The sequence below is a fragment of the Chryseobacterium aahli genome, assembly GCF_022699665.1.
Lineage (GTDB): Bacteria > Bacteroidota > Bacteroidia > Flavobacteriales > Weeksellaceae > Chryseobacterium > Chryseobacterium aahli.
This window is the reverse complement of record NZ_JALDNB010000002.1, coordinates 518,076-633,418: the sequence shown is the minus strand read 5'-3', so window position 1 is coordinate 633,418 and position 115,343 is coordinate 518,076. Positions and strand designations below refer to the sequence as shown.

Below are 115,343 nucleotides of genomic sequence, written 5' to 3'. Positions count from 1 at the left end.
CAATGCATATAATGTTGAAATTCCTGATCCGGCAATAACCCAAATGCTGAGAAAGATACTGATCACACTATAGATACTCAATAGTTTTTGAGGTGAAATATATTTCATGAAAAAAGTTCCTGCAAAACGCCCGATCATAAATAATAATCCTGCCACACCGGCATAATATTTAGCTTCCTGACCTTTCATATTGATCGCATCTTCTGCAAAAACCAAGAGAAAACTGAAAACATAAATTTGCGCACCGATATAAAAAAACTGTGCGAGAACACCCCATCCGACATTTTTTACGCCTAAAACCTGAATAAAACTCTTTGTCGATTTTTCTTTGCTTTCCGTTACTTCCGGTAGTTTTACCAATAAAAATAGAAACATAACCAGCAGAATGATGATTCCCAAAATGATGTAAGGTCCTTTTACAAGTGAAGTTTCAGCGTGAATGTAGGCCAGTTTTGCTGCCTGATCAAGTTGGGCAAGTTCTTCCTGTGATTTTGGTTCATCACTCAGAATAAAAATTCCGCCAACAATAGGAGCAATTGAAGCTGCCAAACCATTGAAAGACTGTGCAAAGTTTAATCTTTGTGTTGCTTTTTCAGGTGCGCCCAAAACGGTAATGTAAGGGTTTGCTGCGGTTTCCAGAATGGCAAGACCACAAGACAAGACAAAAAGAGCTGCGAGAAAAAACGGATAACTAATGTTATTCGCTGCCGGAACAAATAAAAAACATCCAGCCGCAAAAAAGAACAAACCTACTAAAATCCCGGTTTTGTAACCATATTTCTGAATAATCATTCCTGCAGGAATGGCCAATAAAAAGTACGCTGCAAAAACAGATGAATCTACTAACGAAGCCTGAAAATGGTTCAGGTGAAAAGCACTTCGAAGGTGTTTAATCAAGATCGGATCAAGATTATGGATAAATCCCCAAAAGAAAAACAAACTCGTGATAAGGATCAGAGGAAAGTAGTAATTTTTCTTTTTTGAAGAAGAAAACGAGTTTCCGGGTTGGGTATTATTCATTGATTTGGTTGGTTTATTAATTGTTTCTTTTCAACATTTAAAATGAAAAGGTTAATCGATTGCATTTTGTTTTTACATTCAAAATTTATCGCTTCTTCTACAAAACTTAAACGTTTTCTGATTTTTAAAAGTATAATAATTTTTCGAATAAAAAATTGACAGGGCAGGATAGTACAAGATAGTTAAGGGATATTGAAATTTATTAATGATTCGTTAATGCAATTTTTTGTTTCCAATAGTTATCGAAAGAAATAGTTCTACATTAAAAAAATTAGGAACTAATTTTTAGTTTGGCGGAAAAATGTAATTTAGAATAAAATAAATTCATAAAAACGCAAAATGGAATATCAAGCAACTTCAGAAAAATTCACCACTTTCAAAATAACAAAAGACGAAAAGATAATCGGGGAATTGCACTACAAAAACTGGTTTAAATTCAATGCTGAAATTGAAATTTTAAACTCAAAATATCAAGTTGAGCCAAAAGGTTTTTGGGGAACGACAGTTGAAGTAATTGACGGTAAAAATGTAATTTTGAAATTCGCAATGAATTGGGATGGCAATATTCTTTTGAAAACTTATTTTGACGATACCGAAAAAGACTACATTTTTAAACACCAAGGTTTTTTCAAAGAATCATTTGTATTGACAGACCAAAAAGGATCTGAGCTCATGATGATGAAGCCAAATTTTAAATGGAATAGTTTGAACTACGAATATCAAATGACGACTTCTGAAATTTTAGAAACATTTGATGAAAAAAATATGTTGCTCCTCATTTCACTGCATTGCGCCAACTATTATATGTCAATGATGATGGGAATGTGAGTTTAATTGATTTTATAATAGGGCGCATCAAAGTATTTGCTGGGCTTAATGTAAACCATTTTTCTATCCGCATCAAAAATCCAATTGAATCTTTTCATAACGTCTGCTGCAAAGTAATTTTTATGTTGTGTTTTGAGTTCGCCTGTGAAAAATCCTGCAGTTACATCTTTTAGAATAATATTTCCCAATTTTAGAGATGGTAGAATGCCTTGTTTGGTGGTAATGCTTTGTCCCGCAGAGTTTTTCATTACTTTTTCACCTGTAATTTTCAGGTTTTTATCCAACTCTTTTCCGTCTGCAAACTCATTGCTATATAATAATCCTCCTGAATAACCTGATTGCAAAAGGAAATTCGCTTGATATGGTTTTCCATCGATTATATTATCTGCAACGATATAAAACTGTCCGTTCTCTAAAAAAAGTGGTACAGGTTGATAGCCTTTCAAATCCGGAAGTTGGTTGTAGATGACAAATTTGTTTTGATCATAATCAATTTTAAATATTTGATTTTTAAAAATTCCGGTTCCTATTTTACCATCGGCTTCATGACCGGTAAATTCATTGTCGAAAAACCTGATGTTTTCGTGTTTTTTGTTGCCAATTTTCAGTGTATTTCCGTTGCTTATTTCACCTTTAAAAATGATGTTGTCAGCTTTTCTTGTTCTTTCCGGTGAAATCGATGCGTCTTCCATGGCAATCTGAAACATAAGATGAAGTGAATCTTTGTCGTTTACCAAAGTTTTTACAATGATATTGTTGTGTTTTGTCAATCTGAATGGAATTGTTTCCTGAGCTTTAAGTATCACTGAACCTATCATTAATACTACAACTAATGCAATTTTTACAAACATTTTCAAATAAAATTTAGCCAAATATAATCATTAAATTTATCTCTGTAAATTGATATAATTTATTCTTAAAATTTATATATATTAGATTAATTAAATATCCCAAATGACGAAACACCAACATCGTGTGAACGAGGTTTATCATTTCTTTGATAATAAAGATACTGTATTAGGTTTTAGAAAATTGCTCGACTGCGCTATAGATACGCAGAACATGGAAATCTATAAAGAAGCCATCAACCTGACAGACTGGAAAGAAACAAATAGCCACGCAATAAGCGAGTTTATTGAAAAGTCTAAAATTCTTCTTGAGAAAATTGAAAAAATTCAAGTGCAGGAACATTCGGCTGAGAAACCTGTGCTTCGGGCAAAAAATATTTTGAAATCTTACGGCAGCAACAGATTTTCTCTCGGTCCGGTTTCTATGGAAATCAATAAAGGCCAGGTTTACGGTTTGGTAGGAGAGAACGGAAACGGTAAAACGACACTTCTGCGAATTTTAGCCAAAGAAATTTCTTTTAATGAAGGTGAGCTCAATTATTCTTTCAATTCTGAGCCGAAAGATGAATATGACCTTTGCACAAAATTGGTGTACATCCCGCAGCGTACTGAGAAATGGTATGGAAGTTTAAAAGATAATTTGAAATTTGTTCTGTCAAATTACAATGTTAAACCCGAAGAAAATGAAATACGAACGTTGATGATGATTGCCAGATTGGGACTTTGGAATTACAAACACCTGAAATGGAACGAGCTTTCTTCCGGTTACAAAATGCGTTTTGAATTGGCCCGAACTCTTTTAAGAAAACCAGAAATTTTACTTTTAGACGAACCTTTAGCTAATCTCGATGTCTTGGCTCAACAGGTTATTCTGGAAGATTTAAAATCGATTGCCAACTCCGTTAATCATCCTATTGCTTTGATTTTGAGCTCGCAGCAATTGTACGAAGTCGAAAAGGTTTCAGATAAAGTCATTTTCCTGAAAAACGGTCAGTACAAAGATAATTCTGAATTAAAAGATACCGAAAATGCAAGTTTGATTATAGAAATTGACACCACCAATTCAAGAGAACATCTGCTTGAAGTTTTTAAAGATTTTGCTTTAGAAAAACTGAATTTTAATGGTGGAGTTTATGTTGCTTATTTCTCGGCAGAAACTGAGTTTCATAATGTCATCACCGCTTTAGGACAAGCGAAAACAGATTTGGTTTACATCAGGAATATCTCATCTTCTACGAGAAGATTTTTCGTTAATTAATCTTCTTTAATTCAAATTAAAATGCAAAAAATAAATAAAATTAATCAATATTTATTAGAGAAATATCCTACCGTTTGGAACACCAAAATTGTGTGGATGCTTTTGGCAAGTTTGCTTGTTCACATTCTCTTTTTCATCATCGGCTATCTTTCGCACCTCGATCCCGTTTCTTTGCAGACACGTACAGTGAGAGATGATTATTTCAAAAATGGACTGATATTTATTCATCTGATTATCTCTATTTTGATGATTGTGGGATGGCTGATTTTGATGTTTAAAAACAATGCGTTCAAAAACATTTATCCTTTATCACGAGGTAAACTCTTTTCGCAGTTTGTACAGTATTTTGTGATTATTTTTGCGAGTACCACTTTCTATTTTTCATACATGTCTGGTTTTAAAATATTTGTTAATCATAAATATCCCGACTCTGAAATGAAAGAAAATATCGATATCGTCAACAGAAGTTATCCTTTTCTTTCCCAGAATTTAGAATTGTACACTTTAGAAAACAGACTTTCTCCAAAACCTTTTTATGATCTTTACTGCGAAACCGAGATTAAAAAAGTGGACCGAAATAAAAAATATTTTGTCTATTACAACAGGGTTTATCAGTATTATACGATGTATTCTAAAAAGTCTTACAAAAAAGATGAAAATCATGAATACATTCTTCCGGATTATGAAAGAAACAAAGGAATTGAAGCTGTAAAGTCTGACCGAAACGAAAATTTTGAAACTTTTTACTTCAAAAAAGATGTAGTTGATTTGTCATCTTATATAAAAAATACAGCGCCAAGTTATTATAACTTTTCTGACGTTTTTTATGAAAATAAATTCTCAGATCAAAATTATGAAGATTCATATTATACTGGTTATAATAATTATAATAATGTTTCAGAGGGCGATTTAAAATCCAGACAAGCTGAAATCAACAGGAAAACTTCTGAACTTCTCAATAAAAATAATCATGTTGAAATTGAAAAACTGCTTTCCCAATTTTTAAATATTTCTGAAAAATTTAAAATCAGAAACAATTTAAAGGCAAAAGAATGGACTAATATGGTGTATTCTCCACAAAATTTTGAAGTCAGATATTTTATCAAAACTTACAAACCTGAAAAAGGGGAAAAATATAACCCAAACAATTCTTCATATTATTCTGACAGAGAAAATAATGAAGTTGCCGAAGCTGCTGCGATTGCGGTTGATTCTGCAGCAGCATCGTATGTTGATGAGAACGGAACGATTGTCGATGACTCGATTTCTATTAAAGAATTTAATCCTGAAATCAATAAACAGATTTCTCCTGAAAAATACTTTTATAATAACGTCTCTGAGTTTTACTACTATCAAGATAACCTGAAAGACCTTCTGAATAATGTTGATTATGTGAAAAGTGAAGATTTCTTTTCGCAAAATATTCACATTTATCTTTGGATTTCTTTTTTCCTTTCAACACTGATTTTTAGTTTTAGAATTACAGGTTTAAAATCGCTGTTATTCAGCATTATCAGTGCAGGAGTTTTAGTTTTGGCAGTTGTTCTGATAACTGTCTTATATTCATTTTCTCACTTAGGAAAAGAGGAGTACTTTGTCTCTCAATTAGGTTTGTTGCTATCAATTGTTATCTTGTTGATTCCGTTATTGATGATGAATAAATTTAATAAACTTATTACCTCGATTTTTGTCAATATTTCGTTGAATGGCTTTGTACTTTTTGTATTGCTGATTTTTATAATTATTTCAATGTATCAAAGAGATGCTTGCCAAGGAACCGTTTATGATCCTGTAAAAGGAGTAGGATATGAAGACTGTCAATCAATTATAGATTCACTTGGGCTTTTCCTCAGCTATATTCTTTTAGTGATAGGATTTATTTTCACCTATTTTTATACCACTATTCTCCAAAAATGGAAAGCCAGATCTGAATAAATTTAAAATAATCTAAGCCTCACAAGTTTTATTGTGAGGTTTTTTATTTAAAGCGAATAATACTTTAACAAAATTTATCAAACTCAAAAACCAATTTCTGACATCCATTTCGTAATTTTAGCAAAATTTAAAATAAGTGAAAAAGTTATTATTTGCAGTTTGCATATCAGCTTCGATGTTCAGTTTTGCACAAGATTATTCTGTACCGGCAGCAAGTCCTCGTCAGAAAGTAGAACAGCAGTTTTCTATGTCTAAAATCTCTGTAGACTACGGAAGACCAGGCGTGAAAGGAAGAAAAATTTTCGGAGAATTGGTTCCTTACGGACAAGTTTGGAGAGCGGGTGCCAACTCATCTACAAAAATTACATTCGGGCAGTCTGTGAATTTTGGTGGAAAAGTAGTTCCTGCAGGAACTTACGGTTTGTTCATCGTACCAACAGAAAAAGATTGGAAAGTGATTTTAAATAAAGATTTCCAGCAATGGGGAGCTTACACTTACGACCCAAAACAAGATGTTGTAGACGTTACAGTTCCGGTTAATAAATTGACTGATAAACAAGAGTGGTTTGAAATTACATTAAACCCAACTGACGAAAACTCAGGGAATTTGGTAATTAAATGGGATATGGCTCAGGCTGAGGTAGCTTTAAAACCTGCAAAACCTGAAGCAGTAACCAAGATTGCTGAGAAATTGAAGGAAATCAAAAAGATAGAATCTGACGCTGCAAAAGCAAAAAGCTAAGATTTAAAATTATTAAGATGAATTTTTCTATTCAACCTGTTTTAGAAAACGAAAAATATCAATTAATCCCCTTACAGCAAGGGGATTTTGAATTGTTGTATGAAGTGGCTTCCAATCCAAAAGTCTGGGAGCAACATCCGAATAAAGACCGTTATAAAAGAGAAGTCTTTGAAAACTTTTTTAAAGGTGCGATGGAAAGTCAGGGCGCTTTTAAAATTGTAGAAAAATCTACCGGAGATATTCTAGGAAGTACTCGTTTTTATGATTTTGATGAATCCAAAAACAGCATTTTCATTGGTTACACTTTTTACGGAACCAATTCTTGGGGAAAAGGCATCAATCCGCAGATTAAAAAACTGATGATGGATTATGTTTTTCAGTTTGTAGATAAAGTGTATTTCCATATTGGGAAAGAAAATTTCCGTTCGCAAATTGCTTTAGAAAGATTGGGCGGACAAAAGATTGCTGAAGAAGAAGTGGCTTATTTTGGTGAACCAACGAGAACTAATTTTGTGTACGAAATCAGAAAGGAAAATTACTTTTAATATAAGTAAATTTCACGCAGATTTTGCTGATATGATTTTCAGCATTTAAAATCTGCTAGATCAGCAAAATCTGCGAGAGATTAAATTATCATGAAAAAATATAAAATTCAGAAATCACCTTTTGTAGTTCCTACAAACGACGGAAAATTGATAGAAGAACACTGGGGAAACTCAACCCAGAACCCAAATATTTCAATTGCACACATGGTTGCTCCTCCAGATTGGAGCGAGCCTCATCAAACTCCTGAATTTGATGAATTTACCATTATTATTTCAGGTAAAAAGCAATTTGAAATTGATGGAGAAAACGTTGTTTTAGAAAAAGGACAAAGTATTTTAATTGAAAAAGGAGCAAGAGTTCGTTACAGCAATCCGTTCTCAGAACCGTGCGAGTATATTGCGATCTGCCTCCCTGCATTTTCGATGGAATTAGTGAATAGAGAACAAGAAATAATTTAAATATGGCGTTACAAATTTGTCCTAAATGCAAAGAAAATTCATTTACTTGGTTTATCAACGGGAAACTCATTTGACGAGTTGGAGTTGCTTTAGTTGCGATTACGAAGCAAAGCAAACTGACAATGTTGAGCAAGTATGTGAAAACTGCAAAGAAAAATCAAAAATAAAGTTGAAAGATAGAAAAAATGAGTATTGGTGGTGTTCTAATTGTAGCACAACCAGTGATTTATAAACAAAAACAACCTCATTGATTGAGGTTGTTTTTACTTTATTATAGTTCAATTACTTTAAAATTTCTTTCAAAAACATCAATGTGTGATTCCAGGCTCTTTTCGCCATCACTGGATTGTAATCTGCTGATTTTGGGTCAGTAAAAGTGTGTTTTGAGTTAGCATAAGTGATGATTTGCCAATCTGCTTTTCCATCATTCATTTCTTTTATCAGATTGTTATAATCTTCGGGAGTTACTCCTTTATCCTCTGCGGGATTTTCTACTAAAATTTTAGTTGAAATAGCTTCATTCGGTCTCGACTGATCTTTTCCAATGCTTCCGTGAATGGAAACTACGCCCACAACAGGCAATTTTCCTCTCGCAGATTCTAAAGCTCCCGTTCCGCCAAAGCAATATCCAATTACTGCAATTTTCTCAGGAATGGCTCCGCTTTTTTTCAGTTGTTCCAATGCAAGAGAAATTCTCTTTTGGTAAGCTGCGTAATCTTTCTTGTAAAATCCTGCGGTTTTTCCGGCAGAAGCATTGTCTGCAGGAATATTTCCTTCACCATAAATATCGGCGATAAATGCTATATAACCTTGTTTTTCTAAATCTGCGGCTGCAGTTTTTGCTTCATCGTCAATTCCTTTCCAGGCGGGGAGAATCAAAACTCCGGGAATTTTTTTTCCTGCATTTGATGTGACCAAGCCGTTGAGTTTTTGAGTACCGTCTTGATAAGAAACTTTTTTCAGATTCTGACTGAAAACTGTTGCTGAAGCAAGCAAAGTTGCGGTGATGAAGATTGAACGTATCATATTTTTATTTTGTGAAGTTTATAGTATTAATTATTTTGTTTTTGAAGCTCTTGAAGTTCTAGGTTTTTAAGTTTTTCTATCATCTTAGATCCTGTTGCAATTAAAATATTATGATGGTTGATACAAAGAAGCCAATCATATTTTTTTGAAACAATGCATAATTCATGAAAACCTGCTTCATCTATAATGATCTGTATTTTTTTTATTTTTCCTTCGAAAATCCAATATTTTGTAGTTTCATTAATTGTTTCATTTACCAAATACCAAACTTTTTCGTTTTCATCAATTAATTTATCAAGATAATATTCTGGTCTATACTTCAAATCTGAAACCGAAAATGTGTCGTCCTTAAAATCTTTCCAAAGAAAATTTGGTTTTTGATTCAAATAGGCAGGATTATAAAAAGAATTATAGATTTTTTTTTCAATTTCTTTCCAGTCATCATGCATCGATAATGCTCTGAATTCTTCCGTTTCAAATTTTTCATCTTCCGAAACCCTCTTGATTTCTGCACGTAAAGTACTCCAGTTTTTCCCAAATAAATTTCTCTTTCTACTCATGATTAGATTTTAAATAAAAATCGAAATCTAATTTAGCTAAAACCAAATACAAATTGTACAAATCATTTCAAAAATTAAATAATAAATAATCTGTGCTATTTGTGTTAAATATTTGTGCCATTAGTGTTTCAAGAGCAGGGCTACATTCAAATTACTGAGCTTTATAAAACTGATATTCCCCATTATCATAATAAGCATTAATGTGTTGTAAACCATTCGTCAGAACAATTTCTTTTGCTCCGATGATTGAATTATAACGTGCAGTTTGTTCGAAAGTTTTTTCAGTAAGTTTAATTTGCGGAGCTTTACATTCAACCAGAATTTTTGGCTGCGCTTTTTCTGTTACCAAGAGGTCAATTCTTTTGGTTAAACCATTGAGAACTATTTTTTTTTCTGTAATTAAAGCAGATACAGAATAAGATTTTACTGTGAGATAATAATGAATCCAATGCTGTCGAACCCACTCTTCAGGCGTTAGCAAAAGGTAAGTTTTGCGTACCAAGTCATAGATAAAAAACTTATCTTTGTCTTTCTTGAATTTAAAATCAAAAGTTTCCTGAAAATTGAGTTTGGGAAGTTCCATTAATTAAGATGAAAGAATTAGATTTAATCCTCAAAAATATTAAAAATAAAGAAGTTTTACCGATTTATTTTTTCCACGGAGAAGAACCTTACTTTATTGACGTTGCTGTAAAAGCCCTTGAACACGACTTTCTTGAGGAAGACGAAAAAGCTTTTAATCAAACTGTGACTTACGGAAAAGACACAACCTATCAGGAAGTGCTTTCTTTGGCAAGACAGTTTCCGATGATGGGCGACAAACAGGTGATTATTGTAAAAGAAGCGCAGGATTTAAAATTTAATGATGAGGAAAGCAGAGCTTTAGAAGCGTATGTTGAAAATCCTGTTCCGTCAACGGTTTTGGTTTTTGCACACAAACATAAAAAATTAGACAGCCGAAAAAAAATCACTAAAACTTTAACAAAAATAAATGCGCTTTTTCTGAGCGAATCTTTCAAAGATCACAATCTCCCAAAATGGATTGCCGATGAATGTCTCAGATTGAAAATAAAAACTGCCCCGAATATTTCTCATCTTTTGGCAGAATATCTTGGGAATGACCTTTCAAGAATATCTAATGAATTAGGTAAACTCAAAATAATTCTGAAAGAAGGTCAAGTTTTAGACGGAACCATCGTTGAAAACCACATCGGAATCAGTAAAGAATTCAATGTCTTCGAATTGCAGAAAGCTTTAGGTACAAAAAATGCAAATGCTGCATTTAAAATCGCTCATTTTATGGGTAAAAATCCTAAAAACAATCCGTTTGTGATGTTACTTTCGAGCTTGTACAATTATTTCTCAAATGTGATCATTTACAATACAATGATTGGTCAATCGCCACAATTGATTGCTTCGCAGATGGGCTTGAACCCTTACTTTTTGAAAGATTATGCCGAGGCGGCAAGGCTGTATCCTTTAAAACATTCTACCAGAGTGATTTCTATTTTGAGAGAATTTGATATGAAAGGGAAAGGTTTGGGCGCTGTGAATATGAGTGAAGCTGAATTGATTAAAGAATTAGTTTATAAGATTATCAATGTGGATAAAATCAAAATGAAGGTTTAGATTGAATGTAGCCTTTCTTTTATTTGGGCGACATTTTCCGCCCTCCGTTCCCGCTTTTTTGCTACGCAAAAAGAGCTCCACTCAGGTCGGGTCGCAAAGAGTCATAGTAAAGAAATGCAGTTATCGAAAACCAACATATTTAATATTGACAAGTATCATTAATTTTTCTTTAATTAAATATTAAAAATCACGAACTTTGTCGTCTTAAAATTAAAATCTTTTTGAAAAGAGAATTATGGAAGAAAATATTTTAGATTGTGTAATCGTAGGATCTGGACCTTCTGGTTTTACAGCAGCAATTTATGCAGCAAGAGCAGACCTTAAACCACAATTATATACAGGTTTGGAACCGGGTGGGCAATTGACGACAACGACTGAAGTTGATAATTTCCCTGGTTACCCTGCAGGAATTACCGGCCCCGAAATGATGATGGATCTGCAAAAACAAGCTGAAAGGTTTGATACAAAAGTTCTTTACGAAATGATTACCAAAGCCGAATTTTCTAAAGAGGTTGGTGGTGTTCATAAACTATATGCAGGAAATAAAGAGATTTTTGCTAAAACTGTGATTATTTCTACAGGTGCTACTGCAAAATATTTAGGTTTAGATGACGAAAAAAAATACAATGGAGGTGGAGTTTCAGCATGCGCAACCTGCGACGGATTTTTCTACAGAGGAAAAGATGTAGTCGTAGTAGGAGCGGGCGATACAGCTGCTGAAGAGGCAACTTACCTTGCGAAATTGGTGAATAAAGTGACGATGTTGGTGAGAAAAGGTGAGTTCAGAGCTTCAAAAGCAATGATTCACAGAGTTGAAAACACACCGAATATTGAAGTGAAATTTCACCATGAATTAATTGGAATTGAAGGTGAAAATAATTTGGTGGAAAGAGCAGTGGTAATCAACAATCAGACTCAGGAAAAATCTACAGTAGACGTTCATGGTATTTTTATTGCTATCGGACATAAACCGAATACAGATATTTTTGCAGGTCAAATTGATTTAGACGAAAACGGATATATCGCAACTGAAAAAGGTTCTACAAGAACTAATCTTCCGGGAGTTTTTGCTGCTGGAGATGTTCAGGATCATATCTACAGACAGGCAATTACAGCGGCAGGAAGCGGTTGTATGGCAGCCATGGATGCTGAAAAGTATTTAGCTGAATTACACTAATTTTCGAATTAAAATATAAAACGCACCTCTTTTGGTGCGTTTCTTTTTATCATGAAAAACTTACTATTCATTTTTCTCGGTGGTGGATTTGGAAGCATTTTAAGATATCTGATGTCAAATTATACTCAAAAACTTTGGAATATCAATTCGTTTCCGATGGGAACTTTCTTGGTAAATATCATCGGATGCCTGACTATTGGTTTTTTAACTTCCTATTTTATAAAAAATGATAATTATCTAAAATATCTTCTCATTACAGGATTTTGCGGAGGTTTTACAACGTTCTCTACTTTTTCTGTGGAAAATTATTCATTATGGCAAAATCAACAATATGGAATTTTACTTTTATATGTGATTTCAAGTATAGTTTTAGGTTTTGCAGCAGTAATTATTGGGATGAAATCTCAGGTTTTGTTACAGTAATTAATTTTAATTAAAAATAATCCAACTGATTTTTAACGGATTATTAATTTAGAGTAAAATTTAATTTAGAATTGTTTTGCAGATATTGAAAAGAGTTTTATATTTGCACCACCAAAAACAACGACATATATCGGGGTTTAATGGAGAGATGGCAGAGTGGTCGATTGCGATAGTCTTGAAAACTATTGACTGTAACAGGTCCGGGGGTTCGAATCCCTCTCTCTCCGCTGGTTGAGAAACTAAAATAAGCTAAAACGCTGTAAACATCAATGTTTACAGCGTTTTTTATTTTGCGCTAGAGTCAAAAAAAATCAAAATAGGTCACGATTTTTATGACCTTTTTAGTGATCCATCGTGAAAATTGGAAAATGGGTCACGAAAAATTCAGGGAAACCCGACCAATAGGCAGTCTAACGATTGTACATCTTGCAAAAAGTGGTAACAAAAACTAAATTATTAAACAATTAAAGTTGCCACATCATGAACAAAACATTCAATCTGTTATTCTTTATAAAAAAGAATAAAATCCGAACAAACGGCACGGCTCCCATCTACTTACGAATCACGATAGATGGCAAGGCGGCGGACATTGCCGCTAAAAGGTATATCGAACCGCAGAAATGGGATGGTAAAACACATAAGGCACTGGGGAACTCTCAAGAGGCCAGAACGCTTAATGTCTATCTTAAGACTTTAGAGCAACAGGTTTACGATTCACACTACGTGATGTTAAAAGAGGATAACAATGTGACAGCAGTTGGTTTAAAATCTAAACTGCTTGGAACTGATGTTTCCACACGAATGCTCATTCCTATTTTTCAGGACCACAATGATAAAGTGGAAGCACTGGTTGGTCAGGATTTTGCGCCCGGAACATTGGAGCGTTATAAAACATCGTTAAAGCATACACAAGAATTCATTAATTGGAAGTACAAAACTTCTGATATCGATATTAAGGCGATTGATCATGCTTTCATAATGGATTATGATTTCTGGCTTCGAAGTGTACGTAAATGCGGAAACAATACCGCTGTGAAATACATTAAGAACTTCAAAAAGATCATTAGGTTATGTATGGCACACGGCTGGCTCAACAAAGACCCTTTTCTTGGTTATAAAGCAAAGCTCAAAGCTGTAGAACGTCGGTTCCTATCTAAAGAAGAAATCCAGGCGATGTATGAGAAAGAATTTGTTTCCGATAGATTGACACAAGTACGGATGTTTTTCTTTTCTGCTGCTATACCGGTTTAGCTTATGTTGATGTGAAGAAATTGACAAAGTCTCACCTTGATATCGGGATTGATGGCGAACAATGGATATTCACACGTCGTCAAAAAACAGACACCTCAACCAGAGTTCCGCTATTACCTGTAGCTAAAGAGCTGGTTTTAAGATATGATAACCATCCGCAATGTGTAAACTCAAATGTTCTGTTTCCTGTAGTAAGTAATCAGACGATGAATTCATATCTAAAAGAAATTGCGAATGTCTGTGGAATAAATAAAGAACTGACTTTCCACATTGCAAGACATACATTTGCTACTACGGTTACATTGTCTAATGGCGTTCCCATTGAAAGTGTAAGCAAAATGCTAGGTTACACGAATATCAAAATCACTCAGCACTATGCTAAAATTTTGGATAAGAAAGTGAGTGATGATATGTCAGTGTTAAGGGGGAAACTTCAAAGTAGAGAGGAGATAAAACGTTTAGGATAACAACTGGTAGTTAAAGATGAGCTTTAAAGTATTTTTCTAATCAATATCCAAAAAAAATAAAAATCCCAACTTTAGTTGGGATTTAAAATACAAAAAACAAAAAGACACTTAATGGGACAGTGTCTTTATTTTCAAATTTTATCAGATTTTTGACTAAAGAAACTGGTACCTGAATCATTCTGTCAGCCCATTGGGGTGCAGATTTCAATGATAAATTCATCAATGTCCCTAAAATAGGCAAAAGTTTGCCCCATCATATTATGTAATTTCTTAAAAAATATCATTTCCTGCGCTATTATTTTGGTTATAATTTAAATTTAGTGTCATTTTATCTCAACTTATTGTAAAGCTTTTCAACACATAGATAATTATAAAAAAAATTAAACTGTTTGTACTAATTGTAAATCAATATTACCAGTTATCTATATTTTGAGATCTATCAATAATTTCCTTTATAAGCGAATTGAAGTGATCGTTCAAACCATTATAAGCATCTTCAAATCTTATTTTTCCATCATCTTCGAATAGATATAATTTAGATTTTCCGACTTTTACCAAGTTTAGCGTAACCCATTCATCCCTAGTCCAACCACTTGCCCCTCTGTAAGTACTTTCAACATATCGTCTAGCCTCAAAATCAGGACTGTTGATCCGAATCTTGCCATCTTTAAAAAGAAACGTTAATTTATATGATAGATCATATTTACGAATTGTTTTTCCGAGTCCATTAGAAAGTTTTATAGGTAGAACTTCTTCTTCATACGCCGTTATACTGATATTTTCACCTTCAACAACACTTAAACCTTTTTGTGGATTTTTGAAAATTGAATTGATAGCATTGAGCATATTTCTATACAGGTCTTTTTGTTTCACATTTGGCACATCGACGACCGTAAAATCGTTTTTTTCATTGGACAAAAATCCCGCCGGAGTTAGTTTGAAATATTGAGCGAAGCTTAGCTGCGTTACAAGCAAAAGTATGGCAATACCAATGTTTTTTGTTTTCATAGTATATTAAAATTTTCAGATTATGATAAATTCAGGATTTTTACATTTAATGGTTCGGAATCTCAACAAGTGGATGACTCAGCAAATTCGCTAGTCTGATATCGTTATTTGCAGTCCTGCTTCAGCACGTTCTGTAATATTCTATTTTTTATTGGATTTCCTGATGTACCTGTAAAATATTTTATCATATGCTAAGTTCAAGTAAAATAGAGTTTCGGTCACTCACGATAGTAGTTCAGAAGTGCACCTGCATCTCCGGATGTATCGACAATAAAATTAGTTGTCTTTAGGATCTTGGCATCCTTATCTAAAATTGAAATTGTATAACTTGCCCCCGGTGTCCCTTCGCTAACGTTCGCAGAAAAGCCAATACCTCCGATGTTTTTATGAAGTCTGACAGTTTTTTGCCAAGGTGCTGTTACCTCCTCTTCATATTCAAGGTCGTCCGGGATCTCCGTTACATTGGGGTCGGTCATCGTTGGAGTATATTGAACCACCAACTTGTTGTTGCTGGGTCCAGTCAATTGATAAGTGTATTCGTAATCCTTTTCTGTACTGTCTTCTCTGGAACAGCTAATTAACGCAATTGCAGAAATAAGGAAAAATAGGGTGGTGATTTTTAATTTCATAATTCTTTTTGCTAAAGCCTTATTATATTGATCTGTGTGTTGCAAAGCTAGATCAGAACGATTCGAAGGTCAATCCATTGAAAACGGTATTTATATCTACCTGCTTTTAGGTATTTTCTACCTCTCCATTTTTTTTTATATTGTACAAATTCTTACAATTATAAAGAACTGAACGTAATGATGAGACTCACCCTATTGCTAAGCATTCTATTTTCTTTGAGCTTATTCTCACAACAGATCTCTCCACTCAATGAAAAGCGATATGAAGACAGCTTAAAGATCGTTGTAAAATCACATTTAGACCATAGTAAAAAGGCAGATGCATATTATTTACTCTCTAACTACAGCAGAAATACAGATTCTTCCTGGAGTAAAAAATGCCTGGAATCAGGAAAGTTATTATCGAAAAACAATGCATTTCTGATGGCTGAGTTTTATTACTACAATGGGCTGTATTTTTTAGAAAAAGACAAGGAAAAAGCTTCCGAATATTTTCAGATGGCCATTAAAGAACTAGGCAGATTTAAAACTGAAAGATCTGATATAATTCAAGCATTGGCGTGGTTTAACTACGGATTAATTAAAAAAAATAAGGAAGGATATCCTTTTTTTATAAAAATTATGCTGGAAAAAAGCATTCCCCTCGTCGAAAAATATGAGACCAGTAGAACTTTAGGGTTCTTATACACTCAGCTTGCTCTCACATTTACCTACAATGCTGAATTTCAAAAAGCGGAATATTATAATGATAAAGCAATTGAAAATCTTCAAAAAAATTCCCCGAATTCTGCAGAATTATTTTATGCCTATTTAAGCTCGTCGAGTAATTTCTGTTATCAAGCGAAGGGTGACAAAGCCAAGAATTTTTTGGACAAGGCAGAAAAAATGATTCAGCCTTATCCCGAATCTTCTGCGAACGCTTCCTATTTATATGGTAAAACTTTATATCTTATCACTAAACAAAAAAACGAAGAAGCGCTTCCTGTGATAGAACAGGGATTGGTATACGCTAAAAAATCTAATCAAAATCTTTTGGCACAAATGTTTTATCTGAATAAATGTGACATTCTCCGAAAACTAAAAAGATATACAGAAGCCAAGAATGTTTTAGAAAATATTCTTAAAGAAAAAACACTCGTAATAGATGCCAATAACAGAAAAACGATATACAGACAGCTATCCAACCTGAATGAGGAAATGGGAAACTCATCTGATGCTTTAGTCTGGGAAAGAAAGTATTCAAAGTTGAACGACAGCTTAAATTCTGAAAATATAAAACTGGAGATAAATACGCTTGAAAAAAAGTTCAACACCGCAGAAAAAGAAAGGAAGATCGCAACCTTAAATGCAGAAAAAAAACAAAAGGAACTCGAAGTCAACAAAAAGAACTCCTACCTTTGGGGACTGGGTCTTAGCTTGCTGCTGATCATAAGTCTTTTTGTTTTATTCATGATAATTTACAGGAAAAATAATAAGATCTCAGAACAGAAAGAGATTAACCTTCAGCAGAAAATAAAAGACATTAGACAAAAAGAAGAGCTTACCCTTACAAAAGCTATACTTGAAAGTGAGGAAAGAGAAAGGGAACGCATTGCCCGTGATCTCCATGATGGTCTGGGTGGAATGCTGGCTGGTGTAAAAATAAATCTTTCATCATGGTCATCAAGTTATTTTAAAGAAGAAAATACTGAGTTCAGCAAAATTCTTCAGCAACTTGATCGGTCCGTAGGTGAGTTGAGGTTTGTCGCAAGAAACCTGATGCCGGAGTCACTCCTCAATTTTGGTTTGGAAACGGCTCTTAACGATCTATGCGAATTTTATACAAGGACAGATCTGGAAATCGATTTTCAGCCCTTGAATATTGAAAGTACGCTCTCACTTCCAATACAGGTCAATATATATAGAATTGTACAAGAATTATTGGCCAATGCAGTGAAGCATTCTGGAGGAAGTCATATTTTGCTCCAGTGCTCACAGTCTGAAGATCATTTTATGATCACGGTTGAAGATGACGGTGAAGGATTTGCAGAGGATATTTATAAAACAAAGAATAGTATGGGCCTTCGAAATCTTAGAAATAGGGTAGGTTATCTCAAGGGCAAAATCGAGATCAATTCTGATCACGAAGGAGCTACCATTAACATAGAACTAGATACTCATGCCATCTGATAAAATAAATATTATTATTGTTGACGATCACCCCATTGTTCTGGAGGGATTAAAGACCATGCTGAAAAATGAGCCTCTTTTTCATATCTCAGAAAGCTTTACATCAGGAGAAGGAATTCTTGATCTTGTGAAATTGAATGATACAGATATTGTCCTCCTTGATATCACACTTCCAGATATCAGCGGGATAGAACTTTGTAAAGAAATTAAAAAAGTCTCAAAAAATACCTCAGTGATCATGTTTAGCAACCGATCTGAACGGAGTATTATCATGCAATCCATCCAAAATGGGGCTAGCGGATATCTTCTGAAAAATACCTCGGTCAAAGAACTTATAGACTGTATAAAAGGAGCACTCTCGGGAAATATTGTTTTCTGCAATGAAACGAAACATATTATCAGTAAACCTTCTCAAAATGAATTGTTGAGCATTCCTAGGCTGACAAAAAGAGAAAAGCAGATATTGAAATTAGTTGCAGAAGGAAAAACAAGTGTGATCATCGCAGGAGAGTTACACTTAAGTTCTTTAACAGTAGATACCCACCGCAAAAATCTTTTGCAAAAGTTTCAGGCAAAGAACTCGACAGAACTTATAAGACTTGCAGTACAACAAAATTTTATACAGGAATAAAAAAGAAATTAGCTGGAAAGCCGATCAAATTGAGTGCTTACTTACTAAGCCATAAAATTTTGGAATAAAGTCCACCAATATCAGTAGTTTCAGAAAGAATCCGAAAAAATAATGCCTTTCTGCTTAACTTTTTCTTGCATTTCCTTCGGTGAGAGTTCGCTCATTTTTTGAATGTCCTCGTGGAACAATAGTAAAAATTGTTTCATCGTAAAATTGTTTTAAACTATAATTAAAGACATTTGACTAGTCCAATTTTGGACATTTTCTCTTTTTTTTCGATTTGCTTTTTTTAAGCCTGTTTTTTTATAATTACAACGCTGTTTTTTTATTGTCATCAATACAAAGTAGATATTGTTTTTAACTTATATTTTACGGACCCTGTTTATTTTCAACGCGAATAAGTTGCCTTTAAAAGTTGCTATAACAAATAATCCAAAAAATAATTGAATCCAAAACATCCACTCATTTTTAGCCCAGCTGAGAACAGGTACATCGGTTGATAATAAAACACTAAAACAGAGGATACCATTGTGCAAAACGTCGGCAACAATTATAATAGCCGTCATCCAGATCCCGGCCTTAGGTCTTGATATCAATAAAACTGCGGCTATTGGGTCTAAAAAGGTTAAGCTATCCCAAAAAAGTATTGATAAAACTCCCACGTTATATTCTGCCGAAAAAAAACCATGATCAATTATCCACAGCAAATGCGTAGTGGTGCCAATTAACATACCGATACATTGGAGTATCAAGTTAATCTGAATTTTGGTTTTAAGTTTTGTAAAAATCATATATTTATGGTTTGCTTGCATCACTACGTACAATAAGCACTGATATTTAACTGAATACTACAAGAAAATCGATTGTAGCTATACTGACAATTGTTCCAAAAACCAAAGAAAGCAATAATATTTTAATTTCAGCACACGGAATTTTTCCGGTTAATCCAGTTAATATATTTATTATGAATACTTTTTTTGGACAAAACTAACTACAATTTGTAGAAGTAGCATGTGCTGTCGGATTTTATCTGGTTCTGTTTTCTTCCTCGGTCTTTTGAATTTCTTTTGCATGATATTTTGAACTTCCGAAATTATAACTTAATGAGAAAAGTAGTTTTCGGCTGTCCCACCAATGCGTAAACTGATTGTCCATAATTTGTTTGTGCCTGAATTCCAGACGCTGATCGTAGGAATCAAAAATATTATTGTAACCTATTTTCGTATTCAATTTATTATCAAACCATAATTTTTGAACCGAAAGATCTATAGTATATCGTGGTTTTATAATGTATAAACTGTTACCGCTTTTGGATTCATAATTTGCAAAAACATTGATTGTATAGCCTTTGGGTAATGAGAAAACCTGATTCAACCGAACTTCGTAATTATAAATTTTCAGAGCAAAAACTTCATCCAGATAAGGCCGGAATTCATGATTGTAATATCCTGTAAATTGACTGTTTACATTCCACCATTTAGCTATTTTTATAGGAAAACTCATTTCCAGAGATGCGAAGTTTCTATAAGGAAGATTAGTTCCCAAATATTCCAAAACGTTGGTTTCGGGATCATAGAGAGGATAACGGGTCATTACATCTTTTTCACTTCCAACAGTGAAGCTTGTCACCCAATTTTTGAAACGATAGGTTGCTTTGATCTGGCTTGTAAAAGATGGCTGCAGATAAGGATTCCCGATCCAATAATTCAGTGGGCTGAAATAGAATCTAAACGGATTGAGTTGTGAAAAAACCGGTCTGGTAATCTTCCGGCTGTAAGAAATGGATAATTCATTTGATTTATTAAATGCATAATTAGCGCTCAAAGACGGCAACCATTGCAGATAATTTCTTGACACAATAGAATCTGTGGTTATGGCATTGGAAATACTTCGGGTATTTTCAAATCTTAAACCTGCATTGATCTGAAGCTTATTAAATTTATGGTTATAAGCCAGATATCCCGCAAATATTTTCTCTTTGTAAGAAAACATATTACTTCGGGTGGGGTCAAATATAAATTGATCATTTACCGATAATGTATCATATCTTATATTATTATCCGTATTTGTATCACTGAATTTCACACCAGTTTCGAAGGTAGAATTTCCAATTTTTTGTGAAACATCAATTTGTCCAGTATAAATATTTATTTTGTTTAAAAGGTTTGATTTCCAATAAGATAAAAGTTCCGACGTCGGTTTGTCTCTATTTATAAAATCATCCTGTTGCTTATTTTCAACCGAAAGATAATTTCCTAAAAAACTAAGCTTGAAATTTTTATTCTGAAAAGAGTAATCTGCCGTCATACCATAATTATTTTGAAAGTAATGTGCAGGATTGTTACTTTCCGTATTAAAAACCAACTGCATTTTATCTTCATTTGTTGTATATAATGAGCCAAATCGTACCCGGTAATTATCTCTGAAACTTCCTCTGAAATTTAATCCAAACCTGTTTTTATCATTCAGTTTATAATCAATTCCGGTCTGAATATTATAGACTTCTGTTTCATCTTCCTGATAGGTTCTGGTTCTCATTACGTTTGTATTTGCCAAATGCTGAAGGGCATTATACTGATACGTCGAAATTCCGTTATTATAAGCTAATTGCAGATTATAGATTGCTTTATCGGTGTTATAAGACAAGTTCAGTGAATTTTCTCTGTAGTTAAATTTGTTGGCATAAACATTCCCGATGTAACTACCTCTCCAGCCCAGATCGGTATTCTTTTTTAACTTAATATCAATTATCCCTTTGAATTCTGCATCATATTTTGAAGATGGGTTAGAATTGACTTCGATAGACTCCACCATTTCCGGTGGCAGTGACCGCAAATAAGACTGCAGCTCCTGACTGCTCATTACAACGGGTTTTCCATTAATAAAAATAGCCGGATTAATTCTTCCGCCAAGAAAAATACCATCTTCCTGATCTACCGTTACACCTGGAGTTTTCCTTAAAACTTCAAGAATATTAGTTGATGTCTTAAAATTTTTATTTCCGGAAACACTCATTACAATGTTGCCGTCATTTAATTTTAAATTTCTTTGTGAAGCCTGAACAATGACTTCGGAAATAGTTGTAATTGAATCTTTTTTATTATTTCTCTTTAAGGAGTCTTCCTTCACAATTTCCTGTGATTTTGCAAAAAATGAGAATAACAACAGAATAAAAATTCCTGATCTGGTTTTCATAAACGTTTAATTTTATGAGACCAAAAGTATCTGTAAAGAAAAAAAACTAGGTTTTGAAGTTTAAATTCCGAAGTACAGAATTATAAATTTGAACTCTGAAACAGAGGTTCAGAAGCGGTTTGAGATTGCTTGTACAAAAGTGGAGTTGTATTCTTAATTTTCTTAAAAGTTGAAAAAAATGTAGATTTGGAATTGAATCCCACTTCATATCCAATCTCCTCTATCTTAAGATAGGAGCCATTTTCAATTTTATTGCACGCTTCATTGATTCTGAATTCATTAATGTATGTAGAAAAACTTTTACCCAGATTGTCATTTAATAATTGTGAAAGCCGATGTGCAGACATATTCATTTTCAACGCAAGATCAATTAATTTTAAATTTGGATTTTTGTATAATTCTTCGGTATTCATAAGCCTTTCCAATTTTGAAACAAAATTATCTGCCTGCAGATCAGATATTTTTTTATTGAAATATTTATTCTCTTCTTTTGTGGCTGTTGACTGGTGTTTTTTATTAAATAAAACCAAAAAATTGGCATACAAAACGAACGAAAATACAAGGCTTCCACCAGCGCAATATACCTGGATCCAGCCTGTAGAAATAAACTGATACGTCAGAAATATGATTATGTTGCTTATTAAAACAGGAAGGATAAATTTATCCGGCTTGGTAGTATTCTTCTCTGAAAAGATGTAATAATCATAAACCGATAGAAAAATAAAAACTGTCCATATTCCATAAATAAATGTTCCAAAATATCTGTCCCACAAAACAGGAAAAACAAGATATAAAAGCCCTGCTCCACATAAGACCACTGTCAGAATTCCGAAAGATTTTATAGCATTCTTAAGATCAAACTGCTCTTTCAGAAAAGATGATCGGATAAAATAATACAGTGCCGGTCCTGTAAAAAACAGTGCTGAAAACCCAAGATTCGGAATTATTCTTGGCCAATCCGAATAGAAATAAATACACACAGAGATTCCTACCCTAATACTCAATGTCAAAAGAATTAATCCCAGAAAAAAATCCGGAATATCTCTGTTTTTTTTAATGAACAATAGATAAATGCCTAACAGAAGCCCATTAAAGGCACCTATTGCACTAAAAAAGAATAGCATCTGTTGTCCGAAACTCATTGTCTGTTATTTTATTGATGGTAAATTTATAAAATTAAAGTTTCTTTGAAGTTACGAAAGTTTTGTTTTTTTTTGAATGTCTACAAATACAAATCAATCATCAATGTAGCTGATTTATCAGTGTCTTCATATCAATGATTATTTCTTCGGTATTTACAGCTTCCTGAGATTTTAAATTTTCCATATCGCTCTCTTTATTTATTAGAGCTACAATGAGCAGATCATATTCAATATTGTATCGGAGGCATATCAGATTTTCTATAGCAAATATATTCCGTTGTATCTGCTGAAAAAAATATTTTTGGGTATCCGTAATCAGAGATTGCAAACTCTCCACAAAAATATTTCAAGCTTCCATCAATATTCTTTCTGATTGTTTTCAAGGATTTGATTATAGTTTTGCTTGTGCCTGCCTGAAGAGTAATCCACATAGAAAAAGTCAGAAACCTCACAAGGAAGTGTCTCTTTTTTTGTCAGGCAGTTATAAATTCCACAATAGCTTGTGAATGGATTTTTGTAGTGTCAAACACAGGAATTTCAAAATCGTACTGACTTACCAGCATCGGTATTTCTGTACACCCCAGTACAATACATTCTGCTCCTTTGTCTACAAGATCTTTTACAATTTCTTTATACTTTTCCTTTGTTTCAGGGTTAATAAATCCAACGCCCAATTCTTCTCTTAAGGTGTATTGGATGTATTCCCGCGTTTCGGGCTTTTCAGGGATCAGGACCTCAAGACCAAATGATTCAAACTTGTTTCTGTAAAAGTCCATCTCCATGGTAAACTTCGTACCTAGGAGTCCGATCTTCTTAAACCCATTTTTGTTGATTGTTTTGGCTGTTTCTGTTACGATGTGAATTACCGGCAAATTGATCTCTTGCTGAAGTCTGTCAGCATAAAGATGTGCCGTGTTGGCGCATAGCGCAATTCCATCTGCTCCGCTTTTCTTTAAATTTTCACAGGCATTAAGCAACAGATCATATGAATTGTCCCAACTTTGAGTATAGATATCTCCAAAGTTCAGTGAGTAAATCATACACTCGGCAAAATTTAATCCACCCAGTTTTTCATTGACTCCCTCGTTTATAAATTTGTAATAATCTAATGTCGATGTCCAACTGATTCCTCCAACTAATCCGATTTTCTTCATTTATTGTTTGTTGTGGTTTGATATATCATTGAGATTACAGATGATATAAATATATGCGTTAATTCTAGTGCTGTTGCAGCAACTAATTTTCCAGAGTCCGTTTCATCATAATGTCAGTCTGCTCGTCGTTTACGATAATACAAGAATCATTAAAAAGTCAATTTTGGTTTACTAAATTAATTTTCTCTCTTTTGTTATCACGGCGAGGTGGAAAGGAGTTTTAGCCCGCATATTTTTCTTATGGTTGTAAGTCTTTTTTCTATGCTGCTTTTATTAACAACGAGTGATTCGTCGTCTTCAAGTTGCTCAGATATTTCACCGATTTTTAGACCTTGTGACAAGTATTTTAGTATAAGGATATCTAATTTTTCCATTCAGTAAATTTAAAAATAATTACGTTCTCTCAAGTTCAGTTTACACTGGCGTAGGGTCGCTGCTTTTTGTCCAACCAATGCTGTACATTGTTATTCTATCGAGATATCTTTACTTTTAGTTACTTTAGGAATATAAATAAGATAATCATAACCTTTTATAACTCTCGATAAGTATACATCATCAATTTTTAGCTTGTTTTGTAAAATAGATTTCTTTAAAGGTCTTAAATCAAAACAGTACCATTGTTCCTCTTTCATCACATTTTGAAAAGATTTAAAACTAGTGTCATCATTGTCGTCTTCTCCTTTTCCAATAAGCATTATATGTAACGATTTCCTGAAATTTGCCTCTTCAATATTAGAAACTAAGTTGCCAATATCATAAATATCAGTTTTCGTTAATATGGTTTCACCTTTGGGTAGATGGACCGCACCAAATTTGAAAAGATTTCTTTTATTTTTCCAATCGGGCATTTGGGTTAGCAAGATATTTTTCAGCAGTTGAATCCTTAAAGGATGATTTCTATTAACATAAATCTCTCTGCTTAACTTTAAGTCTTCAATTTGTTTTCGCTCTTTTTCTGAAAGTTTTAACTTCAATAGCAAATCTATTTTTTGAAGGCAATCTTCGGATAACAGGTAGTATTTTTCCATACCATCTTTAGACGCAGCTAGTTTGGAGTTATGAAGCATTTGCTCATAGACCTCAATCGTTTTTTTATTTTTCGAAGTTTCCTTTAAACGTGAAATGATCATTTGGTCTGCAAAAATGCTAATTTGTTCGGCACCATATATTTTGGTATTACGTTTAACTAAATTCTTAAACAAAGCAAATTCAGGCTCATACTCCAAAAAAGAAAAGTTGGTACTGTATTCTTTAACAAAAGAGTTAAGCTGTTCAGCAGATAGCGATTTAACTTTAGTTTCGATGATATCTACTGAATAAGGGTCAACCTCAAGAAAATAGTTGTCAAACTTAACCTCATTGATAACGGCATTAGTGAGATAAGGAATTTCGTTTGTAAAATGAGTTTCTCCCAACAAAACAGAATTTGATTGCTTTATTTCATTGAGCAAAACATCCCATCCTTTTCCCTGAAATGAAATGTTTTTATCAGTTTGGAAAGGAAAACCATTCTTTTGAACTAAACTGTCAAGTACTGTGTTTTGAGCATAGTTGTAATTTGTGATGAATAATGTAAGAAGTAAGAATGTTATTTTTTTCATTTTATAGTTATCGAAGTTTTATTGTAATAACGTACAGCGTTTCCCTTTGCTATAAGAGGTTTCGGGCTAAATTAGCGTTATTTTTCTGGTTAAACAAATTGTCACAAATATTGACCAAATTTAGATTAACGCAAATGCTAAATTCTATTTTGCAAGTGTTAATAGTGATAATGCGAATGAGGATTTACAACCATATTCAATGATACAAATTTCTTATGCCTCGTAATTTTCACATGATGAATCGCCTATATACAGGTCATGTTCCAACTTCTATCATTCCATATGAGGCTACCTGATTTTCTATAGCAAATATATTCCATGGTCACCGCGGAAAAAAACCTTTTTGGGTATCCGGAATCAGAGATCCCAGACCCTCCGCAAAATTATTTCAAGCTTTCATCAAGATTATTTCTCCAGATAATATAATTGATAATTCCAACCAAATTGCCAATTATTATAATGCACAAAAAGGTAAAATCCAATCAATAAATTCATTATTTAGTGTTGAGGCGAATAGTAAAAGAAAGATAAATTATGAATTGATCAGTTATAAAACTGATAACGGAAAAGAGTTTATTGGAATTGTAATTTGGAAAATAGAAAATGGAAAAATAATTAGAGAATTTGAATTTACAAAGGAAAGTAATTTAGATTCTAAAAAATTTGACACAACAAATATTGACGAAAGACGAAAATTATGGATTCAATTCTGTAATGAGAATAATTCTAAAAATTTAGTCGAAGAACTTTACAGTAATAATACTATCTATTACAATCACAAACCGCTAATAAAGGGAGGAGATGATTATATAGTTACATGAATAACAAAAACTATCATTTACAGCTTCATTCATTAATTTTAAAGGCAGTAAATTCAAATTTTGTCTTTGAAATTGGGCAATGTACCGGAAGTTATGACGGAAAATATATTCTTGTTTGGGAAAAAAAATTCGATGGAAAATGGAAAATAATTATTGATTCAAATATATAAAAAACGTCGCCTAACATTGTATCAACAAAATGAGGGAAGAAGAGAAGGTTTTTACCGAAAGAATTCAGCAGATATTCTAATGAATTTTTTGGAGCTTCTTGTAAAGCATAAGTTCCAATTCCTTGTTTACCATTTGCTGAAAATGTTCCTTTATAAATCGAAAATCCGAACGCTGTATATCTATCACCAAATTCTTTCTTAAGATAATCACCCATTATTTTATAACAGTTATTAGGTGTTCCGATATGCCCATTATGAGCCTAAAGTGTCATCTTGGAATCGGTATAATAATGATTAAACCAAATCGCATTTTCTGCCATATACTAGTCTCTGTCATTACTTTTTTGTAAAAAAATTGAATTGAGAATGAAGGAATTGTTTCAAAACCGTAATATTTTCTGATAACCATTGTTTTTTCTTTGCAGTTCATGCAGATTTATCTAAAACCAGATAAATAAAAAAAAACCACTATATTTATTCGTATCAACATTCAGGTATGGAAATAAAGGTTATCGTAAAGCAATTAGGAAAAAAGCACCCTGTTTTAGCAGAGCAAAAGCTCGATATTGATTATAATGAGGTCAATATTTCATTAGAAAATTTATTAAAACTTGTTGTACAACAACAGGTAGAAGTTTTCAACGCTAAATCATTTGAGCTGGAAGATGAAGACTACGCAAAAATACCCACAGAAAATTATTTAAATATTCTTACTGACACCGGCAAAATTGGTTTTGGAAGTATTTACAATCAAAAAAAAGCAGATTTACAAAAAGCCCAGGAAAATGCGCTTCAGGCTTTTGAAGATGGTATGTTTGCTGTGTTTTATAATGATGAGCAGTTAGAAAATATTTCTCAAAATATAAACTTAAACTTAGATCATACGTTTACATTCATTAGGCTTACTTTCTTGGCAGGAAGTTATTGGTAATTAGAAATATAAACTTACAAATTCAATGGAAATCACAGAAAAATTAAAATCGAAAAAAATTGTAGATTATTACAAAAACTTAAGAAAAGATTTAAAAGAACAAACAGAAAAAGGAATTTTATCACAAATTTTTTCTAAGCCAAAACTAAAAAAAGAAGTTGCAGAGCTAGGTTTACTTCTTCTCGGAAAAGAAGATTATCGAGAAGAATATTCTTTGGGCTCTACGAAAGCCGAAAAAATAAAAGAACTCATAAAACCAAACATTTGGGACGACGCAGATTATTATAAATTATTGGTTTATTTCTTTGATGACAAAGCTGAGCTTGTAAAACATGCTTGGAACAAAATGCCCTTCAAGATGTATCAAACAGGTTATTATCGCCGCTCGTTCAGAGCGCCAAATAATGAGAAATTTATTTTTCTTAATCAAATTAATCTGATAAGAAGTCTGCTACAACTTCCTAGTATTTATTCTTACAGCGATGGGTTTAATTTTTACAATCTTACATTAAAAGAGCAAATTATTTATGATAACGAGCTGTCTTATAATTCTAGTCAATTTTACATTTGGTCAGCAGCGATAGATACCGGAAATGCTGAAATATATCAACTTATTGAAGATATTATTTTTAATAAACATGCTGAAGGTAAGGTATCGCAAAATATTATAAAAGCATTGCTTAATAGTGAACAAAAACACTGTTGGGAGTTGGTAGAAAAACTTTTGCTTGCAGCTCAAAGGCAAGAAGGATTGAGGCAAACAGTCTTGGAAGCTTTAGACGAAACAAGTGTTGGCGCACTTCAATATATGACTCATGTAATTTTGGAGCATAAATTAACAAGATTCTCATCAGTTGTACGTGCAATTGATACCTGGACGGGGCTAAACTGGGAAGCTGAAAAAGAATCCGTCGTGAAGAATATTGTATTGTTAGCAGATAATTATTTTAAAAACCCACAACAAATTCCTGAAGCCATAAAAAGTAAAAACAATAATGAAGTGTACATGGCACTGTGGGTACAAGGTATTTGGGACGTAGAAAAAACGATTCCTTACCTACATGAATTACTCGACAAAGGCAGTGTAGAAAAAAAATGTTTGGCAATAAAGTTCGCTTCAGAGACCGCAGACCCGTATATTCAGATGCCGTTGTATTATAAAGCTGTGATAGAGGGTGATTTGCAGGTGATGGCATTTTCAGGTAATCAGATGTCGTCTTTGTTGAGTGCCAATGCAGATTCTAAGTTTTATATAAACAATACAGATTATCCCGATTTCTTTGAAAAACTACACGATTTAACCAAAAAAATAGAAGTAAAAGAAAAGAAATTTGAAGGTAAAATATTCTCTTGGCTCAATGCGACTTTCAAAAAAAGCGATTTATATGCGTCGATGTTTTATCTTGTAGGGGAGGATAGTGCAAAATTAGACTTGGTACTTTCTTATTTTAATGATTTTGACCTTGCGCTTCGTGAGCAGTTAACGAGAAATATTTTGGGAGATTTCTACTGTTATTCTTACTCCTATAATTTCGAAAAAAAGCAAAAAAAAGTAACTCCTTTCCAGAAAGAGTTTGCTTTTAAAATCGTAAAAGACAGGGGTGAATCTTTGGTTGCTTCGGGTATCAATGTGTTGCAGCAAAACCCTCTAGACAAAGAAGAAATAATGACGTTTTTTGATTTCTTTAAAAGGAAAGGCGGCACACTTCGTAAGAAATTAATAGAGTTGGTCATAAAGCAAGAAGATGTCGTGCTTACACCTTTGGTGGAAGATTTGGTAACGAAAGGAGATATAGAACAACGCACGGCTTCACTAGACATAATGCTTCAACTACAAAAAGAAAAAAGAGCGTCTGTCCAAGTTTCAGAATGGATTCAAAAATACGCTGAAAGACCCAAAATTTCAGAAAGAGAACAAAGTTTGCTGAATCAGCTCAATCCATCTGCCGGTAAAGAGATGCTTTCTGCCCAGAATGGGTTCGGTTTTTATGATATTTCTGTAAAATCTAAGTTTGAATTGCCTAAAGTAGATGCCAATTCGGTGTATGCAAAAGCGATTACAAAAGATAAATACGGCTTTACAAAACCGATGAGCCATGTAAAAGCTGAATTAAAAAAGCTCAACGATTTATTTTTAAAACATAAAGACCACGAATACGATGCAGAAGACTGGAATGGCTCCGTGACAAAATTATTAATGGGCAATAGTTTCAGACAAATCAAAAATAAAACAGAGGGTTTTACTCCGGAACAAATTTTCGAAAACTATCCCTTATATGAAGTTTGGGAAAAATGGTATAAAGATTCTGGGTTACAACCTAGAGATTTGTTTTTACTGACTTTCGCAGAAAGCTGTGACCGCAAAAAGTTCAGAGATTTTCTGGAAAACTATGTTTTTTACAACAAAGATGTGATACCGAATCCATTGAAAAACGAGTATTATTGGGATAATCCGGTAAAGAGAATTTTAGAATCTTTAAATCATAAATTTGTCTTCGAAGAAAAAAATGATTTTTTAATTGATGCGTGCAGCACTTTGTTTGCTAATCTTCCCAAAGATATTATTACTTATAAAGCAAAAAAGAGTGAATATTATTATGGCAACGATGGAGACGGATGGCAGCAATCTGGCTTTTTCAAATTGTTTTTAGAGTCAATATCAATAAAAAATACGACAGACGAACAATTTAAAAAAATCTTGAATTTACACCGATGGATGCAGTACAACGGTTTGGAAGAAAACATACAACATACTGTTCCTGGTTTTTATTTGTTCTGTAAAGCGTTTGAATTACAAATCATTACCAAGGATGAATTATATGAAGGTATTTTTACCTCAGAATCTGCAATACGAGAACTTACAACCTCCAAATTTCATCATAACAGTGAAAAATACTTAGAGACATTCCCTTTCTTGAAGCCTATAATTGAGGAGATTCAAAATAAATTTCTTGATGTAGAACTCATTCGTGGCGATGCAAGTACGGCTGTTTCCCATTTTGTACAAGCATTCCAAAATATATATGGCTCCAATCGTTTCGTGGAAATTTTAAAAGGTTTAGGTAAAGCAACATTGTATGCTAACTACATTTACAGCTATGGAAACGAAAGTATGACGAAGCAGAAGCTGTTTTCTTATCTTTTGTCGAATTGCCATCCTTTGGAAAGCGATACACAAGAATCATTTAATGAAATGATGAAAAAAGAGAAAATTGCGGAACTTCGTTTGATACAAGCTGCTGTTTATGCACCACAATGGCAAAAATTCATTAGTAGTTATTTGGGTTGGAAAGGTTTGGATTCTGCAATTTGGTGGATGCACGCACATACCAAAACGGGTTCTTACCAAGCCCAAAATTCCGGGCTGGAAAGTGAGGTGGCAAAGTATTCTTCGGTAGATGTACAGGAGTTTCAGGATGGTGCGGTAGATAAAGATTGGTTTACAAAAGCCTTTAAAGAATTGGGCAAAGCTCGTTGGGAAATGCTGTACGAATCTGCCAAATATATCTCTGACGGAAATGGGCATCGCAGAGCAAGACTGTACTCAGATACGCTTACGGGAGATTTAAAAATAAAAGAAGTAACTGCAAAAGTAAAAGATAAACGCGATCAGGATTACCTGCGTGTGTATGGACTTGTGCCTTTGAGTAAAACAAATCCGGAAAAAGATGTATTGAGTCGATATGAGTACATTCAGCAGTTCAAAAAAGAAAGTAAGGAATTTGGCTCTATGAAGCAGACGAGCGAAGCGTTGGCTATTCGTGTGGCATTAGAAAACTTAGCCCGAAATGCAGGTTACCCGGACCCAATAAGGTTGACATGGGCGATGGAAACCAAACAAATTCAAAATCTGTTATCAAAAGAAACGCAAGTTACCGTTGACGGAATTACCGTTGGATTAATTGTAGAAGATGATGGAAAAGCAGAATTGGTGGTATTCAGAGATGATAAACAGCTAAAATCAATTCCGCCAAAGATTAAAAAAGATAAAGCAATTGTAGAGTTAGCAAGTTACCGTAAAATCATGCGCGAACAATGGAGCCGCTCACGTAAAGGTCTGGAAGAAGCAATGATAAGGGGCGATGAGTTTCTTTTTGCTGAGATTAAAAACCTTTTTTCGCATCCTGTAATTTCTAAACATCTGGAGAAGCTGGTTTTTATCACAGATAATCAAAAAATAGGATTTTACCTTGATGGGAATTTAATTTCAGCTCAAGGCGAAATTCAAAAGCTAGAAGAAAATCAAACATTGAGAATTGCTCATTGTGTAGATCTCCATCAACATTTAGTTTGGAGTTATTTTCAGCATTACTGCTTCACAGAAAAATTGATTCAGCCATTTAAACAGATATTCAGAGAATTATATGTTCCTACTCCGGATGAATTACAAGAGAAGTCAATTTCCCGTAGATATGCAGGTCATCAGATTCAGCCACAGAAAACTTTAGCACTGCTAAAAACAAGAGGCTGGAAAGTAGATTATGAAGAAGGTTTACAAAAGGTTTATCATAAAGAAGGTTTTCAGGTAAAATTATATGCTTTGGCAGATTGGTTTTCACCTGCGGATGTAGAAAGTCCTACGCTTGAAACCATTGAGTTCCATTCATTAAAAGACTATAAAAACATTCCATTCGAAGATATTAATCCACGTTTGTTTTCTGAAGTGATGCGTGATGTAGATTTGGTGGTTTCTGTAGCTCATGTGGGAGATGTAGACCCGGAAGCAAGTCATTCTTCTATCGAAATGCGTTCGGTATTGATGAAAGAAACGGCAAGATTATTTAAGCTGGACAATGTGAAAATAGAAGGTTCTCATGTTTTAGTGAAAGGTCAAATGGCAGAATACAGTGTGCATTTGGGAAGTGCGGTGGTGCACCAGGTGCCGGGTAAATATTTATCCATTCTTCCTATTCATTCTCAGCACAGAGGCAGATTGTTTTTGCCATTTGCCGATGATGATCCAAAATCAGCTGAAGTAATGTCTAAAGTTTTATTACTGGCAAAGGACAATGAAATACAGGATCCGACTATCCTTTCTCAGATAAAAAGAGAATATGTATAGAATTTGAATAGATGATAATATACTTGAATGTACCAGGTTGTATTTTTACATTAAATACCAATTTTACAACTTATTGACAAATAAACCGAATTATAAAACGAGTAATATTTAGTTTTTTTTAAGTAGGTACTTTCAAGTATATAATCTCCATAAAGTTTTCTAAAATTTCCATAAAGAATTTGAGGCAGGAACAGCATAGTTTACTACTAAGGTAATGATGATAATAGCTCTGAGGCACTGCTATTCATCTTTAGGCTTTATCCAAATAGTTTTTTTTGTGACTTCCAGTGAGACCTTATTTCTTCTCTTATGAAAAATGGTGATGCCTATTGCGATGAACAAGCTTAAAAACCTGAAAATGTTTGAATACATCCCTCCGATAGCAGAATCGTCAATATTAAAGATCAGCCAATAAAGATTCATCAGGCAGTGCATAAAGATTGCCGTCCACAAATTAAAATTCCATTCCGCATAGATCCACGAGAAGAATATAGAACCTAAAAATGTAATAGCAAATACTCCTAAAATTTCCATAAGATCAGTGGCCTGGTAAAGATGTGCCATACCGAAAAGCAGTGATCCCAAGAAAACAGAAGGTAAAAATCCTAATCTTGTACATCGGTACAGAATACCAAACAGAAATGCTCTGTATATGATCTCTTCAAAAAATGCAGAAGAAATGGTATTGATGATGACTGTATTTAAAGACAGGTTTGTATTTAAACTGAATTTTATCGGGAATGCTATTAGCAAAGGTAGTGTGCAAAGAAAGGCAAATCCAAAACCTTTTGTTAAACTAGCGGATAATCCGATCGCTTCAGGTACACTTTCCCCTTTTTTCTTTAAAAAGAAGACCGTGACCAAAAGAGGAATCAAAGTAATAAGGTATGCGATAATATGCCCTGCAGCTTTGGAGTTTGTGATAGAGGTGACTTCTTTTTGGAAATAAGAAAAACAGCTTTGATCGAAGTAAAAGTACGATCCAAATCCAAAAATAAAAACTAAAAAAAAATTAAACCTGTTCATAGTCGATGTTTTATGTTTGGTGTAAAAGTAGCATAAACAAGAACTAAGAATCTAATGATAGTGGCGGTTGACAAAGATTAGGGACGAATGGTAAGATCTTTTAGAATGGGCAGAACAGCGGGGATGAAGTTCCTCGATATGGTCAACTCATTGTTAAGATTGTCCAATGAAAGTTTATATCCTGAAGAGTTGCCTTTAGATCTGATCACTTTTGAGAGATTGACAATAAATGACCGGTGGGTCTGTCGTATAACATCAGTCTGAACCTGTTGCAGTAATTTCGATAGGGATATGCGGATCATTTCCTTTTCAGGACTATTATTCTTGTAAAAGTAAACGATGCAGTAGTTATCTGCTGCCTCAGCATAAATAAAATCGGTCTCAGGAATTTCCAGACTGTAATTCCCATATTCCGAAGTGATCCTTAATATAGAGGAAGTAGTAGCCAAAACCTCAAGATCTTTCTCCTCAGCAATATATTGAGACTTATTTCTATTCAGGACTGTTGCAGTTCGTAGGTTTGATCGCTCGGTAAAGTGAATGTATCTCCCCAATATAAAAACAATGATTACCGGAAAGAATAATGCTGACGTATAAACCAGCATATATAAGTAGTTTTCAAAAGACAGCCGGACCTTGCTCAGAATTAAAGCGTTGTAAAAATAAGATGCTACCGATGCGGTCAAAAGGATCAGAATGTTCTTGAAGATCTCCTCAGCCAAAGTCCATTCTTTTTTTTTGCTGAAAATGAATGCAAAGCTGCAAAACGATAAAAAACAAATGACAGCATAAGGGAAGAGCATCAAATATTTGTAGGAATGTTGAAAATCACTTGTTCCATAGGGCTGATACATGATCAGAAGAAGATAGACTGAGAGACCGGCCAAAAAAGATGTCAGTAAAAGCTCTCTAAATGTTTCATTGTTAGGAAAGGGAACTTTGCTGATCATCAAATGCTTGCTTAAATTCTTAAGACCTGTGATTGAAAAGTTTCTGGACATTGTTCTTTTTTCTTATTTCTAAAATGCAAATCAGTATTCGCAAAGCTACAGAATTTTCAACTGATTGCTTAAAGAAGTAAAAGCCTCATCGTCTAAATTTTACTTGCATTTCCTCCATTTCATTAATACCACTTTACAAATGACTTGATAGAACATTAAATATTAAATTGATAGTTGTCTGTTGATTTTTCTGTTCTATAAAGGCAGTAGATCCAAAAGATGTGCTACCTGTTATTGTATGATACTTTGCACAATTTCCAATGTTTCTTCTAAACAATCGTGGATATTGAGGACATCGGTATCCCAATCATCTTATCACATTCTTTCTTATTTACAAATGTATAACAGACACATCAAAGATCAACGATGATCCCATATGAGGCTACCTGATTTTCTATAGCAAACATATTCCCTAGTCACTGGGGAAAAAAATATTTTTTGGTATCTGGAATCAGAGATCCTATAACCTCCGCAAAAATATTTCAGGTTTACATCAATGTTCTTTTTTATTGCTTTAAAGGAATTGATGGCATTTTTCCTTGTACCTGCCTGAATGGTCATCTGCATAGAAACAGTCAGAAACCTCACATGATGCAATTTCAGTTCATTGAAATTTTGATCCTTATTACTTTAAAAAGATTTAACGCAAATTATAATTCTTAATTCGCTCTGTTCTTTTCCTCAAATTTCACATTTCGATCCTGTGCTTTTACTTTTTTATTTCCAAAATTGTAAGTTAAAGAAACTGTCAGGTTTTGTCCATCATAGTAATTGTTGAATGAGTGGATAGAATTCTGATAGTAGATCTCGCCGTGACTTTTCGCCTGACGGAAAATATCAGAAACATAGACATTCATCTGAAGATCTTTGTTCATCAGATTTACTTTTACGCCGGATGTGAAATTTCCGACAAAATAAGAGTAAACATTTCCCATATTTGAAGGCAAACGGAGCCAGTAATTCATAAAAAACTGAATTGTTTTGTCTTTTTTTAAAGCAAAACTATTCTGGAGGTTGAAAGTCGTGCTGTTTCCTTTTCTGGACGCAGCATCGGTCGCAAAAACCTGAGTTTGCATATGAGAGAAATCACCTGAGTAATTCACTTCCCAGAAATTGAATAAAGTATCGGAAAAACTCAAAGAAATTCCTGTACTGTTTTTATTGAAAAAATTATAGAAGTTGCTTGTCTTATTTTCTTCATCCAAAACTACGAGCTGGCTGAAAGCATCTAATTCTCTCTGAAAATACGCCGAGGCAGAAAATTTTCCTTTATACAGGTAAGAAAGTTCAAAATTATGATTAATAGAAGGATTTAAAGCCGGGTTTCCGGAATAGTAGGAATTAATATTCGTGTACCAGCGAAATGGATTGATAGCACGGAAACCCGGTCGGTTGATTCTTTTTGAGTAATTGATATTAAAAGTGTTATCATCATCGGCCTTGTATGATAGATAGACGGTGGGAAATAATTTACCATAAGAATTTTCTGTGTTCTGTCCGGTGTAGGCCGATGCACCGCTTACGGTAGAATATTCATATCTTAAGCCTGCTTTTACGGTCCATTTTTCAGCCAGTTCCTTTTCCAGGCTCATATATGCAGCATAATTCTTTTCTTTATAATTAAAAATATTGGTTCTCAGCGGATCTGTAATATAAGTTCCATTGATCAGATTTTGGTATTTGATGTCGGAATTGTTATCGAAACTGGTGAATTTGATTCCGGCTTCTGTCTTTGCAAATTCAAACGGAAGCGTGAGATCGGCCTGACCGGAATATATTTTGTAATTCAGTTCAGATGGTGTTTTTACGATAAAAGAATTCCCGAAATTGTCGTTCGTTGTGAAATCAATATTGCTTGCAGGCGTGTTGGAAAAATAATTTCCTGTAATGCTCACTTTGTTATCTCGCTTTCCGAATTTCAGGTCATAGTAGGCGGTTATGGTGTTGTTTTTATTTTTGGTGCGGTGTTCTGCGTAGGTAGACAGAGAGTTGGTATAGTTTCCATTTTGAAAATAATCTGAAGTGTTCGTTATATCCATCCCGGAGTTTCCCAGTCCGTAATCGTAGACCAATCCTATACTTGATCTTTTATTTAGCTGATAGTCCAAACTATAATTAAGACCTCCGCCGTTCCCGAAATCTCGCCTGTCATCTGAGCTTGCCATTCCGTCTGAACCTGCTATCTTATAGTTTTCATACGAGTGTTTCTGATTGTCGTATTGTCTCAACTTCAGTGATGACCTCAGTTTTTCACCTTGATAATTGACCGTCGCGGAATTGGAAAACCCGGCATATGTGGTCTGAAGAAAACTGGTTGTCAGGTTGCCATTCCAGCCCATGTTTTGGTTTTTCTTCAAAACAATATTAATCAGTCCGCTGTTTCCCTGGGCTTCATACTTGGATGGCGGTGCGGTGATGACCTCTATTTTTTCGATGTTTTCCGAACGAATACCTTTGAGGTAATTAATGAGCTCAGTTCCGGTAAGGTTGAGCATTCTGTCATTGATCATCACAGCGATCCCGCTTTTACCAACCATAGAGATTCCCGCATTTTCATCTACTTTGATCTGGGGTGTGTTATTAAGCGCTTCTATGCCGTCCATTCCCTGTGAGGCAACAGAATTGGCGATATTAAAGACCAATCTGTCTGCTTTTCTTTCGATCAATTTCTTTTTCGCCGTTACGGCAACGGCTTCGATCTCTTTTGCAGGGTTGTTTTCAAGAGCAAAATCGTGTTTTATACTTCCGTTGACAGTGATGTCATCTTTTGAAACTTCGATGCCGTCGAGAATGCAAACTATTTGATAAACTCCATTTTCAGGAAGTTTCAGAGCAAAATTTCCTTGTTCGTCGGAGATGGCAGTTTGTTTGAATTGATTTTTTACCGCAATGATTTCTGCATATGAAACCTGATTCCCTGATTGTGTGATCTTTCCTGTGATACTTTGTGAGAAAGCCAGGAAAGGGGTTATTAAAATAACTGAAAGCAATGTTTTCTTCATGATTCTATTAATAGTTCATTATTATGACAATCCTGAGCTATTTCTTGTTACATGCCACATTACCCTGTTTTTTTGATGTAATGGACTGCTGCTTCATTTTTGATAAAGGGAAAAGCTAATTGCATTTTCAAACAAATTAAAAACTGGGGATTGTTGATTGAAAAATGATATAAGCTGTAAATTCTTAGGTGGTAAAGTCGGTCAATCTGATGTCAAGCTTTGATATTCGAGTTTTAGACTTATCGTATTCTCTCTCAAATTCTTCCTATTGCCTTTCGTATTCTGTAGTATCTTGAATTGTTTAAATACCAAGAGGTTGATATTCAGATTGTAATCAATTTTTGATGCTATAGCAATTTGTATATGTATCGATATGTGCATCATTTCTATCAACTGAAGCTAAAGACGCAAAGATTGTGCGGGATTCAGAATGCTTAGACAACATCATTTAAAGTTTAAAACTTCTCCTATCATTCTTTTATTGATCGTTTCAGAAGCAGATCATATTTCAAGCTACCATCATTTCATATGAGGCTACCTGATTTTCTATAGCAAATATATTCCGTTTGCCCTGCGGAAAAAATTTTTTTTGGGTATCCGGAATCAGGGATTCCAAACCCTCCGCAAAAAGATTTCAAGCTTCCATCAGTGTTCTTTCTTATTGTTTTCAAGGAATTGATTGCAGTTTTCCTTGTGCCTGCCTGAATGGTTATCCGCATAGAAAAAGTCAGAAACCTCACAAGATGCAATTGCAGTTCATTGAAATTTAGATCATCCTTATTCTCTTGGTAAAAATCATTTTGTCAGATGTAATTACAAATCATTTCAAAGATGTAATCATAGGTATTTTATCGAATGATCCGATAAAGTAAAGAATAGAAAAGATCAAAATTTCCTTCAATCTGCAATTGACAGAATCGACAGGTTTTTAAAAATGTAAGTGCGGGAAAAACAGGTCTCCGCCGTACTCGGAGCGAACAACATGAAATTCAATATTGTGAACGAAATTAAATTGAGCTACTCAAGAAAAGGAAATTGCGAAAGGTCTATCTCGTCTTCGTGTGATGCAGTGGATATTTTCAGGGAACATTTTGATGCGGAGGAAATGGACTACAGGGAATCTTTCTTTGCACTGTATCTGAATCAGGCTAATAAAGTGTTAGGGATTAAGAAAATATCCGAATGCGGGATTTCTTCTACGTTAGTCGATGTTCGCATTGTAATGCAGGCGGCACTTCTTTGTAATGCTTCAGGGATTATTGTTGCTCATAATCATCCTTCGGGAAATCTGAATCCTTCTACTTGCGATATTAAAATGACGACCCAGATTAAAGAGGCTGCAAAAATTCTTAGTATGAATTTACTGGATCATGTGATTTTGACTTCGGATTCGCATTTTTCTTTTGCTGATGATGGAATGATAGGATATTTAACGGGATCATATCATTTTTACATCGGATTCGCAATTTTCGCTTGCAGATAATGGATAATGGATGATGGGATGTTGTAGGTGATTTTGACTTCAGATTCGCAACTTTCGTTTGCAGATAATAGGATGGTGTGATGATGTAATAATGCGATAATAGGAAATTGTAAGGGACTTAGAGATGAATTCTATGTTTTTTAGAGATACAATGAAATAATTTTTAACAGATGAAAAGTACATTGAAATTTGAGATTAAATCTCTGCTGTTTGGGATTATAATCCTAAAGGGAATATTGAGCAGGTTTTGTTTGCCAGGAAAATGGCGGAGTACGAAGGAATGCCGAATTGCAATCGGCTTGCTCGATTGATTTTTAGTGATGATACTTTGAATAACACATTGGCGGGAGCGGTTTCTATGGATGAGACTTTGGTTCTCGGTTATGAAGGATGGAACGACAGTATGTTGCATCTGTGTATCAAAAGTGGAAGAGGTGCGATCAGAATTGCAACGGGCAGTTTTCCAAGTCGGGAAATAGTGATGTGTGAGGATTACAATGAAGTAATACTTCAAAATAAACTTTCTGAGAAACAGATTGAAGAGATTTTTAATGAGTTGTGGAACAATATGGATTTGATTCAGCCTCAACCTCAACCTAAATATTTGTGGAAGAAGGAGATCTAAAATAATAATCAATCTAAAAAATAATAGAATTAAATAAATATCTAAAAATCATCATCATGAACAATATTGGAAACTATACAGCAAATTCAGAAGTGAGTACTTTATTGGTACTTCGTCACCGTACTCATTCCATTGGAATTGTACAGGGTGTTAATCAATATAGAAATTTGATAGACGCTAGACCAGACCGTAGCTCGGTTGATACGGTTATGAGGATTGATTCTTCAGCAGAATCTTTTATGGACTTCTATGCAGATTTTTATCATCAGCTTAAAAATCCTGCGGAGTATTCTTTTTTTTAAGTGAGGGAATACGAGGTGCAGGAAATACCCAGAGGTTTGCAGGAGTATATTGATGGTTCTTCGGATGTATAGGAGCAGGATTTAAAAGAGTTTGAAGTTTCTATTGAGACAGTAGATGCTATAAGAAATAAAAAGTATGCTGATAGGGAGTCTTCAATTGTGGAGAGTGGTTTTAATAATGAGTCATCGGTAATGAGTTATAGTTCTCAATATCGCTATCAGGTTGAAGATGTTCCGTGGGAATCGTTTGCTGAATTAGGTCTTGATCGGGAAAAGTTGGAAAGTATAGGAGCGTTGGATGCTCTGTTGAAAGGATATAAGACACCGATGTTGATTCCGATACCCCTGAGTGATGGATATGCAGCAAGTATGGTCGATGTAGGGTTGCAGTTGAGGTTGGATGATCATTGGGAAGAGGTCGTTCGTATTCACAGGGTTCTTGAGAGACCGGATTTTAAGGAAATGTTAATGGGGCATGAGTTTTCGAAGGAGGATGAGTTGAACTTGTTGAGGGCAGGGAATATGGGCAGGGTAGTTGGTCTTGTTGATCCATGGACAGGTGCGGTGATTCCTTCGTTGATCAGCATGGACAGGCTGACCAATGAATTGATTTCTTTGAGGTTGGAATTTGTGAGGATTTCTGCGGTGATTTGTGGGGTGACTTTGAATTTTGAACAGCTGAAGATTCTCCGTGATGGGAAACCTTTGTTTATTGAAAATATGCTGTCGAAGAAGGGAAGGCTTTTTTCTGCTACTGTGCAATTTAATGCGGATAAGCAGTGGATTGAGTTTTTATTTAAGAAGAATTTGAAAGGTTTTAATGGGAGAGTGGCACAAACTGATTTTGAAAAGCAAGTTCCTACTGTTTTTAGAGGGAAGTATCTTCGGAAATGGCAGATAGATAAGAAGGCAGGGGAGACGGCTTATATTAGTGGATTGGTGAATAAAAATGGTAATAAGTATCAGGGATATTTGAGTTTTGATAAGTCGATAAGGAAGATCGAATTTTCGTTTAAGAACCCGAAGAAAAAATAGGAAATTGATTTAAAGGTTTTGGGAATTTTAGAAATTGAATAGAAAGAATATTTATCAATTTTAATGTTTTTTAGAAAAATGCAGAGGCAGAAGGCTCTGCATTTTTTGTTTTTAAAATGTTTTATAGTAGGAATCGCTAGATTTTTATCCTTTTTCTCTAGCAAATCAAATCTTTTAAAAGGTTGCTGTACAACGGCAAGAAATGAAGTCTTTAGCGAAATAAATGTTTTTGATTGATTTTGGTTTTTTCGCTATTAAATGTTTATAAAAGATAGTTTAAGGGTTGTTTGTTCTAGATTTTTGTCTGAAATTATTGTAAATATTTCGAACAAAAATGGTTTAAAGATCTGGCGGGCAAAAATGCAATTCCTTCCTATAGTCGGAAGCGCATTTTTGCGGAATTGGAGCAACCCCATTTCTAAAACATTTCCCAGTCTTAGCTTTTCTATGTTTTTGAAAAAAAGTTGCACAAAATTTAATTAATAGATATGTCCTTTATCTATTGAAAGGCCATTGCTGGATTTTGAGGTTTTTCTTTTCAGTATTTATAAATTTCTACATTACGGATTCCCGTAAAAAAAATTCGATTTAAGAATCTACATTTGAAGTCTAATTATGAAGTTATTGTCAATATAACATCGAATTAAGAATAATTGTTCACATTTAATTGAAAAATATAAAAGTTATTGAAAATTAAATTATATTTAAAAAAAATTACTAAATAAAAATAACCGGAAATAAATCAAATTAAAAACATTTACAACATGGCAATTAATTTACAAAAAGGTCAAAAAATTGACATCGGACTTAACAAGCTGACAATTGGATTAGGGTGGGATCCTAATGAAGGTACAGGGTTCGAATTTGATCTAGATGCTTCAGCATTTATGATAGATGAACAAAGACAGATTCCTTCTGAACCATTTTTTGTTTTTTACGGAAACACTGATTCACCTGATGGTTCATTAAGGCACACAGGAGATGATCCGACAGGAGGAAACAGTGCAGATGGCGATGATGAAAGCATAGAAGTAGATCTTTCAAAAGTAGATCCTAGAATTAATGAAATTCTTATTGTAGTAACAATCCATGATGCTAATGATCGCAAACAAAACTATGGACAGGTACGTAATTCATACATCAGAATTGTAGATGACAGTAATGGTCAGGAAGTTGCAAAATACGAGCTTGGAGAGGATTTTTCTATTGAAACTGCAGTGGAATTTGGACGACTTTACAAAAGAAATAATCAATGGAAATTCGAAGCTTCAGGAATTGGATATCGTGAGGATCTAGCATTTTTCTTATCAAAATATTACAAGGGACAAATCATAAAATAATAAAGATGGCAATAAATTTACAGAAAGGTCAGACGATTGATCTAAGAAAAAATGATAAGGGAGAAAGTATTTACGACCTTTCACAAGTTACAATCGGTTTGGGATGGGATGTTCGTCAAAAACAAAGTGGTTTTTTAGGGAAATTATTTGGCGGAAAAGAAGAAGAATATGATTTGGATGCTATTGCGTTTCTCCTTGATGCCAATGGTAAAGTTGCAGATCTTGGAAGAACAGCATCTGTGTCGGGCAGAAATGTAGCTTTGTATGGAGGTGATGTAATCTATTTCAATTCAATGAGGCATCCTAGCGGAAATATCTGGCTTACAGGAGATAATAGAACAGGTGCGGGAGACGGTGATGATGAACAGATTATTGTACAATTAGACAAATTAGATCAAAAATATCAGAAAATATTATTTGTAGTTACGATTTATCAAGGAAGAAAAAATAATCAGCATTTCGGAATGGTTGAAAATGCTTTCATTCGCGCTGTAGACTCTAGAGGAAAAGAGATTACCAAGTACAGTTTATCCGGAGATGCATCTATGAACGGAATGTGTTCAATGGTTTTTGCTGAAGCTTACAGGCATAATGGAGACTGGAAATTCCGTGCGCTTGGAGAGGCTAATCAGACTGATAACTTCGTGGATATTTTAGCCAAGTATGCTTATAACAAATAATTAAATAATGAGAAGATTACCCGTATATTTATTGTTAGACACTTCCGGTTCAATGACCGGAGAGCCTATCGAAGCAGTTAAAAATGGAGTTCAGATGATGCTGCATTCGCTTCGTCAAAACCCTCAAGCTATTGAAACTGCCTACGTGAGCATTATTACTTTTGACAGCGAGGCTAAGCAAATTGTTCCTCTTACCGATTTGGCTTCATTTCAAATGGTAGATATCAAGGCTTCAAGTACCACTTCATTAGGTGCTGCGCTCAGTTTGCTTGCTGATAAATTAAGCACAGAAATTACAAAAACAACGCTTGATCAAAAAGGAGACTGGAAACCGATGACTTTCATCATGACCGATGGTGTGCCAACAGACGACTGGCAAAGCGGATTTGCAAAATTAAAATCTGTAAATAAAGGTTTAATTGTGGGTTGTGCGGTGGGAAGCGGTGCTGACGATAAAATTTTAAAACAAATTACAGAATCTGTAATCAGATTGGATAATGCTGATTCTGAAAGCATCAGCAAGTTTTTTCAATGGGTGACTGATTCAATTTCTACAACTTCAACCAAAGTGGAAGAGTCTGGAAAAGAAGTAACCGGATTGGATCAACTTCCACCTCCGCCATCGGAGTTAGTAATCGTTGCATAATTATGAACAGAAGATTATTAGCCTATTTTTTATTAGACACTTCCGGATCGATGAGAGGTGAACCAATCGCTGCCTTGAATAATGGGTTCAATGGTTTGGTGAGCATGCTTCGTTCAGATCCGCAGGCTATGGATTCTCTGCACATTAGCGTTATTACTTTTGACAGAGATGCGAGCAATATTGTTCCACTGACAGATCTGGCAAGTTTTCATCCTGTAGAAATTAAATGCCCTGAAAGTGGTCCAACACACACTGGTCTAGCTTTAGAATTAGTCGCTGATTTAGTTAAAAAAGAATTAATTAAAGGTACAGCAGACAGAAAAGGAGACTGGAAGCCGCTCTTATTTATTTTTACTGATGGAAAACCATCAGACAAGCTCAGATATAAAGAAAATATTTCAAAAATAAAAGCTTTGGATTTTGGAGTAATCGTAGGATGCGCTGCCGGACCGGATGCGAAGATTGATGATTTAATGGAGCTCACAGACAATGTGGTAAAACTGGATAATATTGATGCTAATACATTAACCACCTTTTTCCAATGGGTAAGTTCATCTATTGAAATGGGAAGCAAAACTCAGGGAACAGGGGAAAGCATGACTTTACCGCCGCCGCCAAGTGAATTGAATATTATTGTTTAAAAACTAAAAACATGAGAAGATTACCAATTTATTTCCTCATCGATGTATCAGAATCGATGGTGGGAGAACCTATAGAGCAAGTTCAGGAAGGAATTGCATCCATCATTAAAGAATTAAAAACAGATCCTTACGCTTTAGAAACTGTTTGGGTTTCCATTATTGGTTTTGCCGGAAAAAGCAAAATAATCACTCCATTGCAGGATGTTATTACATTTTATCCTCCGAAAATACCGATAGGGAGCGGAACTTCTCTTTCTAAAGGCTTGGAAGAACTGATGAATTCTATCGATAGAGACATTGTAAAAACGACTTACGAAAGAAAAGGAGACTGGAAACCTGTCATCTTTTTATTTACAGATGGTATCCCAACCGATGATTCTACAAAAGCGATTGACAGATGGAACGCAGATTACCGCACGAAATCTAACTTAATTGTCATTTCAATTGGTGACAATACGAATGTGAATCTTTTAGGCAAGTTATCTGATCAGGTTTTAATGTTTAATAATACGGATAGTAATTCCTACAAAGAATTTTTCAAATGGGTAACCGCTTCGATAAGAGCTACAAGTGAAAATATCAACAATAATAATGCGGATGGAATTAATTTGAGCAAGTCGAATCCTGAACTGATTGAAAAGATTGATTTAAGCAAAAGCTATTCTGTACCCGACAATAATTTTGTTGTTCTGAATGGAAAATGTTCTACGAATGACAAATTATATTTATTAAAATTTAAAAAATCACTGGAGGAATCAAGAGTTCCAGGTTTTGATACGAGATTTTATAAAATTGAAGGAGCTTATAAAATTGATGAGAATTCCTACAGAGAATTTTCGGAAGGGGCTTCTAACACGAATAAAATATCAAGTGAGGAAATCTACGGAAATCCTAGCTGCCCGTCGTGTGGAAATGGATTTGCGCTGGCAACTTGTGTTTGTGGAGGTATTCACTGTATTCAGGGTGATGGTGTTGCGAAATGTCCATGGTGTGGAAACGCAGGTTCATACGGTATGGCTGAAGGAGGTTTTGACATCAATAGAACTTTAGGTTAGATGAAAAGTTTACTACAGGATGTATTAAAAGAACATCAAATTGAAAGTAATAAAATAGTTGACATCACTATTGAAAAGCTTACAGATAACGCAAAAATTTATGATTTATCAAAATCAATAAAAAATCTAAAGTCACAAATATTACAAATTTTTACAATGTATAAAGAGAAAGAAGAATTCAGAGATAGCTATTTTACTGTTCCTAATGCGAATGTCAAAAAGGAATATAGCTACACTTTTGATCTTTCAGCTCATCCTTCTATCACTATCAAAGAAATAAGAAATCTTGATTCTGTAGGATTGCAGTTTAATTCAGAAAATTTATCTATTCAGGGCACTCCAACACATGCTAATACGATCGAAATTCAAATTGTCTTTGTCAGTAAAAGCGATGAAAATTTGCATGAAGAAATCAAAACGATTCCGTTTATTGTAAATGCAGATCCGAAAGATTTGTGGCTCAACAAACCGAGTCCACAAGACAGTAGATTTCCAAAGGAGGATAATATTACTTTTAAGTCAACATTTTTAGACAAAAAAATCGTGGTTGCATCCAAAAGAGGAAGATCTCATGCACATGAAGGTACTTTTAGAGATGATGATTTTTTAGTTAAAAATTTACCAGATGACTGGGCAATTGTAGCATTGGCAGACGGTGCCGGATCAGCCAGATTTGCCCGTGCCGGATCTCAGTTTGCTACAGATTTTATCGTTAAAAGTTTTGATAATGAATCTCTGTTAAATAAATTATCAGAAGCGGTTACTGTATATTTCTCTGACGAAATAACTTTATCTGAAAATGATGATGAAAGACAAAAAAATGCGTCGGAAGCTCAAATTTCGGAGGAACAAAACAACTCAGAAAATTCACTTGATCAAGTTTCGGAAGAAGACAAAAAAATAAAAAGTAAAAGTTTTATTATTAATTCATTATATCAAAATGTAAAAAACTTACACAATCAGTTGGCGGTTTTTGCTACTGAAGAAGGAGTGTTATTAAAAGATTTGCATACAACATTGATATTTTCTTTGGTTAAAAAAAATGATTTAGGCTACGTCGTTTTAAGTTTTGGCGTTGGAGACTGCCCTATTAATGTGATTGATCAAGAAAATACGAAAGTTCAGTTGCTTAATTTTCTGGATGTCGGAGAAAGCAGCGGCGCAACCCGTTTTATTACAATGCCTGAAATTTTCAGCAAACCGGAAATCATGGTTAATCGGTTTAAAATCAATTGTTTTGCAGACTTTTCCAAATTATTTCTGATGACCGATGGAATTTACGATCCGAAATTTGTTGTAGAAAGCAAGCTGGAAAATCTTGAGACATGGAAGAACTTTCTAAGAGATTTAAATGGTGAAAATGAAGATAAAGCGAAAGTTGATTTCGTTGAAGATTCAGATGTCGAAAATCAATTATCCACGTGGATGGATTTTTGGAGTAAGGGCAATCATGACGATAGAACATTAGCTGTAATTTATTAAAAACATGAGTATAGTAAAAGTTAAATCAATAATTGATTCCTCAAAAACATACGAATATGTAGACGATGGAAATCCGAAAAAAGGAGGTGTAAAAGATGTCTATTTTTCGCCTGATAGAAAATATGTTGTGGCATTTTTCAGAGATCCTCTTGACTTTAATCAAAAAGAGAGGATAAAGAGAATTGTTAAACTCTATTTAGATAATATCAAAAACGGAAACAGCTCAGATTATTATTTAGATGAAATTTTCAGATGGCCTTATGACGCTGTGGAATTAAATGGTAAAACCGGCGTTATTGTTCCGATTTACAATTCTAAATTTTTCTTTAAAAAAGGATACCAATCAAACGAATTAATCAAAGGTGGTGAAAAAGTAGGCAAATGGTTTACCACGCCATCTTTTAGAGACAAGCAATACCCTTTATCATTAGACAAAGCTGAATTGGGAGACTGGCTAAGCTACTTTCAGATTGCTATTAACATTTCAAGGGGTGTAAAAAAAATGCACCAGATGGGTTTGGCGCACTCAGACTTATCTTATAATAATGTGTTGGTCGATCCTGTTACCAAATCTGCTGCAATTATTGATATTGATGGACTAGTTGTGCCTGGATTATTTCCTCCAGAAGTGATAGGTACAGCTGATTTTATAGCTCCAGAAGTTTTAAAGACAAAACATCTTAAACTGCAGGATTCTAATCGGATTTTACCTAATCAGAAGACCGACCTCCATGCTTTGGCTATACTGATTTACATGTACTTACTAAGAAGACATCCTTTGCGAGGTGGTAAAATCTGGGATCTGGAGTCTGAAAGAGATGAGGTTTTATCAATGGGTGAGAAAGCAATTTTCGTAGAACATCCTACGGATCGAATCAACCAAGTGAAAGTAGATCATTTAAAAAAATGGAATTTATTTTGGGGCGATCCTTCCAAAATTCCCTACACCGTAACTGGCCCTTATCTGAGTGAATTGTTTAAAAAAGCCTTTATTGACGGGCTACATAATCCTATTCTTCGACCGATTGCCAATGAATGGGAAACTGCTTTACTGAAAACTGTAGATTTAATTCAGCCTTGTAGCAACGTCAACTGTGATGAAAAATGGTATGTATTCGACAATACTTCAAAACCAAAATGTCCGTTTTGCGGAACTCCCCATAGAGGAACTTTACCAGTGGTAGATCTTTATTATAAATTTAAAGATAATGTCTGGAAACCTGAAAACCACAGATTGATGGTCTATCACAATCAGTATCTTTTTAAATGGCATGTTTCCAAGAAAGTCATTCGTAATGAAAGTTTAACTGCTTTGGATAAAAAACCTGTAGGGTATTTCACATTTTATCAAAATAAATGGGTTTTAGTCAATCAGAGCTTACCGAATATGAAAGATCTTACTGAAGACAAAATCATACCTGTCAATTCAATGGTAGAGCTTACCGATGGTAAAAAAATCATGCTTTCGGATGAAGAAGGAGGTCGTTTAATGTATATTACTTTAACAAATAAATAAAAAATACAAATGAATAACAATATTTTAGATTTGCACCCTGGTTTGGTAATCGGTTTTGCAATTGTAGTAGTCATCATGCTTTTACTGGATCTTGGGGTATTCAATAAAAAAGCCCATGAGGTCTCCTCGAAAGAAGCGACCATTTGGTCAGTAGTCTGGATTTCCCTATCAATGGTTTTTTCTGGAGTTGTGTATTGGGTTTTCAACCAGACCGAAGGGCATGCTCTGGCATTAGAAAAATTTACACAGTATCAGGCAGCGTACTGGATAGAAAAAGCACTTTCAGTAGATAATCTTTTTGTATTTATCCTGGTTTTCGGATTTTTTAAAGTTCCTAAATTCCTTCATCATAAGGTTTTATTCTGGGGAATCATAGGAGCTTTGATCTTCAGAGCGATCTTTATTTTTGCAGGAGTTGAGCTTATTGACCTTACATATTTACCGGAGATGAATGTTTTCGGTCATGCAGTAAGAATTAACGTGGTAATGACCCTTTTCGGATTGTTTCTGATCTATGCGGGAATTAAATCTTGGGGTGATGGTGGCGATAATGATGACGAAGATTACAGTGATACCGCAGGTGCGAAATTGATTAAAAGCTTTTGGAAAGTTTCAGATAATTACGATAAAGACAAGTTCTTCACTGTACAAAATGGAATTAAAATGGCAACTCCACTTTTGGTTGTAGTTGCTGTAATTGAGTTTACTGATGTACTCTTTGCTGTAGATTCTATCCCGGCAATTTTTGCGATTTCAAATGATCCTTTTATCCTTTATACATCCAATATTTTTGCGATTTTAGGATTGAGATCTTTGTATTTCTTGCTGGCGAATTTCATTCACATGTTCAGTAAATTACCTTATGGTTTGGCAATTATCTTAGCATTTATCGGTGTCAAAATGTTGATTGCACCTTGGTATCATATCTCATCACCGGTTTCATTAGGAATTGTGGGTGGAGTTTTGATAATCTCCGTTTTACTATCAGTCTTGCTTCCTGAAAAAAAAGAAGATAATATCGTCAAATAATCTTATTTTCGGTAATGTTCTGATCATTTGTATAAAAATGTAAAAGGACATCATTACAAAATCAATAATCATGGAAAGACAAATCTCATTTCAAAATAGCAAGAATGATTTTATTACTGATGTATCTGGAATGGAAGAGATTCCTATTCGGTATAATGATTTTGCTTCATTGGAAAATGAAAGTTCGGGTAAAGATCTTAGCAATAAATTATATAGTCATGAAGATGATTCTTATAAACTAGGCAGTAAGTATAGAAAAAAAATGACTCTTAGTGATGATCAATATAAACTTCTCGACCGGTTATCATTTAATAATAATGTTTTTAATGAGATAGAATATTGCAGGGTTCAGATTTTAAAACAATTCCTGAGGGCTACAGACTTTTTGTTTAAAGAGTGCATACCAGTCAACCGTTCATATCAAACAGTTATTGATGAGCTTAGTGAAATTATCATTGTTTTAGAATACAATTACAAACATGAAAGCTTAAATTATAAATATACATTTGAATCCATCCAATCAGAAATCTTTAACCATATTTTGAAGCTTTGTGAAAATAATGTGAGGGATTTTTATGATATAAAACGCAAAATTAATACAGATTTTAAATATACAAAGCCAGAGATTTTAGATAAGTTTAATAAGAAAATAATATCAAAAGCGGATGCCTTTCTTGAAAATCATAAGCACCAAATTTTAGATGCTGATTACAGAACTAATCTAATTCTAAATGAAACAAATACGAACAGATGGAAAACCAAATTTGAACTCATTAAATCAGACTATACAAATGCAATAGCCTTTGAAAGGGAGATTGCGAGACTGGCAGAAGTAAATGTCAAGAATCCATCCGTTGACAGCTTGTATTTTGAGGCTTCAAAATTTATCGCCTCTCATGATAAAAATTCAGCACTCCGTTTGTATGTTCATTATTTAGATAAGGATCTGGATTCTCAAAAGTTTGATAACAGAAAACTAACTAAAACGATACAAAAAAGTTTATTCACAACAACTGATCAATTTGCTGAGTTTGAATCTATAGTTAATGAATTTGTTCAAAAAAGGGATCTTAATTCATGTCTCGAAAAAGTTAAGACCATTTATTTACCTAAAAGAAAAAAGATCATTATAGACAACGATGCTATAGAACAGGTAAAAAGACTCGATGCAGAAATTGCCCAAAAATTAGGAGAAATTTTAAGCGAAGAGGAAGAAAATAAGCCTGCAAATATAACAAACATAGAGGATGATAGTAAAAATATAGCTTTTAGCATAATTGATACTTCGGACGATGAAATTATTAAATACGTTGTAGATTTAGACTTCAATGACATTCAAAAAGATATTTTGGATTTATTTGAAAAGAACAGTTTTACGATTCTTCATTCGGAGTTTTCAGATTACATGAAAACCAGACAATTATTTGTTGGAGCGGCAATAGAGTCGATTAACGACGCTTGTTTTGAGCTGCTTGATGATATACTCATCGAAGAAGAAGATGAATACTTAACCATAAACTACGAATACTTTAAAAAACTACTTACCCATGATTAATAATATTAAACCAAAAGAAGCTACTTCAATCATTAATTCTTTAACCGGTGGTGTTGTACCCAAAGTAGGAGTTCAACATATTACTGTTGGAAGGTCTGAAGAAGTTGATGCGGCAATCACTACACTAGAGGAAGTTAAAAATGGTCACAGCGTGGTCAAATTCTGGATAGGAGATTTCGGGAGCGGAAAATCTTTTATGCTGCATCTACTCAATACGGTGGCAATGAAGCAAAAATTTGTTGTGGCCAATGCAGATTTCACTCCAGATAACAGACTATATTCCAATGACGGAAAAAGCGTAATTCTTTATTCTGCGATTATGGATAATATTGCGATACAGACAAAACCAGAAGGTGGAGCTCTCCCCACTTTATTAGAAAAATGGATTGAACAGGTGATCTCCAAAACAGCAGAAGATAACAATATTTCATTGGTAGATATCCGTAATGATCAATATCGAGATCTTATCAGGAACTCTATTATGAAAACAGTAAACGAAATCACTGAAGTCGGAGGATTTGATTTCGGGTCAGTTATAGTAAAATATTATGACGGATATATTACTAACGATGAATCACTGCGAAGAAATTCTCTTAAATGGTTAAAAGGCGAATACAAAACCAAAACGGAAGCAAGGCAGGATTTAGGAATTCGTGAGATCATTAATGATTCCAATTATTATGATATGTTGAAGAATTTCTGTAAGTTGTTTGTGAACATGGGGTATAGTGGATTTATGATCAACCTGGATGAGGCCATCAATCTTTATAAGATTTCAACTTCTGCTGTTAGAGAGAAAAATTATGAAAAGATCTTATCCATCTACAACGATTGCTTTCAAGGTAAAGTCTCTAATTTATTTATCAACTTTGCCGGAACTAAAGAGTTTCTGGAGAATGAAAGAAGAGGACTGTTCAGTTATCAGGCTTTGAAATCCAGACTCCAGAGCAACAAATTTGAAACTCTTGAAATCAGAGATTATGCGCAGCCAGTTATTAAACTGCATCCTTTAAATCATAATGAGATCTTTGTTTTGCTCAAAAAATTAAAACTCATTTTTGATTTCAATTATAAGACAGAACTTAATATAACTGATGAAGAAATTTCTTTCTTTATGGAAGAGATGTTCAATAAACCTGGAGCATCAGAATTTCTTACCCCTAGAGAGGTTATTAGAGACTTTCTAAATATTTTGAATATTATTAGACAAAATCCTGAAGTGGATAAAAAACGCCTTTTCGGAGAAATAGAGATTTCCGACGAAAGACCTAATGATCTTGTGCTTTTAGATAATATTGAGGAATTATGACAGCATTTGACCTTTTATCTGAGCCCATCAGAAAATACATCAGAGATCAGCGCTGGGAAAGTCTTAGAAAAATTCAGGAGGCAACTATTCCAAGAATTTTAGAGACAGACAATAATTATGTTATTATATCAAGGACAGCTTCAGGTAAAACTGAAGCTGCTTTCCTTCCTATTCTTTCGAAAGTGAACTTTAAAGAAAAGGGAGTTAAAGTATTGTATATTTCTCCGCTGATAGCCTTGATTAATGATCAATTTGTAAGGGTAGAGAAGCTTTGCGATTACTTAGATGTAAAAGTTACTAAGTGGCACGGAGAAGCATCAAAAGCTCAAAAAGATCATCTGATTAAAAATCCTGAAGGGATTGTTTTAATAACACCTGAATCTTTAGAAGCGATGTTTGTGAATAGACCCCAAAATATTCAACATCTCTTTTCCTCACTAGATTACATCGTTATCGATGAAATCCATTCCTTTATAGGTTCTGAAAGAGGGTTACATTTAAAGTCGCTTTTGAGCAGGCTTCAACAAGTCAATCGCAGTCGTTTTAGTGTTGTCGGGTTATCAGCTACGGTAAGCGATGTAAATCAATATGCGGAACTTAAAGATTATTTAGGGAATTCTGAGAACACAAAGATTATTCGTGATCATACGCCAAAACCTATTAATGCACTTTTTAAATATTTCGCAGGCAGTGTCGAAGAGTTACCTCTTGATATGCTAAAGGATTTGTATGTCAGAACTCGGGATTCTAAAATATTGGTATTTCCGAATGCTAGAGGTCGAGTCGAAGAGGTTGCTGTTAAACTAAAAAAGATTTCAGAAAGAGTTGGTGGACATCAGAATTATTTTTCGCATCATTCATCGGTTGATAAAGAAGTACGTGAATATGTGGAATTTTTTGCAAAAAGCGCAAAGATGGAAAATTTCTGTATTTCCTGTACATCAACCTTAGAACTTGGAATTGATATTGGAAATGTTGATGAAGTGGTACAAATCGATGCTACGCACAGTATTGCATCGCTTATACAACGAGTTGGTAGAAGTGGTAGAAGGGAAGGTAAAGCCAGCAATCTTTATTTGTACTCGACTGACCGATGGAGCCTTTTGCAGTCTCTTGCCTGCTGGTTATTATATTCAGAACAATATATTGAACCAATTCAGATTATTGAAAAACCTTACGATGTTTTAGTACATCAGATTTTATCCATCGTAAAAGGAAGTTCTGGTTTGTATCTGAATGAACTTCTAGCTAAAATAGCTGCTAATTCTACATTTAGCAATATTACTGAAGGTGAGGTCAAAGAAATTATAAATCATCTTCAAGAAATTGACTTTTTAGAGAAGTTAGGTAATGAATATATCATCGGTGTAGAGGGAGAAAAAATTATCAATCACAAAGACTTTTACAGTATGTTTCATACACCGACTTTCTTTAAGGTTTCAAGTCAGGGCGTTAAAATAGGAGAGCTTCCTTTAAGTCCTCAGATAAAAGAAGACGAAAACATCTTTTTGTCTGCGAAAATATGGAAGATTAAATATGTCGATTATGAGATGAATAAGATTGAAGTTATTCGTACCAACGATGGAAAGAAACCTATATTTTTTGGTGGAGGTGCGGACACCGCTCACAGGATACGGGAGAAAATGCTGGAAGTGTTATATTCAAATGTACAGTATGAATTTTTAGATAAAGTTGGACAGTTGATTCTTGATGATATGCGAACTGAATTTTCCGTATTTTCAGTGGATAATTTTGATCTTCAGCGGCCATTGATGAATAGCAATAATAATTTAGAATTGTTTTCTTTTGCGGGTTCTAAAATAAATAAATCGATTGGTTTTATATATGATTATTTAGGAATAGAATACGAGTATTTTGATCACCAATCTACCTTTACTTTTAAACAAAATACAGAAGCTGAATCCGTTAATAAAATTATATCATTCAGTCTGAGTGATATCGAAATTAATGATATTATCAGAAAACATTTGGAGCTAAATCCTAAATTAATTAATGTTTCTAAATGGGGAACCTATTTGCCTCTTAAATTTCAGGTGGAAATATTGAAAAATAAAGAATATGATTTTGAGGGATGTTTTGAGTTTCTTAAAAATATAAACTTCATCGAAAATAACTTAGAGCCTGTTTAAATTTTATTGAGTAATAATTTTATAGCAGATAATTTGACCATGTTTTCAGATGATTCCATTAGAAGTTCATAGTTTCTGCATAATCTTCTGTCGTTATCAAACCAAGAAAAAGTGCGCTCTATAATCCATCGTTTATGAATTGGCTCAAACCCTTTTTCTTTTTTGTCACTCCGCATAATGATTTGAATGATATAATTAAACTTAATTCTTATTTCCTCAATAATCTCTCCTCTATAGCCTCCATCCGCCAGGATTACCTGAAGCGGGATCAGTAAATATTGCAATGTTTTCATGAGTAACAATGCTGCTTTACTGTCATGAATATTGGCGACACTCACCATTACCGCTAACAAAAAGCCGTTTTTGTCTACCACAACGTGTATTTTGATTTCTTTTACTTTTTTACCTCCGTCAAAGCCATTGAGTGAACGGTTATTTCCCCAGCGAACACTTTGACTGTCAATAATTCCCAAACTTGCCTGAGCTTTCTGACCTCTGTTTCTTCGTACTTTCTCTCTCAATTTTGACAATAATAAATCGAAAATCTCCAGATTTGACCATTTTGAATAATAGTAATAAACCAATTGCCATTTGGGAAAATCATGAGGTAAAAGCCTCCATTGGCAACCCGTTTTCACCAAATAAATAATTGCATTCCAAATAACAATTAAATCATATTTTCGTTTTCTGTCATCAAAATCTAATGCTTTTTTTATAAATTGCCACTGAGTTTGGGTTAAATCTGTTGAATACATTGACGTTTTTGTTTTGCAACTCTAAAATGACAATTTTTATCAAACTTTTAGCCCTTACTCTTTTTTATTTTTACTTTTTTAAACAGGCTCTAAGAAGCAGCTCATTTGAGCTGGTTCTTAGTTTTATCCAATTTTAGTCACCTTTCTCATGTTCATGAGGTTTTAATTTTGGATGTTTTGGCTGGTTAGGAGGATTTACCCTTCTCCTTTTGTCAGGCTCACCATTTGGTTTGTTAGGTTTTGGTCCTGGCTTGATTGCTTGAATTGTCCTCATTGCAGTTAATTAATTAGTTAAACAATATTTTTAATCTTCAAAACGGATTAAGATTATTTCAAAAGTAAAACAATGCTTGTTTTCTACTTTATGGAATCCCATAATCAGATCAAATAGGATATTCGTAATTTCTCAATAAGTAGAATTGCCTATATTCTTTATTGCTATGACCACCAAAGGTTTTCCATAATTTATCATGGTTTCTTTCACCTACATTTGGCTAAATATTTTAAACCATGAAAAAACTAGTACTTATTTTCGCAATTTTTTTTGCGCTTATTGTTAATGCTCAGGAGACTCCTAAGTATGTGTATTCAGAAATTGTAGGAACTTCAAAATTTTTAAGTACAAAAGTGCTTATTCAGATTGACTATGGTCAAGCGACATCAATCTGGGAAAGTAACCGTGTTAAAAATACTGACGGATCAAACAGAGATTTTAATTCGATGGTTGATGCCATGAATTATATGGGTGCTTTAGGATGGGAGTTCCAGCAGGCATGTGTCGTGACTATTGGACAACAAAATGTGTATCATTGGCTTATGAGAAAAGAATTCAATGACTTAGATGCTAATATTCAGGATGAATTGAAGAAGAACTTTCCTACAAAACGAGATCTGAAAAAGTAAATCTGTGATTAAGAAAATTATTATACTATCTACACTAATCAATCTAAGTGATGCTTTATATTGTTATTGGATAATGTGTAGTAAATTTTCATATTGATGCATTTATTTAATTAAAGTACATTATTTAAAATCTCATTATAGCTGGATACTTTTGGATTTGCAAATAGGCAACACAGAAGTATCCAGCTATTTTATTGATTATCTAGTATTTTATTTTAAAGGATTAAGGATGTCAATCATAAAAAAAGTGAATCTCAAACATGCAGAGAATCAATTAATGTTTATATTTTTTTATGTAGCTATATTATCTTCTTCTCGGCGCACTCCTACTATGAGGCCTTACATAAGTTCCATCTTTTCTTGTGTATCCCTTCACTTGTACTGAACCGCCAGAACTAGAACGTGGAGTGTAAGAGGAAGTTGATTTAGTTGAGAAGGATGTGCTAGACGGCGTATAAGTGCTGTAGGTTGTATAACTTGGATTATATACCCATCCCAAATAATTGTCCCATTTAATTCTTTTATAATTTTTCTTATTGGCTTTAGTTGAAATGAAAACTTGAGTGTCTTTGGGTACTGTTGTTACAATACTTTCATTATTACTACTTCCGTATATTGGAGTGTCTTCAGATAATAAAACGGTGTAGTAATTTGTTGTACAAGAAATGAATGATAGTAAGATCGTTAGGTAGAGTAGTGTTTTTTTCATGGTTAGTGTTGATTTTAAATTTGTTAGATATTTTATCTCATTGAGAACACTTACAAATCTAAATCAATAACAACAAAATAAAATACGGAAATCCGTAATTAGAAGAAATTAATTTCTTACCGTTTTCAGTGCATCAATTAACCTCTCCCTCTCCCCACTTTCCGTTGTAGAAAACCTCAGCAAAGGAACTCCATACTTCTTCAAAATCTGATCCTTAATCGCATCCCTTTCGCTTTGTCGGCTTCCTGTTTGATGATACTTATACCCATCAACTTCTATCGCTAACACAGGATTTTTACCCAGCTTGTTATAAATCAGAAAATCAAGATGGGTGGCGTGATGTCGGGCGTATCGTTCTTCCTCATCAGAAAGTCTGTCAAAATCCAACAGTAGGTTTCTTAAAGGAAAATGAACAACCACACCGTATTTGGAAAAACCATCCTGAGAAAGAACTTCTTTGATCAATGAGTACATTAAATTCTCGCTGTCAAAAACCGATTTTTTCTTTTGACCCGATAGGATAGATCTTCGTTTCTCTTCATAGCCTTTGTACAGATAATCAAAAATAGAATGGAGCTCACTGTTGACGATGGTGAAGTTGTGATAGTCGATGTACCGAATAAGATCAGAGATATTATTGTCCTTCTCACTTTCATTTCCATTGACAACCAGAATCAGCTGATCTTTTGCTCTCGAAATAGCAACGTTCAAACGATTCGGATTATCAGTAAAATCTGATATTTCATTATCTACCGTAGAAAGAATAATCACATCGTTTTCTCTTCCCTGAAATTTATCTACCGTATCTGCTTTGATCTTGGTTCCCTGAAATGTATTTTGTAAAGCTGAAGTCTGATTTCGGTATGGCGTTACGATTCCTAAATCTACTGTTTCCAAACTTTGCTGTGGAATGATTTCCTGAGTAATAACATCAATCTGCCGCTGATTCATTCTTTCCCTTGCATGATTTCCTGCCACAGTTTTGTAAACGATGAGAGGGTTTCGGTCTTTTTTTGCTTCGGATAAAATAATCAACTGGTTATTGTAAAATTTCCGGTTGCAGAAATCAATGATCTGAGGGTGGCAGCGGTAATGTTCTTTTAAAAGCGTCTTCGGAATATCAGGAAACAATTCTGTGATTGAGGAAAGCAAACTATGATTGGAATAGCGATAAGCTTCAGACAGTTGATAAGTCTGAAAAATAAAATCTGTCTTTTGTGCTGTTTGAGTATCGACTACATTCGGAAGCTGTTTTAAATCTCCTACAATCACCGCTCTTTTAGCACAGGATAAAGCCAATACTCCTGTTGCCAGATCTACCTGTGAAGATTCATCTATAATGACAAAATCATACACAATATTCTCAGCAAGACTTCTTCTCAGTGAATAAGTTGTGCTCATAATCACCGGATAGTCTTCGATGAATTCTCCCGATCTTGAGCGAAGATCACGCTCTGTATATTCCTTATGTTCTTTTCCGTTATACTTTTTATGAAGGATATTCTTAAACAACTGCATCGAAACGTCTGTATAATCTTTCATTTTTTCATCGAAAGAAAAATCCTGCAATGCCGATTCTAAATACTGTCGCTTCAACTTAAGTTCTGAAATTTTTGTCGTGTAATATTTCGACTGAACCAATCTGATTAACTCCTGATAAGACAGTTCATAAAAGTTTTTATCTCTTACACCATACAGAAAAGGAAAAGTCAATTTTCGCCACCAGTTGAATTTTTTACCCAATTGCTCGTAGTTTTCAATCGTGATCCAAAGCGAAAGCAACTGATCTGAACTGACATTCTTTTTAAAACGGATTTCTACAGGCAAAAAGACATCATAAGTATAATGCTGATATTCTGTTTCTATATTATCAATTTCCAGTTTCAGGGAAGCCAGCTCATTTTTGAATTCCAGTTTTTCTGAAAGCTGAGCAAAAAGCAAGGTATTGGATTGTTGAAGTGTACTTGCCTCTTCAAAAGATAAACTCCAATCTGACAAATCAGGAATCTCCGTTTGGGATTCTATAAACTCTTTTTTATTTTGAGAACTTCCTAAAAGGGCTGCAATAAATGAGATTCCATTCTTCTCCAGTTTTTCAAAGACATTCTTTGTCGCAGAATTATTGCTTGAAACCACCGTCACAGTTTGATTGTTCATCAAGGCATTGGCAATAATATTGAGAATAGTCTGTGTTTTTCCGGTTCCGGGTGGACCTTCAATAACACTTAACGGACTTGAAAAAGCTTCATTTACTCCATCTTTCTGACTGAGATTAAACCCAAATGGGAAAATCTCAATAGGAGAGGAGTGTAGATCTTTCTCCGGTTGTCTTTCATTAAGATAGTTGGAAAGAATTGAATTCTCAGGAATAAAAGATATTCTTTCGTAACTTTTAGCAAGAATGTTATTTCCTTCCTCTGTTTTCAAACCAATGGTCTCTGCAATTTCTTTTAAATAACTGAAAATACTTCCTGCTTTTTGAGTTTGCAGCGCAGATTTTACAATTTGAATTTTGTTTTGATGGTAAGAATATAATTTACCGTTATTCTTATAGACCACTACACATTTACCGCCCTCAAAAGAATAAGATTCTATCTCATCGGTTCTGTCTTTACCATCGATGTAGATGGCTTGGGATTTAAGATGTGAAGTTGAGTTTTCGTTCATTGATTGCTAGTTCATTACAAATATAATAAAAACACCGAAGGCAAGACACTTCTGACAACAGGTGCACATTACGATAAAAATCTCTAATAGTAAAGAATATACTTTAAAAGAGATTTTGAACAATAAACAGTCCTAAGATTAATGAAATATTATGTTTATTATTCATAATATCAATTTTAAAAATCTACCTTCAAACGAAGATTATTCTAATTGTATTTTTGAAGATAAACAACCACTTTTGGGATAAAGATAATTCATATCTTAATAGTGTTTTATATTATGTTAAATAGCTAGTATTTAATATTTTGAATTTAAAAAAAATATCTTTGTAGTATGAAATAAATTTATATATTTGGATTTCAAACTTTAAATATTAATTTTATGAAAAAATTTATTTTAGGACTGTCTTTGACAGTTTTTACTTCAGGTATTGCATTCGCTAATACTTCTGTAGAAAAAAAGGAAAATGTAAAGCATGAGACTTCAGACTCGAGCAAAAAAGTTGAAAATAGTATTAACATTTTCAATTTTGATGAATCATTCTTTTTGTGCAGAATGCAGGTTACGATAGATCATTATGATGTTGATGGAAACTTTTTGGGTTCTACCACTGACAATTGGCAAGAATCTCTATGTCTAGGAAATCCTGATGGTACTGATATTCGTGTCAGAGATAAAAAAGTTCATACAGGTTTAGTGGATACAATTTTCTAAATATATATGCAAAAGAATATTGTTCTTATTTTTCTTTTTATTAGTTGCTGTTTTTTTTCACAAGAGAAGTTTGACGCAGTAGTTGAATATGGGCTATCAATGTCCCAACAAAATATGAAAGCTTACCTTGTATCAAATGAAAATAAAAGTTATTTTATAATTTCCAATAAATTAGAACAGAATTATAATGATTTTATCATTGATAATAACAGAAAGATCAATCCATATTATCTCTATTATTATCAGAAAAATGACGATAAGTTTTACCAAACTCTAAGTTATTTCTCAGCTATGAAATTAGGTAGTGCACGTGATAAAATGAGTGAAGATCAAATTGGAGATATAAAATGGAATCTTGAAAATAAAGATAAAAAAACTATCTTAGGGTATGAATGTCGAAAGGCAAGTTGTGATTACAGAGGCAGAAAATATGTAGTATGGTTTACAACCCAAATATCAAATTATTCATTTCCTTGGAAATTTAAAGGTTTACCAGGTGCTATATTATCTTTTGAAGATTCTGAAGGTTTTTTTAAAGGTGAAGCTGAAAGAATTAGTTTAAATAAGGTATATTCGGTGCCTGAAAAAATAATTAATTTTTTCTCTAATAAATCTAATCAAATTTATAAATATCCAGAAGCGATTCAATTTGAGAATGATTATTTAGAGGAATTTAGACAACAGAGAATCGCAAGTTCACCAAGAGGAGGGAGTTACGTAAATACACCTATCAGAGAAATGTGTATTGAAAAATCTTTTGAGTGGGAGGATTCTGCTAAACCTTAATGAAACAATTATGTTTATTATTTTTAATATTATTTTTGAAAATTTCTGCGCAAACAGAGATTAAAGGTGTAATATTATCTGAAGATAAACAAACTCTGCCAAAAGCAAGTGTGATTCTTACAGATTCGCAGGATAACATTATAACTTTCGTCTTTAGTAATAGAGACGGAAGTTTTTTATTAAATACGGATAAGTTCGGAAATTTTACTTTGCAGATTTCTTCAGGAGGATACGTAAAGAAAAGCATTCCTGTATCTTTTATTAAGAAGAATACAGTAATAAATTTAAATACGATAGAATTACAAACTGACAGGGTAAAGGAAATTAAAGAAGTAGTTATTACCCGCACCACTCCTATCAAACTGAAAAAAGACACAATAGAATTTAAGGCTCAAAGCTTCTCAAATGGCAATGAGCAGAATGTAGAAGAGTTGTTGAAAAAAGTCCCGGGAATTTCCATACAAAGTGACGGTAAAATAAAGTTTGGAAACAAAGAAGTAGAAAGGGTAATGATTGAAAACGATGATCTTTTCGAAAAGGGCTATCAAACACTTACTCAAAACATGTCTTCAAAACCTTTAGATAGAATTCAGGTTCTACAAAATTATTCTAAAAACAAACTCCTCAAAAATATTGAAGACACAGAGCGCATTGCCCTTAATCTTACTTTAAAAGAAGATTCTAAAGGAAAGTGGTTTGGGAATATTCTGTTGGCTTCCACCAGCTATAAAGAAGATATGCGACAAGGTAAGATCAATCTGATGAATTTTACTAAGAGGCAAAAAATCTATTTTCTTCTGAACGCCAATAATCTTGGACTAAACGAGATGAAAGGTGTTGAATATCTCATTAATCCAAGCTCAGAAAATGAAGTCGAAAATATAGGAACAAATATCAACACACTATCTATTGTAAATCTCCATCAGAAAAACTTTCAGTTTGAGGATAAACGAACCAATTTTAATAACGATAAATTAGCTTCACTCAATTATATCTATAATTTTAAGACCGATTGGAAATTGAAATTTGTTACTATTTTTAATGACATTGAAAACCGAAATTACATTAGCAGTTTTTACAAATTCAACTACGAAGGATTAAATTTTACCAATATAGAAGATAAAACCTGGAAACAAAACAATAGAAATATTGTTGGTAAACTAGAACTTTCCAAAGAATTTAAAAATAACTCGAACATACTTTTTTACAATAAAGTATCATCTCTAAATGAGAATAATGACAATATTTTTCTCTTTAATGAACAACTGAATAATCAAACAGGAAAAAATCAACTGTTTGCCACTGAAAATAAACTTGTTTTTACAAAAAAGATTGATTCATCAAAAGCTCTGGTTGCCGTAGCTAGATATATTTATCAGGATCGACCTTATAATTTCACTGATGAAAACGATGTATTTCAATATATCATTAACAATCCAAGTGCAAGAAAACTAAACCAAGTCATCAATTCCAAGATGAATTTTGGTGGGGCAAAAATTTCATATCTTAAAAAATATTCAGGAAATCAATCTTTCGAAATACAGTTGGGAAATGAGTTCAGAAAAGATCAGCTCTCATCAAACCTCTCTGTATTTGATTTAAATAATCAGAGAATAAATTTTGATAACCGTGAGTTTATCAATGATCTAAATTTTAAGCAGAATAATTTTTTTGCTCAAGGAAAATACCGTAAAAAAAATAAAAGCTGGAATTATGGTTTCACATTCTTAAATCAGTTAATATCTTCAGATCTTAACAATAAAAAAACCTCCGGATTTTACATTTCTCCGAATGTTAATGTAGGTTACGAAAACAGTAAGACAGGAAATTTCAGTCTCAGTGCCGGAAGAAAATTCTCAACGGTAACCATCAATGATATGTACACCAATTATATTTATCAGGGAAACAGAAATTTTAAACAAAGTGATGTTGGTTTTTCAGTTTTGCCTGATTATAATATTGGTTTCAGTTATAATGTCGGTGATATAATGTCTGACTATTTTAGTTTTAATGCAAATTATTTCAGAAGCGAAGATTACCTTTCTACTAATATGATTGTTAATCCAAATTATACTTTTATTCAATCAATTTTAGTTAAAAACAATAATTCCTTCTCATCTAATTTAGAACTAAGAAGATATATCAAATTACTAAGATCAAGAATCAGTATTTTGGGTTCTTACATGCTTTCAGATTATGAAAACAGTATCAATAATCAGCCACTCATAAAAACAGAATTTTCTAATCTTAAAACAGGTTTCGAAATGAAATCAGGATTTACAGGATTTGTCAATTATGAATTGGGATATGAGTGGAAATTCAATAGAATAGTATCAGAAGTTAATTCTAACAACTATACGGACGAAAAAGGATTTGTGAATCTTTATTTTAACATAAATCCATTATTTAGAATTGAATCTTTTCTAGAATACTATAAATTTGGAAATACAGATCAAAAAACAACTCAGTTTTGGGATGTAAAAGTCAATTACAATTACAAGAAGTATAATTTTAATGTTTATCTACAAGGTAACAATCTCTTAAATTCAAATAGTATTACGAAATACGCTATCACTAATATCAGTGAAAGTCTATACACTCAAAGATTGATGCCCCGACATGTAGTTTTAGGGATTAATAAGAATTTTTAGCATCTTATTGATTGGTGCATTGATGTCGGGAGATGGTCTGTATTTTTCTTGTTCAGGGAGGTTTCTCAGTAATAGTTAACAGACTTGAAAATCTTCATTCACCCCATCTTTCTGACTGAGATTAAAACCAAATGGGAAAATCTCAATATGAGAGGAGTTTTCATCTTTATCTGGTTGTTTTTGATTAAGATAGTTGGAAAAAATCGAATTCTCTGGGATAAAAGAAATTCTTTCGTAGGTGTCGGCAAGAATGTTATTTCCTTTCTCTTTTTGTCATCGATGTAGACGGCTTGGGATTTTAAATGTGGAATAATGTTTTTTTTTGGCTCTTAGTTACTACAAATATAATAAATTGGCTAAAATAAAACTCCAAAGTCCGAGACTTTGGAGAGTATAACTATTTATAAACTATTCGTCCGTCGTATGGAAATTAAATATCTACTTTTTTTCACTTTTTTTAAGTTTTTGTACATTATCATTAGATATCAACCATGAGAATTCTTTTAAAATAGTATCATTAATAGGTTTGTTTTCACCATTTTTGATGAGATTTAATATTTCTTGAACATTACCGTAATCCCTTTTTTCTTTAAATATTTCTTCTAGAATAATTTTTGCCTTTTCTGATTCTTTGTTTATAAGAAGAGATATTGCATTATTATATTTCTCATTTAAGGTGGAGTATTTATCTTCGTTTTTCACCTCAATCTTATTACTGACACGATTTAAGGACAAAAAGTCTATAATTTTTACATATCTTTTCAAATCTTTTAAATTAGTATCTAACATAGTGAGTTGGATGTTTTTTTCGTTTTTGCTCCTAATTTCTTCTAATAATGATTTCTGTAAGATATTACTGATTTCTGCTGAGATTTCATCATAATTTTCCTTCTTTTTTAATTTAGAAAGCTTGCTTGCATATTCATCATATCGATTTCTTATTTCAAAGAGTTCTTCAAAAGCCATAGTGTTAATATCTGCAATAGATGTTCTGTAAGCGTCCATTACAGGTATTATTTCTGGTTGAATGGTTACCTCGTTTGAATCAAGTGTGTTACGAATAAAGTCTATAACCTTAACATATTCACCGTAGGTTTGAACATTAAAAGAAGTATTTGTCGGGATATTGAGTCTGGCAGGTTTTCCTGTTATTCCTATTGTTTTCATGGAAATGTCAACTTTTAATTTATCAAACTGAACACTTGCAGCTAACTTTTCTATATTAAGATTTTTTGAATTTTCATCGTTATCTTTATTTAATGTCATTCCAGATATTTTAAATTCTGATCTAATACCGACAGCGTATCTAACTGTTGGTAAATTTGAACATCCACAATCTTGATATTGTATGTAGTCGATGACAACATATAGGTCTTTCTTACTGAATTCGTTGCTGATAATTCCAAAGGCCTGCAGTGCTGTTGTATTTTCACCCCTAAAAAGATAGTGCCTAAATTGAAAACCACTTTTTAAATCATCTATTCTTTCAGGAATTACATACTTACAATTTTTTATTTGAATACTGTCGTAATCGCTTTGCAATAGATTTGGTAAAACTGTCATTTGATTTACTAAACGGTTAATTACTTTTAAATCATTAGTCTTACTATCTTTTAAAATAAAATCTTTTTTAATTATATCAGATTTACTATCAAGATCAATTAATTTTTTTACAATTTGGTATTCTAAAATTGCTTGTGAATAATATGTTTTGTCCGCAACTATAGCATTTAGCGATAGTAGATCTTTATTTTTCTTTGCAAACTTTCTTAGACTACCTTCATCTTGTCCAAACAATAGATTACTGAAAATAAAAGATAAAATAAATAGAAATTTTCTCATGATTAATAGTTTTTTGTAAAAATAAAAATTATTAATCACATATAAAATCACCTGAAAGTGGTATTTATTTGACGTAAAAAGTAAGGATTTTGCTTAACTCTTGAACGAATTATTATAATTGTGACATCCCGTAATTATGAAACAATTATTTTTGATATATTTGGAAAATCGTGTTGTGATAATTTTCCAGCATTAAAAAACTAACAACCTAAAACATTAATGAATGTAAATCGTCAGCAAAAAGTTGTAAGTTTATAAATCGAAAATCCTCCTTAAGGATTTAAACTAAAATGTCTAAGTTGGTTTGAAGACGTACAGTTATTATGTATAAAAAAATAGAATATTTAAATAAGAATCTGATTAGTAGTCCGTTAAAAAAGAAAAGTAATATGCCAATTACTAATGTAGTATCTATCTTTTTCCAGGTAATTTTTTCATTTTTGACACCTTTTATTCCCCAACAGCTTAATGCCAAAAGAACTACTGCAAAGATTTTAGTGTATAAAGGATGAGAAAATAATCCTGCTGTTTTCTGAAAATTCGATAATATCTTACTAATAATTTCTAAAACCCATCCATGCTCCAGGAAGAAGGCATAACAAAACCAATAAAAATGCATTAGACCAGCAGAATACTTACTGCTCTCATAAATCCCATTATTTTGGCTAAACCTCTCAAATCATCTTCTCCCTGCATAATTATTATTATTATTATTATTATTATTATTATTATTATTATTCTAAATTATTATGGTCGAAAGTAATCTTAAATAGCTCAACTTATTTGAATTGGTATTGAATGTCCTCTCTTTTCTCGAATGCAGTTCAATTTTTAAATATTAGAAATCTACATTATATCTGAATATAGTAATTGCATCAATATTCCACAATTAGGAAAAATAAAAATAAATTGATTAATTCCGTTAAAAAAAAGAAATGTGACTATTTAATTTTTTATTCTTCTTTAATTTTTGAGTTCCTATTTTTTAAAACTGCCGAATATTTTTATGCTAAAATATCGATTATGGAAATTGGGAAGATTACATAAGTTAGCTTAAGAATTATTATTTGCTCAATGTCTGTTATTTGAAAATAAAAATATTTGTAGGAAAACCTATATGGTTTTATGGCAAAATCGTGGCATGGATGAATTTACAGTTTAAAAAAAATAGATTTGATAGGAGTTTTTTAAGATAGGTTCGAATCCCTCTCTCTCCGCCAATTGGGGAACTAAAATAAGCTAAAACGCTGTAAAAATCAATGTTTACAGCGTTTTTTGTTTTGCGCTAGAGTCAAAAAAAATCAAAATAGGTCACGATTTTTATGACCTTTTTACTGACCAATGCCGAAAATCGCAAAATAGGTCACAAAAAATTTTGGAAAACCCGACCACTAGGCAGTTTAACTATTGTACATCTTGCAGAAAGTAGCTTTTTATCAAATTCAACCAAAATAAAAGGTTACTTTGAATTTTTTTTAATTCAAAGTAATAAAATACATCAATAACTTCTTATACAAAAAAATCATATAGTGTGGAAATAAAAAAAATAAGCGGATAAATTAATAATAATTATTTATCTTTGCTTACAATTGATGAAAAATCTATTATTGCATGAAATAATGTATCAATAAGCCTTTTGTAGTATGGAGAATGTATTTAGAATCAGGGAGTTAAGGTATGTGCCTAGATGGCTGGTTTTTTTTATCGACGTTTCAATTGTTTCTTTTTCAATCTTAGTCTCACATCTGTTTTTAGAAAATCTTGATGTAGTAACAAATTTTAGTGAATATCAGAACCAAAAGATATTTCTAACTGTTGCTGTAAATATTTTATTTATGCTGGTGTTTAAAACATATGCGGGCATTATAAGGTATTCTACTTTTTTTGACTTTTTTAAGATTGTATGGTCGTCAAGCTGTACTATGATCGCAATGCTGGCAATAGATTTTATGTCAAAATTGATATTGGGTATTTTTTTAGATTTGTATCACGAGCTTTTTTTATTTTTTTTTATATCTGTTTTTCTAATGTTTTTCTTTAGAATGATGGTCAAGCGGATATTTAAGATATTCATGGTTCCTAAAGAGGCTTCGTCCAAAATAAGGATTGTGGTCATAGGTATAGAGGGTGAATCTGTATCTTTAGGAAATGCTATTATTCACAATCCCACGCATCCTTATCAATTAAAAGGATTTGTTAATACAGAATCTACTTCTAAAAAAGCAATCTTGCTAGGGTATAAGATTTATAATAAAAGAGAGTTTCTTAAAATCAATAATCTAAGCAAACAGTTTGATGCAGTGCTCTTAAAAGGTTGTATGTTAAATTTTGAAATGGAAGAATGGACGAATTTTGCATTAAGTAAAGGGCTAAAGGTGTTAAAGGTGCCTGTAATTAATAATACTCATGAAGGTAGTATAATAGGAGATATTCGCCCCATTCAGATTGAAGATTTACTTGAACGTACACCCATAGCAATTGAAAGAGAAGGTGTTAGTAACTATCATTTTGGTAAAAGCATTTTAGTAACGGGTGGTGCTGGCTCGATAGGAAGTGAAATTGTAAGACAAGTTGCTTTGTTAAACGCATCAATTATTGTTGTAGTTGATCAGGCTGAATCTCCTTTGCATGAACTGAAGCTTGAGTTGTTAGAGAAATTCCCAAATCAAAGATTCAAATTTATATTGGCTGATATTTCAAATGTTTACAGACTTGAGAAACTATTCGAAGAGTATGACTTTTCAATAGTTTATCATGCCGCTGCATATAAACATGTACCTTTAATAGAAGATAATCCACATGAAGCTATTTTTGTAAATGTTGCAGGAACAAGAAATTTAGCGCTATTATCAAAAAAATATATTGTCGACCGTTTTGTAATGGTTTCTACGGATAAGGCTGTAAATCCTACCAATGTAATGGGAGCTTCGAAAAGAACGGCGGAACTTTTTGTACAGTCTTTACAGAATTCATACGGTAATCAAACAAAATTTATTACAACTCGTTTTGGAAATGTTTTAGGGTCGAATGGTTCGGTGATACCACATTTCAGGAAACAGATTGCGAAAGGAGGTCCTGTTACAATTACTCATCCTGATATCATTCGTTATTTTATGACTATACCAGAAGCTTGTGAGCTAGTTCTTCAGGCCGGAACAATGGGAGAGGGAGGTGAGATCTATGTTTTTGATATGGGTAAACCAATTAAAATTTTGGATTTAGCGAAAAAAATGATAAAATTATCAGGGTATACTCCGGATGTTGATATAAAAATTGATTTCATCGGCTTAAGACCCGGCGAAAAGCTTTACGAGGAACTATTAACCAATCATTCGACAACTGTCCCAACACATCATGAAAAAATCATGATATCAAAAGATCCATTAATGGAATTTGACGATATAGAGTTCTTATGCAAACAAATTATAAGATCAACTATAAAAAAAGATGGATTGCAGGTGGTTAAATTATTAAAGGTTATAGTACCTGAATTTATAAGTAATAATTCAGAATTTGAAATTTTAGATAAGATCCCTGAACATGAAGGTTATCAATAACATAGTTTAAATTATATTAAAGAATAACCATTAATAAACGAATATGTTTAATTTGTAGCTCTAAAACGGAATGAAAATTGATACGAAAAGAATTGTTCTTAAAATAATATATTACAATAGTGCAAATTTCACAAATAAGTGAAATTTCTAAAAAATAGCAAAATATACGGAGTTTGCTCATTTACACTAAATTAATTTAATGAAATTGAGTGTTAACTCCAGAAGGTTAAATAACATATGAAGAAAACTACAATTATTACGTACTTAATCCTGTTATCGGTTACTTTATTATCCTGTAAACCAAAACAGAATATGGTTTACATGTCATCACAACATAATATGGAACAGGAAGTTGTGCAAGCAAAATTTTTGGGTCTGCAAATACAACAAGGGGATGTACTTTTGATCCTTGTTTCAGCACTAGATGAAATCGCAGTAAAACCTTTTAATCTTAACACAGTAAATAAAGTAGGAAGTGAATCTCAAACGGGAATTAATCAATATGTACAACCTAGTGAATACCTTGTCAATGATGAAGGGTATATCAACTTTCCTGTTTTAGGAAACGTCTATGCGAAAGGGATGACCCAAATACAGCTTAAAGATGATATTGAAATGCGTCTCAAAAGATATCTATTAGATCCTTTGGTGACCGTAACCTTGAAAAACTTCAATGTTAGCATTATCGGAGAAGTTAAAATACCAGGACAGAAACAGAGTGTATCGCAGAAGCTCAATGTATTTCAGGCATTAAGTCTTGCAGGCGATATGACGGATTTTGGAGATCGAAAAAATGTAAAAATTATCCGAACGGGCGATGACGGAGCTGAACAAGTAATCAATTTAGATATGTCAAGGGAAGATATAGTGAGTTCACCCTATTATTATATGAAGCAAAACGATGTGCTTTATGTACAGCCAGACAAAAATAAACAAGTGCAGGCAAATTCAAATCCGAACAGAGCATTGACATTCCAGATCATTGGTGCATTATTGACAGCAGGAACTCTTATCATTGCTTTAACAAGATAATATAAATATGCAACAGACAAAATTTAATGATAAAGATGAAGAGGCTTTTGATCTGAAAAAAATTCTAGGAAAATACCTTCGAAGATGGCCTTGGTTCACCTTATCGGTTTTATTCTTTATGATAGCCGCATATCTGTATATTAGATATACAGTTCCTCAATATCAGTCTACTACTACACTAAAATTTGATAAGAAGCAGACAGATATAACTTCAGCATTATCCGATCTTGATAATTTGGGAATAGGTCTTGGAAATGCGGATGAATTAAAGAGTGAAGTTGCAGTAATCACTTCTAGACCAATTCTATTAGAAGTGGTGAAAAATTTAAACCTAAGTGTCCAATATTTTAGCGGTGGTGAAATCAAAGATTCAGAATTGTTTACGGATTTACCTGTCACGGCTAAAATTATTGCTTACAATGAAAAGCCGGCTAAAAAATTTGTATCTTCAGAGTATCTGATCAAAAAGAGTGATAATACAACATTTGTTCTTTGGAATGAAAAATATGGAACTATCAAAGGTTCTTATAACGTTCCTGTAAAATTGGATTTCGGAACTGTTATTTTCAATAAAAATAATGCAATTCCTTTTAAATCAAAATACATAATAGTTTTTTGGAATCAGGTGGAGAGGGTTAAAAAGCTAGAAGAGAAATTGAAGGTGGAGCTTCCCGATCCAAAAGCGATGCTTATAAATATAAGTCTGGCTGGTGGAGTTCCAGAGAAATCTGAGGCTATTCTTAACGAAGTAACCAAGCAGTATAATCTGGATGGTCTTCGAGACAAGAATATGCAGTCAAAGAATACTCAGGATTTTATTGATAAAAGGCTGGAAGTGATTACACGTGATCTTTCGGGGGTTGAAAATCAGAAAGAAGATTTTCAGGACAGCAACCGAATTTTTGATCTTCAGGCACAGGCACAGCTAGCGTTACAGAATACGAGTGAAAACACGAAAGTGCTGTTACAGCAGCAAACTCAGCTGGATCTGCTCAATTCGCTGACGGCAGAAGCGTCTGGAAACAGAAACAACCAGCTGATGCCATCCAATCTTGGACTCAGCCCTTCACTGGAAGGTGCTATTACAAAGTATAACGACCTTTTGATCATCAGAAATAAAACACTTAAGCAGGCAACAAATGAAAACCCTGCTGTAGTGGAAATGAATAGGGAAATTGCTTCCCTGAAAGAAATTGTACAAGATAATATCCGTGAGCAAAAACAGTCCGTGCAGACATCTATCGCGAAATTAAATGGTGAAATTTCTTCGAGCAATGGGTTGATGAATAAAGTTCCCGGTCAAACCAAAATATACAGAGGAATAGAACGTCAGCAAACTCTGAAAGAGCAGCTTTTTCTTTTTCTATTACAGAAAAGAGAAGAAAATGCAATTAATTTATCAATCAATGTTCCTAAAGCGAAAATTGTAAATCCCGCTTTTACAAAAGACGCTCCAGTTTCACCGAATAAGATTATTATTTTTTTAGCGGCTCTACTTCTAGGTTTAGTTATTCCTTTTTTAGTAATATACTCGTATTTTGTGTGGGATGATAAGATTTATAACCGAGATGATATCAAAGCTAAATCATCACTAGGTATACTAGCAGATATACCTTCATTAAAATCAAATGATTTTCATTTGGTACAGCAGAATGATTTTTCAGAATTGGCCGAGTCCTTCAGGATTCTCGTGTCTAATCTTAAATTTGTACTTCCTACAAAAGATTCTGCAAAAGTTATCATGGTCACATCTTCTGTAAAAGGTGAGGGTAAAACACTCGTTTCAGTAAATCTAGCTTTGACCTTGGGAAATAAAAACGGAAGAAGTTTATTGATTGGTTCCGATGTTAGAAATCCACAGATTCAACGATATGACAGCGAGCCTATCAAGCGAAAAGGATTAACGGAATATCTGTATGATGATACAGTAGATGTGGATAATCTTATCCATACCTCAGACACCAATTCATATTGTGATGTTATTTATGCGGGTACAATTCCTCCTAATCCACAAGAGCTCCTTTCTAATGGTCGATACCAGAAGCTGATTGAGAAATTATCTTCTCAATATGAATATATAATCATTGATTCTGCACCTTTGATGCTGGTTTCAGATACCCTCAGTATTGCTGATGTTGCAGATGCTACATTATATGTTATTAGATCGGGTATTTCAAGAAATGTGCTTGTAGATTTTGCAAATAATCTTGTTAAAGAATCCAAAGTTAAAAATGTTTCTTTTGTTATCAATGATGTTTCTAAAAATGCAGGAGGTTACGGCTATGGATACAATTATGGTTACGGCTATGGCTACAGTAGTGATCAAGAAAAAAGATGGTGGACCAAAATTTTCAAAAAATAATTAATGTAAGGCTTACAATTTATGTAATTGCATAATGAGCAAATATTGTATACTAAAATGGATAAAGAAATTAAAATCAGCATCATTGGCTTAGGGTACGTAGGTTTACCTTTGGCTCGTTTGTTTGCTACAAAATATTCTGTTGTAGGGTTTGATATCAACCAACGTCGAATTAAAGAGATTAATGCAGGAAAGGATTCTACATTTGAAGTGGAAGATGATATACTCGAAGCTGTTTTGGTAGGAGAAAATCCGTTTGGTTCTTCTGAAAATGCGGAAAGTTCTTCAAATGTTTCTACAAATACTATCGAAAATAAGAAAGGATTGTATTGTTCTTCCAATTCTGAAGACATTAAAGAAGCAAATATTTATATCGTTACCGTTCCTACTCCTGTTGATAAGCATAATCGCCCTGATCTAACGCCTTTATACAGAGCGTCAGAAACCGTTGGAAAAGTACTTAAAAAAGGGGATGTCGTGATCTATGAGTCTACGGTTTATCCTGGAGTGACGGAAGAAGAATGTATCCCTGTTCTGGAAAAAGTTTCAGGCCTAAAATTTAATGTAGACTTTTTCGCAGGATACTCTCCTGAGCGAATCAATCCAGGCGATAAAACACGTACAGTAGATAAGATCTTAAAAGTGACGTCAGGTTCTACTCCTGAAATCGGTACATATGTCGATGAATTATACAAGTCAGTCATTACAGCGGGGACGCATTTAGCTCCAACCATTAAGGTAGCAGAAGCATCTAAAGTGATTGAAAATTCCCAACGTGATATCAATATAGCATTTGTTAACGAGTTGGCAAAAATATTTAATCTTCTGGATATTGATACCCATGCAGTTCTTGAAGCCGCCGGTACTAAATGGAATTTTTTACCATTCAAACCAGGATTAGTCGGTGGGCATTGTATTGGGGTCGATCCATTTTATCTGGCACAGAAAGCTCAGGATGTTGGTTATTATTCGGAACTGATTTTGACGGCAAGAAGGCTGAACGATTCTATGGGATCTTTTGTAGCGTCTCAGGTCGTAAGAACAATGATCAAGAAAGGAGTCAATATTTATGGAGCAAAAATTCTTAATCTCGGCATCACTTTCAAAGAGAATTGTCCTGATGTAAGGAATACAAAAGCTGCTGACGTCATTAAAAGCTTAGAAGATTTTGATTTTGAAGTGACCACATTTGATCCCTGGGCAAATCCTGATGAAGTACAGCATGAATATGGATTTCGGTCAATCAATTCTCTAGATGAGATCAAAGATAAATTTGACGCAATCGTTCTTACGGTAGCTCATCAAGAGTTTTTAGATTTAGATTTAAAGCTATTATTGAAAGATGGGGGTGTTGTGTATGATGTAAAAGGAATTTTGGAAGAATGTGATAACCGCCTGTAGAAGCATGAATAGACAAATGAAAATTGCCGTCGTAGGCACAGGTTATGTAGGCTTATCGAATGCTGTTCTATTAGCACAAAACAACGAAGTTGTGGCAGTAGATATAGTTGCAGAAAAGATTGATATGCTTAATGCAAAAATATCACCTATTGAGGATGGTGAAATAATAGATTTTTTGACAAACAAAGATCTTAATTTCAGAGCAACTTTGGATGTTAAAGATGCTTTTGAAAATGCAGATTTTGTGATCGTTGCAACACCAACTGATTATGATACTAAAACTAACTATTTTAATACAAATAGTGTAGAGTCTGTTGTAAAAGATGTTAAGCAACATAATCCTAGTGCTATAATCATCATTAAGTCTACAGTGCCTGTTGGTTTCACGGAAGACTTAAAAAAGAGATTAGAATTTGATAATATTATTTTCTCTCCTGAATTTTTAAGAGAAGGTAAAGCGTTGTATGACAATTTATATCCTTCCCGAATTATTATTGGTGAGCAAAGTGAAAGAGCTAAAGTGTTTGTTGATTTGTTGAAAGAAGGAGCAATAAAAGATGATATTTCGATTTTATTTACCAATCCTACAGAAGCGGAAGCAATTAAGTTATTTTCAAATACCTATTTAGCTTTACGTGTTGCTTATTTTAATGAATTAGACAGTTATGCACAAATTCATAATTTAGACAGCAGACAAATCATTGAAGGAGTAGGTCTGGATCAGCGTATTGGATCTCATTACAACAACCCTTCTTTTGGATATGGCGGGTATTGTTTACCTAAAGACACAAAACAATTATTAGCTAATTATGATACTGTACCCAATAATATTATTCAGGCAATTGTAGATGCAAACCGTACACGTAAAGATTTTATAGCCGATTCTATTTTAGAAAGAAAGCCCAAAAAGGTGGGTGTTTATCGATTGATTATGAAATCAGGTTCTGATAATTTTAGGGCTTCAGCGATACAAGGAGTCATGAAACGAATCAAGGCAAAAGGTATTGAAGTTGAAGTGTATGAACCTGTTTTGGAAGAGGAAACTTTTTATGGGTCAAAAGTTGTCAGAGATTTGGAAAAGTTTAAATTAGAATGTGATGTAATCATCTCTAATCGTAATGCTCCCGAATTAGCAGATGTACAGGATAAAGTGTATACAAGGGATTTATTTGGTAATGATTGAAAGAATATAGTAGGTGTCAAATATAAACAGCATAGCAAAAAATACAGCATTTTTATATCTAAGGATGTTTTTTATCTTGGGTGTAACATTATATACATCTAGAATTGTATTGGATCAACTTGGAGTCTCAGATTACGGAATTTACAGTTTAGTTGGAGGTATTGTATCTATGCTTTCTTTTTTTAGGGGGGCTATGGCCAATGCGACACGCAGGTATTTATCATTTGATATTGGAAAAGGTGATTTTGAACGACTAAAAAAAACTTTTAGTGCTACTTTAACAATTCATTTTATAATAGCTATTGTAGTACTTATCTTGGCCGAAACTATTGGTTTATGGTATTTAACAAATAAAATGGTTTTTCCCGAGAATCGTCTATTTGCAGTTCAGGTTGTTTATCAATTTTCGGTTTTAACGTTCTTAATAAATATCTTACAAGTACCGTATGATGCTTTACTGCAAGCAAGAGAAAAAATGAAGATTTATGCAATAGTAAGTATTGTTGAAGCTTTTCTAAAATTAGCGATTGTTTATGTGTTAATTTATTTTGGGAGCGATAAACTAGTCACTTTTTCCATTCTAACTTTTTTTGTGGCTCTAATTATAAGATTGATTTATCAATTTTACTGTAGAAATAATTTTGTTGAAAGTAAGTATCAATTTGAATATGACAAGCAATATTTTAAAGAACTACTTACGTATTCTGGTTGGAATTTATTTGGAAGTTTGGCTGTAGTTGCGCGAGGCCAAGGGAGTAATGTTATATTAAACTTGTTTTTCGGAACTACAATAAATGCAGCATATGGTATAACAACGCAGATACAGATGGCTGTACAATTGTTTGTTAATAATTTTCAATTGGCAATCAATCCTCAGATAATAAAAACATATGCACAAGGAGATCTTAAACAAAATCACAGATTAATAATAAAAGCATCTAAATTGTCGTATTTTTTGTTATTTATTATCATTTGTCCAATTTGGTTTAATATAGATTATATTTTGCAACTATGGTTGAAAAATATTCCCGAATACACTCCAATATTTGTTAAACTTGTGTTGATATATGTATTGATAGATACTATATCAGGTCCATTAATGGTTGGAGCGCAAGCAACAGGTAAAATAAAATTTTACCAAATTATTGTTGGAACATTATTATTTTTAAATCTTCCTATTTCTTATTTTTTACTTAAAGAATGTAATATGAAACCAATGATTGTTTTTGATTTGATGATCATTCTTTCAATAATTACACTATTCTTCAGAATATGGTTTTTAAAAAATATGATTAATCTAAGTGTAAAAGAATTCATAACGAAAGTTTTATTACCAATTCTTTTTGTATCAATAGTTTCAATTGTTATTATTTTTTTATTTATACCATTATTTAAGACGGATAATCAATTTGTAGTATTTCTCTTTAGAGTATGTACTATTTTCATAATAATTTGTCCTTTAATTGCGACTTTAGGATTACATCGGGAAGAAAAGTATTTCTTAAAAGCAATTTTTTTAAAAAAAACAATAAAGAAGCAATAGATATTGATTTACAATATCATAATGTAAACTTAGCTTTAAAGAAATGAGAATATTAATAAAATTGTATGCAAATTTGAATTTGGGAGATGATCTTTTTTTAAAAATTTTATTGGACAGATATCCCGAAGTAAAATTCGTACTCCCAGCGCCAAATCAATACAAAAGTATTTTTAAGAATTTTGATAATCTGGAGATTATAGAAGACTCTTATAAATTTAAATCGGGATTGATTCAAAGAGCATTTAATCATGTTGAAAGATACTTTTTTCGAGCTAAATATTTAAAGAAAATAAAAAGAAGATTTTCTGAAAATTTTAGAGTTCATGATTACAAATTTGATGCTTTTATATCAATTGGAGGCTCAATTTTTATGCAACAGAAGGTGTTACCAGTTTATAGCAGCTTGATTTATTATGATTTGGCTCAACAATACTGTAAGAATACGTTCTATTTGGGATGTAATTTTGGACCCTACAATGATCCAAAATTTTTTAAAGGTTATAAAACTATTTTTTCTAAGGCACAGGATGTTTGCTTTAGGGAAAATCTATCTTACAATTTATTTTCAACATTAGATAGCGTTAGATGTAAACCAGATATAGTTTTTGGATTAAAATTTTCTGAAGTTATTAAAAGAAATAAATCTGTTGGCTTTTCTGTAGTCCGCGCCAGAAATGGTATTAATAGTGTTGATTACATGAAAAAATATGCCGAGCTAATAGAATTTTATTATAATAAAGGTTACGAAATTTATTTATTTTCTTTCTGTGAAGGTCAAGGTGATGGTAGTACAATAGATTCGATTTTAGATTTGGTGAATAATAAAAAAAATATAAACAAAGTTATTTATAATGGTGATATAGATGAATTTTTAAACATATACTCTTCAATAGAACAAATGTATTGTGGGAGATTTCATGCTATGATATTAAGTATGATTTTCAATCAGAAAATTTTTCCCATTACCTATAGTAGTAAAATGTTAAATGTTTTAAATGATATTGACTATCAGGGACAGACTGTTAGCTTAGAAAGCTTTTCAACTATTCAGCCAAACGATTTATTTGAGCAGATAGATTTAAATTTTTATGATATTAAAGATTTTAAAAATAAAAGTACAGAACAATTTCAGGTCTTAGATTCGTTTATCAAAGAAGAACTTTCCAAGTAACAAATTATGAAGCTCTCAATAATAGTTCCCGTATATAACTTAGAGAATTATATATCTAGATGTTTGGATAGTATTCTAATTCAGGATTTCCCTGATTATGAAATTATCATAATAAATGATGGGAGTACTGACAGATCATTGTCTATTTGTGAACACTATGCATTAGCAGATAGTAGGATTAAAGTATTTTCTCAAAAAAATAGTGGTGTAAGTAATGCTAGAAATATGGGGATTGAAAACTCCTGTGGCGAATGGATATGTTTTATTGATGGAGATGACTTCATTAACAAGCAATCTTTAAATAAAATTTTTAGTTCAAGAGATATGTCAAACTATGAATGTGTAGTTGCTAGATCACATATAAATGATGGGGTGGGGATAATTAAAGAGAAATATGAATATAATGAATCTTTTGTAGATGAAACTTTCGATGGCGTTAGACTAGCTGTTGATAGGGGCTACTTTAGGGGGAGTATTTGGGGAGCTTTTTATAAAAGACAGTTTTTGATTAACAATAATATAGTTTTTCCTCCAAATATAAAAAATGGTGAAGATGCAATTTTCTTCTCAATGGTGTTAATCTTCGCTAAGAAAATTACTTTTTCTGATATAAATTTTTATAATGTTTATGAAAGGCAAGGTAGTGCATCAAGGAGCTGGACTTTTGATAGAGTGATTTATATGGTGAATAATATTAAATTTATAAATTCTTATATAACGAGTAATCCTCATTTAAGTGTCGGGGCAATTAACATTTTACACTACAACATATATAGAACTATTTCTGTAATTTATAATTCATTTTCAAGATGTTTTTCTTTTAAGAATTTTTTCATTCTCAATTCAAAATTGAAAAAAGAACTTACGTTTAAAATTAATGTTGGAGAAATATTTCTCTCATCTTCAAAGATCAATTTACTAAATATCTCTCTTAATTTATTTGCTTTATCAATATTGATCAAAAATAAAATAAATAAAAAAATATAGCTCATGTTTTTACAAAGTATTTCCGTTTACCTTATTCTGATGCTTTTTATGATGCTATGTGGAATTTACGCAGCTAAGAAAGAAAATAAATATAAATCTTTTAATGGTGAAATTATTATAGAAAGAAGATCTTTTTGGAATATCGAAATTATTTTTCCATTAATAGTTTTTGCAGTAGTCATGGGTATGAGATATGATGTAGGCACAGACTATTTTTCATATTTATATAATTATTTAGACAAGACTTATTCTGGTAAGGGCGAAATATTATTTAATTTATTTTCAGACGTTGGATGGTATCTTAATTTACATTACACTGTTTTCTTTGCAGCTATCGCATTTACACAAATACTATTTTTTTTTCTAGCCTTTAAAGATGAAAGATATTTATTTCCTTTTTTGATATTTTTCTTATTTACCAATGGTAACTTTTTATTTTTGATGAACGTTCTTCGGCAAGCCCTTGCTATGTGTATATGGTTATATGCTATTAGATTTATAGATATAAAAAAAAAATATGTATATTTTCTTATATGCGTAGCTTTATTTATGATTCATCGGAGCTCAATTATTTTGTTTATTTTTTACCCTATTTTAACAAATAATAAAGACTATTTTGAAAGTGTCAAACTACAATTAATTTTGTTTTTTTCTGCCTTTATATTCAAGCTATTATTTTCGAGTATTATTATACAATTAGATCCAATTATAAATTTTTATACTTCTTTACTGGGAGATGGGTTATATGATAGTTATAGTGTGAGTAGTTTAGTAAGTGGAATTGTAGAAAGTGAAGGCTCTGGTATTGCAAAATACTTTAAAATATTATTAAATTTAATAATTATTTTGTATAGCACAAATCTGAAAAAATATTACAACAGCAACCGATTTATAATAATCTATTTTTTCTTTTTTCTAGGAGTTATAACAACCTATATTTTTCCAGATGGTGCAATTTCTTTATCTCGCCCATTTAGATATTTTTATATATTTCAACCGATTATGTATTCGTACTTTTTATACTATTTGTATAAGAAGAAAATAATTGAAAAAAATTTTTTATTGTTAGTAGGAATTATAATACTATTTGCGTGTATTTTCTTACTCTCTCAATATTCTGCGACAGAAAATTCTCATTCATTATATCAGTTCTATTTCCAAAAATTGTTACTAAAAGAATATCCTAATTAGATACTGACCTATTTTATATAACTTTTATAAAAGCAAAATTATGAGATTATTACACAGAGTGCTCTTACTTATCATCTTAAGTATATATAATATTAGTTACGCACAAGATCAAAAGGTTAAGATCTTTAACGAAGAAATTAAATCAAATAAAAAGTACAACTTTCAAAAAATAAAATCATTTGTTCAAAATAAAAATGCTTATGATTTTATGGCATTAGGTTATTTTATAAATGCTAATAATAACATGTATGTAAAAACAGGTGATAAAACTTATTTAGAAAATAATTTAACAATTATCAAGCCTATTTTAATAGAGAATACAGAAACGAGTTACTTTAATAATAACTGGAAAATGAATGCACCAATAAATAATCAAAATTCGGTTGTGAATGGAAAGGAACATCAGATTTCTGAAGGGTATTTTTTTAGATACGTCGGGGAATTTCTAGATATTATTTCTAAAAATAATTTATATGGAAATTATCAAAATTCAATATTGAATGGACTCAAATATTCTTTCAATAAATGGAAAGATAAAAGCTTCAGCAAATACAATGATTACTCGTTACTGTTTCATCAATACCTTCATACTGGTGCAAATTGGGCTATTGTTGCATTATATTTGAATAAATATGATTTTAAAAATAGTCAAACTTATCTGACTTTTACTAATCAGTTTGATCAACAATTACGTACAGCATTACAACTTAAAGATGAAAAAGGTGTAAAGTATTATGTGTGGAATAGTAATTATCCTGAAAGATTTTGTGCTCTACTAAAAAGTATCAAAAATTACGATCCAATTATCCAAGATGTTTCTCACGGTAATCATGTTGTACTATATCTGTTAAAAGCGAAGGAATTGAAAAATAAGAACTGGGAAAATTTCAATTTCATTTATTTAGCAAATACTTTAAAAATTAAAATATTAAAGAATAATTCTATTTCCGACAATGTAGATGGTTCCTCATCAAATGCAGTTAAAAATACTGGCTGGAAGATTTCTGATGGTTGGATGAAACTTATTTATTATGATAAAAGTTTATATCCTTTATTTGAAAAAAGTTTAACAAATTATCAGAACAAGATAAACAATTCAGTTCTAGAGTCGCAGTTTAACTCAATTTATCCTTAATGATTCTTCATATTACAAACGATTATTCGGGATCAACCGTTTACAAAAATTTAGTCAAAAATCTAGATGATCTGCATGTATCACAGATTGTCTATACGCCTGTACGTGAAGCTGCTCGCTTAGACAAAAATAAAATTGATCTAAAGAGTGATCACTCAGAAATAATTTACCGCCATATTTTATCAAAATATGCAGATCGTATCTTATACCAGAAAAAAGTAAAAAAAATCATTAGTGATATAGAGTCAAAAGTAGATTTATCTAAAATCAGATTTATACATGCCCACACTTGGTACAGTGATGGAGGGGTTGCATATGAGCTTCATAAAAAGTATAAAATCCCTTTTATCGTAGCCATAAGAAATACCGATTTAAACCTGTTTCTAAAATATTTTTTGCACGAAAGAAGTTATGGACGAGAGATACTTTTAGCTGCTGATAAGATTATTACCATATCAACTGTATATAAAAACAGAATGTCTGATGATAAAAGATTGGCACCTATAATTTTAGAAATCAAAAATAAGATTACTGTTATTCCCAATGGTGTAGACCCTTACTGGATTGATTCAAAAGTTTCAGTCAGAAAGCAGATCGATAATAAAGATGTAATTCAATTACTTTACATTGGGAAATTTGATAAAGGTAAAAATGTTGTTAATCTTGTGAACGCTGTTAAAAACCTAAATAAAAATAGTACAAACAATTTCGTATTAACGCTTATAGGTGGAAAGGGGAACTCAGAAAAAAGAGTACTCAGTGCCATCAAAGATCAAAGCTGTTTTAATTATGTAGGAAGAGTGGATGATCTTACAGAATTAAAAAGATATTTCCAAAAGAGCGATATTTTTACGATGCCATCTAAAGCCGAAACGTTCGGGCTCGTATATATGGAGGCACTCCTGCAAGGATTACCCATCTTGTATACAAAGAATGAAGGAATAGACGGATTGTACGAAGATCTGATAGGTGAGAAAGTTGAGAATACATCCGTGCGTGAAATTGAAAATAAGATACAACTTTTACTTAGTAATTATAATCACTACAATTTTAGTATAGAAAAATTTTCAAAAAATCATGACTGGAAAAGAATAGCTGAAGTTTACCGACAACTATATATACAACAATAAAATGAACATCCTATACATTCATCAATATTTTCTTACACCACAGGAACCAGGGGGAACCAGGTCGTACTGGCTTGCCCAGGAACTGATAAAAAACGGACATAAAGTCACGATGCTTACTTCATCAACTAAATTTGCAGAAGAAATCAAAGAAATCAATGTAGATGGAATTGAAGTAATTTATCTTAAAGAAGAATATGACCAGAACATGAGCATTACGAGAAGGCTGAAAGCTTTCGTGAAATTCATGTATAAGTCTTCGAAAATCGGTCTGATGCAAAAGAATATTGACTTAGTAATTGCAACTTCTACACCGCTAACCATTGGCGTTCCTGCACTTGTCTTAAAATGGTTAAAGAAAAAACCTTTTGTTTTTGAAGTAAGAGATCTCTGGCCGGAAGTTCCTATTCAGATGGGTGCCATTAAGAATAAGTGGATGATTAAAGCGACCCGTTCGCTCGAAAAGCTAATCTATAAAAATGCATCCCATGTCATTGCTTTGTCACCGGGAATGCAAGATGGAGTTCTTCAATATCTTCCGATCGATAAGACGTCCATGATTCCCAATATGGCAAAGATGGATGAATTTTGGCCCAGAGAGAAAAATAATCTGCTCATGGAGAAACTGGGTCTTCAAAAAGATTCTTTTAAAGTAGTACATTTTGGCTCGTTGGGCTTAGCTAACGGTGCTCATACAATCATTGAATCTGCCAGATTATTGAAAGACCATGGGGATGTAGAGTTTTTATTTGTTGGCGGAGGTTCTACAGAACAAGAACTTATAGAGGAAGTGCAAAAACATAATTTAGAGAACGTTAAATTTTTAGGGAAGTTCCCCATGAAAGATGTCTCAGAAATTGTCAATTTTTCTGATGTTTCTCTGATCTCTTTCTTAGATCTTCCGATCCTTTATACCAATTCACCAAATAAACTTTTCGATTCTCTTTCGGCAGGTAAGCCTATTATCGTTAATTCAGCAGGATGGACGAAAGCAATTGCTGAAGACTATCGTTGCGGATATTATGTGAATCCGAAAAATCCACAGGAACTTGCAGACAAAATATTGTTTTTAAAGAGTAATCCAGATATTTCAGCGGAGATGGGTATCAATTCAAGGATGTTGGCAGAAACAGTATATGATAAATCTATTTTATGCAAACAATTTGTACAAGTGATTGAAAGTGTTTCAGATAATATTAATAAAGGCTAATTATAATATGCTATACAGAAAATACTTGAAGAGGGCTTTTGATTTTTTTGTTGCATTCTTGGGATTAGTGATATTATCGCCTGTATTTATCATCGTAGTGATTGGGTTATATTTTGCGAACGATGGTAAACCCTTTTTCTTACAAAAACGGCCGGGCTTAAATGAGAAGATATTCAATATCATCAAGTTTAAGACAATGAATGACAAAAAAGACAAACAGGGTAATTATCTGCCTGATTCGGAAAGATTAACACCAATTGGAAGTTTTATACGTCAGACTTCTCTGGATGAGCTTCCACAATTAATTAATGTGCTGAAAGGAGACATGTCGCTTATAGGTCCGAGACCTTTATTGCCACAATACCTTTCTTTATATAATGAATCTCAAAAACGAAGACACAATATACGCCCCGGAATTACAGGCTGGGCACAGGTGAATGGTAGAAATGCCATTTCCTGGACGATGAAATTTGAATTAGATATATGGTACATCGATAATGTATCGTTTACAACAGATTGCAAGGTAATGTTTCTTACTTTAAAAAAAGTAATAAAAAAAGAAGGCATCAATCAGGCACAACAGGCTACGGTAGAGGCTTTCAAAGGAAATAATTAGTTCAGATAGAATATGTATATAGCACATTATGGGATTCAAGTTGATGAATGTTGGCTACAATTCTTGCGATATATTTCAGTTGAGGCTAATTATAAAATCAAATCATTAACAAAACGATAACATGTTAGCAAAATTGTTAATGATTCAATAATCAAAGATAAAGCGTTATTGATAATTAATTCGGATTTATAATTTATTTATTGTGAATTATTAATATTAATAATGTAATTTTGATTAGAAATAAACAAAATTTATTTACAAAAAAGCGAAAACGGTAAGATTTTTGATGCAGCAGATGTGGAGATTATAATAAGCGAGATGGCTGACATTATAAATTTCCATATAAATTATAAAGTATAAGAAGCTTTCTTGTAAGATTTGAAAACTAAAATATGATAGATGTGTAATCAATAATTAGTTTCAATAATTATGATTTATGAATTAAGGTAGGAATTACTACTACAAAACACACACAAAGAAAGAACGGAAAATTATTGATCTCTTTGAGATTATTGAAACAGTATTGATTTCAGAGCCAAATTCTATACGAATTTGGTGAGATTTTGAAACTGCTTGGTAACATCTGATGTAATATCTTAAAAATTCCCAAAATTAGGAATTATAGATGCTGTTATTTGATACATGATGCTTTGTCATCAAAAAATAAAAAAATACACAAAAGATATAAAGGAAATTTATTAATCGATTTCAAATATAATAGAAAAGATAAATAAAATACTTACAGATTTTGAAAGCTAAATTAATACGTATTACAACGCTATCTCTTTCTTTATATAATGAATCTCAAAAACAAAGACACAATATACGCCCCGGAATTACAGGCTGGGCGCAGTTGAATGGTAGAAATGCCATTTCCTGGACGATGAAATTTAAATTAGATATTATGGTACATCGATAATGTATTTTTTGCAACAGATTGCAAAGTGATGTTCCTTACTTTAAAAAAGTAATAAAAAAAGAAGGTATAAACCAAGCGCATCAAGCTACGGTAGAAGTTTTTAAGGGAAATAATTAATTTAAATAGTAAATAATGTTTTTATACGGAGCAGGCGGGCACGGAAAGGTAATTGCAGAGATCGCAGAGGATGTCAATGTAGAGATTGATGCTTTTATTGATATTGATCTATCTAAGCGGCAGCTTTTAGATTATGATATTCTACATGAAATTCCAAACAAAAATGTTGAATTAATCATTTCTATCGGTAACAATAAAATAAGAAAAAAGATTGCTGCCAATTACAAGAATCTCAATTTTAAAAAATTAATTCATTCCAAAGCAGTAATTTCTAAAAGAGTTAAGATTGAAGAAGGTACTGTGGTAATGGCTGGGGCAACAATAAACTCTGAGGTGAAAATTGGTAAGCATTGTATTGTTAATACCAATGCATCGATCGACCATGATTGTATTTTGGAAGATTTCACGCATATCTCACCAAATGCAGCTTTAGCTGGGGGTGTTTTTGTGGGATTGGGTACAAATATCGGTATGGGAGCTTCTGTAATTGAGGGAATTACCATTGGGAAATGGTGTACCGTAGGTGCAGGTTCGGTAGTTATAAGAGATATTCCTGATGGTGCTACAGTTGTAGGAAATCCTGGAAAAATAATAAAAATCACATCATTTAGTAATATAGTAGTATGAATTCAAAAATATGGCTCTCTTCGCCACACATGGGAGGAACTGAAACAAAATACGTAAAAGAAGCCTTTGATGCTAATTGGGTAGCTCCATTAGGTCCCAATGTGAACGGGTTTGAAAAAGACTTAGAAAACTTCTTGAGCGGTGAGGTAAATGTCGCTGCTCTTTCTTCCGGTACTGGGGCTTTGCATTTGGCATTAATTGCATGTGGAGTAGAATCTGGTGCGGAAGTGATTTGTCAGACCATGACATTTTCAGCTTCTGCAAATCCAATTGCGTATTGTGGGGCTTCGCCTATTTTCATAGATTCTGAAAAGGATACTTGGAATATGTGCCCAATTGCTTTGGAAGTAGCAATTGAAGACAGAATATCTAAAGGCAAAAAACCAAAAGCAATTATTGTTGTTCATTTGTATGGCATGCCTGCAAAAATGGACGAAATTATCGCAATTGCAAAAAAGCACAGTATTTGTGTAATTGAAGATGCTGCTGAAGCATTGGGCTCAACATATAAGGGAAAAGCGTGCGGAACGTTCGGGCGTTTTGGAGTTCTGTCCTTCAATGGAAATAAAATTATCACCACCTCTGGAGGAGGTGCATTGGTTTGCCATACTCAGGAAGATAAAGATCAAGCAATTTTCTTATCTACCCAAGCAAGAGATGATGCTCCGCATTATCAGCATTCCCAAATCGGTTACAATTACAGAATGAGTAATATTATTGCCGGGATCGGTCGGGGGCAGATGGAAGTGTTAAAAGACAGGGTAGAAGCACGCAGAAAAATGAATGATTTCTACATAGATATTTTCAAAGGTATTGAAGGTGTTGAAGTTTTTTCTGAACCGAGCGACGATTATTATTCCAATCATTGGTTGTCAGCAATCGTTATTGACGAAAGAATTGTAGGAAAAAACCGTGAGGATTTAAGACTTGCCTTTTTAAACGAAAATATTGAGTCGAGACCTTTATGGAAGCCTATGCATCTACAGCCTGTGTTTGTTGATGCGCCATACTACGGAACGAATGTCGCAGAAAAATTATTTGATGATGGTTTGTGTTTGCCATCCGGATCTAATCTTTCTGATTACGATAGACTTCGTATAGGAAAAATTATTAAAGAATTCTTTGTCAATGAAACAAAGTTACCATATTCGTTGGTGAGTGAATAGTGGAAAGCTCATTCTGATGAATGTTTTGATTTGTAAAAAAGATTAAAATCGAAAAAAGGAGACAGCTATCAATATAGTGTCTCTTTTTTTTGATTTTTATTATCTTATTAATCTGAAAAGTTTAATAATGTGTTTAAAGAAAAAACAGAAGCCGCATTCTGAAAAACAACTACAGACAACAGGTCTTTTTACATTAGGTCTGCTGAAGCGAAAATCTAAAAACGGTTCAGTATAGTGTTTTTTCTTTGATAAAAGAGAGGTTAATTATATCGAAAGTTCACGTATTTCAGAAGGCTTTTTACCTATATGTTTTTTAACGAAGTTGCTGAAGTTTCCTTCATCACTGAAACCAAGGTCATAAGCAATTTCAGACATGGTAAAGCTTGATAATTTTATTGCCTTTTCGCATTCTGTTTTTACCTTGTCAATGATAAGTTGTTTAGCAGATTTTCCGTAAGCACGTTCTGTAATTTCGGTAAGTCTTCTAACAGAAATATTAAGTTCATGGGCGTAATGTAAAACTTTTTTATTAGAACGGAAGTCGCGTTGCAGTAAAACTCTAAACCTGTTTGCGTAAGAAACATAATCTAAGCGGTCATCTTTTTCTGACTCTTGATTATCTAAATGTAAATAGGCGTCTAATATTAATCCTTCAATAGCGTTGTGGGCTGCTGAAATGTAAAGGCTTTCATTCTTTGACTGAAACTTCATCAATCTTTCGATCAAAATTACCTGATTGTATTTATTAGTGCCAAAATAGGGGGCGATAAAAATTTCAGAATAACTGTTAAAAAATATCTGAGAATTCAAAAAAATACTGTCTTTGGATGTCTTATCATAAAAAGCAGCAGAAAAGGCAATTATATAAATATGTTTTCCGTATGCATTAAGAATTTCAATATCCTTCTGTGGACCAATATAGATTGAATTGCCTCCTTTCACATTGTGCAGTACTCCTGAAACATATAAATCAAAATCGTTTTCTGCAATCAAAATGCAGAAATATTCGAAGGTGCTGAATTGATTTTTATAATTGTTGCGTCTGATAATATCACCAATTAAATTAATGCTGAATCCTATTTTCTTAAGTTGATCTGTGATTTTATACATCGAAATGAGAGATGTTATTTTAATTTTCAAAAATAATATTTAATTTCACAAATTGCTAATATAATATTAATTATTTGATGAATTTAATAATTTGGTCATAAAGCCGCGGTAAATCCTTTACTGTAAGTGTTTTCATTGTAAATCAGATCTGGATTCTCAATATGATATCATTGCTTGAATGATTTGTTTGGTAAATTGAAAGTAGTTTTTATTTAGCTTGATAGATATGGCATTCTCTTGATATAGGTAATTGTAAAGCTTTTCTTATTCAGCGAATAGAAGCTGATAAATTATCGCCAATGAAATTAAATCTATGCAAATTATAATCTATATCATTTTTTTTAATTTATTATTTTAGCAATAATAAACAATTATTATTTAAATATGTTATAAGTGGGTAAATGTTGTCGGATTTTTTTAGTGGCTAAAAGAAAAGCGAGGTTATTGATCTACGCTATTCATTTTCTAGAAAGATATAATTTTACGGCTCTTACGAAAATCGTATGTATTACGTGAGTTGCGTGAAGACATTAATTAGATGAATTTTATATTTTTGTTTCATTTAATTTCCAAATTTCTTTGAATGTATTTTCTTCTCTTTTACTTTTATCACAAACTCGGGAAGCGTGTAAAGTTCACCTGCTTTCACTGAAAAATGAGTGCGCTCAGTTTCGCAGTAAGTATTCTGAGGAAGCGAGTTTGCATTGAGTAAAATCGTATAATTTCCGATAGGTAAGAAAGATATAAATTCACCATTGTCATCTGTACTTACGGTTTCAATTAAAATAGTATCTCGGAAAATATTAAAGGTAATCCCATTTGCTCTTGGATTGAAATCAACAGCCGTTTTATGGTCAAATTCATAATTGATGTGTCCTGCGACAGTTCCGTTCTGATGTAGTGGAATAGCGAGTTCAAGCTTGTATTGGCTGATATCCAACATTTGATCGTCATAATACCATCCTTCCTGAATGGATTGCTTTAAACGGTATTTTCCAAAAGGGACATTTTTATATAATATTTTTCCTTCAGAATCAGTTTTAAAGGCGATATTATTGATATTAATCAGATAATTTGAAGCAGTTTCTTCATCTGTGTCAAATGTATTATTGTTGTTTTTGTCATAGAAAGCGAAAGCGTAAATGTCTGATTTTTTCTTTGTGCTTAAAGTGGCTTTCTGTAGGTTTAAGGTAACTCCCGCTTCAATGGTGAAAATATTATTTCTCATGTTTGCCGAAGAATAATTGTACAAAGATGAATTCACAAAAAAATCATACAATCTTGTTTGCCATTTCAGATTGCAAAAAGCTGAAGGCGATTTTCCGTAGATATTATCGTCTGTGTAAGAAAGACCGGATGTGATGCTTAGTTTTTCTTTAAATGCATTGCTGCTATAATAAACAGAGGTGTTGAGTTTTTTATATTTTTCGTTTTTATCTATGAGTTGGGAGAAAGCGTATTCAGATAAATAGTAACTTCCGATTTGGTATTGAGAAGTGAAATTTATTCTCCTGTAATTGTAATTGAAATTTATTTTCCCCTGAAACTCTTGGTCTTCTTCATTAGGATATTGTGCAATACCAAGATCCAAAGCCAAAACGGCAGAATGTTTTTTATTTACACTCATCCAATTGGTGCTTTCTACAATTCTATGTGCTTGAATTGATAAATCATTTTTTTGAAATTGCGGCAGAAAATTGTCGTAGGAATTTGACTTTTCAAATTGATACTGATATGCAAAAGAATGCCCGAATGATCCTGTTTTAGCAAAATTCAATCCGGCCTCCATTTTTATATTGTCAGATGAAAGCTGAGTCTGGTAAAAATAATATTTAGGAGAATAATTAGAATAAAAAACATTGGCAAAAGCATAGTGCTTTTTGAATACCATCAAATTAACGTTTTGCTGTATCTGTAAACTTCCTCTTCTGTTTCCAGGGTAATAATCTGAACTGTAGAAAATATTTCCGTTGAGATTAAGTTTTTTAATAATTCCCGAATATTGAGATTCGAACGCCAAAGAAGGTTTTGTAACTCCGTTTTGGTCATAGAAGCTTATTCCTCCGTACAGTTTTGATGAGGTCTGCCAAAGATTGTTGAAGTTGTGGGTGAATTCCGTTCCTATTAAATGATGTTTTGCTTTCTCGTATGGATCATTTTTAAATATATAAATTGATGACAGATTATGAGAAAAATTGTAAGGATTAAGAATTCCTTTCACATAAAAGCCGTATCCGTTTTGCAAAAAAGAATTTCTTTCCAATAAGCTGAAGCTCTGCTCGATAAAGCCGACTTCAATTTTTTTGTCTTTTGCAGAATTCAGAAAACTGTATTCTATTCCTCTTCCGAAAAGCGAAAGTTCCAGAAGTTTACTGATGTTTCCGAGTGTAAATTCGCTTTTTTCCCGACGGTAAGAAATGTATGTATTGTTGATAATAGGATCAGTCTGCGAATTCATCATAAACATATTTCCGTTTATAAAAATATATCCTGAAGCAACATTAAAACCGCCACTTCCTAAAATCTGATACATATCAAGATCGTTTCCAACTTTTCTGTAGCTTGTCGTGATTGAATTTTTTGTTGTGCTTGCGAAGCCATTTTGCTGCTCGTCTTGAAACTTTTGTGTATGAGAAATACTTTGTACAGAAATTCTTGTGTTGCCAAATAATTCCTTATCGGGATCTTTAAATCCGGTAACGTTGATAGTGAAATTACTTTGTTTTAGAAGTTCTTTTGAAGGCAGAAAACTGAAAGTAAACGTAGAATCCTGCTGTGGGTGTAGCGTTCCGTGTTGTTCGATAAAATGATTGCTGTCACTGTAATCAGGAATTTTAAAAACCAATGTCGTTTGCTGCGTTCTGTTTCCTTTATTGGAAACTTTTATTCTGATCTTTAAAGAATCAAGGTTGTTGTCTCTGAAGATTTGTTGATTTTCGGCAGTCATCTGTAAAATGCTGCTTTCCTGCACTTGGTGAATGACTGTTTTTTCGCCAATTTTCTGATCAAACTCGTTGGTTAAAATAAGATTGATCTGGGCGTCTCCTGCATCTGCATTGTTCCCGACAAAGAATTTAAGTGAAATAAATCTTTTTTCATTTTTTTGTAGATCAACAAAAATTTCCTGTCCTAAAATGGATCTGAATCCTGTCGGAGTAGATGTTTTTAATTTTCCTTTAAAATTTTCATCCCTGTTGTTATTTACAACTATAACAAGGTCAAGGATTTTTGAATCTGCACTAAAAGATTTTTCATGAATGTCAAACAGGATATTTTCCGTTTTGTTTTGAGCCGACAAAAAGAGCGAACAGATCAATAACAGACAATTCGCAAAGTTTTTTATTAAATTTTGACTACGAACCGATAACATTATTGGGGAGTTATCTCATATTGTAAGGTCGCAGAATATTCATCAGGTTTTGCATTGATGAAATATTCATCATTGGGTTTTGTGAAATATTTGATTGTGTAATCAAGATTTGCTCCCTGTGTTGAAGAGCCTTTTGCAATAATCTGTGAAGCTGTATTCAGGAAAACTGTATTGAAAGATGAACCTGCATTTTGCGTTGTCGGCAATAAATTCATCTGAACATTGCTGACTGGAATTGTTTTTCCGCTCGCTGATGTGAAATTATTTTGAATTGCTTTTACTGTTATCTGAAAATTTGTATTCGCTTTTACGGTAAGTGCATTCGGATAAGTAACGCTTTTACCGTCTTTATAATCCTGCATACTGTTGAATTCCAAAAGACCGTTACTCGCATTTCCATTAACTTTTAAGGAAAGTTCTGCGCTTGTAGGCGGGGTTCCTGTAAGTGCGCCGATCTGAAATTGAAACTGATGATCCATTTTTCCGATGATCATATTGTTTTGGTCGTAAGCGGTAAATTCGATTGGAGCTGTAAAAGTTATCCATGCGGGATAATTTCCAAGGTAGGCTCCACCGGCAACAATTATGCTGAATTTTATCTGCAAATTGTAATATCCGTTGGGTTGACTTGGCTGGTTGTATAATGGTGCATTTGATTGTGGAATTAATAAGAAATTTGCACCTTCTGTTACAATAGTGTTGGGAGGAATTCCTATTTCAGCTATCGTAGGAACAGGATTGGGATAAGCTTGGCCTGTTGAAGAAACAGGTTGAAAAGATATTTTATTGGCAGGGAAAATATACGATCCACTGTTTGCTGTGATTGCGCTTTTCAGACGTGCTGACAATCTCCAATGGGGAATGTTGAAATTTCCGTTTCCGGCAATAGTCATGGTGTATGCATCAGGATTTGTGTTTCCCTGATAAGAATTGATTTGAAGATAACTATTTGTCCATGATGAATATGACACTTGAGAATATAATTGACCGCCAAGAAAAAACAGCATCATTAAAAAGATGAACTTTCTATTCATAACTAAAATTTAATTCACCCATTTCCAAATTTTCTGCATCTCCATAATCCATAAGTACAGACGCTGTGTATTTACCTTTCTCCAAGAGATTTGGAAGCGATATTTCCATTTCTCTTTTATTTCCGGGCATTGTGTAAAATATTACAGGATCTAAAGTTATTTTCTTACCATTACTAGTATTCAGAATGTCGGTGGTTACTTTACCATCGACCCATATTTCTGCCTGATTTTCAAAATTTAAGGTCAGTGTTTTTTTTGCTGCATCAAATTTTAAATCTGTTATTTCAATTTTTTTCTTTTTTGCTTCCGGTTTTTTATGGAAAATTTTAATTCCTGAACGGATGCTTACTTTTATATTTGCTCCTTTATTGTCAATATCATCAACGGGATTCATTTGACTTACATACAATAGAGCAGTATGAGCTGATAAATTTTCTTTTGGAAGGGTGGGTGAGGTGATAGTCATTTCGATATCACGTCTTTCTCCGGGTGCTAATGAAAAATAAGTATCTTCTTTTTTAATGGTAATCCATCCTGCACAAGAAGTCGGAAGTGAATTGGCTGGATGCATTTGGTTTTCTCCCTTCAAGTCATATTCCCAGTCGCCGAGACTTACTGCAAGATCAAGACTGTTTTTTGCACTTACGTTAGTCACGGTTATTTTTTCGGTATTACTGATGCCGGCTCCTGATTCAAAATAAAGTCTGGGTGGAGAGACTGATATTCCGGTTTGTGCTTTTGCATTGAAGATGAATGCAAAAAAGAAAAGGCAGAATAGCTGAAATATATTTTTCATGAAGAAGTATGTAATGAAAGAGAAGTGCTGCAAAAAACTGCAACACTTCTTTTATTGATCAAGATTTCTCGGAATCTTATTGAGATACGATAGTGTAAGTCAGTTCAGTAGTGTATACTGTAGGGTCTTGTCCTGCAATATAGTTATCCAGATAAGTATTTGCACCTGCACCTTTATATTCGATGCTGATTTTCTTATCAACCCCTCCGTTTGAAGAAGATACTAAAGTTGTTTCATTAGCAGATAACTGTACGTTTTGAGAGTACTGTGCACCATTTACAGCGTCAGAACCAGCTGTTGCTTTGATCTGAATTGTATTTGCTTGAATATTTTTTCCACCGTTTTGCAAAGCAGAATTAGCACTTTTCACTTTTACCTGAAAACCACCAGTACTGAAGATGTTTAGGTGATCTACATTCATAGAGCTTACTCCGTTTGCATAATCATCTTTGGTAACGTAATTAAGGTCTACATTTTTTTGTGCGTTGTTCACGACTAATGTCTGGATCGGTTTCAATCTTACGTTAAGTGTAACGTTTTGTGCACTGAGGGTTCCTACACCTAATATTGCTATTGATGTAATAATGAATTTTTTCATTAAAGTTATTGTTATATTGTTTCTAAGTTTCGAGTGCAAAAGTATGATGACTTAGAGAAATACAGATTGTGAAAAATGACTTATTTTTTGTGAAAATTGACAAATAAATAATAAAACTTGTTTTTCTTTGCGTTTTTATAAATTTAAACATAATATTATATGATTAAATATAATTGGTGTTTTGATTTGGTTAAATATTAAATAAATTAATGTTTTTAATATTATGTAATTAAATTAATAATTTTAAAATTAAATTATTGTTACTTATTACATAACGGAAATTAATATATTTTTAATTTGCTATTGTGTAATGATCAGATAAACAAGCATTCTATTGGTTTCAGATGTAAAGCATTTGTTAAGGACTTCTCTTTGAGTATGAGAAAGATGTGATGTGGGGATTTTCTGATTTATTGTAGAAGAAGTTTTTGAATAGACAAGCTTTGAATTAAATGAACAATCTTCTTTATTTTCAGTATGTTTAATGTCAGCGATGTCTGTTTGTGATGTCAGTTTTGCGTTAATCAATTTGATCTGATATCCGTATAGGTTAGATGCCGTCAATTCATTTCTGTAATTTACACTGTTGGAAGTTTGGGAGTAATCGTTGCTTTTTGAATCTTTTGCAGTTGTAATCGACAGAACCTGAGAAGGAAAAATTCTGATATTGATTCGAATTTGCTCTGCCGTCTGGGCCGATAAAAGTGCTGAAAGTCCCAAAAGACATAAAAAAAAGATACATTTAAAGTACATATTAATAAAATGAACTGGTTTGGTAACATAAATATAGTGATTTATGTTAAAGCTTGTTTAATTTTGTTCAATAATATTTTATAGCTGTTAATTTGATCATATTTTCAGAGTTTTCCATTAGCAATTCATAATTTCAAAAAAGTCTTCTGTCATTATCAAACCAATACAAAAGTTCTTTCAATAATCCATCTTTATATGTACGGTTTAATCACTTTAGCCGGAATCAAAAGATACCGTAATGTTTTCATTAGCAATAAAGCAGCTTTACTATCGTGAAAATTGGCAACACAATAGAGCAGATTTAATACAAAATATTATCATTAAAAATTGCCTGTGTGCAACATCTTCATTAATATTGTGTTAATATGTTACCAATAAAATTTTTGAAATTTTTCAGTTTTCTTAAAGCCTACAGGCTGTTATTCCTTCTGTTTTTCTTTGTTTTTTTTTCTTGTAAAAAAACGCATAAAAATTCAGAAAAAATTACTATCGGATTTTCTCAGGGTTTGGGAAATCATCCGTGGAGGCTGGCAATGAACCATTCTATGGAGATACAAGCATCACTTCATTCTGAAGTAGAGCTCAATATCCAGAAAGCAGAAAGTTCTGTTAATAAGCAGGTTCAGGATATACAAAAAATGATTGATCGTAATGTGGAAGTGATTATCATCTCACCCATTGATCCCGAATCCTTGGTTCCTGTAGTGGAAAAAGCGGCTGCCAAAAATATTCCGGTTATTTTGCTCGACAGGAAGATCAATTCAGAAAAATATACGACCTATATCGGCGCAGATAATGTGGAGATTGGTAAAGAAGCGGCCAATTATATTCTTTCAGATTCCAAAAACTATAAAAAAGTAATCGAAATAAGAGGCGATGACCAATCTTCTCCAACCATAGAAAGAAGTCTTGGCTTTCAGGGAATCATCAGAAGTAATCCCAACACAGATCTAATAAAAACCTTTAAAGGCCTTCCTGCAGATGCTTTCAGGAAAACGCTGGATTCTTTGGGAAATCAAAGTTTGTATGTTTTTGCTTTTAATGATGAGCTTGCCACCACTGCATGGCAGGTTGCACGGAATACAGGTTTGGAAAATCAAATTAAATTTATCGGTGTTGACGGATTGAATACAAAAGACGGCGGAATACAAATGGTTCTGGATGGAAAGCTGAATGCCACTTTATTGTATCCGACCGGTGGAGCAGAAGCCATCGAGACTGCGATTAAGATTTATAACGGTGTTGCCGTTCCGAAACGCATCAAGCTCAGTACAACGATCATTGACCGAATGAATGCGGAAATAATGCGCAATCAGTTTGATAAAATCATCGAACAGCAAGGTGTTATAGAAAATCAGGTACAGGCGGTTAAAAAACAGATCGAGCTTTATTCTTCGCAAAAAGAATTGTTCCGATGGTCTGTAATATTGTTGATATTGATGTTTTGTCTGGTTGCTTATTCTATTTACCTTATTTATGCGATCAAGATAAAAAATAAGCAACTTACGCTTACCAATGAGAGAATTACTATTCAAAGAAACCAGATCGAAATCATTGCCAATGAGTTGAAAGACAGTAATGAAGCGAGGGTTAATTTTTTCACGGGATTGTCTCACGAATTTAAAACACCCATTACGCTTATTCTCAGTTCATTAGAATCTTTGATTGATTTCGGCAAAACCAAAGGGACGAAACCATCATATGAGTTGGAGCTGATCAATAAAAACTCCAACAGATTATTACGATTGGTAGATAATCTGCTGGATTTTAGAAAAATAGAAAATCAAACTTTTAACCTAAGAGTTTCAAAGACGAATATTTACGATTTCACTTATGCAATTTTTCGTGATTTTGAAAATGAAGCTAAGAAAAGAAATATCAAATTTGAAATTCATTCCCAAAATAAAAATCTTGAGCTTTATATCGACAGAAACCTGATGGATAAAGTCTATTTCAACCTTTTGTCCAATGCTTTCAAATTTACGCCGGACAATGGAAAGATTGAAATCACTATTCAGGAAAAAGGAAATCAGGCGGTCATCAGCTTCAAAGATAATGGAATCGGAATACCAGAAAAAGAGATCACTAATGTCTTTGAGGCTTATTTCAAGGGTTCCAACAACAGAAAAAACAGTTCAGGAATTGGGCTTCATCTTAGCAGACAATTTATAGAGCTTCATCTTGGGAAGATAGAAGTGAACTCTTTTCAGGGAACGGAGTTTGTGATCAGTCTTTATAAGGGAAACAAGCATTTCAACGAAGACCAAATGATAAAAGAACCCAGTCTCGCAGATGCTGAAAGTCTGACAAAAGATGCTGTTTTTACAGGATTGGAAGATGAGACGATTATCCAAAATCAGGAATCTCAGGGCGAACGTTATTCGCTGCTTTTGGTGGAGGATAATTCGGATTTGTCTTTCTTTTTAAGCAAAAAACTTCAGAATGAGTTTGAGGTGATGGTTTCTGACGGTACGGATGCAATTGATAAGGCTTTGAACGAAATTCCTGATATCATCGTCTGTGACGTCAATCTTCCAGACAAAAATGGTTTTGAAATCTGTGAAATCCTGAAAAACGACCTTCGTACATCACATATTCCGGTCATTCTTCTGACCGCTTTGGACAATAAAGAATCGTACCTGCAGGGATTAAAATCCGGTGTTGATCTTTATCTCACAAAACCTTTCAGTTATCCGATTCTGATACAGTCGTTGCGTTCGCTGCTTTACAACCGTGAGAAACTACGTTATTATTATACAAACAATATCGGCAGAATTGTGGACAGCAAGTCGTTCGGAAGCATAGAACAGACGTTTGTGAACAATCTGAATAACTTGATCAAAACCAATATAGATAATCCCGATTTTTCAGTAGAAAATCTTGCAGACCTGCTCAATATTTCCAGAATTCAGCTTTACAGAAAGATAAAAGCGATGTTTGATGTGAATGTGAGCGATTATATCAACAATTTCCGTCTTGAACAGGCCAAATCGATGCTGCAAAATCCCGAACTGACAATTTCTGAGATTGCATACAAAACCGGTTTTTCTTCCCCGAATTATTTCTCTACTGTTTTCAAGAATAAGTTTGGGATATCTCCGAATACTTTTAGAAAGTCGGAAGGAAAGGAGTGATAAAGAAGTACGAAATCAAATGAGTATATACTTGAATACAATAGTATAGTAACAAAATCTGAAGCTCTAATTCATATTTAAAATCAATTTACACATCTTATATTTTTACAATATTCAGCAGCAGCAAATCAAACTGCTGCTTTTTTATTACACTTTCTCAACCACGCATCTTCATCTAAACGAATAAGCAGCTTTCTGAACTATCTATAATTCCTAAAAGTTCTTTACCTAAAAACTCTGCACCTTGACCCTTTTTTCGGTTAAAATTTTCATAACATTAATTGTTATTAAACCTTAAAAACACCAAAACACACGTAACATTTTTATAAAACAATGTTACAATTTTGTAACCTGATTAAACTTTAATAAAATTATTTTTAAATAAATTATTGATTTTCAGTTAATTGTAATTAATTAACAAATAGTTAACCTTGCCGAAATATTTAGTTACATAATTAAACCCTCGGATTGCTACCTCGGGATATATTAGCCACAAACAAATAAATATTTTTAACAGATGAATAAAATTCTTATGTGGTCTATTACGGCAGCTTTGGCAGGATTTCTTTTCGGGTTTGATGTTGTAGTTATTTCCGGCGCAGACAAAAAATTGCAGACACTCTGGGGCAGCTCAGATGCATTTCACGGAGCAGTCGTAATGGGAATGGCATTGTGGGGTACAGTGATAGGCGCCATTTTCGGCGGAATACCGACTAATAAATTAGGACGAAAAAAAACACTCTTGATTATTGGTGTTTTATATGCATTTTCTGCAATAGGAACTGCACTTTCCAATGATCCTTATCTGTTTGCATTTTTCAGGTTTATGGGTGGTTTGGGCGTTGGTGCTTCTACAATTGCTGCACCGGCTTATATTTCAGAGATTGCGCCTGCAAAAGACCGCGGCAGAATGGTTTCCCTGTATCAGTTTAATATTGTTCTGGGGATTTTGATTGCATTTTTATCAAATTATTTACTAAGCGGTATCGGCGATAATGACTGGAGATGGATGCTTGGTGTACAGGCAATTCCCGCAGCTATTTATACATTATGTGTTCTCACCATTCCGGAAAGTCCGAGATGGCTGGTTTCCCAATCCAGAATAGAAGAAGCGAAAAAAGTAATGAAAATCCTGAGCCCGGATCAGGATTCTGAAACCTTGATCACGCAGATGGAAGATGACCACGCAGAATCGCCAAAGGAAAATATTTTTATGAAAAAATACCGTTTTCCGCTGATGTTGGCTTTTCTAGTAGCCTTTTTTAATCAGATGTCGGGAATTAACGCATTCCTGTATTATGCACCAAGGATTTTTGGCGAAGCAGGTTTGGGCGAGAAAACAGCACTGCTCAGCAGTATAGGAATTGGTGTTGTGAATATGGTTTTCACTCTGGTTGGGGTCAACCTCATTGATAAAGTAGGGAGAAGAACATTGATGTATTGGGGTTCTGTAGGTTATATCATTTCTTTAGGGCTGGTTTCTATGGCGTTTTATTTCCATTGGTCGGGATTGGCCATTCCTATTTTTCTGTTCCTCTTCATTGCTTCTCACGCTATTGGTCAGGGAACCGTGATTTGGGTGTTTATTTCGGAGATTTTTCCAAATCATCTTAGAGCATCGGGACAGGCTTTCGGTAGTTCCACACACTGGCTTCTGGCAGCAATCATTCCATCATTGATTCCTACATTGTTTTCTACCATTGGAGCAGGGACTGTGTTTTTGGTATTTACCATTGCAATGGTATTCCAATTATTATTCGTGATGTTTATGATGCCGGAAACCAAAGGTATATCACTGGAAAAATTAAGCAAAACACTGACGAAATAGATTTAAAAAATCAATATAATCATCAGGAAGAAAACCTCTATAAATTGAATAAAGTTTTTTTAAATATTCAAAAATTTCCTATTAAATAATCATAATGAAGAAAATCATATCAACTTTAATCATCGCTGCAACGTTTTATTCCGGGCTCAACGCACAATCGGGCTCGAAAACGTCTGAAGAACAGCTTTACAGGCCCAACTATCACTTCACTCCTCAAAAAGGCTGGATGAATGACCCGAACGGACTGTTTTATCTCAACGGAACTTATCACTTATTTTTTCAGTATACGCCGTTTCAGAGTGTGCCGGATTTTGGTAAGATGCATTGGGGACACGCCGTCAGTAAAGATCTTATCAAATGGGAAGAACTGGCTCCTGCAATTGCCTATGATGAAAAGGGTGCAATATTCTCAGGAAGTGCAGTTGTGGATAAGGATAATACATCAGGTTTTGGCGATGGAAAAAATGTTCCGTTGGTAGCAATTTTTACCTACCACGATATGAAGAAAGAGAAGGCCGGAGAAATTGACGCACAGTCTCAGGCAATCGCTTATTCTTTGGATAATGGAAAAACCTGGACTAAATACAGCAACAATCCGGTATTGAAAAATCCCGGAATAAAAGATTTTAGGGATCCCAAAGTGTTTTGGGATGCGAAAAGAAAACAATGGGTAATGGGATTGGCGGTACAGGACAGACAGCATTTTTATGCCTCAAAAAACCTGAAAGACTGGGTCTTCCTTTCAGAATTTGGTGAAGATTTCGGCGGGCACGGCGGGGTTTGGGAATGTCCGGATCTTTTTCCGATAAAAGTAGAAGGAACCAACGAAGAAAAATGGGTGCTTATCGTTAACATTAATCCGGGTGGGCCGAACGGTGGTTCTGCCGCACAGTATTTTGTAGGAGATTTTGACGGAAAAACCTTCAAAATGGATGATGTTTTTACAAAGCAGCTCGAAAAAGAAAAAGTAGTCTGGCTGGATTGGGGACGCGATAATTATGCGAGTGTTTCTTTTGATAATGTTCCGGATAATAAAAGAGTGATTATCGGATGGATGTCAAATTGGGATTATTCACCGAATGTGCCTACGGAAAAATGGAGAGGCAGTTCTACTATTCCTCGTGAAGTGATTTTGAAAAGATCAAAAGAAGGTTACACTCTGAAAAATATTCCTGTTTCCCAGCTTAAAAATTACGAAGGAAAGGCCGTTAAAAAAGAAATTAACCTTGTTTCTGATAAAAAGCTCATCAGTAAAGGAGAAATAGATCTTTCTAAAGCAGTTATAGATGTTGACCTTAAGAAAATGACCAAAGGAGTTTACACTTTTGCTTTGAAAAATTCATTGGGAGAACAGGTGATTTTCGGAATTGATAATAACAAGCAGGAACTGTTTATTGACCGTACCAAATCCGGGAAAACAGATTTTAAGAACAATTTTGCAGACAGGATTTCCAAAGCGCCATTATCAAAAAGCTACCAAAATGCAACACTCAAAATTGTATTGGACAAAACTTCCATCGAAATTTTCTTCAATAACGGCGAAAAGGTAATGACCGAAATCTTCTTCCCTAATGAAAGCTTCTCGGAACTAAGCTTGTCCACAGATACCAAAGGAAGTACACTCAACATCAATGCCCATCATATTAATATAAAATAAAACACTATAGTATGAAGAAATACAAAATAGCCATCGCCTTTTGCCTTCTGCCTTTTTCGTATGTATTTGCGCAGGAAGTAATTAAAGGTAAGGTAGTTTCCTCAAATCAGAAACCGTTGAGCGGGGTTATCGTAACCGTTTCGGAAACAGGAGCCAATACCACAACAGACAGTAGCGGTGCATTTCAGATCAATGACCTGCAAAAAGGAAACACTTTAATTTTCACTTATCCGGATTATTCTACCCGTGAAGTAGTAGTGGATGAAAAGACAATTCTTAACATCGTTTTAGCTGCGGAGAAAATAAAAAGTATAGATGAGGTCATCGTAACCGGATATACCAAGCAGAAAAAAGCAGACATTACGGGTGCGGTTTCCGTGGTGGATATGAAAGATCTGAATAAGCAGGCTGAACCCAATCCGATCAAATCTTTGCAGGGAAGAGTAGCAGGTGTTAATATCACAGCCGACGGATCTCCTTCCGGCAGTAATACAAAAGTGCTGATTCGTGGGGTTGGAACCCTGAATAATACAGATCCACTATACGTAATAGACGGTGTTCCCACAAAAGCCGGAATGCACGAGCTTAATCCAAGTGATATTGAATCAATGCAGGTGCTGAAAGATGCATCTTCTGCAAGTATCTACGGATCCAGGGCTGCGAATGGTGTTATCATTATTACTACTAAAAAAGGAAAAAAAGGGAAGATGAGAATCGACCTTAATTATTATACGGCGTATTCACAATATGCAAAGAAAACAGAGGTTCTGAATGCAAAACAATTCGGACAGGTGCTTTGGCAGGCCAACATCAATGACGGACTAAACCCGAATAGCAACAATCTGAGCTACAGTTTTGACTGGGGGGTGCAGAATGGCATTCCGACTTTATACAGCAGCTATGTTCCGGAATATCTGGATGCCGGAAAAACAATAAAATCAGCCAATACCAACTGGTACGATGAGGTTTCACAGGCTGGTGTTGCCAATTCGCTGGATGTTTCTGCTTCAAGTGCTTCAGACAAGGGGTCTTACTACTTCTCTCTGGGATATTATGACAATGAAGGAATCGTGAAATTGACCAATTTCCAAAGACTGTCTGCCCGGGTCAATACCTCGTATAACTTTTTCGAAGGAAAACTGAAAATTGGTGAAAATTTCACCTTCAATAAAACCAATGAACTGATGGATCCGGGCGTTTTGGACCCTGCTTTACGTGCTTTGCCTATCATTCCGGTTCATACTGTGGACGGAATCGGCTGGGGCGGACCAGTTGGAGGAATGAATGACAGGCAAAATCCTGTCAGACTTTTGGAATACAATAAAGACAACGGCTACCAATACCAAAGATTCTTCGGAAACGTTTATGCTGAATTGCAGCCTGTGAAAAATTTAACCTTAAAATCCAGCTTCGGAATCGATCTTTCCAATTATTACAAAAGAATGCTGCAAAGAAGCTATGTTTCGGGTTACTTGCAAAACAAAACCAATGCAGTAAACATTGACCAGTCAGACACTGAGAAATGGACTTGGTCAAATACCGCACAATACACCGCAAAAGCAGGGAAACACCATTTTGATGTTTTGAGCGGAATGGAAATGTATAAGGATACATTTAAAAATACTTGGTTGAGAAAAGAAGGATTCCTGATAGAAACACCAGATTATATGTATCCAGATGCTGGAACAGGTGATGCTTTCAACGGCGGAATTTCCACGTATTACAGTCTATTGTCCTACTTCGGAAAATTCTCTTACGACTATGACAACCGTTACCTTTTCTCTGCAACAATGCGTTATGATGGCTCTTCAAGGTTCGGTAAAAATAACCGTTTCGGAACATTCCCTGCATTTTCAGCTGGATGGAGAATCAATAAAGAACATTTTGCAGAAAATCTTATTCCGTTTTTCTCAGATTTACGATTAAGAGCAGGTTGGGGACAGACCGGGAACCAGGAAATCAGTAATTCGGCGGTGTATTCACTGTATATAGCAAACTATGCAGGAGGAAATCCAACGTGGGCAACATCTTACGGTACGGCTTACGATATTTCCGGTGTCGGAAGCGGCTTACTGCCATCAGGATTTATTGCAACTCAGACAAAAAATGACGACCTGAGATGGGAAACGACCACGCAGACGAATCTTGGTTTAGATTTCGGATTCTTCAATCAAAAACTGACAGGGAGTGTCGATGTTTATAAAAAAGCAACAAAAGACATTCTTGTATTGCCACCTTATCTGGGGGTTATCGGAGAAGGAGGAGATCGATGGATTAATGGTGCATCTATGGAGAATAAAGGGATTGAAGTTGCATTGTCTTATCAGAATGAAACAGCAGGTGGTTTCCGCTACGAAGTTTCAGGGAACATCTCAATGAACCGCAACAAAATTACTGAACTTCCTCAATCCGTTATCAACAATTACGGTGGAAACGGAACATCAGATAACATTTTGGGACGCCCGGTCAACTCAATGTATGGTTATGTTGCCGACGGACTTTTCAGGACGCAGACAGAGGTGGATAATTCTGCAAGTCAGTCAGGTAAAGGCTTGGGAAGAATCCGCTATGCAGATTTAAATGGTGATGGAATGATTGACGACAAAGATAGAACGTGGATTGGTAATCCGAATCCGGAATTTATGTATGGTGTCAATCTCAACTTTTCATATAAAAACTTTGATCTTTCAACATTCTGGCAGGGCATCGGCGATGTAGATGTCATTAATTCAAAAAAATATCAGACTGACTTCTGGAGCGTGGATGATGTAGGTTCCAATAAAGGAACAAGACTTCTGAATGCGTGGTCGCCACAGAATCCCAATTCAGATATTCCTGCACTTACTACAGTGGACAGCAATGCAGAATCCAGATTCTCATCGTATTATGTAGAAAGTGGAAGTTATCTGAAGCTGAGGGTTTTACAGTTGGGCTACACGTTCCCGAAATCTTTAATGGAGCAATATCACATCACCAATTTCAGGATGTATGCAAGTGTTCAGAATCTTTGGACTATAAAATCGAAAAGCTTTACAGGAATAGATCCTGAAACACCGGCATTCGGTTACCCGTTACCGCTGACGTTCAATTTTGGAGTTAATTTTTCCCTATAATTTTTAAATAATAAAAAAATGAAAAAGAATATACTTTTAACAATAGCTTTTGCCTTTTTGCTGGGAACAACTTCCTGCAACGATTTTCTGGACAATGAGCCGAGAGGTGTCCTGTCGGAAGCCGATGTGGTAACGCCTCAGAATGTGGATGGTTTTGTGGTTGCAGCCTATGCATCTCTCGGAAACGATCATTATGATACCCCTTTCAGTCTTTGGCCGTATGGAAACGTCCGTTCTGATGATGCGTACAAAGGAGGAAGCGGAACTAATGATATCCAGACTTTTCACTTTTTTGAAATTTCAAATAATATCCGTTCAGATTTTGGTGAATTAGACAGATTATGGTATCTCAATTATGTTGGAATTTCCAGATGTAACAAAGCGATTGCCGCGCTGAAGCAGCTTTCAGATTCTGAATATCCGAACAAGCAAAGAAGAATTGCTGAGATGAATTTCGTAAGAGGGCATTACTACTTTTTGCTAAAAACGTTATTTAAATATGTGCCTTATGTGGATGAAAATACACCGATTGATGACTATCCTAAAATCTCAAACAAGGCAAAGAACGACCAGCAACTTTGGGAAGCTATTGCTTCTAATTTTGAATTTGCAGCCGCTAATCTGCCTGCAACACAGTCGGAAGTGGGAAGACCAAAGAAAAGTGCTGCTTATGCTTATCTTGCTAAAGTAAGGCTGTATCAAGCGTATGAGCAGGATGATAACTATACGGTAACACAGGTAAATCCAGTTACGCTTCAGAAATCTATTGATGCTGCCAATCAGGTTATCGGAAATTATACATTGGAGCCTGACTTCGGGTATAATTTCCTTCCGGGAACACACGAGAACGGACCGGAGGCAGTTTTTTCCATTCAATATTCTGACAATGACGGAACGCTTTTCGGAAGGCTCAATTATGGTGATGTGCTTTCTCTGCCACAAGGTTTGGGATGCTGCGATTTTCATAAGCCAAGCCAAAATCTGGTGAATGCATTTAAAACTACACCTCAGGGGCTGCCGATGTTTGATACTTTTAACGATACGGATCTTAATTACAATCAACTAAACAGTTACAAAGTGGATCCGAGATTGTATCACACCGTTGCTTTGCCCGGACTGCCGTGGAAATATGAAGAAAACAAAATCTTTCAGGAAAGCTGGAGCAGAAGTCCCGGAACTTATGGATATTATTCTTCATTAAAGGAAAATGTACCTGTAGGATGCGGCTGTACCGTGAATGTAGACCCTTTCTATGGAAATTCCAAGAACAGAATCATCATAAGATATTCCGATGTTCTGCTGATGAAAGCCGAAGCCTTAATTGAACTCGGACAAATCAACGAAGCGTTGCCATTAATTAATCAGGTGAGACAGAGAGCTGCCAATAGTACTGTTTTGACTGGAAGCTACACCACCAACAATTTGATCAGCAAATATGAGCCGGGAGTAAACTGCACGTGGAACCAGGATTTTGCAAGAAAAGCGTTGCGATGGGAGAGAAGAATGGAGTTTGCAATGGAAGGAAGCCGATTCTTCGACCTTGTGAGATGGGGAACTACAGCAGGAACGATGAACACCTATTATTCTGTCGAGAAAACTAAAAGATCTTTCTATTCTCAGGCAGGATTTGACCACGGAATTGAGGAATACTGTCCGATTCCATTGGCACAGATCAATTTCAGTCAGGGACTGTACAAACAAAATAACGGATACTAAAACAAGATACGAATGAAAACGATATTCAAAAAAACTCATATTATCATCATTCTGCTGATATCTGCGGCTTTTATCTGGTCTTGCGACAGTCAGGTGGAAGATGGGCTTGTTACGGATGTTTCAGTCAACATTTCCTCTTTTAAGGTGAACAATGTTTCAGGGGAAATTGACCATAAGAATGATAAAATCACGCTTATACTTCCTTATGGAACAAGTGTTAAGACATTGGTTCCGGTTATTGGAATTCCTCAGGGAGCAGTCGTTTCTCCGGCATCAGGAGCAACGATTGATTTTTCACAGCCGGTTAAATTCAAAGTAAAAAATGGCAACATCTACAAAGATTATCTGGTAACTGTAAAAGCTCAGGATCCGATCATCAGCTTTAAGATCAACGGATTATCGGCTACCATCAATAATTCGGGTAAAACCATTTCTCTTACAATGCCGGAAGGAACAAATCTTACCGCATTGCAGCCGGTAATAGAAACCGGAAATGGTGTCAGCATCAATCCTGCATCGGGAACAACCATTAATTTTACCAGTCCGGTTTCGTTTACTGTTTCTAATGGCAGTCTTACTGAAGTATACACGGCTAAAGTAACAACGCCTGTTTCAGGACCGTCTATTGCATTCCTTGGAACGGCTACTACAAGAACAGGATTGACAAATCTGGATGAAATTGCGGCTTCTGACTGGCTTTTCGGAAAATATTCAGGTGCGGTGTATGTTTCGATTGCTGATGTCGCAAGTGGTGCAGCCAATCTTACGGGAATTAATGTGATCTGGTGGCATTTTGACTCGGCTACCGCTCTACCGGGCGATCCGCTGAATACGAATGTAACTTCCAAAATCAAGACTTATCTTAATGGCGGAGGAAATATTTTACTTACAAGTTTTGCTGCACAATATGTTGATGCATTAGAAATAGTTCCTGCAGGAAAAGGACCGAATAATGTTTTCGGAGATTTTCTTCCGAACGGATTTGTAGATACAGGAAGTGATTGGGGAATCTCTTTCAAAGGATATGAGAATCATCCTGTTTTCGATGGTCTTCAGACGTACGAATCAGGGAAAGCTAATCTGCTTGAGAAAGGGACATTCCGTCTGAATCATACGGCTTGGTGGTTCCTTCCGGATTGGGGTGGATACGTAAATGGTGCCGGATGGAGAAGCCAGACAGGTGGTAATAATCTTGCCAGCGAGGCTTGGGACAATACTTTGGACGGACGTGTTGCCATTGCTGAATTTCCTGGCGGAACTGCCAACAAAAAATGTATGGTTATTTGTATGGGTGCCTACGACTGGTACAATGAAACAGTGAATGGAAACCCGAGCCAGCCCAACTCGTTTCAGGATAACATCAAAAAGATGACGGAGAACAGTCTCAATTATCTTGTAACCCATTAATGTCAGAACCCATGTCAATTAAAAAAATATATGCAGCAGCCGTACTTGCAATGGCAATATTCTCCTGTCAGAATCACGATTCTGACACAGAAGTTAATCCGGAAGATATTTACAGCAAAACCAATATCTTTCCGCAGCCGCCTAATCAATGGATGGGAGAGAACAATCCTTATTATACAGAAGGTTATGCAGGCGATGTAATGCCTTATTATGAAAATGGGAAGTTTCATCTTTTCTTTCTTCACGATGCAAAAACAAAACCCGCAGGAGAAGGATTTCACGATATTCATAGCTTCGAGACCGGCAATTTTACAGATTTTACTTATCAGGGAAGACAGATTTCTTACGGAACGTCATCAGAAGCCGATTTTGGAGTGGGAACTGGAAGCCTTGTAAAGGTAGGAAATACCTATTATTACTATTATACCGGTCATAACGCCGTTGCTTCGTTCCTTTCAGGCAATCCACGTGAGAGCGTTCTGTTGGCAACAAGTACGGATATGAAAAACTGGACGAAAATCAAGAATTTTAAAATCACTGCTCCGGCAGGATATTATGATTATGAATTCCGTGACCCGCACGTTTTCTTTAATTCTGAAGATGGAAAATACTGGATGCTGGTCTCTGCTCAGACTTCTGACAAGAAAGCGGTCGTACTGAAATTTACTACCACCAATCCGGCAAACGGAAATTGGACTGTAGAAAATACGATTTATACGACTAGTTCTTCCGAAAATTATATTATGCTGGAATGTCCGGATCTTTTCAAAATGGGCAATTATTGGTATCTTGTTTTTTCTGAAAACTGGAGCAGCAATACCGGAACACATTACCGTATTTCGACTTCCCCGAACGGGCCGTGGATAACACCTCAAAACGACCGTCTTGACGGCTCTTATCTGTATGCCGCTAAAACAGTTTCGGATAATACAAACCGTTATCTGGTAGGATGGACTGCAAGAAAAACTCCTGAAAATAATACCGGTGGAAAAGACTGGGCAGGAAATATTGTTGCTCATAGATTGGTTCAGAATTCGGACGGAACACTGGCTGTGAAACCTGTTTCAGGATTACAATCTGTATTTGGTCAAAATGCTGTGTTATCAGTAGATAAAATCATTGGAAATGCTTCTCAGAATGGAAGTAGTTTTAATTTATCTGCCAATTCCCAGGTCACTTTTTCAAAACTTCAAAAAGCCAATCAGATTAACTTTACATTGAATGTATCTGCCGGAAAATCAGGAATTATTCTGGCACAGGATACCGACGCAGGAAGCGGAGTTAAGATTGCATTTGAACCTGCAAATAATAGAATCGCAGCTTATGTAATGAATTCCGGGTCGGAGGATCTTATGAATTCTTATTCGTTAAGTTCGGTTTCAGGAACATCATATACTGTAACGGCTTCTATAAGCAACGACGTTTGTGTGATTTATATCAATGGTAAAATAGCATTCACCAACAGAATTTATAATATTGTTAATAAAAAATGGAGTATTTTTAGTTCTTCAGAGAGTTCATTCAGTAATATCAATATCAAAAATCCCAATTAATGTTTATCAATAAGAAAATTAATGTAATAAGTTTTGGAGAAGTACTTTTCGATGTTTTTGGAGAAGAGAAAAAAATTGGCGGAGCTCCTCTCAATCTGGCTCTCAGAACAGCTTCGTACGGCTTTCCCGTGGCAATGATTAGTGCCGTAGGAAATGATGAAGATGGAAAGGTGATTCTAGATTACACCAAAGAAAATGCTCTTGAAATCGCTGGAATCATTGTTTCTCCGGAATATGAGACAGGAATTGTTCAGGTTTCTTTAAATGAACGTGGTTCTGCAACGTATGAGATCAAATTTCCTTCTGCGTGGGATTTTATCAGTGTTGATGATAAAATAAAGGATACCGTAAAAGAGGCCGATGTGTTTTTTTATGGAAGTCTCGTTTGCAGAAATGAGGTTTCCCAAAAGACGCTTTTCTCCTTATTAGATTCCAATGATACAATGTTTAAAGTTTTTGATGTGAATCTAAGAAAGCCATTTTACAATATTCAGCTTCTGGAAAAGCTTATGAACAGGGCAGACTTTATTAAATTTAATGATGAGGAAATATTGGAAATTTCTGCCGGAATGGGATTTGAATCCGATAATCTGGAATCAAATATCAAGTTTATATCAGAAAAAACAAACACTAAGGTAATCTGTGTAACTTTAGGAAAACACGGTTCTATCCTGCTATGGAATGATCAATTGTATAGACACGAAGGCTATCCCGTGAAAGTGGCAGATACAGTAGGGGCAGGAGATTCTTTCTTGGCCAGCCTGATTGCAAAATTGCTTTCAGATCAAAATCCGGATGATGCCTTAAACTTTGCAAGTGCCGTCGGTGCTTTGGTAGCGAGTTACTCTGGTGCAAATCCTAAAATAGAAAGTTCAGAGATTGAGACGTTTTTGAAGCGGAATGCTTATTAATCTGATTATTATATTCGTTAAAAAGACAGTACAAATAATTATTGTGCTGTCTTTTTTATTTAAATAACCGGTCTTATTCCATTACATGATAGTTGAAAAATTATGCCTATCCAATAGAAAAGATGTTAAACTTAATGATGCCGAAACTTCAAAAAGGTCGAAAAATGAGTAAAAGTCGGTTTTTATTTTTTTAGGGGCAATTTAAAATTGATCTCAAAAAACTTCCAAAATTCAATAGAGATTACAATCTTTATTTTTCATTTAGCTGGGTTCAGTATCCAGTCATTTCGTGAGAATAGAGGGAAGAGCTTTCCTTTCATATTACATGATTTATAAGTGATTTTACAATGAATTAAGAACATATTAAACACTATTATATTTGCTCCGTGATCTAGTCAAAAATTGTAAAATGAGTCAAAATTTCATGATTAATGACATGTTTTGGTTAAATTTTACCGCTGTATTTTAGATTTTATCCACGAAAATTTTCAATTTATTAACTTTTTGACAATAAATGTTACTTAGTTTTATTGCTAATGTTATCATATTCCTAAAATTAACGAAAATTAACTTAATAAGTGTGTAATAAACATTTAATACCTTTGATATTAGATAATTGAGTATTTGTTATCATATAAATAATGATAAGCTTATCATCAAATGAATACAATTCTTATCATCAAAAGTAGCTATGTAACCGTTTGATATTTAATATATAATGCAATTTTATTTTTTTTTATCGATTGAATTTTTATATTTGTCATGTTACGTAAATGTTAACATTAGCTATGGCTCCAGAATTTATACATACATATGTTTCAGTTGACTGTGTTGTTTTCGGGTTTGACTCCGATAATAAATTGAATATATTATTGGTTCAGCGTCGATCTGATGACTCACCTGCCGAAATGCACAAAAAACTACCAGGTAGTTTGATATTCAGTAATGAGGATGTTGATGATGCGGCCAGCCGGGTACTTCATGAGCTGACTGGTATCAAAAAAATGATTCTGAAACAATTTAAATGTTATGCAGACCCTATGCGTGCGAGCAGTCAGAATGATATAAAATGGATGGATAAAGAGTACCAGCATAATATTGACAGAATTATTACTGTTGCCTATCTGTCTCTTTGCAAGATCGATCATAAAATAAACAGTTCAAAGTACAGCAATGTTGATTGGCATCCTATTGATAAAATACCGGCTTTACCATTTGATCATAATGTTATTATACAGGAGTCTCTTGGAGAGATCAGAAGATGGATCGATATTGATTTTACAATTATTTTCGAGCTTCTGCCAAAAAAATTTACCATCAGGCAGTTATATCAGCTCTACTGCGCATTAAGCGAAAAGAAAATTGATATCAAAAATTTTCACAAAAAAGTTTCTTCTTTCAGGTTTATTATACCATTAGATGAAATTGAAGAGAATGTTTCGCACCGTGCAGCGAGATTTTACAAGTTTGATGGGAAGGCTTACAAAAAAAATAATTCAAAATTAATTAAATAAATCAATTTCAATACGATGTATTTATTAGGATACGATATAGGTAGTTCTTCTGTGAAAGTTTGTCTTGTAGAGGCATCCAGTGGTAAAGTAGTAGCTTCTGACTTTTCACCAAAAAAAGAAATGAAGATCATCGCTATGCAACCCGGATGGGCTGAACAAAACCCTGCTGATTGGTGGATCAATTTGAAGCTTGCGCATGAGTCTGTTATGCATCAGGCAGGAATAAATGCTGAAGATATCAAAGGTATTGGGATTACATGGCAAATGCACGGTTTGATATTGGTAGACAAAGATCAAAATCTTTTAAGACCATCAATTATCTGGTGTGATAGTCGTGCAGTTGAGTATGGTGAAAAAGCATTTATACAAATTGGAGCTGAAAAATGCTTGTCACATCTGCTAAACTCCCCGGGGAATTTTACTGCATCTAAGCTTGCGTGGGTGAAGGAAAACGAACCTGAGATATTTGATAAAATCGATAAAATAATGCTGCCGGGAGACTACATTGCGATGAAACTGTCGGGTGAGATCGGGATAACAATCGAAGGGCTTTCTGAAGGTATATTTTGGGATTTTAAAAATAACTGCATTTCTAAGGATGTTATTGAGCATTTTGGTATTCCTGAAAGTTTTTTCCCTGAAATTGTCCCTACTTTCGGTATTCAGTCAACCGTCTCAGCTGCCGCTGCAAATGAGTTGGGTTTAAAAGAAGGCACACCAATATCTTACAGAGCAGGCGATCAACCCAATAATGCATTGTCTTTAAATGTTTTTAACCCAGGCGAAATTGCTTCTACAGCGGGAACTTCGGGTGTGGTCTATGGAGTATTGGATCACTTAGACTATGATAAGCTTTCAAGAGTAAATACATTTGCACATGTAAATCATTCCGAGGAGCAAATGAGATTAGGTGTTTTGCTATGTATTAATGGAACAGGAATTTTAAACTCCTGGCTGAAACATAATTTTGCCACTTCACTTTCATCTTATGGAGACATGAATGAATTAGCATCGCTTTCACCAATAGGATCAAAAGGTTTAAGTATTATCCCGTTCGGAAACGGTGCAGAAAGAGTCTTGGAAAATAAAGATACAAGATGTTCAATTCATGGTATTAATTTCAATATACATTCTAAAGGAGACGTTCTGAGAGCAGCACAGGAAGCTATTGTTTTTTCTTATGAATATGGGATGAATATTATGAGAGGGATTGGTATGAACATCAACGTAATTCGAGCAGGTAACGCCAATATGTTTTTAAGCTCAATTTTCAGGCAGTCTCTTGCCAGTGTGAGTAATGCTGTAATCGAGCTTTATGATACCGATGGCGCTGTTGGTGCTGCCAGAGCTGCCGGTATGGGAATAGGTTTTTATGCAGATTCGTCAGAAGCGTTTGCATCCCTTGAAAAAATAGCAATCATAGAACCTGAACATGAGAAAAGAGATCAGTATTTAGAGGCTTACTCCGGATGGCAAGACCATCTTCAGGCGATTATCTAATCAAAAAAAATATATAAAAATACACATACTTGCTGCATAGAAATTATCAGTGAGCAGGGAATTCCCACATCTTAAACGAAATTTTCAATTAATAAAATCAAACATATATGAACGTTTTAAAGTCAACAAAAGAATTTTTTTCAGGAATAGATCAAATCAAATTTGAAGGGAGGGAAAGTAGGAATCCTATGGCGTTTCGTCACTATGATGCTGAGAAGATGATTATGGGTAAGCCGATGAAGGAATGGATGAGATTTGCAATGGCATGGTGGCATACTCTATGCGCAGACGGCAGCGATCCATTTGGAGGTCCTACCATCCATCATCCATGGTCAACAGGTACAGATGCTATTTCTAGAGCAAAATATAAAATGGATGCAGGATTCGAATTTATGAACAAAATGGGCTTTGGTTACTATTGTTTTCATGATATAGACTTGGTAGATCCTGCAGATAATTGGAGAGATTACGAAAAGAATTTACAGGCCGTGGTAGATTATGCTAAAGAAAAGCAGAATGAGACCGGTATTAAGCTTTTGTGGGGAACTGCCAATGTATTTACCCACGAGCGATATATGAACGGAGCGTCTACCAATCCTAATTTTGATGTAGTTGCATGTGCAGGTATTCAGGTGAAGAATTCAATTGATGCTACTATCGCCTTAGGAGGAGAAAATTATGTGTTTTGGGGAGGAAGAGAAGGATACATGAGCTTGCTGAATACGGATATGAAGCGTGAGAAGGAGCATCTTGCCCGTTTCCTGACGATGTCTCGTGATTATGCAAGACAACAAGGTTTCAATGGTACTTTCTTAATTGAACCAAAACCGATGGAGCCAACAAAGCATCAATATGATTATGATGCTGAAACTGTAATAGGTTTCCTTAAGAACTACGGATTAGAAAAAGATTTTAAACTAAATCTTGAAGTAAATCATGCTACACTTGCAGGTCATACTTTTGAACACGAATTACAGGTAGCGGTTGATGCAGGAATGCTTGGAAGCATCGATGCAAACAGAGGCGATAACCAAAATGGTTGGGATACTGATCAGTTCCCGGTTGATTATTTTGATCTTGCACAAGCGTGGTTAGTGATTTTAGAAGGAGGAGGTTTAGGATCTGGAGGGGTGAATTTTGATGCGAAAATACGTCGTAATTCAATAGATGCAGATGATTTGTTTATTGCACATGTTTCAGGAATGGATGCTTTTGCAAAAGGATTATCTGTAGCTGCGGATATACTTGAAAATTCAGATTACAAAAAATTAAGGACTGAAAGATATTCTTCTTTTGATAATGGCAATGGTAAAGCATTTGAAAACGGAGATCTAACTTTAGAAGATTTAAGAAAAATCGCACATGAGAGTGGCGAACCTCAGCCAAAAAGCGGTAAACAGGAGTTGTTTGAAGCTTTGGTAAATATGTATATCTAAAAGCAAAAAGTTTAATTGATTATTTAATTTTTTGTTACCCTAATGTTAAAAACAATATAATAATTATGAACCTATTTTATTTAAGTAAAAGCAATAAGGCGGCACTATTCTTTGCCATGACCTTATTACCTTCAAGCTTGGTTTATTCTCAGACTGTAAAAGATACCGTTCCTACTGAAAAGAAGATTGAAGAGGTGGTTGTAATTGGATACGGAACTCAGAGAAAAGAAGCGGTGACGGGATCGGTAGTTCAGGTGAAAGGTGATGCGCTCCGTGAAGTACCTTCTGCGAATATTACCCAAGCATTGCAAGGTAGAGCTGCGGGTGTAGAGATTTTACAATCATCTACAAAACCAGGAGCAGCGATGCAGATACGAATCAGAGGAACGCGTTCATTGACAGGGAATAATGATCCTTTAATCGTGTTAGACGGAATTCCTTTTGCCGGTTCTTTAGGCGATATCAGTTCAAGTGATATTAAAAGTTTAGATATCCTCAAAGATGCATCTGCAACAGCAATATATGGGTCAAGAGGTGCTAATGGTGTTATATTAGTAACTACTAATCGTGGAAGCAAAGGCCAAAAGGCTAGGTTTACATATAATTCATTCAATGGTGTTCAGACACTTTTTTCTAAATATCCCATGATGGATGGTCCTGCATTTGCAAAACTTCGTAATTATGCGACACCTGCACCTACAGGAACACAAACGTCTACCTCACCTTTATACAGTACAAGCGGTGATGAAAATCTAAATACAAATACAGATTGGCAAAGTTTATATTACAAACCTGCGATGATTACCAGCCATGATATAGGAGTATCTGGTGGAACTGAAGGAGGAAACTTTAATGTTGGCTTATCATATTTTAAGCAGGACGCTCTGGTTCCGCTTCAGAATTACGAGAGATTTGCTTTAAGAATGGCAGTAGATCAGCAGTTGGGTAAAAGATTCCGTGTAGGATTTACGTCTAATTCAAATT

At 33.9% G+C, this 115,343-nt stretch carries 89 protein-coding genes, 1 tRNA gene and 4 pseudogenes (2 of these 94 cut by a window edge); 65 read left to right on the top strand and 29 right to left on the bottom strand.

Translation table 11 applies throughout. The features are described 5' to 3' along the window. On the bottom strand, positions 1-1,020 hold the 5' portion of the coding sequence (gene fucP / locus MQX03_RS05065) for an L-fucose:H+ symporter permease (protein ID WP_242801917.1). It extends 258 nt beyond the left edge of the window; only the first 1,020 of its 1,278 coding nucleotides appear in the window; the start codon lies at positions 1,018-1,020; its stop codon lies off the left edge, out of view. Between the two features lie 339 nt (positions 1,021-1,359). Here fucP and MQX03_RS05060 point away from each other — a divergent pair, with 339 nt between their 5' ends. Further along, complete coding sequence (locus tag MQX03_RS05060; RefSeq protein ID WP_242801916.1) at positions 1,360-1,848, top strand: hypothetical protein; 489 nt, start codon at positions 1,360-1,362, stop codon at positions 1,846-1,848. 2 nt (positions 1,849-1,850) lie between these two features. Here MQX03_RS05060 and MQX03_RS05055 read toward each other — a convergent pair whose 3' ends face one another. Next, positions 1,851-2,699 (bottom strand): retropepsin-like domain-containing protein, encoded by an 849-nt coding sequence (locus tag MQX03_RS05055; protein WP_242801915.1) that lies wholly within the window; start codon positions 2,697-2,699, stop codon positions 1,851-1,853. Between the two features lie 103 nt (positions 2,700-2,802). Between MQX03_RS05055 and MQX03_RS05050 the strand changes: the two genes are divergently transcribed. The 5 genes from MQX03_RS05050 (at position 2,803) to MQX03_RS05030 (ending at position 7,635) form a co-directional block, all read left to right on the top strand. Then, positions 2,803-3,954: an ABC transporter ATP-binding protein gene (locus MQX03_RS05050; RefSeq protein ID WP_242801914.1), complete on the top strand. Its 1,152-nt coding sequence runs from the start codon at positions 2,803-2,805 to the stop codon at positions 3,952-3,954. 21 nt (positions 3,955-3,975) lie between these two features. Then, the gene (locus MQX03_RS05045; protein ID WP_242801913.1) at positions 3,976-5,889 is read left to right on the top strand and encodes a hypothetical protein; all 1,914 of its coding nucleotides are present in this window, start codon (positions 3,976-3,978) and stop codon (positions 5,887-5,889) included. A 136-nt stretch (positions 5,890-6,025) separates the two neighbouring features. Next, positions 6,026-6,631: a DUF2911 domain-containing protein gene (locus tag MQX03_RS05040; protein ID WP_242801912.1), complete on the top strand. Its 606-nt coding sequence runs from the start codon at positions 6,026-6,028 to the stop codon at positions 6,629-6,631. 17 nt (positions 6,632-6,648) lie between these two features. Next, positions 6,649-7,176 (top strand): GNAT family N-acetyltransferase, encoded by a 528-nt coding sequence (locus tag MQX03_RS05035; RefSeq protein ID WP_242801911.1) that lies wholly within the window; start codon positions 6,649-6,651, stop codon positions 7,174-7,176. Between the two features lie 90 nt (positions 7,177-7,266). Beyond that, positions 7,267-7,635, top strand: coding sequence for a cupin domain-containing protein (locus MQX03_RS05030; protein WP_242801910.1), 369 nt, complete (start codon positions 7,267-7,269; stop codon positions 7,633-7,635). A 282-nt stretch (positions 7,636-7,917) separates the two neighbouring features. On the opposite strand, the gene MQX03_RS05025 is transcribed toward MQX03_RS05030, so the two are convergent. The 3 genes from MQX03_RS05025 to MQX03_RS05015 form a co-directional block, all read right to left on the bottom strand. After that, positions 7,918-8,661, bottom strand: coding sequence for a dienelactone hydrolase family protein (locus MQX03_RS05025; RefSeq protein WP_242801909.1), 744 nt, complete (start codon positions 8,659-8,661; stop codon positions 7,918-7,920). A 26-nt stretch (positions 8,662-8,687) separates the two neighbouring features. Then, positions 8,688-9,221: a DUF6756 family protein gene (locus tag MQX03_RS05020; RefSeq protein WP_242801908.1), complete on the bottom strand. Its 534-nt coding sequence runs from the start codon at positions 9,219-9,221 to the stop codon at positions 8,688-8,690. A 151-nt stretch (positions 9,222-9,372) separates the two neighbouring features. Next, positions 9,373-9,804, bottom strand: a complete 432-nt coding sequence (locus MQX03_RS05015; RefSeq protein WP_242801907.1) for a type I restriction enzyme HsdR N-terminal domain-containing protein — start codon at positions 9,802-9,804, stop codon at positions 9,373-9,375. An 8-nt stretch (positions 9,805-9,812) separates the two neighbouring features. Between MQX03_RS05015 and holA the strand changes: the two genes are divergently transcribed. The 7 genes and pseudogenes from holA to MQX03_RS20505 all read left to right on the top strand — a co-directional run bounded on the left by holA (position 9,813) and on the right by MQX03_RS20505 (position 14,168). Continuing rightward, positions 9,813-10,850 carry a DNA polymerase III subunit delta gene (gene holA / locus MQX03_RS05010; RefSeq protein WP_242801906.1) on the top strand — a complete coding sequence of 346 codons (1,038 nt, stop codon included), beginning with the start codon at positions 9,813-9,815 and terminating at the stop codon, positions 10,848-10,850. A 235-nt stretch (positions 10,851-11,085) separates the two neighbouring features. Then, on the top strand, positions 11,086-12,027 hold the full coding sequence (gene trxB / locus MQX03_RS05005) for a thioredoxin-disulfide reductase (protein WP_129533992.1): 942 nt from the start codon (positions 11,086-11,088) through the stop codon (positions 12,025-12,027). A 51-nt stretch (positions 12,028-12,078) separates the two neighbouring features. Then, the gene (gene crcB / locus MQX03_RS05000) at positions 12,079-12,450 is read left to right on the top strand and encodes a fluoride efflux transporter CrcB (RefSeq protein WP_242801905.1); all 372 of its coding nucleotides are present in this window, start codon (positions 12,079-12,081) and stop codon (positions 12,448-12,450) included. A gap of 142 nt (positions 12,451-12,592) precedes the next feature. After that, positions 12,593-12,677 (top strand) — tRNA-Ser (locus MQX03_RS04995). Positions 12,678-12,930: 253 nt separating this feature from the next. Then, positions 12,931-13,146, top strand: a pseudogene (locus MQX03_RS20515) (Arm DNA-binding domain-containing protein); the annotation flags it as partial. Positions 13,147-13,176: 30 nt separating this feature from the next. Continuing rightward, complete coding sequence (locus MQX03_RS20510; protein ID WP_317224555.1) at positions 13,177-13,701, top strand: phage integrase SAM-like domain-containing protein; 525 nt, start codon at positions 13,177-13,179, stop codon at positions 13,699-13,701. Positions 13,702-13,712: 11 nt separating this feature from the next. Beyond that, the gene (locus tag MQX03_RS20505) at positions 13,713-14,168 is read left to right on the top strand and encodes a site-specific integrase (RefSeq protein WP_317224553.1); all 456 of its coding nucleotides are present in this window, start codon (positions 13,713-13,715) and stop codon (positions 14,166-14,168) included. 411 nt (positions 14,169-14,579) lie between these two features. Here MQX03_RS20505 and MQX03_RS04985 read toward each other — a convergent pair whose 3' ends face one another. Both MQX03_RS04985 and MQX03_RS04980 read right to left on the bottom strand, forming a co-directional pair. Then, entirely contained in the window at positions 14,580-15,176 is a 597-nt protein-coding gene (locus MQX03_RS04985; RefSeq protein ID WP_242801904.1) for a DUF4468 domain-containing protein, read from the bottom strand. Positions 15,177-15,394: 218 nt separating this feature from the next. Continuing rightward, entirely contained in the window at positions 15,395-15,850 is a 456-nt protein-coding gene (locus tag MQX03_RS04980; protein ID WP_242801903.1) for a hypothetical protein, read from the bottom strand. A 132-nt stretch (positions 15,851-15,982) separates the two neighbouring features. On the opposite strand from MQX03_RS04980, the gene MQX03_RS04975 reads away from it, so the two are divergent. After that, a complete protein-coding gene (locus MQX03_RS04975) occupies positions 15,983-17,974 on the top strand; it encodes a tetratricopeptide repeat-containing sensor histidine kinase (protein ID WP_242801902.1) in 1,992 nt (663 codons plus the stop codon). After that, positions 17,964-18,605, top strand: a complete 642-nt coding sequence (locus tag MQX03_RS04970) for a response regulator (protein WP_242801901.1) — start codon at positions 17,964-17,966, stop codon at positions 18,603-18,605. Before MQX03_RS04975 ends, MQX03_RS04970 begins: the two co-directional genes overlap by 11 nt. 362 nt (positions 18,606-18,967) lie before the next feature. On the opposite strand, the gene MQX03_RS04965 is transcribed toward MQX03_RS04970, so the two are convergent. The 6 genes from MQX03_RS04965 to MQX03_RS04940 form a co-directional block, all read right to left on the bottom strand. After that, entirely contained in the window at positions 18,968-19,396 is a 429-nt protein-coding gene (locus tag MQX03_RS04965; RefSeq protein ID WP_242801900.1) for a hypothetical protein, read from the bottom strand. Positions 19,397-19,631: 235 nt separating this feature from the next. After that, positions 19,632-21,800 (bottom strand): TonB-dependent receptor domain-containing protein, encoded by a 2,169-nt coding sequence (locus tag MQX03_RS04960; RefSeq protein ID WP_242801899.1) that lies wholly within the window; start codon positions 21,798-21,800, stop codon positions 19,632-19,634. Between the two features lie 80 nt (positions 21,801-21,880). Beyond that, on the bottom strand, positions 21,881-22,942 hold the full coding sequence (locus MQX03_RS04955; protein ID WP_242801898.1) for a helix-turn-helix domain-containing protein: 1,062 nt from the start codon (positions 22,940-22,942) through the stop codon (positions 21,881-21,883). Between the two features lie 473 nt (positions 22,943-23,415). Beyond that, positions 23,416-24,096, bottom strand: coding sequence for an aspartate/glutamate racemase family protein (locus MQX03_RS04950; RefSeq protein WP_242801897.1), 681 nt, complete (start codon positions 24,094-24,096; stop codon positions 23,416-23,418). Positions 24,097-24,293: 197 nt separating this feature from the next. Next, the gene (locus MQX03_RS04945) at positions 24,294-24,470 is read right to left on the bottom strand and encodes a hypothetical protein (protein ID WP_242801896.1); all 177 of its coding nucleotides are present in this window, start codon (positions 24,468-24,470) and stop codon (positions 24,294-24,296) included. Positions 24,471-24,560: 90 nt separating this feature from the next. Next, positions 24,561-25,697 (bottom strand): hypothetical protein, encoded by a 1,137-nt coding sequence (locus MQX03_RS04940; RefSeq protein ID WP_242801895.1) that lies wholly within the window; start codon positions 25,695-25,697, stop codon positions 24,561-24,563. A 539-nt stretch (positions 25,698-26,236) separates the two neighbouring features. On the opposite strand from MQX03_RS04940, the gene MQX03_RS04935 reads away from it, so the two are divergent. Beyond that, a complete protein-coding gene (locus tag MQX03_RS04935) occupies positions 26,237-26,518 on the top strand; it encodes a hypothetical protein (protein WP_242801894.1) in 282 nt (93 codons plus the stop codon). Positions 26,519-26,609: 91 nt separating this feature from the next. On the opposite strand, the pseudogene MQX03_RS04930 reads toward MQX03_RS04935, so the two are convergent. Next, a pseudogene (locus MQX03_RS04930) lies at positions 26,610-26,936 on the bottom strand (erythromycin esterase family protein); the annotation flags it as partial. A gap of 248 nt (positions 26,937-27,184) precedes the next feature. On the opposite strand from MQX03_RS04930, the gene MQX03_RS04925 reads away from it, so the two are divergent. After that, complete coding sequence (locus tag MQX03_RS04925; protein WP_242801892.1) at positions 27,185-27,619, top strand: hypothetical protein; 435 nt, start codon at positions 27,185-27,187, stop codon at positions 27,617-27,619. 25 nt (positions 27,620-27,644) lie between these two features. Beyond that, positions 27,645-32,681: a DUF4132 domain-containing protein gene (locus MQX03_RS04920; RefSeq protein WP_242801891.1), complete on the top strand. Its 5,037-nt coding sequence runs from the start codon at positions 27,645-27,647 to the stop codon at positions 32,679-32,681. Positions 32,682-32,921: 240 nt separating this feature from the next. On the opposite strand, the gene MQX03_RS04915 is transcribed toward MQX03_RS04920, so the two are convergent. The 3 genes from MQX03_RS04915 to MQX03_RS04905 form a co-directional block, all read right to left on the bottom strand. Then, positions 32,922-33,707: a CPBP family intramembrane glutamic endopeptidase gene (locus MQX03_RS04915; protein WP_242801890.1), complete on the bottom strand. Its 786-nt coding sequence runs from the start codon at positions 33,705-33,707 to the stop codon at positions 32,922-32,924. A 77-nt stretch (positions 33,708-33,784) separates the two neighbouring features. Beyond that, the gene (locus tag MQX03_RS04910; RefSeq protein WP_242801889.1) at positions 33,785-34,708 is read right to left on the bottom strand and encodes a LytTR family DNA-binding domain-containing protein; all 924 of its coding nucleotides are present in this window, start codon (positions 34,706-34,708) and stop codon (positions 33,785-33,787) included. A gap of 659 nt (positions 34,709-35,367) precedes the next feature. After that, positions 35,368-37,710 carry an outer membrane beta-barrel family protein gene (locus MQX03_RS04905; RefSeq protein WP_242801888.1) on the bottom strand — a complete coding sequence of 781 codons (2,343 nt, stop codon included), beginning with the start codon at positions 37,708-37,710 and terminating at the stop codon, positions 35,368-35,370. Between the two features lie 982 nt (positions 37,711-38,692). Between MQX03_RS04905 and MQX03_RS04900 the strand changes: the two genes are divergently transcribed. From MQX03_RS04900 to MQX03_RS04830, 15 genes are all read left to right on the top strand, one after another. Further along, a complete protein-coding gene (locus MQX03_RS04900; protein WP_242801887.1) occupies positions 38,693-39,193 on the top strand; it encodes a JAB domain-containing protein in 501 nt (166 codons plus the stop codon). A gap of 262 nt (positions 39,194-39,455) precedes the next feature. Then, positions 39,456-39,818 carry a hypothetical protein gene (locus MQX03_RS04895; protein WP_242801886.1) on the top strand — a complete coding sequence of 121 codons (363 nt, stop codon included), beginning with the start codon at positions 39,456-39,458 and terminating at the stop codon, positions 39,816-39,818. Between the two features lie 56 nt (positions 39,819-39,874). After that, entirely contained in the window at positions 39,875-40,120 is a 246-nt protein-coding gene (locus MQX03_RS04890) for a hypothetical protein (protein WP_242801885.1), read from the top strand. 192 nt (positions 40,121-40,312) lie between these two features. Next, positions 40,313-41,155 carry a DUF3945 domain-containing protein gene (locus MQX03_RS04885; RefSeq protein WP_242801884.1) on the top strand — a complete coding sequence of 281 codons (843 nt, stop codon included), beginning with the start codon at positions 40,313-40,315 and terminating at the stop codon, positions 41,153-41,155. A gap of 764 nt (positions 41,156-41,919) precedes the next feature. Further along, a complete protein-coding gene (locus MQX03_RS04880; protein WP_162086725.1) occupies positions 41,920-42,495 on the top strand; it encodes a TerD family protein in 576 nt (191 codons plus the stop codon). Positions 42,496-42,500: 5 nt separating this feature from the next. After that, positions 42,501-43,175, top strand: a complete 675-nt coding sequence (locus MQX03_RS04875) for a TerD family protein (protein ID WP_242801883.1) — start codon at positions 42,501-42,503, stop codon at positions 43,173-43,175. Between the two features lie 7 nt (positions 43,176-43,182). Continuing rightward, a complete protein-coding gene (locus tag MQX03_RS04870) occupies positions 43,183-43,821 on the top strand; it encodes a vWA domain-containing protein (RefSeq protein WP_242801882.1) in 639 nt (212 codons plus the stop codon). A 2-nt stretch (positions 43,822-43,823) separates the two neighbouring features. Beyond that, the gene (locus tag MQX03_RS04865; RefSeq protein ID WP_242801881.1) at positions 43,824-44,462 is read left to right on the top strand and encodes a vWA domain-containing protein; all 639 of its coding nucleotides are present in this window, start codon (positions 43,824-43,826) and stop codon (positions 44,460-44,462) included. Between the two features lie 11 nt (positions 44,463-44,473). After that, on the top strand, positions 44,474-45,517 hold the full coding sequence (locus MQX03_RS04860; protein ID WP_242801880.1) for a TerY-C metal binding domain-containing protein: 1,044 nt from the start codon (positions 44,474-44,476) through the stop codon (positions 45,515-45,517). Continuing rightward, complete coding sequence (locus tag MQX03_RS04855; RefSeq protein ID WP_242801879.1) at positions 45,518-46,999, top strand: PP2C family serine/threonine-protein phosphatase; 1,482 nt, start codon at positions 45,518-45,520, stop codon at positions 46,997-46,999. A 4-nt stretch (positions 47,000-47,003) separates the two neighbouring features. Beyond that, positions 47,004-48,515: a helix-hairpin-helix domain-containing protein gene (locus tag MQX03_RS04850; RefSeq protein WP_242801878.1), complete on the top strand. Its 1,512-nt coding sequence runs from the start codon at positions 47,004-47,006 to the stop codon at positions 48,513-48,515. A 9-nt stretch (positions 48,516-48,524) separates the two neighbouring features. After that, on the top strand, positions 48,525-49,544 hold the full coding sequence (locus MQX03_RS04845) for a TerC/Alx family metal homeostasis membrane protein (RefSeq protein WP_242801877.1): 1,020 nt from the start codon (positions 48,525-48,527) through the stop codon (positions 49,542-49,544). 70 nt (positions 49,545-49,614) lie between these two features. Further along, positions 49,615-51,099, top strand: coding sequence for a tellurite resistance TerB C-terminal domain-containing protein (locus tag MQX03_RS04840; RefSeq protein WP_242801876.1), 1,485 nt, complete (start codon positions 49,615-49,617; stop codon positions 51,097-51,099). Then, on the top strand, positions 51,092-52,408 hold the full coding sequence (locus MQX03_RS04835) for an ATP-binding protein (RefSeq protein WP_242801875.1): 1,317 nt from the start codon (positions 51,092-51,094) through the stop codon (positions 52,406-52,408). The genes MQX03_RS04840 and MQX03_RS04835 overlap by 8 nt, the downstream gene beginning before the upstream one ends. Then, a complete protein-coding gene (locus MQX03_RS04830; protein WP_242801874.1) occupies positions 52,405-54,558 on the top strand; it encodes a DEAD/DEAH box helicase in 2,154 nt (717 codons plus the stop codon). Before MQX03_RS04835 ends, MQX03_RS04830 begins: the two co-directional genes overlap by 4 nt. On the opposite strand, the gene MQX03_RS04825 is transcribed toward MQX03_RS04830, so the two are convergent. Next, complete coding sequence (locus MQX03_RS04825) at positions 54,555-55,313, bottom strand: IS5 family transposase (protein ID WP_242801873.1); 759 nt, start codon at positions 55,311-55,313, stop codon at positions 54,555-54,557. The two genes, MQX03_RS04830 and MQX03_RS04825, sit on opposite strands and share 4 nt — an antisense overlap. A 133-nt stretch (positions 55,314-55,446) precedes the next feature. Next, entirely contained in the window at positions 55,447-55,587 is a 141-nt protein-coding gene (locus tag MQX03_RS04820; protein ID WP_242801872.1) for a hypothetical protein, read from the bottom strand. Positions 55,588-55,823: 236 nt separating this feature from the next. Between MQX03_RS04820 and MQX03_RS04815 the strand changes: the two genes are divergently transcribed. After that, positions 55,824-56,216 carry a hypothetical protein gene (locus tag MQX03_RS04815; RefSeq protein WP_242801871.1) on the top strand — a complete coding sequence of 131 codons (393 nt, stop codon included), beginning with the start codon at positions 55,824-55,826 and terminating at the stop codon, positions 56,214-56,216. A 304-nt stretch (positions 56,217-56,520) separates the two neighbouring features. Here the strand turns inward: MQX03_RS04815 and MQX03_RS04810 are convergent, their stop codons facing one another. Continuing rightward, positions 56,521-56,715 (bottom strand): hypothetical protein, encoded by a 195-nt coding sequence (locus MQX03_RS04810; RefSeq protein ID WP_242801870.1) that lies wholly within the window; start codon positions 56,713-56,715, stop codon positions 56,521-56,523. 318 nt (positions 56,716-57,033) lie between these two features. Then, positions 57,034-59,592, bottom strand: coding sequence for an AAA domain-containing protein (locus MQX03_RS04805; RefSeq protein ID WP_242801869.1), 2,559 nt, complete (start codon positions 59,590-59,592; stop codon positions 57,034-57,036). A 381-nt stretch (positions 59,593-59,973) separates the two neighbouring features. Here MQX03_RS04805 and MQX03_RS04800 point away from each other — a divergent pair, with 381 nt between their 5' ends. The 3 genes from MQX03_RS04800 to MQX03_RS04790 are packed head-to-tail and all read left to right on the top strand — an operon-like array spanning position 59,974 to position 63,743. Then, complete coding sequence (locus MQX03_RS04800; RefSeq protein WP_242801868.1) at positions 59,974-60,306, top strand: hypothetical protein; 333 nt, start codon at positions 59,974-59,976, stop codon at positions 60,304-60,306. Between the two features lie 6 nt (positions 60,307-60,312). Beyond that, on the top strand, positions 60,313-61,092 hold the full coding sequence (locus tag MQX03_RS04795; protein ID WP_242801867.1) for a GLPGLI family protein: 780 nt from the start codon (positions 60,313-60,315) through the stop codon (positions 61,090-61,092). A 35-nt stretch (positions 61,093-61,127) separates the two neighbouring features. Beyond that, positions 61,128-63,743: a carboxypeptidase-like regulatory domain-containing protein gene (locus MQX03_RS04790; RefSeq protein WP_242801866.1), complete on the top strand. Its 2,616-nt coding sequence runs from the start codon at positions 61,128-61,130 to the stop codon at positions 63,741-63,743. A 438-nt stretch (positions 63,744-64,181) separates the two neighbouring features. Here MQX03_RS04790 and MQX03_RS04785 read toward each other — a convergent pair whose 3' ends face one another. Together MQX03_RS04785 and MQX03_RS04780 are read right to left on the bottom strand one after the other, a co-directional pair. Next, complete coding sequence (locus MQX03_RS04785) at positions 64,182-65,585, bottom strand: transposase (RefSeq protein ID WP_242801865.1); 1,404 nt, start codon at positions 65,583-65,585, stop codon at positions 64,182-64,184. Between the two features lie 316 nt (positions 65,586-65,901). Next, positions 65,902-66,281: pseudogene (locus MQX03_RS04780) on the bottom strand (YWFCY domain-containing protein); the annotation flags it as partial. A gap of 947 nt (positions 66,282-67,228) precedes the next feature. Here MQX03_RS04780 and MQX03_RS04775 point away from each other — a divergent pair. From MQX03_RS04775 to MQX03_RS04700, 16 genes and pseudogenes are all read left to right on the top strand, one after another. Next, on the top strand, positions 67,229-69,142 hold the full coding sequence (locus MQX03_RS04775) for a polysaccharide biosynthesis protein (RefSeq protein ID WP_242801864.1): 1,914 nt from the start codon (positions 67,229-67,231) through the stop codon (positions 69,140-69,142). A gap of 237 nt (positions 69,143-69,379) precedes the next feature. Next, positions 69,380-70,174, top strand: coding sequence for a polysaccharide biosynthesis/export family protein (locus MQX03_RS04770; RefSeq protein WP_242801863.1), 795 nt, complete (start codon positions 69,380-69,382; stop codon positions 70,172-70,174). A gap of 7 nt (positions 70,175-70,181) precedes the next feature. Next, complete coding sequence (locus tag MQX03_RS04765; protein WP_242801862.1) at positions 70,182-72,536, top strand: GumC family protein; 2,355 nt, start codon at positions 70,182-70,184, stop codon at positions 72,534-72,536. 57 nt (positions 72,537-72,593) lie between these two features. Further along, complete coding sequence (locus tag MQX03_RS04760; protein ID WP_242801861.1) at positions 72,594-73,937, top strand: nucleotide sugar dehydrogenase; 1,344 nt, start codon at positions 72,594-72,596, stop codon at positions 73,935-73,937. 4 nt (positions 73,938-73,941) lie between these two features. Further along, positions 73,942-75,120: a nucleotide sugar dehydrogenase gene (locus tag MQX03_RS04755; RefSeq protein WP_394801735.1), complete on the top strand. Its 1,179-nt coding sequence runs from the start codon at positions 73,942-73,944 to the stop codon at positions 75,118-75,120. Positions 75,121-75,133: 13 nt separating this feature from the next. After that, the gene (locus MQX03_RS04750; protein WP_242801860.1) at positions 75,134-76,663 is read left to right on the top strand and encodes a lipopolysaccharide biosynthesis protein; all 1,530 of its coding nucleotides are present in this window, start codon (positions 75,134-75,136) and stop codon (positions 76,661-76,663) included. Positions 76,664-76,706: 43 nt separating this feature from the next. Continuing rightward, positions 76,707-77,834, top strand: a complete 1,128-nt coding sequence (locus MQX03_RS04745) for a polysaccharide pyruvyl transferase family protein (RefSeq protein WP_242801859.1) — start codon at positions 76,707-76,709, stop codon at positions 77,832-77,834. Positions 77,835-77,840: 6 nt separating this feature from the next. Further along, positions 77,841-78,821 (top strand): glycosyltransferase family 2 protein, encoded by a 981-nt coding sequence (locus MQX03_RS04740; protein WP_242801858.1) that lies wholly within the window; start codon positions 77,841-77,843, stop codon positions 78,819-78,821. 3 nt (positions 78,822-78,824) lie between these two features. Then, a complete protein-coding gene (locus tag MQX03_RS04735; protein ID WP_242801857.1) occupies positions 78,825-80,012 on the top strand; it encodes an EpsG family protein in 1,188 nt (395 codons plus the stop codon). A gap of 40 nt (positions 80,013-80,052) precedes the next feature. Further along, on the top strand, positions 80,053-81,147 hold the full coding sequence (locus tag MQX03_RS04730; protein ID WP_242801856.1) for a hypothetical protein: 1,095 nt from the start codon (positions 80,053-80,055) through the stop codon (positions 81,145-81,147). Further along, positions 81,147-82,277: a glycosyltransferase family 4 protein gene (locus MQX03_RS04725; protein ID WP_242801855.1), complete on the top strand. Its 1,131-nt coding sequence runs from the start codon at positions 81,147-81,149 to the stop codon at positions 82,275-82,277. Before MQX03_RS04730 ends, MQX03_RS04725 begins: the two co-directional genes overlap by 1 nt. Before the next feature lies 1 nt (position 82,278). Then, positions 82,279-83,484: a glycosyltransferase family 4 protein gene (locus tag MQX03_RS04720; RefSeq protein WP_242801854.1), complete on the top strand. Its 1,206-nt coding sequence runs from the start codon at positions 82,279-82,281 to the stop codon at positions 83,482-83,484. A gap of 7 nt (positions 83,485-83,491) precedes the next feature. Continuing rightward, positions 83,492-84,100, top strand: coding sequence for a sugar transferase (locus tag MQX03_RS04715; protein ID WP_242801853.1), 609 nt, complete (start codon positions 83,492-83,494; stop codon positions 84,098-84,100). A gap of 784 nt (positions 84,101-84,884) precedes the next feature. After that, positions 84,885-85,136, top strand: a pseudogene (locus MQX03_RS04710) (sugar transferase); the annotation flags it as partial. 15 nt (positions 85,137-85,151) lie between these two features. Beyond that, positions 85,152-85,763, top strand: a complete 612-nt coding sequence (locus MQX03_RS04705; protein WP_229984675.1) for an acetyltransferase — start codon at positions 85,152-85,154, stop codon at positions 85,761-85,763. Further along, on the top strand, positions 85,760-86,929 hold the full coding sequence (locus MQX03_RS04700; protein WP_242801852.1) for an aminotransferase class I/II-fold pyridoxal phosphate-dependent enzyme: 1,170 nt from the start codon (positions 85,760-85,762) through the stop codon (positions 86,927-86,929). Before MQX03_RS04705 ends, MQX03_RS04700 begins: the two co-directional genes overlap by 4 nt. A gap of 264 nt (positions 86,930-87,193) precedes the next feature. Here MQX03_RS04700 and MQX03_RS04695 read toward each other — a convergent pair whose 3' ends face one another. The 6 genes from MQX03_RS04695 to MQX03_RS04670 form a co-directional block, all read right to left on the bottom strand. Further along, a complete protein-coding gene (locus MQX03_RS04695) occupies positions 87,194-88,069 on the bottom strand; it encodes a helix-turn-helix domain-containing protein (RefSeq protein WP_242801851.1) in 876 nt (291 codons plus the stop codon). Between the two features lie 532 nt (positions 88,070-88,601). Beyond that, positions 88,602-91,355: a hypothetical protein gene (locus MQX03_RS04690; RefSeq protein ID WP_242801850.1), complete on the bottom strand. Its 2,754-nt coding sequence runs from the start codon at positions 91,353-91,355 to the stop codon at positions 88,602-88,604. 53 nt (positions 91,356-91,408) lie between these two features. Then, entirely contained in the window at positions 91,409-92,443 is a 1,035-nt protein-coding gene (locus MQX03_RS04685; protein ID WP_242801849.1) for a hypothetical protein, read from the bottom strand. Then, positions 92,436-93,239 (bottom strand): fimbrial biogenesis chaperone, encoded by an 804-nt coding sequence (locus tag MQX03_RS04680; RefSeq protein WP_242801848.1) that lies wholly within the window; start codon positions 93,237-93,239, stop codon positions 92,436-92,438. Before MQX03_RS04680 ends, MQX03_RS04685 begins: the two co-directional genes overlap by 8 nt. A gap of 76 nt (positions 93,240-93,315) precedes the next feature. Further along, positions 93,316-93,837, bottom strand: a complete 522-nt coding sequence (locus tag MQX03_RS04675; protein WP_129533806.1) for a hypothetical protein — start codon at positions 93,835-93,837, stop codon at positions 93,316-93,318. A gap of 300 nt (positions 93,838-94,137) precedes the next feature. Continuing rightward, entirely contained in the window at positions 94,138-94,590 is a 453-nt protein-coding gene (locus tag MQX03_RS04670) for a hypothetical protein (RefSeq protein ID WP_242801847.1), read from the bottom strand. A 365-nt stretch (positions 94,591-94,955) separates the two neighbouring features. Between MQX03_RS04670 and MQX03_RS04665 the strand changes: the two genes are divergently transcribed. From MQX03_RS04665 to MQX03_RS04610, 12 genes are all read left to right on the top strand, one after another. Beyond that, positions 94,956-97,724: a substrate-binding domain-containing protein gene (locus tag MQX03_RS04665; protein WP_242801846.1), complete on the top strand. Its 2,769-nt coding sequence runs from the start codon at positions 94,956-94,958 to the stop codon at positions 97,722-97,724. Between the two features lie 517 nt (positions 97,725-98,241). Next, the gene (locus MQX03_RS04660; RefSeq protein WP_242801845.1) at positions 98,242-99,552 is read left to right on the top strand and encodes a sugar porter family MFS transporter; all 1,311 of its coding nucleotides are present in this window, start codon (positions 98,242-98,244) and stop codon (positions 99,550-99,552) included. Between the two features lie 94 nt (positions 99,553-99,646). After that, a complete protein-coding gene (locus MQX03_RS04655; RefSeq protein WP_242801844.1) occupies positions 99,647-101,209 on the top strand; it encodes a glycoside hydrolase family 32 protein in 1,563 nt (520 codons plus the stop codon). A gap of 11 nt (positions 101,210-101,220) precedes the next feature. Beyond that, the gene (locus MQX03_RS04650; protein WP_242801843.1) at positions 101,221-104,322 is read left to right on the top strand and encodes a SusC/RagA family TonB-linked outer membrane protein; all 3,102 of its coding nucleotides are present in this window, start codon (positions 101,221-101,223) and stop codon (positions 104,320-104,322) included. Positions 104,323-104,340: 18 nt separating this feature from the next. Further along, positions 104,341-106,038, top strand: a complete 1,698-nt coding sequence (locus MQX03_RS04645; protein WP_242801842.1) for a RagB/SusD family nutrient uptake outer membrane protein — start codon at positions 104,341-104,343, stop codon at positions 106,036-106,038. Between the two features lie 12 nt (positions 106,039-106,050). Then, a complete protein-coding gene (locus MQX03_RS04640; RefSeq protein WP_242801841.1) occupies positions 106,051-107,445 on the top strand; it encodes a DUF4960 domain-containing protein in 1,395 nt (464 codons plus the stop codon). An 11-nt stretch (positions 107,446-107,456) separates the two neighbouring features. Beyond that, the gene (locus MQX03_RS04635; RefSeq protein ID WP_242801840.1) at positions 107,457-108,998 is read left to right on the top strand and encodes a glycoside hydrolase family 32 protein; all 1,542 of its coding nucleotides are present in this window, start codon (positions 107,457-107,459) and stop codon (positions 108,996-108,998) included. Beyond that, a complete protein-coding gene (locus MQX03_RS04630; RefSeq protein WP_242801839.1) occupies positions 108,998-109,909 on the top strand; it encodes a carbohydrate kinase family protein in 912 nt (303 codons plus the stop codon). The genes MQX03_RS04635 and MQX03_RS04630 overlap by 1 nt, the downstream gene beginning before the upstream one ends. Before the next feature lie 788 nt (positions 109,910-110,697). Continuing rightward, positions 110,698-111,423 carry an NUDIX hydrolase gene (locus MQX03_RS04625; RefSeq protein WP_242801838.1) on the top strand — a complete coding sequence of 242 codons (726 nt, stop codon included), beginning with the start codon at positions 110,698-110,700 and terminating at the stop codon, positions 111,421-111,423. A gap of 15 nt (positions 111,424-111,438) precedes the next feature. Then, on the top strand, positions 111,439-112,923 hold the full coding sequence (locus tag MQX03_RS04620; protein WP_242801837.1) for a xylulokinase: 1,485 nt from the start codon (positions 111,439-111,441) through the stop codon (positions 112,921-112,923). Positions 112,924-113,030: 107 nt separating this feature from the next. Then, the gene (gene xylA / locus MQX03_RS04615; RefSeq protein WP_242801836.1) at positions 113,031-114,359 is read left to right on the top strand and encodes a xylose isomerase; all 1,329 of its coding nucleotides are present in this window, start codon (positions 113,031-113,033) and stop codon (positions 114,357-114,359) included. Positions 114,360-114,424: 65 nt separating this feature from the next. After that, positions 114,425-115,343: the 5' end (the start) of a SusC/RagA family TonB-linked outer membrane protein gene (locus MQX03_RS04610; RefSeq protein ID WP_242801835.1), read on the top strand. Its footprint extends 1,991 nt past the window's final position; 919 of the gene's 2,910 nt are visible here — the first part of the coding sequence; its start codon is at positions 114,425-114,427; its stop codon lies beyond the right edge, outside the window.

Bases quoted from the DNA above. Each gene is read 5' to 3' on its own strand.
- MQX03_RS05060 (WP_242801916.1), top strand. From the start codon at position 1,360: ATGGAATATCAAGCAACTTCAGAAAAATTCACCACTTTCAAAATAACA.
- MQX03_RS05055 (WP_242801915.1), bottom strand. From the start codon at position 2,699: ATGTTTGTAAAAATTGCATTAGTTGTAGTATTAATGATAGGTTCAGTG.
- MQX03_RS05050 (WP_242801914.1), top strand. From the start codon at position 2,803: ATGACGAAACACCAACATCGTGTGAACGAGGTTTATCATTTCTTTGAT.
- MQX03_RS05045 (WP_242801913.1), top strand. From the start codon at position 3,976: ATGCAAAAAATAAATAAAATTAATCAATATTTATTAGAGAAATATCCT.
- MQX03_RS05035 (WP_242801911.1), top strand. From the start codon at position 6,649: ATGAATTTTTCTATTCAACCTGTTTTAGAAAACGAAAAATATCAATTA.
- MQX03_RS05030 (WP_242801910.1), top strand. From the start codon at position 7,267: ATGAAAAAATATAAAATTCAGAAATCACCTTTTGTAGTTCCTACAAAC.
- MQX03_RS05025 (WP_242801909.1), bottom strand. From the start codon at position 8,661: ATGATACGTTCAATCTTCATCACCGCAACTTTGCTTGCTTCAGCAACA.
- MQX03_RS05020 (WP_242801908.1), bottom strand. From the start codon at position 9,221: ATGAGTAGAAAGAGAAATTTATTTGGGAAAAACTGGAGTACTTTACGT.
- MQX03_RS05015 (WP_242801907.1), bottom strand. From the start codon at position 9,804: ATGGAACTTCCCAAACTCAATTTTCAGGAAACTTTTGATTTTAAATTC.
- holA (WP_242801906.1), top strand. From the start codon at position 9,813: ATGAAAGAATTAGATTTAATCCTCAAAAATATTAAAAATAAAGAAGTT.
- trxB (WP_129533992.1), top strand. From the start codon at position 11,086: ATGGAAGAAAATATTTTAGATTGTGTAATCGTAGGATCTGGACCTTCT.
- crcB (WP_242801905.1), top strand. From the start codon at position 12,079: ATGAAAAACTTACTATTCATTTTTCTCGGTGGTGGATTTGGAAGCATT.
- MQX03_RS20510 (WP_317224555.1), top strand. From the start codon at position 13,177: ATGTTAAAAGAGGATAACAATGTGACAGCAGTTGGTTTAAAATCTAAA.
- MQX03_RS04985 (WP_242801904.1), bottom strand. From the start codon at position 15,176: ATGAAAACAAAAAACATTGGTATTGCCATACTTTTGCTTGTAACGCAG.
- MQX03_RS04975 (WP_242801902.1), top strand. From the start codon at position 15,983: ATGATGAGACTCACCCTATTGCTAAGCATTCTATTTTCTTTGAGCTTA.
- MQX03_RS04970 (WP_242801901.1), top strand. From the start codon at position 17,964: ATGCCATCTGATAAAATAAATATTATTATTGTTGACGATCACCCCATT.
- MQX03_RS04965 (WP_242801900.1), bottom strand. From the start codon at position 19,396: ATGATTTTTACAAAACTTAAAACCAAAATTCAGATTAACTTGATACTC.
- MQX03_RS04960 (WP_242801899.1), bottom strand. From the start codon at position 21,800: ATGAAAACCAGATCAGGAATTTTTATTCTGTTGTTATTCTCATTTTTT.
- MQX03_RS04955 (WP_242801898.1), bottom strand. From the start codon at position 22,942: ATGAGTTTCGGACAACAGATGCTATTCTTTTTTAGTGCAATAGGTGCC.
- MQX03_RS04950 (WP_242801897.1), bottom strand. From the start codon at position 24,096: ATGAAGAAAATCGGATTAGTTGGAGGAATCAGTTGGACATCGACATTA.
- MQX03_RS04945 (WP_242801896.1), bottom strand. From the start codon at position 24,470: ATGGAAAAATTAGATATCCTTATACTAAAATACTTGTCACAAGGTCTA.
- MQX03_RS04940 (WP_242801895.1), bottom strand. From the start codon at position 25,697: ATGAAAAAAATAACATTCTTACTTCTTACATTATTCATCACAAATTAC.
- MQX03_RS04925 (WP_242801892.1), top strand. From the start codon at position 27,185: ATGGAAATAAAGGTTATCGTAAAGCAATTAGGAAAAAAGCACCCTGTT.
- MQX03_RS04920 (WP_242801891.1), top strand. From the start codon at position 27,645: ATGGAAATCACAGAAAAATTAAAATCGAAAAAAATTGTAGATTATTAC.
- MQX03_RS04915 (WP_242801890.1), bottom strand. From the start codon at position 33,707: ATGAACAGGTTTAATTTTTTTTTAGTTTTTATTTTTGGATTTGGATCG.
- MQX03_RS04910 (WP_242801889.1), bottom strand. From the start codon at position 34,708: ATGTCCAGAAACTTTTCAATCACAGGTCTTAAGAATTTAAGCAAGCAT.
- MQX03_RS04905 (WP_242801888.1), bottom strand. From the start codon at position 37,710: ATGAAGAAAACATTGCTTTCAGTTATTTTAATAACCCCTTTCCTGGCT.
- MQX03_RS04900 (WP_242801887.1), top strand. From the start codon at position 38,693: ATGAAATTCAATATTGTGAACGAAATTAAATTGAGCTACTCAAGAAAA.
- MQX03_RS04895 (WP_242801886.1), top strand. From the start codon at position 39,456: ATGGCGGAGTACGAAGGAATGCCGAATTGCAATCGGCTTGCTCGATTG.
- MQX03_RS04890 (WP_242801885.1), top strand. From the start codon at position 39,875: ATGAACAATATTGGAAACTATACAGCAAATTCAGAAGTGAGTACTTTA.
- MQX03_RS04885 (WP_242801884.1), top strand. From the start codon at position 40,313: ATGAGTTATAGTTCTCAATATCGCTATCAGGTTGAAGATGTTCCGTGG.
- MQX03_RS04880 (WP_162086725.1), top strand. From the start codon at position 41,920: ATGGCAATTAATTTACAAAAAGGTCAAAAAATTGACATCGGACTTAAC.
- MQX03_RS04875 (WP_242801883.1), top strand. From the start codon at position 42,501: ATGGCAATAAATTTACAGAAAGGTCAGACGATTGATCTAAGAAAAAAT.
- MQX03_RS04870 (WP_242801882.1), top strand. From the start codon at position 43,183: ATGAGAAGATTACCCGTATATTTATTGTTAGACACTTCCGGTTCAATG.
- MQX03_RS04865 (WP_242801881.1), top strand. From the start codon at position 43,824: ATGAACAGAAGATTATTAGCCTATTTTTTATTAGACACTTCCGGATCG.
- MQX03_RS04860 (WP_242801880.1), top strand. From the start codon at position 44,474: ATGAGAAGATTACCAATTTATTTCCTCATCGATGTATCAGAATCGATG.
- MQX03_RS04855 (WP_242801879.1), top strand. From the start codon at position 45,518: ATGAAAAGTTTACTACAGGATGTATTAAAAGAACATCAAATTGAAAGT.
- MQX03_RS04850 (WP_242801878.1), top strand. From the start codon at position 47,004: ATGAGTATAGTAAAAGTTAAATCAATAATTGATTCCTCAAAAACATAC.
- MQX03_RS04845 (WP_242801877.1), top strand. From the start codon at position 48,525: ATGAATAACAATATTTTAGATTTGCACCCTGGTTTGGTAATCGGTTTT.
- MQX03_RS04840 (WP_242801876.1), top strand. From the start codon at position 49,615: ATGGAAAGACAAATCTCATTTCAAAATAGCAAGAATGATTTTATTACT.
- MQX03_RS04835 (WP_242801875.1), top strand. From the start codon at position 51,092: ATGATTAATAATATTAAACCAAAAGAAGCTACTTCAATCATTAATTCT.
- MQX03_RS04830 (WP_242801874.1), top strand. From the start codon at position 52,405: ATGACAGCATTTGACCTTTTATCTGAGCCCATCAGAAAATACATCAGA.
- MQX03_RS04825 (WP_242801873.1), bottom strand. From the start codon at position 55,313: ATGTATTCAACAGATTTAACCCAAACTCAGTGGCAATTTATAAAAAAA.
- MQX03_RS04820 (WP_242801872.1), bottom strand. From the start codon at position 55,587: ATGAGGACAATTCAAGCAATCAAGCCAGGACCAAAACCTAACAAACCA.
- MQX03_RS04815 (WP_242801871.1), top strand. From the start codon at position 55,824: ATGAAAAAACTAGTACTTATTTTCGCAATTTTTTTTGCGCTTATTGTT.
- MQX03_RS04805 (WP_242801869.1), bottom strand. From the start codon at position 59,592: ATGAACGAAAACTCAACTTCACATCTTAAATCCCAAGCCATCTACATC.
- MQX03_RS04800 (WP_242801868.1), top strand. From the start codon at position 59,974: ATGAAAAAATTTATTTTAGGACTGTCTTTGACAGTTTTTACTTCAGGT.
- MQX03_RS04795 (WP_242801867.1), top strand. From the start codon at position 60,313: ATGCAAAAGAATATTGTTCTTATTTTTCTTTTTATTAGTTGCTGTTTT.
- MQX03_RS04785 (WP_242801865.1), bottom strand. From the start codon at position 65,585: ATGAGAAAATTTCTATTTATTTTATCTTTTATTTTCAGTAATCTATTG.
- MQX03_RS04775 (WP_242801864.1), top strand. From the start codon at position 67,229: ATGGAGAATGTATTTAGAATCAGGGAGTTAAGGTATGTGCCTAGATGG.
- MQX03_RS04770 (WP_242801863.1), top strand. From the start codon at position 69,380: ATGAAGAAAACTACAATTATTACGTACTTAATCCTGTTATCGGTTACT.
- MQX03_RS04765 (WP_242801862.1), top strand. From the start codon at position 70,182: ATGCAACAGACAAAATTTAATGATAAAGATGAAGAGGCTTTTGATCTG.
- MQX03_RS04760 (WP_242801861.1), top strand. From the start codon at position 72,594: ATGGATAAAGAAATTAAAATCAGCATCATTGGCTTAGGGTACGTAGGT.
- MQX03_RS04755 (WP_394801735.1), top strand. From the start codon at position 73,942: ATGAATAGACAAATGAAAATTGCCGTCGTAGGCACAGGTTATGTAGGC.
- MQX03_RS04745 (WP_242801859.1), top strand. From the start codon at position 76,707: ATGAGAATATTAATAAAATTGTATGCAAATTTGAATTTGGGAGATGAT.
- MQX03_RS04740 (WP_242801858.1), top strand. From the start codon at position 77,841: ATGAAGCTCTCAATAATAGTTCCCGTATATAACTTAGAGAATTATATA.
- MQX03_RS04735 (WP_242801857.1), top strand. From the start codon at position 78,825: ATGTTTTTACAAAGTATTTCCGTTTACCTTATTCTGATGCTTTTTATG.
- MQX03_RS04730 (WP_242801856.1), top strand. From the start codon at position 80,053: ATGAGATTATTACACAGAGTGCTCTTACTTATCATCTTAAGTATATAT.
- MQX03_RS04725 (WP_242801855.1), top strand. From the start codon at position 81,147: ATGATTCTTCATATTACAAACGATTATTCGGGATCAACCGTTTACAAA.
- MQX03_RS04720 (WP_242801854.1), top strand. From the start codon at position 82,279: ATGAACATCCTATACATTCATCAATATTTTCTTACACCACAGGAACCA.
- MQX03_RS04715 (WP_242801853.1), top strand. From the start codon at position 83,492: ATGCTATACAGAAAATACTTGAAGAGGGCTTTTGATTTTTTTGTTGCA.
- MQX03_RS04705 (WP_229984675.1), top strand. From the start codon at position 85,152: ATGTTTTTATACGGAGCAGGCGGGCACGGAAAGGTAATTGCAGAGATC.
- MQX03_RS04700 (WP_242801852.1), top strand. From the start codon at position 85,760: ATGAATTCAAAAATATGGCTCTCTTCGCCACACATGGGAGGAACTGAA.
- MQX03_RS04685 (WP_242801849.1), bottom strand. From the start codon at position 92,443: ATGAATAGAAAGTTCATCTTTTTAATGATGCTGTTTTTTCTTGGCGGT.
- MQX03_RS04680 (WP_242801848.1), bottom strand. From the start codon at position 93,239: ATGAAAAATATATTTCAGCTATTCTGCCTTTTCTTTTTTGCATTCATC.
- MQX03_RS04675 (WP_129533806.1), bottom strand. From the start codon at position 93,837: ATGAAAAAATTCATTATTACATCAATAGCAATATTAGGTGTAGGAACC.
- MQX03_RS04670 (WP_242801847.1), bottom strand. From the start codon at position 94,590: ATGTACTTTAAATGTATCTTTTTTTTATGTCTTTTGGGACTTTCAGCA.
- MQX03_RS04665 (WP_242801846.1), top strand. From the start codon at position 94,956: ATGTTACCAATAAAATTTTTGAAATTTTTCAGTTTTCTTAAAGCCTAC.
- MQX03_RS04660 (WP_242801845.1), top strand. From the start codon at position 98,242: ATGAATAAAATTCTTATGTGGTCTATTACGGCAGCTTTGGCAGGATTT.
- MQX03_RS04655 (WP_242801844.1), top strand. From the start codon at position 99,647: ATGAAGAAAATCATATCAACTTTAATCATCGCTGCAACGTTTTATTCC.
- MQX03_RS04650 (WP_242801843.1), top strand. From the start codon at position 101,221: ATGAAGAAATACAAAATAGCCATCGCCTTTTGCCTTCTGCCTTTTTCG.
- MQX03_RS04645 (WP_242801842.1), top strand. From the start codon at position 104,341: ATGAAAAAGAATATACTTTTAACAATAGCTTTTGCCTTTTTGCTGGGA.
- MQX03_RS04640 (WP_242801841.1), top strand. From the start codon at position 106,051: ATGAAAACGATATTCAAAAAAACTCATATTATCATCATTCTGCTGATA.
- MQX03_RS04635 (WP_242801840.1), top strand. From the start codon at position 107,457: ATGTCAATTAAAAAAATATATGCAGCAGCCGTACTTGCAATGGCAATA.
- MQX03_RS04630 (WP_242801839.1), top strand. From the start codon at position 108,998: ATGTTTATCAATAAGAAAATTAATGTAATAAGTTTTGGAGAAGTACTT.
- MQX03_RS04625 (WP_242801838.1), top strand. From the start codon at position 110,698: ATGGCTCCAGAATTTATACATACATATGTTTCAGTTGACTGTGTTGTT.
- MQX03_RS04620 (WP_242801837.1), top strand. From the start codon at position 111,439: ATGTATTTATTAGGATACGATATAGGTAGTTCTTCTGTGAAAGTTTGT.
- xylA (WP_242801836.1), top strand. From the start codon at position 113,031: ATGAACGTTTTAAAGTCAACAAAAGAATTTTTTTCAGGAATAGATCAA.